Source organism: Hydrogenophaga palleronii, assembly GCF_031457455.1.
GTDB classification, from domain to species: Bacteria; Pseudomonadota; Gammaproteobacteria; order Burkholderiales; family Burkholderiaceae_C; genus Hydrogenophaga; species Hydrogenophaga palleronii_A.
The window spans coordinates 1-110,126 of the sequence record NZ_JAVDWU010000001.1; the positions used below are offsets into that span (position 1 = coordinate 1).

Sequence of the window (110,126 nt, forward strand, 5' to 3'; positions counted from 1 at the left end):
CCTTCGTACCACCCGGTCGCGGGGTGGCGGGGGGGCCGGCGGGGCGCGGGCGCGCCGGCCCGCCCCGGGCCGGGGGGCCGCCGCGCCCCCCGCCCCCCCCCCCCCGCGCCGCACCCTGGGCCAGCGCCTCCAGCTTGGCCATCGCCACTTCGCGGCTCATGGGCGCCAGGCCGCAGTTGGTGCAGGCGATCAGCTTGTCCCTGGGCACGTACTTCAGCGCCATGCCGATGGTGTCTGCAATTTCTTCCGGTGTTTCGATGGTGTCGCTGGCCACATCGATCACGCCCACCATCACCTCTTTGCCTTCGAGCAGTTTCATCAGCTCCGGCGGCACGTGCGAGTGGAAGCATTCCAGGCTCACTTGGTCGATGCTGCTCTTGGCCAGCGCGGGAAACACCTGCTCGTACTGTCGCCACTGCTCGCCCAGCGTCTGCTTCCAGTCCACGTTGGCCTTGATGCCGTAGCCGTAGCAGATGTGCACGGCTGTGGTGCAGGTCAGGCCTCGGGCGGCCACTTCAAGCGCGGCCACGCCCCAGTCGGCGGCGTCCTGCATGTAGACGTTGAAGGCCGGTTCGTCGAACTGGATGATGTCCACCCCGTCGGCCTGAAGCGCCAGCGCTTCCTGGTTCAGCAGCTCGGCGAAGGCCATCGCCATTTTCACCTTGTCGCCGTAGTACCGGTCGGCCACGGTGTCCACGATGGTCATGGGGCCGGGCAGGGTGAACTTGAGCTTCTTCTTCGTGTGCTTGCGTGCGAGCTGCGCTTCAAACGCATGCACGCGGCCTTTCAGGCGCAGCGGCGCCACCACCTGCGGTACCTGGGCGTCGTAGCGGTTGTTGCGGATGCCCATGGTGACCTTGTGCTCGAAGTCGATGCCTTCCACATGCTCGACAAAACCGTGCACAAAGTGCTGTCGCGCCTGCTCGCCATCGCCGATCACGTCCAGCCCGGCATCTTCCTGCGCCTTGATCCACAGCAGGGTGGCGTCGGCCTTGGCCTGTTGCAGTTCAGGGCCTTGGGCCTTCCACTGAGGCCAGAGTTTTTCGGTTTCGGCGAGCCAGGCCGGTTTGGGCAGGCTGCCTGCGATCGCGGTTTCGAACATGCTGTCTCCTGTTTGATTTGGGGAATGAACGGTTGGGACTGGACCGATCCCGGGGCAGGATACATCGCCAGCTCAACGCCGGATGGCGTTGGGGAAATACAGGGCGGTCAGGCTGCGGCTGTGCACCGGTGAAAAATCATCACCCACCACCGTGCTGCCACTGCCATAGCGCCGCCATTCGCGCACCCAGTGCAGCTGGTCGCAAACCTCGGCCAGCCCCACGGTCTCGCGATCGCCGATGAGGATGCCGTGCACCCGCAGCGCCAGGCGCCGTTTGGCGTCTCGCAACTGGGCCAGCGTGGCGTGGGTGACGCCGAATTCGCCGTCGCTCACGATGAGCAGGTCGGCTTCTTCCCAGCCGGTGGTCTGTACCAACTCGATGGCGCGTTCCATGGGTGTCTGTACATCGGTGCCGCCATCAAAGCTCTGGCCCATCACATCCAGCAGGTGGGTCAGGCCGTCGGCGTCCAGTGCCAGCTCACGCTCCAGCAGTTCGTTCTGGCCACCGAAGGCCAGCAGGCGGCAGGGGCGGCGGCCGGCATGGGCGCTGCGCAGGGCCTGCAGCACACAGGCCTTGGCCACGTTCTCAGGCGCGCCGCGCATGGAGCCAGAGGTGTCCAGGCAGACGATGAGCGGGCCGTGGCCAGCCTGCCTGGGGACGCTGCGCTGGGGCGCCTGGTCGGGTCGTGGCTGGGGGCGGTTGGAAGGACTGCGTGCGCGGTCGTCGTAGGTGAGCAATTGCGCTTCGGCGAACCGTGCGCGCCACAGGCGTCGCAGCACAGGGTGCGTGAGGTTCAGGTATTCGCTGCCTGCCATGCGGGCGAGCGTGCGGGAGCGGCGAACGCCATCCACCGCGGTGGGCTCGGGGCGCCGTTCCTGTTCGTCGGCCGGATGGCGCGCGGCCGGTGCCTCGGGCAGTGGATGTTGCCGGGCCTGTTGCGCAGGCGGCCGATGCGGGTCGGTTCGGCTGCGCCCCACACCGTCGATGAAGCGGGCGAGGGTGGGCAGGCGTTGCAGCAGTTCGCCAATGCGGCGCGCTTCCTGCCACTCGCGCCGGTTGAGCTGGCCCTTCAGATCGTCCCAGCGCAAATGCGCCAGATCACCGAGCGACTGCAGCAGCGCGAGCACCTCGTCCCAACCCTGTCGCTGCAGCGTCCAGCTGTCGCGGAATTCGCTGGCCATCTGTTCAATGGCGGCCTCGCGGGATACGTCGGTTGCTCGGTCGATCAGGGCGTCGAGGTGCCAGAGCAGGCTTTGCATCACCTGGCGCGTCAAGGCGTCGCTGCCTCGGGTGAGCTGGTTCAGCTCGAGTTCCTGCAGCACCGGGCGCAGCGCCCGGATGGCCTGCGGATCGTCCCAGTCGTCGTGCGGATCGGGCAGGGCACCTTCGAACAGCGCGCTTTGCCAGCGCGCCAGCTGCGGCAGGCGGGCATCGGGCTGGCCCGCACTGCACACCACGGCCCAGCGCCACAGTTCCCGGGGCAGCTGGTCCAGGTGGTGGTAGGGCGCGGCCGCGCCGATGTTCACGGGTGGGTCCACGTCACGGGTTCGGGCGGTGAGGCATGGGCTTCTTCGTTCATCGGCAATGCAGAGAAGTCCTGGCGCACCCGTTGCAGCCGCGACAGCCATTGCGCAGTGGCCTCGCAACGCTGCTCATGCACCCCCTCAATCTGTGCCAGCCAGGAAGGTGGCAGCCAGTCGTGTGCACGAGCCCCGCGGCTCACCTCTTCGGCGGTCATGCGCAAATCTTTGTGTACTTCGCCCATTTGTCCCAGCACCGTGTCGCACTGGTTCACACGGGCGGCCACGTGCACCGAGCTGTAGTGGCGTTGCGCGCGTTCGCTGGTGATGCGCACCATCTCGCTTTCTCCGCTGTGGGGTGCCGAGATGGCGCGCGCCAACGCCAGCTTGCCGGCGCTGTCGTCCTGCGTGTCGGCGGGTGCGCGGCGTTCGATGTCGAGCTGCTGCTCAAAAGCCACCACCGCCCGTTCCAGCCCGTCCAGCAACACCGGCGCGGTGTGGGCCACCCGGTGCAGAAAGAATGCGGTCCAGCCAGGCACATCGTCTGGCCCGGCCGCGAGCACGAAGGGCAGCAGCCAAAGATCCCATGGACTCACCTGGTCGGCACCGCGACTGGCGGCCTGCAGCTTGAGCAGTTCCACCAACTGACGCCAGCGGCGGTCCGACACGGTTTGTGCGCTGCCGCAGGCATGCTGGCGGGCGGCTTGAAGCAACGCCAGCACGTCGCCCCCCAGCACCGCTGTGTGGGCCTGTTCGCGCAAGGCCTGCACGCGTGTGAAATCCAGGTGGGAATGCGCTGGCAAGGCCCTGTCTTCGTTCACCGGGGTGGTGAGCAGCGCGGCGAAATGCGCGTCGTCCACCGGCTGTACCGGCACGCGCAGCAGGAACCGGTCGTAAAAGGCCAGCAGGCTGTCGTCTTGCGGCTGCTCGTTGCTGGCCCCCACCAGGGTCACCAGCGGCACCGGCAACCGCTGGCTGCCGTTGTCGAACTGGCGTTCGTGCAGGATGCCCAGCAGCGTGTTGAGGATGGCCGAATTGGCTTTGAACACCTCGTCGAGAAACGCCACCTCGGCAGCCGGCAGATAACCCTCTGTGAGACGCTCGTAGCGGTCGTCTTCCAGGGCACGAAGCGACAGCGGACCGAACAGCTCCTCCGGCACCGTGAAGCGCGTGAGCAGGCGTTCAAAATAATGCGCCCCCGGCAACAGCCGCTGCAACCGCCGCGCCAGTTCACTCTTGGCCGTACCGGGCGGCCCCAGCAGCAGCACATGCTCACCCGCCAGCGCCGCCAGCAACAAGGCCCGCGCCGCCACATCGCGCTGTAGCAAACCCCGCTCCAGCTCTGCCAGCATGGGCGCCCATTCAGATGCACTGACAGGTTCACTCGCCATATGAGTCGGATCTTTTACGGTTTGTCGAAGCACATCAGCGCAGTCGGAGAAGGTGTCCTATTCCAGAGATGCCGTGGAACTGGCTTTGCCAGGCCACAGGCATCGCCCCCCTTGGGGGGTGACGCCGAAGGCGGCGCGGGGGGTGGACGTTTACGTCCTTTCGAATATTGCTGCGATCCCCTGACCACCACCAATGCACATCGTCACCAGCGCATAGCGTCCCTGCACCCGCTGCAACTCGTACAAGGCCTTCACCGTGATCAGCGCACCCGTGGCACCAATCGGGTGACCCAGGGAAATGCCCGAGCCGTTGGGGTTGACCTTGGCCGGGTCCAGATCGAGGTCGCGCGTGACGGCGCAGGCCTGGGCGGCGAAGGCCTCGTTGGCTTCGATCACGTCCAGGTCGTTCACCGTGAGGCCCGCTCTCTGCAGTGCGATCTTTGAAGCAGGGACCGGGCCGATGCCCATGTACTTCGGGTCCACACCCGCATGGGCATACGCAACCAGGCGCGCCAAGGGTGTCAGGCCGCGCGCCTTGGCCGTGCCAGCTTCCATCAACACCACGGCGGCGGCGGCGTCGTTGATGCCGGATGCATTGCCGGCGGTCACGGTGCCGTTTTCCTTGAGGAACACCGGCTTGAGCTTGGCCAGATCTTCCAGCGTGCAGTCGGGGCGGAAGTGTTCGTCGGTGGCATACGCCACTTCACCCTTGCGGCTTTTGAGCATCACCGGCACGATCTGATCCTTGAAGCGGCCCTCGGCGGTGGCACGCTGTGCGCGGTTGTGGCTCTCCACCGCCAGCTTGTCCTGATCTTCGCGGGTGATGCCCCATTTGGCCGCGATGTTCTCGGCCGTCACACCCATGTGGATGGTGTGGAAGGGGTCGTGCAGGGCGCCGACCATCATGTCCACCATCTTGGTGTCGCCCATGCGGGCGCCCCAGCGCATGTTCAACGATGCGAAGGGCGCACGGCTCATGTTCTCGGCGCCGGCGCCGATAGCAATGTCTGTGTCCCCGAGAAGAATGCTTTGTGAAGCGGAGATGATGGCCTGCAAACCCGACCCACACAATCTGTTGACGTTGAAGGCCGGCGTGCCCTCGGCACATCCGCCATTGACGGAGGCCACGCGCGAGAGGTACATGTCCTTGGGCTCGGTGTTGACCACGTGGCCAAACACCACATGGCCCACGTCCTTGCCATCCACCTGCGCGCGAGTCAGCGCTTCGCGCACCACCTGTGCGCCCAGTTCGGTGGGTGGCACATCCTTGAGGCTGCCACCGAAGGTGCCAATGGCAGTTCGGGTGGCGCTGACGACGACGACTTCTCGGCTCATGAATGACTCCTGGTCTGAAGGGGAACAACGCGACCCCACAGCGGCTTTCATGCTCGCCATGAGGCCAACAGCACATCGTACCCCCGTGAAGCCGGCGTTGCGCTTGATGGGGATCAAACGCCCCCGGTGGGCGGCGGGTCGCGCGATGGATGGTGCGGAGGTGCGTGCATGAAGGCCGACTTGCCACAGCGCGTGCAGCTCAACACCCGGGTCTGGGACAAGCCGCTGCCGGTCGTCACGCCTGAGGCCCATTTCTCGCCTACCCAGGGCGGAGCGGGTGTGGCTGCCACCCAGCCAGGGACCGAAACGGCCAGGCCGCCTGACACGCTTTCCGACATCTACACGGAACTGGTGAAGCTGTTTCGCAACGTCTGATCGACGGGATGGCTAAACGCTGTGCCTGGCGAGCACGCGAAGGCGTTGAGGGCTCATAGGCTCGGGGCGGGTCAGCAACATCTCGCCCATTGACGTGAATCCGCCGGTGAGCGCCGTGATGTTGACCTGATGGGTCACCAGCGCGATGTTGCCCGGGCCCTTGAAGTCCTTCAGCGCGTCCATTACCTCCCGCGTCTGGGTGTCGCCCGCGCCGCTGCGACCAAAAAACGAGTTGATGGGGTTCCACACCGTGTGCTTGCCGAACGCCAGCTCGGCCGTATCGACACAGCGGCACCAGGCGCTGGAACGCACGTCGTCCATGCGGATGCCCTCGCGGGCAAAGGCGGTGGCCACGCGCCGCGACTGCTCGCGCCCGGCCTCGCTGAGGTTGCGCTGGGTACTGCAGTCACCAATGCGGAAGTGGGCCGGATCACCCACGCCGGGCTCTGTCTGCGCATGGCGCATCAGCAACACATGGCCACCTTCGCGCAGCATGCGCCAGAAGTCGCCTTCGGCAGCAGGCTGGGCACGCACCTTGACCAGGAAACTCCCGGTACCCGCCAGTGCCAGCGCCAGCGAAGCGCGAAGGAACGAACGGCGTGGCAGGGGCGGGTGTGTCATGGGTTTGCCCGGTTCGTCGATTGGGGCCCCTGGCCTCAGTCGCGCACGTCGGCCACCGGCTGTTCGCCGAAGTCCGAGCGTTCCAGCCAGGCCAGCACACGCTGCGCGGCCTCATCAGGCGATGTGAGCTGGCCCTGCTCCTTCAGGTTCAGAAAACGTTGCCGGTCCGGGAAGGCTGCCGGGTCGCCTGCGCGCAGTTGCACCTGCATGTCGGTGTCGATCACGCCGGGGGCGAGTGAGACCAGCTTCGCGCCGTGGGGGCGCTGGGCCTCGTCGAGCGCGCTGCAGCGCGTGAAGTGATCCATGCCGGCCTTGGCCGCGCAGTAGGGCGCCTGGGCGGCCATGGCGTGGCGGCCCAGACCGGACGAGATGTTCAGCACCTTGCGCGGCCCCCGCCACCCCGCAGCCACCCAGGCACCGGTGGCACGCAAAAACGCAGCCGTGAGCTGCATGGGGGCCTCCAGGCCCACGCGCAAGGCGTTGGCCAGTTCCTCAGGCGGGCATGCGTCGAGCGGGCCGATGCGCGGGATCACACCGGCGTTGTTGATCAGCGTGGCGCTGGCCAGTCGGGTGGCGTCCAGCGCCTTCAGCCAGGCTTGCAGCCGCTCTGCCGAAGCTTGCGTGTCCGCCAGATCCTGCGACCACAGGGTGAGTGCGGCGTCCTGTTGCACGGCCAGCACCTCCAGTTCGCTGTTGGACTGGCGTGAAATGCACAGCAGGTGGCGATGGGGCGAAAGCAGCTGGCGCGCCATGGCCAGGCCCATGCCGCGGGACGCGCCGGTGAGGATGGTGAGGTGATGCGGGTTCATTTCAGAAGGGGCAGGCACTGGTGAAGGTCATGGGAAGGCCGGTGACGGGGTGATCCAGCTTCAGTTCGGTGGCATGCAACAACAGGCGGGGCGCCATGGCTTGCTGCGCAGGCGTGGCGTACAGGGGATCGCCCACGATGGGGTGGCCGATCGCTTGCAGATGGACACGAAGCTGGTGCGTGCGACCGGTGACAGGTTCAAGTTCTAACCGTGTTGCCAAGCCCGTGCGCAGTGGGGGGGATTGTGTGGCGCTTCGCCGCCAGCGGGTCACGCTGGGTTTGCCCAGCAGGGTGCTCACGATGCTGCGCGGGCGATTGAGCCAGTCCACGGCCAGCGGCAGATCGATTGTTTGCCAACCATCCTCCGTGGACGCTTCGGTGGGTTCGCCTGCCACCACCGCCATGTAGCGTTTGTGCACGCGCCGCTTTTCGAAGGCGTTGCTCAGTGTGCGCTGGGCTGCCAGCCCTCTGGCCATGACCACGACGCCGGAGGTTGCCATGTCCAGCCGGTGCACGATCAGGGCGTCTGGCCATCGGGCCTGTGCGCGTGCGCTCAGGCAGTCCTGCTTGTCGGGGCCGCGTCCCGGCACGGCCAGCAAGCCGGCGGGTTTGTCGAGCACCAGCAGTGTGTCATCGGCATGGATCACCGTCAGGGCGGCTGGCGCCGGAAGGTCCGGCGTCAATTGCTCCGCCTGCGCGGGAGCGTCGGGCAGGTCGGCGCCTGCCATCAGCGCACCAGAATCTCGGCGCGGCGGTTGCGGGGCTCAGGTACCTCGTCTTCGGTGGGCACGAGGGGTTCGCGCTCGCCGCGGCCCACGGCTTCGATCCGCTCTGGCGGGAAGCCCCGCTCGATGAACAGGGCGCGCAGGGCCAGTGCCCGCTGCAACGACAACTGGTCGTTGGCTTCCACGGTGCCCTGGCGGTCGGTGTGCCCGGTCACGACGATTTCGCCACCCGGACGGGCACCGGCCCGCTCAATCACAGCTTCCAGCCGGGACTGCGCCTCCTGGGTCAGGTCGGAAGTGCCAGGCTCGAACTCCAGCATGAAACGTTCTGGCGCCAAGGGTTCGATCGCCAGCAGCCGGGGGTATCGGGAGCGCACTTCGTCTGCGGTGGTGGTGTCGGTGCCCACGCGGCCGCTGCGCGCCACGTTGGCCACGCCATAGGGCGAATCGATCACGGATTCTGCTTGCGGCGTGCGCACCACCACCGCACTGGGCTCGCCCCCGGCCTGTGGCAGCAGGATCACGCGCGATACCGGGGCGCAAGCAGTCAGCCACAGGGCGATAGAAAGCGCGACAGCAGCGGTGATTGATCGGGCGAGAGGGCGTTGCAAGGGCATGAAATGGAATGTTGATGAACGGGGGGGCAGTGTGAAGGAGGTCACGCGTGTGTCGCGCCAAGATCACGCGTTTCAGCCCCGGCGGGCAGGTGAGGGGCGGTCAAGCAACGCGGGAAGACGCGCTACAAGGGCTCCATGGCTTCGACGATGAAGTCGGTACCCCGCACGCCCACCACCGACGTGGGGGTCTGCACCTTGAAGAGATCGGGGTTCACACGGGCCAGCAAACCTGTGACCACGCGCACCGATCCTTTGAGCAGGTCGAGCACGAAGTGCCCCTTCTGGGTGGTCGAATCAAAACTGAACCGGCTCAGGTCCATGGTGGTGTTGGGGCCCATGGTGAGCAGGGTGCCGTCCTTGAGCAGAATGCTGGCCGCACCGTCCGGGCCGGTGCTCAGCCGCTCGTTCTCGCGCACGCCGTCACCCGGGCGGGGTGCCTGCTGGGCGGGTGTGCGTCCCATCAGAATGGCGCCCTCCGCGTGTTTGACGGTGCCGATGCGGCTGGTGTCGTTGGCCGGTATCTCGATGGGTGGCGACACCGTTGCCGTGGCTGCTGGCAAGGGCGTCTGCGTTGCAGCAGCAGGCGCCTCGGGCGCGACCGCCTGGGCCATTGACAAGCAAGCCGTGCCGAACAGCACAGCACCCAGCACCGACGAAAAAAACAAGCGCATCCACCACTCCTGAAGCTCACAAACGAATCGCCGATGCATGGTACTGGACCGCTCCATCAGGGGCAAGCGGCCTAAAATGCCGCTCCATCACCTTGCGGCAGGTCTTCGCGAGACCTTCCCTTCTTCCTCCCCATCCCCATGATTCTTCTGCTCGCGCCCATGGAGGGCCTGCTCGACGCCACCCTGCGTGATGTGCTCACGCGCACCGGGGGCATCGATCGCTGCGTGAGCGAATTCATCCGGGTGACCAACACCGTGCTGCCCGAGCGCGCCTTCCTGCGGGTGGTGCCCGAATTGCTCAATGGCAGCCGCACGCGCGCAGGGGTGCCGGTGCGACCACAGTTGCTCGGTTCCGACCCGGCGTGCCTGGCCGACAACGCCGCGCGTCTGGCGGGCTTGAGGCCACATGGCATCGATCTCAACTTCGGTTGCCCGGCCAAGACGGTGAACCAGAGCCGGGGCGGTGCCGTGCTGCTGGACGAGCCCGAGCTGGTGGGCCGCATCGTGGCGGCCGTGCGGCGCGCCGTGCCGGCGCACCTCCCGGTGTCGGCCAAGATGCGGCTGGGCTACAACGACGACCGCCGCGCCGAAGAGTGCGCCATCGCCATCGCCGAAGCGGGGGCGGATGAGCTTGTGGTGCATGCGCGCACCAAGGCCCATGGCTACCGGCCACCGGCCTACTGGGAGCGCATTGCGCAGGTGCGTGAAGCCTTGCCGGCGCACCTGCAGATTCCCATGGTCGCCAATGGCGACATCTGGACCGTGGCCGACGCCTTGCGTTGCCAGGCGGTCACCGGCTGCGATGCCCTCATGATGGGCCGGGGCATGGTCACCAACCCGGGCCTGGCGTTGGCCATCAAGGGACAAGGCCTTGTGCCATGGAACGTGATGCCCGACTTGCTGCTGGCGTTCTGGCAACAGGTGGGCCTGCGGGTGGATCGCCGTCATCGGGCCGGTCGTCTCAAACAATGGCTGAACTACCTGCGGCGGCACTATCCCCAGGCACAGCAGGCATTTGATGAGCTGCGCCTCACCAATGACGCCGATGCCATCCAGCACTGGTTTGATCGCGTCGGCCCGGCGCCGTTGATCGGAACGACGGCTCAGGCCGCCAACATCGAGCCCCGGGCAGAACCGCTGCCGGCCTGAGCACATCGGCCGGGGGCTTGCCACCGCCCTAACGGCAGTGCACCATGGCGGTGCGGTTGGTCAGGCTGGCGCCAGCAAGATCCCGCTACACGTGGTAACTTCCGCCCCCCGGACCTGAAAACTCACGCTGTATGACCTCAAACCAACAACGGCTGGAAGCCATCCCGGGCCATCGCCTGCGTGGCATGCGCCGCGGCATTGAAAAAGAAAGCCTGCGCGCACAGCCCGATGGTCGCCTGGCACTCACGCCGCACCCTGCGGCGCTGGGCAGCGCGTTGACCCACCCGCACATCACGACCGACTACAGCGAGTCGCAGCTTGAACTCATCACCGGCGTGCACGAAAGCGTGGATGCCTGCCTGGCGGAGTTGACCGAGATCCACCAGTTCACCGTGCGCAGCCTGCACCAGCCGCACAGCCCGGGCAGCGACGAAATGCTCTGGGCTTCCAGCATGCCGTGCGGCCTGCCCACCGACGAAACCATTCCGCTCGGGCGCTACGGGTCGTCCAATGTGGGCCGTGCCAAGAGCGTCTACCGCATGGGCCTGGGTCACCGCTACGGCCGCCGCATGCAGACGATCTCGGGCATTCACTACAACTGGTCGTTGCCGGGGCTCGCCAGTGAAGACTATTTCGCACTGATCCGCAATTTCCGCCGCCACGCGTTTCTGCTGCTCACGCTTTTTGGCGCCTCGCCAGCGGTGTGTTCGTCGTTTGTGGAAGGGCGCGAGCACGAACTGCAGCGACTGGGCGAGCGCACGCTGTACATGCCGCACGGCACGTCGCTGCGCATGGGGCGCCTGGGCTACCAGAGCGAAGCGCAGGCCTCGCTGGCGGTGAGCTACAACAGCCTGGAGGGCTACGCCGCCTCGCTGCACGACGCGCTGACCCGTCCCTGGCCCGCCTACGAGGCGCTGGGCATCCGAAACCCGGGTGGCGACTACAACCAGTTGGCCACCACACTGCTGCAGATCGAAAACGAGTTCTACGGCACCATCCGTCCCAAGCGCGTGATCTTCCCCGGTGAGCGCCCGTTGCATGCTTTGCGCGAACGCGGTGTGGAATACATCGAGGTGCGGCTGATGGACCTCGACCCCTTCGAGACCATCGGTATCGGCGCGTCCACCATGCGCTTCCTCGATGTGTTCCTGATGCACTGCCTGCTCAGCGACAGCCCACCTGACAACCCGGCCGAAATCCACGAGATGGCGCACAACCAGCACCTGACCGCTGCGCGCGGCCGCGAGCCCGGCCTGTGCCTGCTGCGCCAGGGCGAGAGCGTGCCCCTGATGCAATGGGGGCTGGAACTGATCGAAAGGCTCAAGCCCATTGCACAGGCGCTCGATGCGGCCCAGGGCGGCACCGAACATGCCGATGCCGTGCACCATGCAATGGCGGCACTGCGGGCGCCCGAGACGTTGCCATCTGCCCGGGTGCTTGCGGCCATGCGTCGGGACCATGACGATTCGTTTGTTGCGTTTGCGCGCGAGCAGTCGCTCAAAACCCACGCCACGTTGCTGGCATTGCCCTGGAGCTCGCGCCAGCAGGCACGTTTCGAGGCCATGGCCGCCAAGTCACTGGACGTGCAGCGGGAGATCGAAGCGGCCGACACCATGCCGTTTGAGATCTACCGGCAGGAGTACACCTCGCCTGATCGCCTGGGTCGACCTGCCGCCGAGCCGGTGGTGGCTGCAGTTCACGCATGACCCCCCGCGTCGCCTTCGGCGCCACCCCCCTGTAGGGGGGCGACACCAGAGGCCCGGCAGAGCCGGTTCCTCGGTGTCTCTGGATTGAGGCATCGCGTTCGGTGCATATCGCATTTGACGATGTGATCCCGGGGCCGTTGATGTAGGCCCGCTCCAGTTACAAATCCATACCCGCACAGGGCGTTTCCCCTGAGGTCTGGCAACGGTCTCTGTTCTATCCTGCATTTTTTGCAGGGGGCCCGCATGAACCGACTCACCGCCGCCGATTTTGACCAGGAACTGCTGATCCTGTTTGACGCCTACGTGCACGGCGACATCGACCGCCGTGGCTTCCTGGATCGTGCCGGCAAGTTCGCGGTGGGTGGACTCACCGCAGCCGGCCTGCTCGCGGCGCTCAGCCCCGACTTCGCCGCAGCCCAGGTGGTGCCCAAGGACGATCCCCGCCTGCTGATCGTGACCGAAGAGGTGCCTTCTCCGCTGGGGCACGGCACCATCAAGGTCTACGTGGCCAAGCCCGCAGCCGGAACGCCGAAGCTGCCGGGTGTGATGGTGGTGCATGAGAACCGCGGCCTCAATCCCCACATTGAAGACGTGGCTCGGCGATTGGCGCTGGAAGGTTATGTGGCTTTTGCACCCGATGCGCTCACGCCGCTCGGCGGCTACCCCGGCGACGAGGACCGAGCTCGCGCCTTGTTCGCCCAACTGGACCAGACCAAGACCCGGCAGGACTTTCTGGCCGTAGCCGATGTGCTTCACAAACGGCCTGACGGTTCAGGTCGCACAGGGGTGGTGGGCTTCTGTTATGGCGGTGGCATTGCCCACATGTTAGCCACCCAGCGCCCCGAGCTTGCAGCGGCCGTACCGTTTTATGGCAACCTCCCGCCGGTGGAAGACGCGGCCAAGGTCAAGGCGCCGCTGATGATCCACTTTGCCGATGTGGACGAACGCATCAACGCCGCCTGGCCCGCCTATTCAGCGGCATTGCAGGCGGCAGGCGTGGCGTACATCGCCCACCGGTACCCGGGCACCCAGCACGGCTTCCACAACGACACCACACCCCGTTACGACCCAGTGGCAGCCAAGCTGGCCTGGGAACGCACGCTGGCGTTTTTTAAGCAGCATCTTCCGCCGGCCTGACGCCGCTGGCCGCTGCTGGCTCGCGCAGCACCAGATCGGACTCGGGATAGGCCGCACAGGGCAGCACCCAGCCCTCAGCCTTTTCTTCTGGCAGCAAACCCGGCCATTCGATGGCATAGCGCACGCGGCCTTGAACCAACTGGCCCATGCAGGTGCGGCAACTGCCATTGCGACACGAGACTGGCCAGGCCACGCCGGCCAGCTGAAGCGCCTGCCACAGGGTCTGTCCCGGTTCGCAATGCACCGTCTGCCCGGAAGGCACCAGCTCGACCAGGCGGGATGCTTCGATGGTTGTGGTGGGGTGTGCTGACATGTCAATCCATGGTGGTCATTGGGATGACCATGCGCCTTTGGGGACTGCCTGTTCAACAGGCAGTCTGATCTTTCCCCAGACAGATCATGCACTTGCGTGCGCCGTACAGAACTTGCCCCGAGTTATGCACAAGCTTGTCCAGTGCGGGCGGGGATAACAAAGGGCACCCCCGCGCCGCTTCGCGGCACCCCCCTCTCTTGCGCCTGCGGCTTGGAGGGGGGCGGCACCTTGGGCCGGCGGAGCCGGACCCTCTGTGCCCCTTGAAGGGAGTCACTGCGGCTTCGGGGGGTGTGGTTCTCCACTGCTCCTGGCTTCGCCCCTTCTCCTTTTCCGTTTTCCATCGCGCTGGAGCGCGATCCTCAAGCCTCGCCGCCGAAGGCCTTGATCAGGTTGTCGATGTACTTTTCGACCAGTTTCTCGAATTCGCCTTCGACCACCGGTGCCACCACCATCTTCATCAGGCCGGGCAGGGGCACTTCGATTTCGCCCTGGATGGCCAGTGTGATGCCGGTGGATTTCTTGTTGTCCACGATCTTCCAGCTGCCGCCCACCTGGGCGTTGCCCACGCCCTTGACCGGTGTCCACTTGACCGTGCCCTTGGCCTTGTCACTGGTGTATTTGCTGGCGTACACCGTCTGGATGTTCACCTGCGAAGTGCCCACTTTTTCCATTTCCCATTGGTAGACGCCGCCGCCCATGTCGGTGAGTTTCTCGACTTTGGGAAAATGCGCCACCGAGGCGGGCACATCGGAGAGCAGGTCGAACACGTCAGACGCCTTGGCCTTGACGTCGAACTCGTAGCCCAGATCGATCTTGACGGTGATGCTCATGTGTCTCCTCTTGAATTTGGATGGGGTCGGGAGATTGTAGGGACGGCGCCGGCCGCATCACCCCGGGCTTACACCAAGCTTCAGGAGCCCGGGGAGCAGGGCAGGGCACAATGCCAGCGCGCCGACCGGCGCCTGCTTTTCTGAAAGACGTTTCCCCAGATGACGATCCAGTGGTTTCCCGGGCACATGCACCTCACGCGCAAGGCCATCACCGAGCGCGTGAAAGACATCGATGTGGTGATCGAAATGCTCGACGCCCGCCTGCCTGGCTCCAGCGCCAACCCCTTGCTGGCCGAACTCACCGGGCACAAGCCCACCCTGAAGGTGGTGAACAAGCAGGACATGGCCGACCCGGTGCGCACCGCACTCTGGCTGGCCCACTACAACGCCCAGGACAAGACCCGCGCCATTGCACTCGATGCCAGTGTCACTGCGCCTGCGCGCGCCATCATCGCCGCCTGCTTTGAACTGGCGCCCAACCGTGGCGGCATGGTCAAACCCATGCGTGTGCTGATCTGCGGCATCCCCAACGTGGGCAAATCCACCCTGATCAACACGCTCATGGGCAAGCGAGCGGCCAAGACCGGCGATGAAGCGGGTGTGACCCGCAACGAGCAACGTCTGGCGCTGGCCGACGACTTCTACCTGTTTGACACGCCCGGCATGCTCTGGCCGCGCATCGTGGTGCCCGAGAGTGGATTCAACCTGGCGGCCAGTGGCGCCGTGGGTCGCAATGCCTACGACGATCAGGAAGTGGCGCTGGAGTTGCTGGCCAAGCTCAAGCTGGATTACGCCGAACTGCTGGAGGCGCGCTACAAGCTGGGCCTGTCGCATCAGGCCATTGCCGAGCTGCCTGAAGAAGATCTGATAGCCGCCATTGCCCGCAAGCGCGGCGCGCTCGCCGGCGGTGGCGCGGTCAACTGGCAGAAGGTGGCCGAACTGGTGATCGCCGACTTCCGGGGCACGCACATCGGCCGCATCACGCTGGAAACACCCGAGATGTTCAGCCGCTGGCTGGCCGCCGGCCTCAAGGCCGACGCGGCGCGCAGCGAGCGCAAGCAGGCGCGTGGCGACAAACCGCCCAAGCGCCGCAAGCGTTGAGCCTTTTCACCCGCAGGAGTCTTCATGTCCACGGTTCCATCCCAACCAGATCCAGAAAACGATCCCCGCGTGAAGGCGGTGTTCGATGACATCCGCGCCACCCGCAAGAGCGACTTCGTGAACAACATGTGGCGCTACCTGGCGTTCGACGCGACGCTGCTGGAGCAGACCTGGGCCGAGGTCAAGCGCGTGATGGCCACGCCGTCCAGTCTGGATCCTCTGACCAAGGAGATGGTCTACATCACCGCATCCATCATCAATGGCTGCAGCTACTGCGTGCACTCGCACACTGCCGCCGCCAGGGCCAAGGGCATGACGCCGCAACAGCACGCGGAGCTGCTCTCCATCGTGGCGCTGGCAGGCAAGACCAATCAGCTGGCGACCGGCTTGCAGGTGCCGGTGGACCCTGTGTTTGATCAGGGCTGATCCGGATCCAGGGAGTGGACCGACGCCGCCATGGCGGGATCTATTTCACCGTGATGGTGATGCGTTCGCTCAGCACCGGTGGGTGATGTGGGATGTGGTTCTGGTCGCCCAGCACCAGTTGCAAGGTGTGCTGACCCGGCTTCAGCTCCACGCTGGTTTCGGTCTGTCCTGCGCCGAAGTGGCGGAACTGGTCATTGGCCGGCAAGGGCGCATTGGCGTCGACTTCGTTCACGTTCACCAGCAGATGGTGGTGCCCTGTGCCTTCCTTTTCGATGCCGGCCGGGGCCACGCCCATGCCGCTGAGACCAAAGATGACCTTCACTGGGCTGGTCACGGTCATGCCGTTTCGCAGGTTGACGAAATACAGCTTGGCCGCTGCGGGTGAAGCCACCTTCTTGTAGCCCGACGACAGGGTGGGCGTGCTGGTGGACAGCGTCACCGGCGCGGTCGGTGTGGCGTTGGCCGCCATGGCGCCATGGTGCCGGGCGTGCATGGCGGCGTGGTGTGCGCTGCGATGACCACAAGCAGCCAGGCTCAGAAGGATCAAGGTGCCAGCGGCGATGCGGGTGGCCGTGTGGATCATGGGCATGGGCGTCTCCTGAATCTGGGTTAGGCCGGCCAGCTTACCCTTGGTGCCCACGTGCCCGCACAGTCCCCCGGCGTTGTCAGGGGGCATTGAGATTCAAGAACCGGCCTCAGGCGTGAACCTTGACACCCTTCCAGAAAGCCACCCGGCCACGGATGTTTTCGGCTTCTGGTTTGGGGTCGGGGTAGTACCAGGCAGCGTCGGTGTTGAGTTCACCGTTGACCAGCAGCGAGTAGTAGCTGGCCTGGCCTTTCCACGGGCAACTGGTGCGGTGGTTGCTGAAGGTGACGTAATCGCGGTTGAGCGCACTCTCGGGAAAGTAGTGATTGCCCTCCACCAGCACGGTGTCGTCGCTTTCGGCGATCACCGCGCCGTTCCAGGTGGCCTTCATGCGAAGGGGCTCACTTGTTCTTTTCCTTGCCACGCGGCATCACGGCCGTCGTGGGCGGGGTCGGGCGGTCGGAGCTGACCGGTCCCTTGGGTGCCGAGGTGTCCTTTTTCGGTTTCTTCGACATCTTTTCGTTGCGCTGCTCTTTGCCCATAAGGCCTCCTGGAGGGGCACACGGTGTGTGCGGATCGGCGGATGATAAGGCAGCCAGCCCTTACTGTCCCAGCCCGATCAACTCCGCCAGTGCATCTGTTGGCAGCGCGCCGCTTTGTGTGACCACCTGCCCAGTGCGCAGGTTGTGCGCCACGATGAAGGGGACCGACTCGGCGCCCAGTCGATTGAGCAACTCGGTGTTGCGCTTGATCTGATTCATCACCTCGTCAGGCACCTGCGCAGAGGCCGAAATGCCGCCCTGGTTGGACAGCAGCGACTTCTCGTGTTCGGTCATCGCTTCGGCAGGGTTCGGGGCGCCCAGCAGCGCAGCACCCTGGGGGGCGCTGCTGGCATTGAGGATGGCCACCGGCACCCAGATGAACTTCGCCTTGCCCAGCAGGGGCTGGGACGCTTCCCACAAGCGGGCGCAGTGCGGGCACTGGGGATCGAACAGCACATAGACCGGGTTGGCGCTCATCAGGGCGCCCACGGTGAAGCCCTTGCCTTCAGCGGCGAGTGCGTCGTGGGCCTGCTCGAGCGCGATGGGGGCGCTGTCGCCTGAAGCTGTCGGCGAATCAACACCCGCCTCCTTGGAGCAGGCGGCCAGGGTGAGCGCAATCGACGTGATGAGGGGCAGGAGAAAAGAGCGGAGCTTCATGTGGGTGGTTGCCTCCAGGGGCAGTGGAACCGGTGGACCGAAATCATCGCAGATGGTGAACGTTGCCGTGGAGCAAAAACAAACAGGGCACGGCATGTCCGATCATCGGCATGCCGTGCCCCCTGTGGCGTGGCGGATAACGGAGGTCAGTTGTTGAGAATGATGTGGGCGATCAGGCCGGTGGCCACCGCGATCAGCACGTAGTCGCTGCCCACCTGCACCCAGTGGTGGCCGCGCGGTGGTGCGGTGAGGCGATGGTGATGGTGGTTGACCACCACGTACTGGCGGTTGCGGTACTCGCGCGGAATGTAGTGGCCGCGCCGGAACTCCGGGCCGCGCGCGTGGTAGTAATAGTGCTGGACGACGGGGGCTGGCTGGTAGTAGCCATGGCGGAAGTCGCGGCGGTCATCCCGGCGGTGATCACGGCGATCGGCACGGTGATCGCGTCGGTCTTCCCGGCGGTCAGCGCGATGGTCCTTGCGGTCATCCCGGCGGTCGGCGCGGTGGTCCCGACGATCATCCCGACGGTCCTTGCGGAAGTCGTCCCGGTCGCCCCTGCGGTCATCGACATGCTGAATGGCGGCCGCTTCTGCGCGAATCACGCGCTGCATCGGGCCTTGCGCGAGGGCTGCGCTGCTGATGCCGAGCGTGAGGGCTGCGACAGCAAGGGCAAAAAAGTTTCGGGATTTCATGAGGTCACTCCTTGGGTTGGTGAGCCTTCATCTTGCGCCCCTCATGTTTCGCAAACGTAAACCGCGCCGCCCGCAAGCGCAAAGAAATGTAGCGAGATATTCGGGTGACCGGCGGAGGATTCAGCCCTTTGCTTCCGTCATGCGCTTGTGTTGCATGGTCTCCTGTGCATGCAGTTTGGCCGCGATGTACTCGCCATGGGTGACGTGCAGCAGGCCCGCCACCTTGCTGATCACGTGTTGCTCGTGGGCATCCAGATGGTGGTCAGCGTAGGCCACTTCCCACATGGCTTCAACCACGTTGATTTTCTGCTCTTGCGTGAACCGGTCGTTCAGGCTGCGCGTGAACCGCTGGTAGTCGTAGGCTGTGCGTGCCGTTTCGTGCGCGAGCTCAAACAGGCGATCGATCTCGTCGTCCTCGAGCGTGAATTTGCGGCGCAGCGCCTGGATGATGGCGTCGCGTTCGGCATCCTTCATGGCGGGTTCGGCCCGCATCACCTCCACCAGCAGCACCGCGGTGGCGAGCTGCAGCGTGTGTGCCTCTTCGGCGGGCGACAAGGCTGCAGAGCCGCTGAGCGAGGTGTTCAGTTTGTCAAAGAGATCTTTCAGGGTCTTGAGCATGCAGGGTGTCCGATCAAGCGATTTCGTTGTTATTGCGCGTCGCACGGTGTCGATGGAGGTCTTTGCGCATTCATAGGTTCCCTCGCGCGCAGGCCCTAGTCTGTGTGAGACCAGACCAGCAGCAGGTTGTTGGCGGGCATGGCATGGCGCGCTTTCAGTTGAAGCCCCGCCAATGCGGCTTGCTCGGCGACGGCTTCCACGCAGCGAATGCCCCATTCCGGGTGGGTGGCGCGCAGGCTTTCGTTGAATCGCAGGTTGCCTTCCGACGTGGGCACATGGTCTTCCAGGTAGGGCCCGTAGGTGATCAGCACGCCCGCCGGTCCGAGATGCCGCGATGCCCCCTGCATCAGCGCGGCGCAGGTGGCCCAGGGCGATATGTGCAGCATGTTGGCACAAAAAATGGCATCGAATGGTGCCTCGAATTCTGGGCCCTCGCTGGGCCAGGTGGGCGAAAGCACATCCAGCCGCTGGGCTGCACACACGTTGCCAAGGCCCGCTTCCCTGACGCGGGCATCGATCACGGGCAGCATCGCGGGTTCCTGGTCTGTAGGTTGCCAAGTCCACGCGGGAAGACCCGCTGCGAAATGCACGGCATGCTGCCCGGTGCCTGCCGCGATTTCAAGTGCCCTGCCTTGTGCGGGCAGCACGAGGCGCAAGACCTCCAGAATCGGTTGCTGGTTGCGTTCGGCGGCAGGGCTGAAGGGAAGCTCGCTTGTCCGGGCACCTTCGCCTTGCGGGCTGCGGAAGGCGCTTGCTTGGGGATGGTCGCTCACTGGAGTACCTTCGCCCTTCGGGCTGCGGTGCGAGCTTGCTTGGGAGCGGCCCGGCGCGGCGCTCATGCATCAGCCCTCGCACGCACGCCTTGCAGCCATGCACCCAGGGCAATGCCGCACAGCGCCCAGAGCAGGCTCCAGTTGCCCGTGCCCAGGCCGGCGATGGCCGGCCCCGGGCAGACGCCGCACAGACCCCAGCCCACACCGAACAGGGCCGAGCCCTGCAGCGTGTCGCGGTTCCAGCGGCTGACGTGGTGGTGAAAATGACCGCCCAGCAAGGGGCGGGCGAGCAGGCGCGGCAGCAACTGGTAGGCCAGGACGGTCACCATCACGGCACCACCCATGACCAGCATCAGGCCAAAGTCTTCAAAGCGCAGAAAACTCAGCACTACCTCGGGCCGCACCATGGTCGAGAGCGCCAGCCCGAAGCCGAAGAGGGCGCCACCCGCCAGCACAGCAAGGAATTTTCCTGGACTCATGTCAGTTGCTCCACCGCGCAGCGCGCGACCCACAACGCATGAAGGGGTCCAACCCAGGGGCACCGCCGGGCCGGCTTTGCCGGACGGCCAGTGCCGCCCCCTTGAGGGGGTGACGCGAAGCGGCGCGGGGGTGTTTCATCCTAACCTCCATGCGACCAGATGGGCCGTGATGAAGGCGGTGGCCATGAAGGTCAGCACCGCCAGCAACGAAGGCCATTGCAACGAACCAAGACCACAGATGCCGTGACCCGAGGTGCAGCCATTGCCCAGGCGGGCGCCATAGCCCACGAACAGGCCGCCCACCAACAGCATCCACGCCGGCACCTCGGTGGACTGCGGTGTGCCCTCAGCAACAATCCACCACCAGGCCAGCGCGCCCAGGATGAGCCCGGCCGCATACACCAGCCGCCAAGCGCGAGAACCCTTGAAGCGCTCCTGCTGGAAAAACGGCCGGTTCGATACGAACGACCAGGTGCTGGAGAACACCGTGCTCATGCCGCCCACCAGACCTGTGAGCAGGTACAGCAGCGCCACGCCGGTGCCAATGAAGAGGCCGCCCAGCAGGTAGTGCTGCCAGCCCAGTGGAAAAAGGGTTTGTGTGAGGTCCATGGGAAGCATTATGCGGAGCACCCGTGTGGCCTTTTTACGGTGACCCTGCTCGCGGTCCGGTATGGCGCGCCACACCCAGAGGCCTGCATCAAAGCTGGCGGTCTGGGCGCCTCAGCGCTGGGGTGCTGCCCTGCGCAGCTGCTCCGGCGTACCGGACCACACCTCGAAGAACCCTTCGCTTTGACGCACCTGCAGCCAGGTGTCCCAGCGCGTGCGCGACAAGGCTGGGTCAGAGACCGCCAGCGAGTGCTGTTCCACCCCCACGCTCAGGCTGCCGCCGCGGTTTTTCTCAGGGGCGGCCTGGGCTTGTCGCACAAGGGTCTGCACCCGCCGCAATTCGGCCTGTGTGTCCGGGGGCATGCTGTAGAGCAGCCAGCGTCGCCCCGCTGGCGGTGCTTTCAGGCCCAGCGTGGCGCTCGACGCCACGGCCAGCTGCAGCGAGAGTCTTTTGTCGATGGGATCGAAAGCGACGGGGTCGCGTGGCGTGAGTTTCACGATCAGCCGGGGCACTGCGCCTGGGGGCGGCACCAGCCGCGCATCCACCTGCAGCGCCACCATGAATTCGGCCGGGTTGGCATCCAGCAGCGACTCGGACAATTGCGCCAGGCGGGGCAGCGAACGCAGGGGAACACCGCTGCAGCCGGCGAGTACCACACTCAGTATCAGGCAGGTGAAAAAACGTTTCATGGGTCTTGACAGAGACTGTTAAACAGATTTTAATTATTTTAAAACAATAATTTATTGTCAATCGACAATCACTTCATTCATCGCTCCCTCTGCTCACGCCAGGAAGGTCCACCATGCACCCCACCACCGACACCCCCACCACCGCCCGCCCATCCGATCCGCTGCACCACATCCGCCGCACCAGCCGCCTCATGGTCTGGGCGTGCTGGGCGTTCATCCTGTTGCTGCCGGTGACACTGGCGGTGTACTGGGCCGTGGCCGGTGATGGGCTGCTGGCTGGTCACGCCAATCTGCCTGCTTCAGCCATCGGTGTGCTCTTGCAGCCCTGGCAGCGGCTGGCGGGCGCGGTGGTCATGGGGCTGCCGCTGGCCTTTTTGCTCGCAGGACTGTGGCAGGCTAAGCGCTGCTTCGAGCAGTTCGCACAGGGTCGCGTGTTCACCCGGCAGGCCACCGATTTGCTGCGCCGCTTCGCTGGCTGGGTGGCCGCCGCCGCGCTGGCCGCCATCGTGGCGTCGGCCGCGACCTCGGTGCTGCTCACGCTGCACAATCCGCCGGCCATGCGCCACCTGGCGCTGGGCATCGGCTCCAACCATCTGTTCACCTTCTTCTTTGCCGGCGTGGTGTGGCTGATGGCGGCGGTCATCGGGCAGGGTCAGGCCCTGGCCGAAGAAAACGAGCGTTTTGTCTGATGCCCATCGTTGTTCAACTCGATCTCATGCTCGCTCGGCGCAAGGTCAAGTCCAAGGACCTGGCCGAATTCGTCGGCATCACCGAAGCCAACATGTCCTTGCTCAAACAAGGCAAGGTCAAGGGTGTGCGCTTCGAGACGCTCGAGAAAATCTGCGAATACCTGCAGTGCCAGCCTGGTGAGTTGCTGGTTTACCAGCCAGAAGACGATTCGCCCTGAGAATTCACTGGCTTCGATCGTCGGACGTCTGGACCCACCCCTGCATGCACACCCTTGACCAACTGCGCAGCGGCGCGCTCACTGGCACGCGCCGGCTCGATTTGAGCTGCGGCCTGACCGAACTGCCCTCCGAGGTGCTGGCCCTGGCCGACACGCTGGAGGTGCTCAACCTCACCGGCAACCGCTTGAGCACCCTGCCGCCCGAGCTGGGGCGCCTGCGAAAGCTCAGGATCATTTTTTGCTCCAGCAACGCCTTTACCGAACTGCCCGAGGTGCTGGGCGATTGCCCCGAGCTGGAGATGGTGGGGTTCAAGGCCAACCGCATCGAACACGTGCCCGCTGCGGCGCTGCCGCCGCAGCTGCGCTGGCTCATCCTGACAGACAACGCCATTGAGCAACTGCCTTCTGAACTGGGTCTACGCCCTGCCATGCAGAAACTGATGCTCGCGGGCAACCGGCTGAGCGCCGTGCCCCCTGGCCTGGCCGATGCGCATTCACTGGAGCTGCTCCGGCTGTCCGCCAACCGGTTCACCGAGTTGCCCCCCTGGCTCACGCGTTTGCCGCGTCTGGCCTGGCTGGCGGTGGCGGGCAATCCGCTGGGTTGGCAACACGCTCACGCTCAGCGCCTGCCGCGCCTGCCCTGGCACCGGTTGCGTTTGGGCGACCAACTGGGCGAGGGCGCGTCCGGGCATATCCATCGGGTGCATCTTCTGGCTGAAGATTCAGCGGATCAGTCCCTGGCGCTGAAGTTGTTCAAGGGGTCGGTCACCAGCGACGGTCTGCCGGAGCACGAGATCGCGGCCTGCACCGCCGCCGGTCACCACCCAGCGCTGTGCACGCCGGTGGCCGAACTCACGGAACACCCCGACGGCACGCCCGGGCTTTTGATGCCGATCATGCCGCCCGAGCTGCGCAACCTGGCGGGGCCGCCCAGCTTCCAGAGCTGCACGCGCGACGTGTATCTCGATGGCTTTGCGCTGGGCGCCGGCGACGCACTGCGTGTGGCCAGCCAAATGGCGCAGGCGCTGGCGCACCTGCACCGGCGGGGCGTGATGCATGGCGACTTCTATGCCCACAACATCCTGTGGAATCCCGCCAATGGCGAAGCCATGCTCAGCGACTTTGGTGGCGCCAGCCTGTTGCCCGACGATCAACCCGTGTTGCGGCGCGCATTGCTTGCCCTGGATGTGCGGGCCTTCGGGTACCTGCTGGAGGAACTCGCGATGCATGCGAGGCCCGCCCCAGCCGATGGCGCGCTGGATGCATTTGATGAAACGCCAATGACCGGGCTCGCCGAGGCCTGTCTGAATCTCGATCCGGTTGCCCGGCCGACCATGGAGGAGGTGGCCGATGTACTTGACTCAGCAGGCACACGCCCGAACTGATTCGGTAAGGCTGGGCGATGGGGTTCCCACCCTCACGCTCACAGTGGTTGATGGGTCGCGTGCGCCTTGCGCCAACTGGCCGGCGTCATCTGGTGTTCGCGCTTGAAGGCGCGATGGAACGCGGGTTCTGACTCGTAGCCCGCTTCACCGGCAATGCGCGCGATCGGGTCGGTTGACTCCAGCAGGCGGCGCGCGGCATGCTGCATGCGCCACCGGGCCAGGTAGCGCATGGGCGGTGCGCCCAGCAGGTGGGAAAAGCGATCGGCAAAGGCAGAGCGTGACAGGCCAACCTCGCGCGCCAGTGCTTCGGTGGTCCAGGCGCGGGCGCATTGACCGTGCATCAGCGCCAGTGCGCGGCTCACCATCGGGTCACGCAGCCCGGCGACCCAGCCAGTGGCGGGTGCTTGCGGGTCTTGCAGGTACTGGCGCACCGCTTCCACAAAGAGCAGCTCGGCCATCTTGCCCAGCATGGCCGGCGACATGCCCCCCCCGCAGTCGGGCGTAAAACCGCGTGAGGCGAAGCGCAGCGAACTCTCGATCCATTGGCTGGCGGCCGCATCGGCCACGGAAAGGCGCATCACCCGGGGCAGGGCGTGGAGCAGCGGGTCGTCCGGCTGGTTGTGGCCGAGAAAGCCGCAGAAGAAACGAGTGTCTCTGTCGCCCTCACCATGCACCAGGCGGGCAAGTCGGTGCCCATCACCCGGCTGCATCAGGTCCGCAGCATTGATCGGCGCGGTGTGCAGATCGCTGCCGATGCGATGCCCGTCGTTGCGCGGCAGGATCAGCAGATCGCCGCCCCGCGCAACGATCGGGGCTTCGCCTTCGACCTTCAGCACCAGCTCACCCTCGCACACGAAGTGATAGGCGATGAAATGCCGTGGCACGGGCTGGAAGCCCACGCAGTCACCGGGTTCGACCTGAGAGAGCACACACCAGGGAGAAGAAAAAGCGGCTTCCAGAAACACGCCGCCTGTCAGGCGCATGGCGCGCAGCAGTTCGCTCAACGGGTCGGCGAGGGGCGAGTCCGGCATGGGCGGCGTATCGGCGACAAAAGTCGGCGTTTCGGGGATGGCGTGGCGGGAAGGCCGTCCGTAGAGTACATCCACCGGCACCGCGGACGCAACGCTGCCCAGTCAGGCCGGGCCTTTTAACCAACACTTTCCAAACGATTTCAGGAGCATCGACATCATGATCACAGACAGTCAGGGGCACGCGCTCAGCGGTGCACAGGCCGGCGCCACTGAGGCATATGAACAGGCTGTGCGGGCCTTCCAGCTGTACCGGGGCGACCCCATGGGCAGCCTGGAGCAGGCGATCACCACCGCCCCGCAATTTGCCATGGCCCACATCCTCCAGGCCCATCTGCTGGCGCTGGCCACGGAGCCCGCTTGCGTGCTCATGGCGCAAGAGGCGCTGGGCAGACTGCGGCACATGCCGCTGAACGAACGCGAAACCTCTCACGTCGCGGTGATCGAGAAAGTGCTGCAAGGCGAATGGACCGAGGCCGCCCTGGCCATGGACCAGCACAACCTGCAGCACCCTTATGACATCGTGGCACTGCAGGCCGGACACCTGATGGATTTCTATCGGGCCAATGCGCGCAACCTGCGTGATCGCCTGGCGCGCGTGCTGCCGCATTGGTGCAGCGACATGCCAGGGCACTCCATCGTGCTGGGCATGTACGCCTTCGGCCTCGAGGAGTGCGGGGACCATGCGCGAGCCGAAGCCATCGGGCGCGAGGCGCTGGACAGGGAGCCGCTGGACTGCTGGGCACACCATGCGGTGGCGCATGTGATGGAAATGCAGGGACGCGCTGAGGACGGCGTGGGCTGGATGCTCACCCGCGAGCCGTTCTGGTCTGGCGATGACAACTTCTTCAAGGTCCACAACGCGTGGCACGGCGCGCTTTGCTACCTTGATCTGGGTCAGACCACCGCGGTGCTCGCGCTTTATGACAACGTGGTGCGCAAGACGCCCAGTGCCGTGGCGCTGGATCTGGTCGACGCCTCGGCACTGCTGTGGCGTCTGCACCTGGCCGGGGTGGATGTGGGCGAGCGCTGGGCCGAGGTGGCTCAGACCTGGGACGCACACGCCGATGGCAAGCTCTATCCGTTCAACGACTGGCATGCGGTCATGGCCTACCTGGGCGCAGGGCGTGAGCAGGATGTGCAGCGTCTGCGCGACGCCATGCGCAACGCCAGCGGGACCTGCGAAGTCTCGCGCTGGGCGCTGGAGATCGGCCACGATCTGGTGGAAGGCTTTGTCGCGCACTGGCGCGGCGAACACGACCGCGCGGTGCAGCACCTGTTTCGTGGCAGGCACATCGCCAATCGCTTTGGTGGCAGCCATGCGCAGCGCGACATCATCGACTGGACACTGACCGATGCCGCCTTGCGCGCCGGTCAGCGTGGCATGGCCGAAGCGCTCGCACACGAGCGACTCGCACTCAAGCCACACAGCCCGGTCAATCGCGACATGCTGCGGCGTGCACGCACCATGGGCAGCGTGGCGGCGCCCGTCAAGGCGGGCGCGAAGGCGAAGCTGTCGCTGGCTTGACCGCAGGCGCTCAGGGCCTGTTGGGGCGGGCATACGGCCATCGCCAGAGCGCGCCCAGGGTGAGCACGGTCGCCGCCAGCAGCACCCAGCCCTGAGCGGATCCCATGGTCCAGAGCGTGGCGGCGCTGATGGCGCACCACACCAGGACCATCGCTTGCAAGGTCCACAGCAGCACGCGCCCGCTGCGGGACCGCGCCTCGGCCAGAAGCAGCCAGCCCAGCGTGGCCAGCGTCGTGGGGTCGGGCGCTGTGCCGAACAACTCGGCCTGGGCCAGGGGGCGCCCGAATGCCAGGGCAAGCAGGGGGTGCGCCAAGGTGGCCCATGCCAGCAGGGTGAGTGCGAACACGCGCCGACCGGACTGATCGGTGATCTGAAGGTTCGAGCGCGCGGCCAGGCCCAGCAGGCCAAGTGACTGCGCCGCAAAGAGGAGCGCAAACGCCTGTGCTGCCCAGTTGATGGCGGCGTAGCGTTGCCAAAGGAAGGCCCACGCCACGAACCCCCAGCACACAGCCAGACCCGCCACGCCCCATCGCAGCGAGGTCTCATGGCGCTGGGCCGGCCCCCGCAACATTGCAACCACCCAGGCGAGCAAGATGGCAGGGGGCAGCAGTTGAAAAGGCCACAGTGCGGTGTTGTGCAGCTCGAGCTGGCGCCAGTAGGTCTCCGGCGCGAACATCAGGAAGTCCGATGGCCGGTAGGTCCACCATTCGCTCATGTGATGCCAAAGGGTGCGGGTTGCGACTGACGCCGGGTCACAGCGCCGCCACGTCGCGCGCCATGCGCGAGCGAAGGGCGGCATCGGGCATGCGGCCTGTTGCGGCGCCCATGTTCTGGCGCACATGGGCCACCTGCCGGGTGGCGGGGATCGCGCAGGTCACCGCCGGGTGCGTGACGATGAACTTCAAGGCCACCTGGGCCCAGCTGTCGCAATCGATGTCGGATGCCCAGCCGGGCAAGGGGTGCCTGGCCAACTGGCGCAGCAGCGCGCCTTCACGAAACGGCCGGTTCACGATCACGCCGATGCCGCGTTCCTGCGCCAGCGGCAGAATGCGCTGCTCCACCTCGCGGTCGAGCAGGTTGTAGCTGATCTGGACGAAGTCGATCGGCTCGGTGCGCATGATGTCTTCCAGTTCCCGGTGGCGCCGGCCTTCTGATGTGGAGATACCCACGTACCGCAGGTTGCCGGCCGCTTTCATGTTCAACAGGCGCGGCAGGTGCGCCTGCCAGCCCAGCAGGTTGTGCACCTGCATGAGATCGAAGCGTGGCACCCCCCAGAACACGCGCGAGGCTTCCATTTGCGCGCGGCCCCGGTCGGCGTCACCCACCCAGACCTTTTCGGCAGAGAACAGCGAGGCCGGTTGACCCAGGCGAGCCAGCGCGTGGCCGATGGTGGGCTGTGAGGACCCGTACATCGGCGAGCTGTCGATCATGCCGCCGCCCGCGTCGAAGAAGGCGCGCACCACCTCGGCTCGGGCGTCCCGCGCTGCGGGGTCGTTGCCCACGTTGAAGGTGATCCACGTGCCCAACCCCACCACCGGTAATGCCTCGCCGGTGGAGGGGATGGTGCGTGTCATTAGAGGGGCGTTGCGCCTGGCTCCGGCGCTGGTCTGCGCGGCCACACCCAAGGCCAGCCAGGGCAGTCCGGAAAGTGTGACAGCCTGCGCCAGCCAGGTCCTGCGGGTCGAAGCCATGCCTTTGTGCGCAGATGTGTGGTGGTGTTTCATTTGTGCCAGGGCTTGAACGGCGGCGAACTTTTCAGAGAACGGCCCATCGCATGAAGTTCCTGCAACTGCACAGGCAATGGGGAAAGCATGGGGCGCAGATTGCCCCTCTCCAGCGTGGGCTGGCGCACCGACGCGTCACAGACAATGCCGTATGGTGATCGCGTGGGGCCATGCGCCCCCGCTAATTCAGAGAGGCCACATGGCGATCATCGCCAGGTGCTTTCTGGCCAACAAAAAGGAGTTTCCATGTCTACTCACGTTCTTTCCACCCACTCACACCTTTCCTCCATCCGTCGCTTGCGCGTGATCGCGGTGGGCGCCGCCATGCTGGTGGCCTCGGTGGCGTGGGCGCAGTCAGGTGCTGCAGGCGCCCGATCGTCCATCGAGGCCACCTACCAGAGAGACCGCGCAGCCTGCATGGCCAGCGACTCTCAGCATGAACGCACCAGCTGCCTGCGCGAAGCCGGAGCGGTGCGCGCCGAAGCCTTGCGCGGCGTTGGGCGTGGGGGTGAATCCCAGGAGACCCTCATGCGCAACGCCCTCGAACGGTGCAAACGACAGCCCGCCGATCAACAGGCCATCTGCGAGCGCATGGTGCGGGGTGAAGGTTCCGCCACCGGTTCGGTGGAAAGTGGCGGCATGATTCGCGAGCTCACGATCATGGAACCGGCAAGACCCGGCACCCCTTCACCGGCGCAACCTCCCATGGCATCTCCACCTCCCGCACCAGGCGCTGCCCCTCTGGCACCACTGCCTACACGCTGAAGGTCTCCCCGCCAGGCCCTGGCTGACAGGGGCCTGGCCGTGCGGGTCGATCAGATAGCATCGCCTGCATGAGCACCCAATTCGAGAGCCTGTCTTCCGTCGACCTGTACACCGAAGCCTTCAACGTGGACATGCCAGCGTTGCCGGTGGGCAAGGACGTGTGGCCACGCAAACCCGGGGTGTTCATCCGCTTGAAACGGGTCGAGCCAGCAGAGCCGCCTGAAGACCCGTCGGGCGACAAGCCCGAAAAGGTGGCAGAGGTCGGGCAGTTCGGCCTGGTGCCCACCTGGGTCAAGTCGGCGTCTGACGCCAAGCTGCGTTCGACCAAGCTGGTCAATGCCCGTGCAGAGGCCGTGACCACCTCCAACAATTTTCGTGGCGCCTGGCTGGCGGCAAAGCGCTGCATCGTGCCGATGATGTCGTTTCTGGAGGACGATTTCCGCAGTGGCAAGGCCGTGCCCACGCGCATTGCCCGGGTGGACGGCCGGGCCATGGGTGTGGCCGGATTGTGGGAAAGCTGGAGCGGTGCAGATGGCACGACCATTGTCAGTTTCTGCCTGCTTACCGTGAACGCGAACAGCCATGCACTGATGCACCGCTACCAGCAACCCGGTGCTGAAAAGCGCATGCCCGCGGTGCTCAACGAGGGGGGCTACGACGCATGGCTGAGCGCCCACCCCGAGAAAGCCCGAGAGTTTCTGCGCGCTTACCCGGCCAACTGGCTCACCGCCAACCCGGTGCAGAAATAGGTGGTCCGGGGACTGTCCTGAAAACCGCCGAAAACGAGGCCTCAGCTCAGGGGTGAGGGCGCGGTCAGCACGTCGTTTTCGATGCTCGGGCGATTCGCGGACGCATCGGCCACGGCCCTGTGTTCGGCGTCATTGAGCACGTCCAGCGGCGCAGCGCGCGTGGGGTCCACCGTGACCACGCCCATGCCCAGACTGGGCCTGAACACCTGCCGTGTGTGCTTGCCGTCCGTGACGATCATGGGCTGACCCACCATGTTGCGAAGGCGTCCCACCGTTTCGTTCACGGGAGGCTGATGGCGGTCGGTGTAGATCACCACCACGAAGCAGCGGGGGTGGTAGAGCCCCACCACGCACCGGAATCCCGCTGCCCTGCGGATCCGGGCCGACACGGTGACCTGAATCTGCTGCTCGATGGTGGAGCCACCGGTCTCGGTGAGTTCGTAGAGGTTGTTCAGGTGCAGGCACACCACCGTGCACTCGCCCTGCAGGCGGGCGGTTCTCCAGAAGGCGTGTTCCATGTCGGCAATCAGCGCCGCACCGGTGTGCAGACCGGTGGCGGCGTCCGATCCCGGCTCCAGGCGCGACAGCCGGGCCAGCAGACGGGCCTGCCGGTTGCGGATCACGCCCAGCACCGAGGCGATCAGGAAGAAGGTCACCGTGATGACCGCCGTGAACAACTGGGACACCATGCCCAGCCCGGGAGCATCCAGACCATGAAGATAGTGGCCCAGGACCATGGCGGCGAGGCAGGCAATCGCCAGCAACATCCAGGGTGCCAGTGGATCGCCCAGTTGAGTGGCGCGCATGACGGCCGACAGCGCCAGCAACACGGGCACCATGTTCACGACCGCCGCACTGATGAGCAGGGGACGAACATGTGCGAGGTCGGCCTGCGTGGCCGTGAGGGCCAGCGCCATGCCGGCAAAGAGCAGCAGACTGGCGCCCCAGGTCGTGATTTTGTGGACCTGCGCATCTTCGCGCACACCGCCCAGCCAGGTCCCAATGAAATACAGACCCATGGCGCCGGCCATGGGCCCCAGACTGGCCTTGAGCACGACCATCAACCGACCCGGCAGAAACGGGAAAAAAGCTTCCAGCAAGCCCGTCATCACCACGCAACTGGCGCCGGTGAAGACCACGAACATCAGGTTGCGGGCAGCGGCGACCGTGCGGTGGTTGATCACGTCGCCCAGCGCCAGGCCTGCGAGGGTCAGCAACCCCCCCAGCATGGCCGACCAGATCGCAACTTCGGAAACAGGCATCGAAGGATTATGGTTCGACAGATGCCACACTTCTGCGACATATGTCACGTCCAGCCCGCTCTTGGGCCCCTCCTGAAACCCCCTGGATGGGCTATTGAACATGTCCCGAAGGCGACCGGAAGTCGCCTGCAAGGCTCAGGGTATACGCGAGGAGCCGCTGGCGTTATGAAGCATGAAGTTCTATAAAACTAGCCGGCGCCCCGCCTCAAAAAAGCACCGTCTGAAAGGCGGTCACAACCCAGGAGACATCACATGTTCTTATTGCGTGCCCGCCCGGTCGCGGCCATGTTGGCGTTTGTGTGGATTCCCGTGGCCGCCCTGGCCGACGGTGTTTCGGTGCGCTACGACAGCGCACACAGCCCCTTCCCGAGCAATCGCCTCACGGTGCTCGATTTTTCCAACGCCACCTTCCGCCGGGTCAACCTGCCCAAACCCGACTGTGCGGTGCGGGTCAATGACTGTGCCGACATTGACGTGATCAACACTCTCGACGGCTTCTCGACGCAGCCGCGCATCACCATCCCTTTCACCGGCGACATCGACGTGTCGACCGTGACCAGCGACACCGTGTATCTCTACAACCTGGGCGACACCTTGACCTTGCGTGGTTTTGGTCAGAAGGTCGGTATCAATCAGGTGCTCTGGGACCCCGCCAGCAAGACACTGGTTTTTGAGCCCGACGAACTCCTGGCCGAACGCTCACGCTATGTGGTGGTGGTGACCAACGGTGTGCGCGACGCCAGCGGGAAAAAGCTCAAGATCAGTGATTCCCTGCAAGGCTGGCCGGGCCAGGGTCATGGCAAAGGCAAGGACAAGGCAACGAGGGGCGCTCCTTTTCAGCAGGGCGACCTGGACTACCAGCGCGAACTGCGTGATGCCACAAACGCCGTGCGAAGCCGAAGCAGGGGTCTCAATGTGGTGGCTGCTTCACTGTTCACGACCCAGACCACCACCGGCGATCTGGTCAATGTCATGCGCCAGATCAAGGCGAAGAATCCCGCACCGGCCAGCTTCGAGATTGGCGCATCGGCTGCTGGCGGGGTGCGCACCGTGTTTCCGGTGTCAGACATCCAGGCGATCCAGTTCAACCGGCAGACCGGCGTGCAGGCGTTCACGCCTTCGTTCCTGCCCACACCGGCACTCGACGTGGTGAGCGGCGCCGTGGGACGGGTGGCCTATGGCAAGTTCTCGTCGCCCAACTACCAGACAGCGGCCCGCTACATACCGCCCACGCCTTCGCTGACCGGCAGGCCGTCACCTCAGGGCAGCCATGAGCTGGTGTTCCAGCTGTTCCTTCCCAGTGGCACCGCCCCCAACGGTGGCTGGCCGGTGGCGATCTTCGGGCACGGCTTCACAGACAGCATGTATGGCGCTCCCTGGACCGTCGCATCGGTATTTGCGTCCCGTGGCCTGGCCACACTGTCGATCAATGTGGTGGGCCACGCCGGAGGACCACTGGGCACCCTCAACGTGATTCGCAACAGTGGCTTGCCGGTGTCGTTGCCCGCCGGTGGCCGCGGTTTCGACCAGAACGGCGACGGCAACATCGAGTCCACCGAGGGTGTGAATGCCGCCGCGCCGTTCGACATCATCGGCAGCCGCGATGGTCTGCGTCAGACCGTGATCGACCTCGTGCAGACGGTGCGTCAGGTTGAAGTGGGCATGGACGTGGACGGCGACGGCCAGACCGACCTGAACCCCAGGCGCATCTACTACGCGGGCCAGTCGTTCGGCGGCATCTACGGCACCATGCTGCTGGGGGTCGAGCCCAACATCCAGGCCGGTGTGCCCAACGTGCCCGGCGGGTCGATCACCGAGGTGGCCCGCCTGGGCGGTTTCCGCCTGCTGACCGCGGGCGCACTGGCTTCTCGCCAGCCGCAGTTGCTCAACCTGCCGCCGCTGCCGGGCGTGCCGTTTCCGTTCAACCTGGTGTTCAACGAGAACATGCCGCTGCGCGACCTGCCACCGGTGACCAACGACGTGCCGGGCGCCCTGGCCATCGCCGAGGTGCTGGACCGCACGGAATGGGTCCAGCAATCAGGCAACCCGGTGTCGTATGCGCCTTTGATCCGCAAGCAGCCCGTCCATGGCCACCGCGCCAAGCCGGTGATCATTCAGTTCGCGAAGGGCGACACCACGGTGCCCAACCCCACCAGCACCGCGATCGTGCGCGCAGGTGAGCTGCAGGACCGCACCACCTATTTCCGCAACGATCTGGCCTATGCGGCCAACAACGCGGTGAGCAAGAACCCGCACACCTTCCTCACCAACATCGGCTCCGCCGCAGGGCAGGCTTACGCCGTCGGTGCGCAGATCCAGATGGCCGAGTTCTTTGCCAGCAACGGTGCGCTGGTCATCGATCCTGATGGTCCGGGGCCGTTCTTTGAGGTGCCGATTGTTCCGCCACTGCCCGAGGGTCTGAATTTCATTCCCTGAACCCGACAACGCGCTTCCCAGGCGTGCAGGGAATGAAAGGGGTACGGACGACCGTGCCCCTTTTTTCCTTCTTGGCTTCAGCGCAACAGGCGCGACAGCGGCGTGGTGCAGTTGGCGCTGGGCAGGCGCTCGTGCGCGCGGGCCTGCAGGGCGTCTGCGCGCTGCGGGTCGGCCGCCACCCCTTCGCCGTGTCGCAGCAAGGCCGCCAGGCGGCAGTCGCCCCAGGGCAGGCCTGCGTCAGCGGCCTGCTGGTACAGGGCGGCGGCCCGGGCCGCGTCGGCCGGCACCCCCAGTCCCAGGTAGTGCATGTCGCCCAGGTTCACCATGGCTTCGGTGTTCTTGAGATCGACTGCCCGTTGAAAGTAGTTCACGGCTTGCGCCGGGTCCACGGGCACGCCGCGCCCATTGCGGTACATCAGGCCCAGGTTGTTGGCGCTGCGCGACTGGCCACCTTCCGCAGCCCGCTGGTACAGCGGCGCGGCCATGGCCGGGTTGGCTTCGCTGCCCAGGCCCTCTTCCCACATGGAGGCCAGGTCGTGGGTGGCGTTGACATGACCCGCGTCGGCGGCCTTGGTCAGCCAATGCCGCGCCTTTTCGTGATCGGGTGGCGTGTAGGTGCCATGCAGATGGGCCGATCCCAGCTGGAACTGCGACTCCAGCTTGCCGGCTTCGGCCGCGCGCGTGAGCCAGTGCATGCCCGCGCCCACATCGCGTGCACCGGCGTAGCCGTTGAGCATGAACGCGCCGGTGTTGTGCATGCAGTCCACCTCACCCAGGGTGGCACCCTTGAGGTAAGCGGCAAATGCGCGCTGCCTGTGGAGGGGATCGTCCCGCTGCTTGAGCAGCAGATCACCTTGCTTGCAGTGCGCCCCAGCGTAGCCGCCCTCGATGGCACGCTCGAACCAGCGCAGGGCGGCGGGCACGTCCTGCGTCACGGCTCCACCCATTTGCAGCATCACCGCCACGTTGAACTGCGACTCTGCATGGCCGGCTTCCGCCAGGGGCAACCAGCTCTGAAACGCCGCAGCGTCCTGATGCACCTTGAACTGCTCCACGCCCTTGTCCCGCAGGGCCATGCCAGCAGGTGTGAGTTGGCCGTTGATGACCCAGTGCTCGGGCGCGTGGGTGGCGGGTGCCGTGAGCGGTTGAGGCACTGGCACGGGTACAGGCACCGGAGCCGGAGCAGGAGCAGGAGCAGGAGCAGGTGTTGCTGCCGCTGCAGGTGCTGGAACGGGTTCCGGCGAAGTGTGGGGTGAGGTCTGGCACCCTGCGATCAGCACCGCGCTGGCGACCCACAAGAGCCTGACGCGGAACGATGCCAATGGCACCAGCGGGTGCTTCGAATGGGTGTGCATGGACATGGTGGGACGCATGTGCGGGTGTTGATGCAGAAGGGTGTTCGGGTCAGGTGCTGTCTTTGCTTGCGGTGGGTGCGGCACTGTCCGGCTTGGCCAGCACGTCGCTCACCTGTGCGGGCTGCCCGCCGGTAGCAGAGGGCGTTTCGGCTGTTTCGCGTCCCGGCCCCAGCAGCACCGCGAACCAGCGGGTGCGTGCGTCGCTTTCCGCAGCGATCTTGACCGCCATGGTCAGCGGGCCGGACAACAGCATGCCGACCGGACCGAGCACCCAGCCCCAGAACACCAGCGAGAGGAACACCACCAACGTGGACAGGCCCAGGCCTTTGCCCATCATCTTCGGTTCGACCACATTGCCAAACACCATGTTGACGACCACGAAGCCCGTGAGCACCAGCACCACACCGGTCGGGTCCAGTGCCACCATGGCCAACAGCACGGCTGGAACGGCCGCAATGATGCTGCCGATGTTGGGCACGTAGTTCAGCAGGAACGCCAGCACGCCCCAGAGCAACGGAAAGTCCAAGCCCACCAGCCACAGCCAGATGGCAATAGTGCCACCCGTGAGCAGGCTCACCACTGTCTTGATGCGCATGTACTCCTGCAGCCGCTGAGAAAACTCCTGAAAAGAACCTTGCACATCGGTGCGGTCACCCAGGGCCCTGCGCACCTTTTCCGGGAACCCGGCGGCTTCAAGCATGATGAAGACCACGGTGAGAAAAATCAGGAAAAAATTGGCCAACGCAGTGCCGATGCCGCCACCGATCTGCCGCACAAAACCGAGCGCCGCCGCCGGGTTTAGCAGGTCCTGCACGGCAGTACGTCCCGCGTCGATGCCCTTGCCCTGCAGCCAGTTGGTGGTCGAGATCACCATCGCCTGAACGCGCTCCTGGTACCCGGGCAGGGCCGCATAGAAGTCGTCAAAAGAGCTGCCCAGGATGGCCGCCAGCGGCAACCAGATCAACACCAGACCGAACGACAGCAACACCATGGCCACCGGCAACGGCACGCGCCGGCGTGTGAGCCAGTTCAGGGGCGGCATGAGCACCGTAGCCAACATGGCCGCGAGCAGGAAAGGCACCACCACCGGGGCGGCCATCTTCAACCCCCCAATGACGATGACCAATGCCGCTGCGCTCAGCAGCAGGCTGATGGGGCCGGGGGATGTGCGGGGGGATTCAGGCATGTGTGCGTCAACAGGCGTGTGAAGAAGGGCGCGATGCGCGCAACTGGCCGATGTTAGTTCGGTTTGCCCTTCAGGCCGTGAGCCAGGTCCGTGTCATTTTCTTCACAGTCCAGACGAAAAAAGCCCCCCACCCGTGAAGGTGGAGGGCATTAAAACCTTGGAGAACGGGAACGGGGAACGGTTAGAAGTCGTGACGCACGCCGAGGGCGAACAGACGACGATCGGTGGTGACGGTGCCCACACCGTTTTCCACTTCGCCATCCAGGTAGCCACCATACAGCTTGGTGCGCTTGGACAGCGCGTACGTGGCACCCAGCGAGAAGGCCTTCCCTTCTTCCGTGGTGATACCGCTCAGTTCAGACTTGCCCATGGCATAGCCGGCAGACAGTTCGAAGGCACCCAGGGGCATGGTCACGCCAATGGCGTATTCCTTGTCTTCCAGTCCGTTGCCTTGTTCGGCGAACTGGTACTGGCCGGAAACGCGCACAACCTTGAAGTCGTAGGCAGCAGCGAGCACGCGGTAGTCGCGTTCGTCGGCCACCACGCTGTTCTTCTGCTTTTGCAGGCCCAGGCCCACGTCGAGGCCACCGGCGCGGTAGCGGAGGTTCATGGCGTTGGTGTCGTTGGACACGCCAGCGGTTTCATCAAGCGCAATGCCAACGCTGGCAGAGAAGCCACCGAAGCTGGGGGTGTCGTAGCGGAGGTGGTTGCTGGGACGGCTGGTGTAGTTGCCCACGCCAGCGTAGGCAATGTTGGTGGGGGTGAAGGCAGAGTCAAACACGTTGTTGCTGTTGCCCATGTCGTAGATGTCTTTGTAGGCGCTGTCCAGCAGACCGGCGCGCACCGCACCGAAGCCGCCACTCAGACCGACCCACGATGCCCGATTGAATTTCAGGCTGCCAGCGGTGCCATCGTCCACGGTGAGCGCTGCCTCAAGCTGGAAGTTGGCCTTGAGGCCACCGCCCAGATCTTCCGAACCACGGAAGCCCAGGCGGCTGGTGGTCAGGTTGCCGCTGTAGAGCTTGGTGGTGCTCACGTCGTCCACGCGCTCGGAACCAATCGAGGCGTCCATGCGTCCGTAAAGGGTCACGCTGGATTGCGCGGCGGCGGTGCCGGCGGCGGTCAAAGAGGCCAGGGCGGCCAGAGCGACGATGCTCTTTTTCATGCTGAGTACTCCAAAGGATTGAATGTGGGCCTGTGGGCCCTTCCCCTTGCACCGTGCGAGAGGACTGCTTGAGAGTAGTTACAGCGTGTGTCAGGGCCATTTCACGAAAATTACATTTCGGTCATTTTCGATCGACGTGGCTCATTACGGTGCTCTGTAAGTGAGAGCAGACGCGGGTTTTGACCGCCTCGTCTGATGCGCCCCGGGGCCGCCTACAGGTCGTAGGTTTCAGAGTGTTCGGGCAACACGCTCAGGTCGAGCGGTCTGACGGCCCCCATCCACAGGGCGCGGTCGCGGTGGTCGACCAGGTCGTTGCCGGTGATCGGATGAATGAACACCACCAGGCCTTTGCGGTTCAGTGTCAGCCAGGGAATCACATCGGCAAACAGCGCTGCCTTGAACGCCAGTTGGCAGCTCCAGTCAGGGTGTGGTCCGACCGGCTTTTCGTGGACCCGCCCCATCTTCAACGGAAACAGGGCCGCAGCGGCCTCACACAGCGCGCGTGCTTGCGCAAGGGTCTCGGCGTTGAAATACACGTGGGCGTGGTACCCGTGGATGATGGTGGTGGGGGTGGCGCTGTCGTTCATGGGCGAGATGATGGCATGCCTGCCGACAGAGATCTACCGTCTTTCAGCCCGCCTTTTGCAAAGTCTGCAGCACCTGCTCAAAAAGAGCCGACACCGCAGGATTGGCTCGGGAAGCCTTGCTGCGATAGACCGCCACATCCATGTGGCCCAGCGGTGGCAGGCCTTGGCGTTCGCCCAGAATCAACAGGTGGGGTGGGGCGCTGCAGCGTGTGAGCACGGCAATCGCCAGGCCGCTTTCCACCGCAGCCAATTGCCCTGGCAGGCTGGAGCTGTTGTAGACCACCCGGTAGGCACGCGCCTGTGCAGTGAGTGCGGCGATGGTGGACTGGCGCGCCAGGCTGGTGGGCTCGTAGACGGCAATCGGCAAAGGTGTCTGGCGCCAGACCTCGAACTGCGGTGAGCCCACCCAGACCAGCGGTTCCTGGAACAGAAGGGTGCCACGGCGGGCGTGGTCACGCGACACCAGCGCCAGGTCGAGCTCGCCACGCTGCACCTTGGGAATCAGAGAAGTGGACTGCTCGCAGTCGAGCACGATTTCCACCGCTGCGTGGCGTGCGGCGTAGCTGCGCAGCACCGGCGTGAGGTAGGTAGCGGCGTAGTCATCGGGCACACCCAGCCTCACCTGGCCTGAGAGCGTGGGCCCGGCGAGTGCAGCCACGGCCTCTGCGTGCAACGCAAGCAGGCGCCGTGCATGGCCCAGCAATTCCGTGCCCAGTGGCGTCAGACTCAGGTGGCGCGGCCCGCGGCGCAGCACCGCACCACCCACGGCCTCTTCCAGTTTGAGCAATTGCATGCTGACCGCGGACTGCGAACGGTGCACCTGCGGGGCCGCTGCAGAAAGTGATCCGCTGTCGACCACCGCCACAAAAGCTCGAAGCCAGTCCACCTGCAGATCGGTGCGTGCCATTGGATGCATCCTTTGAATTCGTTTTTCGAATGATCAGGATCCGAATTATCCGCTTTGGAATCGGCGTTCCACCTGTGACCATGTGGACATGACATTGCAAGACGAGTCGTCGGCTCTGCGCCGATCCATGCCAACTGGAGAGGTCCGTGCGCCCTTGTACCGCCAAGACCTGGCGCCCCATCGACCGGGCCAGTGGTTCATGGTGGGTGGTGGTCTGCTGCTGGGTACGCTCGGCGTCTTCATTGAAGAGGCTGGCCAGCCGGCCCTCACGGCGGTGTGGTTCCGCTGCTTCTTTGGCCTGCTGGCACTCACGCTCTGGTTCGCTGTTTCGAGCCGCTGGTCTGAGTTGCGCCTGAGCCGTCGCGACGCCGCGCTGGCCATCTCGGGCGGCTTGCTCATGGTGCTCAGCTGGGTCCTGTTTTTTGAAGCGGTGCCACGAACCTCCATGTCGGTGGCCACGCTGGTGGTGCATGTGCAGCCCTTTCTGATCATGGTGATCGGCTCGGTCTGGCTGGGCGAGCGCGTGAGCCGCCGGCAGTGGAGCGTGGCGCTGGTTGCACTGGCGGGACTCGGGCTGGCCACGGGCGTTCTGGATCAGGTGCTGGGCTCTCAGAATGCCGGATCCATGGATCTGCGCGGCTTGGCCCTGGCGCTGGGCGCCGCCCTCGCTTACGCCCTGGCGCCGCTGCTGTTGCGCCGGGCCCATGGCGCAAGCCCATTGGTCATGGCCTGGTGGCAGTGCGTGGCTGGCACGGTCGCACTCGCCTGGTGGCCTTTCATGCAGGGATGGCCCGCACCCGGCCCGGCCTGGGGCTGGCTGGTGGGCATGGGCGTGGTGCACACCGGATTGGCCTACGTGTTGTTGTACACCGGCGTATCGCGCCTTCCCGCCGGGCGGATGGCCTTGCTGCAGTTCGTGTACCCGGCCAGCGCCATTGTGTTCGACGCCCTGGTCTACGGCCGCACCCTCAGTGGCATCCAGCTCACGGGCGGTACCCTGCTGTTGGCGAGTCTGCTCGTGGCTGCGCGCGAAAAGCTGCGGCCCTGAACACCGTTCGTGGCTGGCCTCGCATACATTGCCTGCATGCAGCTTCTTTCTTCTTCGTCCGATTTGGTCGACCTGGGTCACGCCGTTTCCCGCTTGCGCAGTGCGCGCCTGGCCGCCAGCAGCAAGCCCTATGTGGCCCGAGGTTCTGGAGCCGGGCGCTGTGGCGGCTGCCGTTTGATCGCCAGCCATTGCATTTGCGATCTTCGTCCTGTTGCCGGGCCAACGCGCGCGGGCGTGTGTCTGATCATGGGCGACATCGAGGCGCTCAAGCCAAGCAACACCGGCTGGCTGGTGGCCGACCTGGTGGCCGATACGTATGCCTTTGGCTGGTCGCGCACGGCGGTGGACCCTGAGCTGACGGCATTGCTGACGGATCCGCAATGGCAGCCCTATGTGGTGTTCCCGGGCGAGTTCGTGGCCCCGGGACGGGTGGTGCTCGATCGATTGCCTTCACCTGGCGAGGCCTGCGCAGAGCCGGTCAGAAGGCCGCTGTTCGTTTTGCTCGACGGCACCTGGGCGGAGGCGAGAAAAATGTTTCGCAAGAGCCCCTACCTCGACGCCTTGCCGGTGCTCAGCCTGCACCCGGAACACATCTCGACCTACCGCCTGCGCCGCTCGGCGCACGATCACCACTTCTGCACCTCCGAAGTGGCTGCGTTGTGCCTGCTGCTGGCGGGTGAAGAGCACACAGCCCAGTTGCTGGCCGCCTGGCTGGGGGTGTTTGGCGCGCACTACCTCAGCGTCAAACGCAATCTGCCGCTGGACAGGGACAGCCCTGCGCACCAGTGTTTGCGGGAGCTGATGGCACAGCCTGTTGTAGTCTGATCTAAAGCGTTTGCCGGTAGCGTTCCAGCATCTGCGCCTGCGATTCGGCCACGGTCTCCTCGCCATGGAACGCGCGGATCTGGTCGCGCATCATTTCACCCATGCTGGGCAGGGCAGAGCGTTCGACCTGCCTGGAGGCGTCCCAAAGCTGCGAACGCATCAGCGCCTTGGCGCAGTGCAGGTAGCAGCTCTGTACCGACACCCGCACCACCAGCTTGGGCAGGCGGTGCGCTTCGGCAGCTTGTCGAAGGTCGGCTTCGTCGGTGCTGAGCCAGGCGCGGCCGTTGATGCGCAAGGTCTCGTCCACCCCCGGCACCAGGAACAGCAGGCCCACCGGCGCGCCACTTGCGCCGTGGCTGACGATGTTCTCTAGGGTGTCGAGGCGGTTGTTGCCAGGCGCGTCTGGCAGCAGCAGGGTGTGCGCGTCGAGTACTTTCACAAAGCCCGGCGCGCCACCCCGTGGCGACGCATCATGTGCACCACTGTTGGCATCGCTGCTGCTGATCACCACCAACGGAGACAGGCGCACAAAGCGCGTGATGTGTTCATCCAGTCGGGGCAATTCCTTCTTGCGCGAGCGCTCACCGATCGGGTTGTACAGCGCTCGCAGCGATTCCGGTGTGGTGATGGGCATGGGGTTGGGTGAGGTATGAGCCGAGGGCAAGGGCGATTGTCCCTGAAGCGCCCGACTCAGGCCAGGCGCCGCTGCGCGGGTGGGTTGACGAATTCGTTGATGTTCGTCTGTTCACCGTGGTGCGTTTGGCGGATGGGCGCGTCCTGCACCGCAAGCGCGTCCCGGATCTGCATTTCTGACAGAACGTGCCCGTGCAAAGCCGCAATCGACTCGCCGTCGTGGCTGAAGAGCACTTGGTCAGATGCGCCCAAGTGGGCGTGCCGCGCGAGATGTTGTTCCCACGCGCTGGCGATGCGCTGCTGTTCATGCAGTGAATAGCCCGCTGCGCTCAGTGGCTGGGCCATTTGCGCCAACCAGGGCGATGGCGGTTGCGCCGGGGCGGCCTGTGCATCCTCCCTCCCGCGCGGCTCCATCAGGAGCGGAAGGTGCAAGCCCAGACCGCCGGTGTAGTTTTCCACGCGCACCGACTGGCCGCGCTCGTCGGTGACAGAAAGCTCACCGTCTTGCATGCGGAAGGCCAGGCCTGCGTCTGTGCTGCCGGTGAGGGCGCGCCCGTTCCAGAACAGCATGCCCTGGCCATCGGTATCGCGCAGCACGGCGCCATCTTGGAGCAGGAACACATCCATGCCCTGACCGCCCTGCAAGACGGTGTTGACGATGCGCCGATCTGGTCCTGGATCCACATGGATCGACGCGATGTCGATGCGATCATCCGCCAAGGCCTCGGCCAGGTGTGGGTGGTCCCCGCGCAGTTGTGCCAGCAGCGCCAGCCTGGCGGGCTCCAGCGATTCGCGCAACGTGGGCACCTGACCAAACGTGCCGGTCACGCCCGGGTAGTCACGGTTGGCCAAGGCCCGCAGGTCGCGCAGGCCAGGCTGACCACCCAGCGTTTCACCAAACCGCCTTTCCACTGTCTCAATGACATCGCGGTGCTGCGTCACCATGCGGAACACCGAACGTGCTTCTTCCGGCGCCACATTGGCCGGGTCATCGTAGAGTCCCAACACCTGTGCCTCGACGAGACGACGCTTGCGCAGGCCCGCTTCGTACTGCGTGTTCGAGCCCCAGCAGTTGTAGCGAAGCTGGTACCAGGCTTCGGCGCGATCGCCATTGCCAATCGCATCCAGCAACGCGTGCCCGCGCATGGCGCCCACGCCTCGGTTGTAGGTGACCGAGATCAATGCCAGCCGCTCGCGCGAATCGGGCATGCCCAGCGCATCGGCATGGGTGGCGTAGGTGTCCGCAGACGCGACCAGCAACTGGTTGGCTTCAGCCACGTCGAGCTCGCGGCCAAATGCCAGGCCCAGCCGGGTCTTGTCCTGCGCCGCAGCGGCATCCATCGCACGGATATCCCGCCACTGCGCCGCGGTCAGGCTGATGCCCGACGCCTGCCAGATGGCGTGGTTGTCGTTGCGGTTGAAGGTGTAGCCCCAGCCGATGGTGGCTTTGCCGTCGCCCACGTCCTGGGCGCGGGCGTGCAGTGATTCGGTTTCTGCAATCGTCAATTGCAGGCGCGCCGCGTAGGTGTCGCGGTCCATGTTCACGAAGTTCATTGATCCATCCCTGATCTTGTTTGATTGCGCGCCGGCTCTTGGCCAGCGCTGCGTGCGCTCTTTGGCGCCGCACAGGCTCAGCGGCCTGTTTGCCAGTGGGCCAGACAGGCCTTCTGCATGCCATCAAAGCCCTGTGCAGGCGTCACCGTTGCCGCCTTGGTGAGCTTTTCCCTGGTTGGGATGACCTCGGTGTCCGTGTCGGACCTGAGCACGGTGTCGATCAGTTGCCAGTCCAGTGTCCCGCCGTGCTGGCGAGCGGTGACCAGGTGGACGCTGTCGTTGCGACCACTGCGGATCGTGAGCACGGCGGTGTCAGCCACCACGGTGCCCACGATGGACAGGTCGCCGCCCTCGTCCAGTCGAGAGAGATTGGGTGTGGCGCCGCTGTGTGCACCGCAGAGCCTGGAACCCTGCTGCAGCAAGTGAGCCGTAAAGCCACCGCATGCCTGATCGGGCCGTGCCTTGTCGCACCAGGCGACGCTCCAGGTGCCCGTGAAATGGGCGGGTTCGCCTGCCTGAGTGAATGCGCTGCCCAGCATCAGCAGCGCTCCTGCTGCCGCGTGCCGTAAGCGCATGCCTTGTGTGTGTTGACAAATCGTGCTCACGCCATCCCTTCCCTGTGTTTGTTGTGGGGCGATTTTAGGCATGCATGAGGCAGGCTTCCGGGCGCTGGTTGCAACAGGGCGCAACCAGCGTCCCCAAGTGTGGGGTTGCGTCAGTCGTCGCTGTCCACCACCTCGGCTTCGACCTCAATGACGCCCTCGAACAGGTCCATGGCGGTGGACGCGACCTGGGCGGTGTCGTAGTAGACGTACGCCCCCACGCCCACCGCGCCCACGATCGGCACCCAGCGTGCCGCGCCTCTGCCCAGGGTGCGCTGCGCGAGTTTGCTGCCGATGCGGCGCGAGAGGGTGCGGATCAGCAGCGGCGACGCACGCCGCACCACCGTGCGCTGGCCCATGCGCACCACCAGATCGCGCACGCCCCGCGCAGCGGTGTGCTGGAACAGGCAGTACACCACCTGCTCGGGTGTGAGCGTGTCCTGTTTGCCATACAGCGCGGCGATGTCGGCCACCATCTGCCTCTGCATCTTCCAGACCCCCATCATCTCGGGCAGGATGGTCAACCAGCCCAACACGCCAGGTGGGAGCGCCAGCGCCCCGGCCGCTAGTGCGGCCTTTGCGGCGGTGGCATTGGCGCGTTTGCGTGCGTCGTCCAGTGGGGTCTGGCTGCGTTGCTCCTTCGATCTGGGCACTTTGCCCATCACCGACAGCACCGCCTTGGCGATGAGGCCGGGTTCGGAATCCCCATCAGGGGCAGTGGAAGTGACTGGTTTGCGTTTGGCGGGCATGGCGACTCCTGGCAAGGATGGGTCCGCAGTTCGATCCATCTGGTGTGGCGTATGGATGCGGCGCTGACGGAGAAGTGTGCCCTTGATTGTCTGACGCAGCACCAACCCGGGTTCAGATGCCTTGCTCATAATGCGATGGACGCCTGCTCCATCGCGTGGCAGGTGGTCGCGCAACCCCCCACGATGCACATCATGAACCTCACGCCCGATTCTTACCCCATCGGAACCCCAGGCCAGCCCTGGGGTGCCACCGAGCTCGCCGAGTGGCGCGCCCGGCAGATGAAACAGCGCAGCTACGCAGCCGACGTGCTCAACGCGATCGATGCGCTGCGTTCGCGTTTTGATGTGTCGACCTATGGGGAGGTGCGCTACGGCGACGAACACTACCCGTTGATGGCGATCCGTTCGCGCCACTGGCAAGCCGCCAGGCCCTGTGTGCTGGTCACAGGGGGCGTGCATGGGTATGAGACCAGTGGCGTGCACGGCGCATTGCAGTTTGTCGATCAACATGCCCAGCCGCTTTCCGAAGCGGTCAACCTGCTGGTGGTGCCTTGCGTGAGCCCATGGTCTTACGAACGCGTCCACCGCTGGAACTTTGATGCCATCGATCCCAACCGCTCGTTTCGCGAGAGCAGCCCCGCGCAGGAGTCCGTTGCGCTCATGCAGTTGATCGCCTCCCTTGCGGAGCGCTTCACCGCCCACATCGACCTGCACGAGACCACCGACACCGACGAGTCCGAATACCGTCCGGCGCTGGCTGCACGCGATGGCCTGCCGTTTGAACCCGGCACCATTCCAGACGGTTTCTATCTGGTGGACGACGCCGGGAACCCGCAGCCGGCGTTCCAGCAGGCCATCATCGCGGCGGTCCAGAAGGTCACCCACATTGCCCCGGCCGATGCCGACGGCCAGATCATTGGTTCCCCCATGGTCGCGCCCGGCGTGATCCGTTACCCATTCAAATCGCTCGGCCTTTGCGCCGGCGTGACCGGCGCGCGCTACACGACCACCACGGAGGTCTACCCGGACAGCGCCATCGCCACGCCTGAACAGTGCATCGCGGCCCAGGTGGAAGCGGTGCGTGCAGCGATCGCATTTGTGGTCGCGGCGCAGCGAGCGTCGGCAGACATGTTGTGACATTGCGTTAACCCCGCCTGTGCGGGGCCGAAGGGCTCCGGTGTAGGATGGAAAGCCTCTTTGACTCGAACAAGGTCACGAGGCAATGAACCGCCCCACACCCTGGCTACCCATCTCCTTTGTTGCGCTCACGGTGCTGGTCTTCGCGGGCTTTTTTGGCTGGCGGTATTACCAGTCAACCCAAGTACCTGCTGTGGCCGAGGCACCTGCGCCAGCCGATCCAGCGTCGCAGCCTGCTGCAGAAGCGCCGTCACCAGCCCCTCCTGCGGCAGATGCGCCCGCCGGCATCGAGCACCCGGTGGAAGAGATGGCGGTAGAGACCGAGAGCGAAGCCGTTGCCCTGCCCGGGCTCGACGAGTCTGACGATCATGTCAGCGGACGGCTCTCTGGCCTGATCGGCCAGCAGAACGTGCTCACCTTCCTGCAGCTCGACGGATTCGTCAGGCGCGTGGTGGCCACCGTGGACAACCTGCCTCGACAAACGGCACCGTCGGCGGTCTGGCCCGTCAATCCCTCGCCTCGGCGTTTCATGACGCTGAAGGAGGAGGGGGGTGTTGCAGAAACCATTCACCCCGACAACAGCCAGCGTTACGTGCCCATCGTGCGCATGGTGGAATCCGTGGACACGGCCCAGGCCGTGGCGGTGTACCGCAGCCTCTACCCCCTGTTTCAGCAGGCCTATGAAGAGCTGGGCTTTCCGGGTCGTTACTTCAACGACCGCGTGGTGCAGGTGCTCGACCATCTGATTGCCACGCCGGTGCAATCCGGGCCACTGGCCGTCACGCTGCTGGAGGTGAAGGGCGAGGTGCCATCCACACGCCCGTGGACGCGCTACGAGTTTGCCGACCCGGCGCTGCAGTCCCTGTCGGCGGGGCGAAAGATGCTGCTGCGCACCGGGCCGGACAACCACCGCCGGCTACAAGCGAAACTCGTGGACCTTCGTCAGCGCATCGCCCGCCGATGAAAACCTTTCAATGCTCCCATTGCCGCAGCCTGGTCTTTTTCAACGATCTTGTCTGCCTGAATTGTCAGCACGCCCTCGGGTTCGAACCCCGGTCGCTCACCTTGCTTGCCGTCGCGCCCGTACCAGAGCAGGCAGAAGACGACGATGCGCAAGCGGCCGATGGGCCGAGCCGCTGGCAGGTGGCGGGTGACCCTGAGTCTGAGCAATCACTGCCGTCTGGCACATTCCGTTTCTGCCGCAACCACACCGACCACCAGGCCTGCAACTTTCTTGTTGCAGACGACGACCCGGATGCCTACTGCGTGTCGTGCCGCCAGACCCGCATCATTCCCAACCTCGACATGCCCGGCAACCTGCAGCGTTGGGCCACCATCGAACACGCCAAGCGACGCCTGTTCTACACACTCGCCAAGCTCGGGCTGGAGGAGGGCGTGTCAGGCGGTCCCGGCGTGCGAACGCCGGTGTACGAATTTCTGGAAGACATACCGGGTGAACCTCCCGTCATGACAGGCCACGACGACGGGCTCATCACCATCAACATCGCCGAGGCAGACGACGCCGAACGCATCCGTCGCCGCATCGATCTGCACGAGCCCTACCGCACGCTGCTCGGCCATCTTCGACACGAGGTCGGGCATTACTTCTGGGATCAGTTTTTCCAGGATGACCCACAGGCGCTGAACGACTTCCGGGAAGTCTTTGGCGACGAGACACTCGACTATGCGCAGGCGCTTCAGCAGCACTACCAGCAGCCCAGGGCCGACTGGCAAAGCGCCTTTGTGAGCAGCTACGCCACCTCGCACCCCTGGGAAGACTGGGCCGAGACCTGGGCCCACTATTTGCACCTCATGGACCTGCTGGAAACCGCAGCCAACTACCAGATGGCGTTCACGCTGAAGAGCCCGGAGGGCCCCTTTGCTGTGCAATGCCTTGACCCCTACGAGGCCATGGCCGGGCTCGCTGCCACGCAAGATGCCGCGTCGCCTCCCGCGGCAGGCCTTGTCGAATTGCTCAATCAGGGCATGGGCGTTTCACTGGTGCTCAACAGCCTCAACCGCAGCCTGGGCCAGGAAGATGCCTACCCGTTTGCGCTGACCACGCCGGTGCTGAACAAGCTGGAGTTTGTCCACGAGATCGTGCAGCGCAAGCGGTCACAGGCTGGCGCGGGCGAGGCCTGAGCGCCCAGGCCATTGCCGCATTCAGCCTGGCTTCAGGTTTTCGGGGCCTGCGTTACATTGGCGCCATGTCCACACGCCAGCCCGCTCCCCCTCTGGTCCAACAACGCAAACCAACCATTCTGCTCACCGGGTTCGACGCGTTTGGGGGCGCAGACCTCAACCCCAGCTGGCTGGCCGTGAAGGCGCTGGGCGGGCGTCAGATCCTGGGGCACAAGGTGGTTGCTGCGCGCCTGCCCACCGTGTATGGCGAGTCGCTGAAAAGCCTGTACGCGCTGCTTCGACAGCACCGGCCCGCGTTGGTGGTCTGCGTGGGGCAGGCCGGTGGGCGCAGGGCCATCTCACTGGAGCGCGTGGCCATCAACGTGGACGATGCACCCATCGCAGACAACGCTGGCGCCCAGCCTGTGGACACACCGGTGGTGCATGGAGCACCAGTGGCTTACTTCAGCACCCTGCCCATCAAGGACATGCTGGTGGCGCTGCAGTCCGAAGGCCTCGCCGCCGAGGTGTCGCAGACGGCAGGCACCTTCGTCTGCAACCACGTGTTCTACGGGCTGATGCACATGCTCGCCAACAACCGCCTGCTGCGGCGCACGAGAGGCGGCTTCGTGCACGTGCCCTGGTTGCCAGAGCAAGGCACACCGCACATGGTACTGGAAGACGTTGTCAAAGGCTTGCGTCTGGCGCTGCGTTGCGCGGTTGCGGTTCAGGGCAAGCCTGGGGCTGCAGTGGGCGTGCGGGCGGGTACCACGCACTGAAGCGGCTTGGTATGTCAGCATCGCCCGCACCGTACGAACCGGCTGGCGCCACTCAGGCGTTCAGTGCGCGGTGTTCGTGAACCGCCACCGCTCGCGTGATCTCTGCGCCGAACAGGAAGATCTGGGCCGAGACGTACACCCACACCAGCACGGCCACCAGTGAGCTGGCGGCGCCGTAGCCCCCGTCCACGGCCGTGGTGCCGATGTACCAGCCAATGGCCCACCGGCTCAACGCAAACAAGGCCGCCGTGATGGCGGCGCCAATCCAGACGTGTCGCCAGGCCACACTCACGCTCGGAAGAAATCGCAAGAGCACAGCGAAAAGGGCGGCCGACAGGAGCGTGGAAATCACCAGCGCCAGCACACGCATCACGGTGGGCCAGCCGATCAGGTGCGCTTGCCAGATCGGCTCCAAGGCCGTGAGCGCCGCGTCCAGCGCCAGCGACACCAGCAGCAGGAACCCGATGGCCAGGATGGTGCCGAACGCGGTCAGGCGGGCCTGCAGCAAGCTCCACCACGGCACCTTTGCGTCGGATTCGCGGTACCAGTCCGTGTCGTGCCACAGCGTGTCGAGCGATGCCCTGAGTTGGGCAAACACGGTGGTGGCACCAAACAGCAGTAGGCCCACGCCCACCATCGCGCCCCATCCCCCCTGGTCCTTCTGCTCCACATTGGCCAGCAGCCCCTGCACCGCCGTGGCACCCTGCGTGCCAATGAGCCCTTCGATCTGGCTGAACAACTCACCGCGTGCCGCTTCTGCACCAAAGACCAGGCCCGCCACGGCGATGGCAACCATCAACATGGGAGCCAGAGAAAACAGGGTGTAGAAGGCGAGGGCGGCACCGGCCGCGGGTGAGTCATGTCGAAAGAAGCTGCCCACCGCATCCACCACCACGCGCCAAATGGTGCGCATGAGTGCCTGTGGCCCGGCCTGGGTGGAGCGAACTTCCGCCTGACTCATGAGTTGATGGCCATGCGCAGATGCGCATCACGACGGGTTGGCGTTGGGCATGTCATCCACGTCCGGATGGTCATGCAACATCACATTGAGTTCGTCGAATGGGAGTGCCCAGTCCCCATCGTCGGCCCGCCATGCTTCGGTTAAAAAAGCCAGTTGGGCGTCGGACCAGATCGGCGCTTCCGTGAGGGCTTGTTCAGCGGGCAAAGGCCCATGGCGCGCAACGAACTGGCGGATGTCGGCGTCTGACGAAGGCAGCCCCAGTTGTTCGAACAGATCGTTCAAGGTTCGATGGGTCGTGGTGTCCATGGGGAATCCTCCGGGGTGGTGCCAACTGGCTGGTGCAAGCGGTAATGTCTGGGACCATGCTCGCAGACGGCGCGCCACTGTGTCATCGGCCGCGAGGTCGAAAGGGTGTAGGACAGTTCCTACGACGCCTCTTGCCGATGCTAAGCTGACCACCATGGCAACGAACCCTGGCGCACCGCGCGCCACCCGCTTGATCTGTTTCAACAAACCTTATGGCGTGCTGAGTCAGTTCACCCCCGAAGGCCGTTGGCGCGGGCTCAAGGACTTCATTGACGTCCCTGGCGTGTACGTGGCCGGCAGGCTGGATGCCGACAGTGAAGGACTGCTGCTGTTGACCAACGACGGTCAGCTGCAAGCCCGCATCAGCCACCCACGCCACAAAATGGAAAAAACCTACTGGGTGCAGGTGGAGGGCACGCCAGACGACGACGCGCTGATGGCGTTGCGCCAGGGCGTTCAACTGAGCGATGGACTCACCCGGCCGGCCCGTGCACGCGCGATACCGGAACCAGCCTCGCTCTGGGAGCGCGATCCACCGGTGCGCTTTCGCCAGGCCATACCCACCAGCTGGATCGAGCTCGTGATCACGGAAGGCCGCAACCGGCAGGTACGCCGCATGACCGCCGCCACAGGCCATCCCACGCTGCGCCTGATTCGCGCGGCCATTGGGCCTCACGCGCTGGAAAGCCTGGTACCTGGGGCCTACCGGGGCTGAGTGGCTGGGCGTTTCGGGATGATGCTGGGGGCTGGGTTTTCAGGCCTGCCACACACCAAAACCGGCCGAGCGCAGGTCGATGCCGATCTCGATCTCCTTGTCCACGGCGTCTTCGTAGCGCATGGGGTTGAAGCCCTCGTACAGGTCCGGTAGCAGGCGAAGGCCGTATTTCTGCACGTAGGCATTGGCCTGAATGCCGGCCTTGTGCTTGTCAAAACGAACGTCCGGGTCCAGTCCGGTCATGCCCACATACACGCAGGGCTTTCCACTCACGTAGTCCGGGTTGTTTTTCCTGAACTTGTGCTCCAGCAGCACGTCCCGGGACAGCTCGACGACGTAGACGTTGTGATGGCGACTCATGCTGGTGTGTGTTGATTCGGCATGGGTGCGTGAATGGCCATCAGTTCAATCACCCAGTCAATGAACACGCGCAGCTTGGCGCTCACGTGCCGGTTCGGTGGGTAGGCCACGTGCATCGGCATGGTGTCGCATTGCCAGCCCTCGAACAAGGGCACGAGTTCGCCACGGGCCACGTGTTCTGCGGTCATGTATTGCGGCATCGCGAGAATGCCCATGCCCACCAGACCGGCGGCGAGGTAGGCATTGCCATCGTCCACCGCCACCACATACCGGCCTTGTACCTCAATCTGTTCAGCGGCGCCGTGTCGCATGCGGATGGGGAGCGTCTTGCCGCTGCGCGTGCTCAGAAAACCCACGACACGGTGGTGGGTGTCGACCAGATCACGGGGGTGCAGCGGCTGGCCGGCCCGCGCCAGATACCCGGGCGCCGCATACACGCCGATGGGCAAGTCGCCCACGCGGCGGGCCACCAGCGAGGGGTCTGTGATCTCGCCGCCGCGCAGCACGCAGTCCACGTTGTCGCCGATCAGGTTCACCATGCGGTCGCTCACCCCCATGTCGAGCTGGATGTCCGGGTAGCGCAGGTGAAACGCGGGCAAGGCCGGCAACATGACCATGCGGGCAAACGGGCTGGGCACATCCACCCGCAGCCTGCCCTTGGGCGTGGTGGACGCGCTGGAGAGGCCGGTGTCGGCGTCTTCCAGGTCGGCCAGCACGCGCACCACGCGCTCGTAGTAGGCGGCGCCATCTGCGGTGACCTTCACCTGCCGCGTGGTGCGGTTCAGCAGCTTCACGCGCAGCCGCGCCTCCAGCTGCTGCACCAGTTGCGTCACCGTGGTCTTGCTCATGTGCAGCGTCTGCGCCGCCTTGGTGAAGCTGCCGGCTTCCACCACGCGGGCGAAGGCCTGCAACGCATCGAACCGGTCCATCTCTGCTCCTGCTGCGCCCCCCGGCACGCCCGGGAGATTGTTTGGAATATCCAAACAGTGATTGTGCGTCCTGCCCGTTTATCTGGCGAACCGGGACGCCTAGAGTCCATATATCCGCAGTCCTCCCATCCCTTCACTCCAGAGAGTCTTCATGTCTACACGCGACGTTGTCTTTCCCGCCGGCCGCCAGGCCTTGTACGAAAAAAACCGCTATTCGCCCGCGATCCGCTCTAACGGCTTCCTCTTTGTTTCCGGGCAGGTCGGCAGTCGGCCAGACGGATCGCCCGAGCCCGAGCCGACAGCCCAGGTCAGGCGCGCATTCGAGAACCTGAACGCCGTCCTTGAGGCGGCCGGCTGCACCTTCAAGGATGTGGTCGATGTGACCGTGTTCATGGTGGATCCCGAAACCCACTTCGAGCAGCTCTGGAGCGAAGGCTTGAAGCACTGGGGCGAAGCGCCTTATCCCACGCTCACCGGCATCGGCGTGACCTGGCTCTACGGCTTCCAGTTCGAGATCAAGGTGATCGCCAAACTGCCTGAGACGAGCGCAGCCTGAAGCGTAGGCATCGACCCCGCCCGCGCTGCACCATTCACCCCGGGATTTCCGCCTCGATCAGGAACCCCAGCAACTGCAGCGATTGTTGCCAACCCACATGGCAGGCTTCAGCGGGAATCACGGCGGGAATGCCTTCCTGCACCACAGTCATTTCCGTGCCCACGGACACGGCCTTGAACGTGATCGTGGTGCGCATCTCACCCGGTAGGTTCGGGTCGTCGAAGCTGTCGGTGTGCACGATGCGCTCACCCGGCACCAGTTCCAGGTACTTGCCACCGAAGGCGTGCGATTGGCCATTGCCCATGTTGGTGAACCGCATGCGGTAGCTGCCGCCCACGCGTGCATTCATCTCCAGCACCCGGCCAGTAAAGCCATGCGGCGGCAGCCACTTGGCCATGGCGTCCGGGTCCAGGAAGGCGCGGTACACCCGGTCCGGAGGCGCGCAGAAGACGCGGTGCAGGGTGACGGTGCCGGTGGCGGGGGAAGTGGTGTTCGCAGACATGAGGGCGCCTTTCAAAGGGCAAAGGGGACGTTCAGAATGGAGCGTGGGCGTCAATTGCCGCCTACCTTCACACGACGAACAGGGTGGTGAAGTTTCGACACGCCGGCCTGCGACTGAGGTGCGATTTTTGGCACGAAGACCGCTTCCACTGATCACCAGCTGTGAAAAAACTCATCAAAAACGGGTGCGAATCAGGGTTGCCCGCATTGTGGCCTGCCCGGCCGGCGGCATAGCATGAATCAGGGGCAGCGTTCCGTCTGCCAGGACACACAAGATGAGCGAAGTTGACCAGCTACCCGCCGTCAAGCAAGGCCATTGGTTCTCTGGGGGCGTCACAGCCTGTTCGGTCCGCATCGTGCGCCACCACATCCTGCTCGGCACGCACGACCCCGACGATCCGCCTGAACTCGCAGAGGACAAGCCCACCGAGTGTTACTACATCCGCTACCACTCGCCGGGGGTGAATGGCGCCTGGCATGACGGAGGGATGGCATTGAGCGTCCGGGAAGCCATGTTCATGGCCGAACGCAAGCTCGGGCCCGTGGTCCAGTGGCAGGAATAGGGCCTGTCAACACCGTTTTTTGACTCCTGGCGGTTGGCCAGTTTGAGAAACCCGCTGGGGCAAAGACAGCGCACTCGCCAGCCTCAGATGCTGGTGTGACCCCAGCCAGTGGCCTGCACCAGGCGTTCCAGCGCAAATGCGCCAGCCACCGAATTGCCCTTGGTGTCGAGCTCCGGCGACCACACTGCCACCGCGGCCACGCCTGGCACGATGGCCACGATGCCGCCGCCCACGCCGGTCTTGACAGGAAGACCAATGCGGTAGGCAAAGTCGCCCGCCGCGTCGTAGGCCCCGCAGGTCAACAGCAAGGCATTCACCCGGCGTGCCTGATCGGCGCTGAGGAACGGCTCATCGGCCGGGTCGGTGTGGCTGAGGGCGCGCCCCTCGGCCGCCAGAAAAAGGGTGGCCCGGGCCAATTGGGCGCAGGTCATTTCGGTGGCGCACTGGCGGCAGTAGTTGTCCAGCACCGCTTCGGGCTGGTTGTGGAAGTTGCCGTGGCTCTTCATGAAATAGGCCATGGCCATGTTGCGGTGCGCCGTTTCGCGTTCGCTGCGGGCCACATGGTCGTTCCAGTACAGGTTGGGCTCATCTGCCAGGCGTCGCAGTGCCCCCAGCAACGCGTAGTCCAGCTGCGCGTAGCGGGTGGTGAGGATGTCGGTGATGACCAGAGCGCCCGCGTTGATGAACGGATTGCGCGGCCTGCCGCTTTCGGTCTCCAGCTGCACGATGGAATTGAACGCCGCGCCCGAGGGTTCGCGCCCCACGCGCTGCCAGAGCGCGTCTCCCTCTACCTTGAGCGCCAGCACAAAGGTGAACAGCTTGGTGATGCTTTGCAGCGAAAACGGTACATGTGCGTCGCCCACGCTGTGGCTCTGGCCGTCGACCGTGGTGATCGTCATGCCGAACTGGCACGGGTTCACGCTGGCCAGGGCCGGAATGTAGTCGGCCACTCTGCCCCGACCAAACATGGCCTGGGTGTCGCGGTGAATATCGGCCAGCAGGGCCGGCAAATCGAGGCTTGGGTTCATGGTGGGCCGCGATTCTAGGGTGTTGATTCAACCCCTCGGTGGCCTTATGCCAGGTGTGCATGCTTGTGATGCAAGCTTGGCATGGTGATGCTGAATGGGTCGAGGATGGCCCCTCCTCACGCGTTGCCACCAACACTCAGAGGGCTGACTGCGCCCGGCGGTTCTGGCCATGGCGGCTCAGGTAGGCGTCAAGCTCTTCGCGACTGAGGTTGCCGTCGCCGTTCGTGTCGATGTCCTTGAAATCTCCTGCCTCGCTCAAACCGCGCATGGCGCGGCCTTCGGTGGCGCGCTCGGTGATGCGCTGGCTGCGGGCGTCGACGAACTCCTGTTCGGTGATGCGTCCGTCGCCGTCGCCATCGAAGTCGGCAAACGTGGGCATGCTGCCGGGGCCCATGGGACGCGCGAATGGCTGGGCCGCTACGGGCAAGGCAATGAACAACACGGCTAAGGTAGCCACAAGGGTCAGTTTCATGATGTGCTCCTGAAAGATGGAAATTTGCAGGATGGCCCTCAGGTGATCGATGCCCATTGCGAAATATCAAGCGCGAGCCAGCAACCATGCCTCTTGGTGGCGTCCCTCCTGGCGGCGGACACTGGGGTTCCTTCTCTACAATCGCGCTCTTTTCTTACCAGGGCACGGTCATGGACATGGAGATTGCGCAGTCGACACCCACAGCGGCGGCCATTGCCAACGTGGTCCAGGCGAACTACGCGCTGGGCGAGGTGGTGACCAGTGAATTCCTGCGGCGCAGCTTCAATCACGTGTACCGCCTCAACCTGGCCAACGGTCGCAGCGTGGTGGCCAGGCTGAGTGCCGAGCGCCCGCGCGGCGAGCCCATGCTGCAGTTTGAGGCCGATGTGCTGCAGCACCTGAGCACTCACGGTTGCGCTGTCGCGAACAGCCTGCCCACCAGCTCGGGCGAGGTGGCACTGCGCGTGAAGATGCCCGAAGGCGAGCGCGCGCTCATGCTGTTCGAGCACCTGAAAGGCGAGCCCACCAGCGATGTGCCCGACAACATCCAGGCCTTTGGTCGTGGGCTGGCACGATTGCACGCAGCAGCCGAAAGCCTGCAGAGCAACGCCCGCCACTACACGCTGGATCTGGATCATTTGCTGCTGCGCCCGCTGCAGCAACTGCTTCGCGCAGCCACCATGACCACTGAACTGCGCCCGCAGTTTGAAGCCTTGGGCCAGCGTCTGCACGACCGCATCCTGTCGTTCGGTGATTTGACGCAGGTGCTCTGCCATGGCGACGCGCATGGCGACAACAACTTCATTGCCCTGCGCGAAACCGGTGAACGCGAGGCCGTGTTTTTTGACTTCGACGACACCGGCCCCGGCTACCTGGCCTTTGAACTTGCCGTCTACCCGTGGGTGTTGCACCCGCGCACGGTGGATGGCGTGTGGAGCGAGAAGGCCATTGCACGCTTGGGCCACTTCTTCTCTGCCTACAGCGAGGCGCGCGCAGTTGCACAGGCTGATCTGGCGGCCATCGCGCCCTTTGTGGCGGTGCGCCAGATCTGGCTGCTGGGCGAATATGCCGGGCGTGTGTCCACGTTGGGATCGCAGGCCATGCCCACGGACTACCTGCAGCGGCAGGCGAAGTTGCTGCAGCAGTGGGAGCGTCTGGAGTTGCCGGTGCCTGGAGGCACGTTGCCCAAAATTTCAATCCTTTGAGGTGCTTCAGGATCGTCCAGCTTGCGGGGTGGCTGCCGTGGTCCACACAATATCCAGGTCCACCGTGAAGTAACCGTGTGCCAACGCGTTGCGCATCTCGTAGGCAAAGCCCCAAGGTACCTGCGGGTGGCTTTGGGCAAATGCCGGGCCGTTCTTGACCACGCTGTTGCAGACCTCGCCAATGATCTCCAGATTGCGAATCACCGCCTCCTGCGTCTTGCGGTCTGCCTTGAAGATGGCGGCATCCTGGCTGGCCGTGTAGTTCTGAATGTTGTCGATGGCCTCGACGATGTGCAAGAGATAGTCCGCCGTTCGCAGCGGCTTGCTGCGTGTCATAGCCGAGCGGCTTCGCGAAGGACCTGTTCGCGATAGCTCTGAGGCAAGCCATTGGGCGTCAAGACATCCACCTCCATGCCCAGCAGGGCCTTCAGTTCGTACCTGATCGCGCCTATGCTGAAGACTGCGGCCGCCAGGGCAGCGTCGGATTGGCCAGCCGGGTAAGTGCTTCTCAGCTGGCCTAACACGCGAAGTGAGCAGCATTTTCGGGGCTCATGTGCGGATTGACGCGGGGCTTCGGCCCCTATGCTGTGTGATCCCCATCCTGGAGCTTTCACACATGACCACCGCGTTGCATGACATCGAAGAGCGCGCCAACCTCACGGGCAACAACAAGTTCGAACTGATGCTGTTCCGCCTGGGTGAGGCACCGGGCACAGAACGCCGTGAACTGTTTGGCATCAACGTCTTCAAGGTGCGCGAAATACTGGTGATGCCCACCATCACCGCCATGGCGAACGCCCCGGCCCATGTCCTGGGCGTGGCCAACATCCGCGGTCAGATCATTCCTGTCATCGACCTGCCCGCCGTGGTGGGCTGCAAACCCAAACGCGGCCTCACCATCCTGATGGTGACCGAATTCGCCCGCACCACCCAGGCCTTTGCGGTGGAAGAGGTGGACGAAATCGTGCGGCTGGAATGGAGCAACGTGCTGGCCGCCGATGGCAATGGCGGTGGCCTCGTGACCAGCATCGCCAAGCTGGACGGCGACGGCGAAAAAGGTCGCCTGGTGCAGGTGCTGGACGTGGAGCAGATTCTGCGCAATGTGATGCCCACGGCACAGGAAGAAATCACCCCGCAGGCGGTGGGCACGGCGGTGACGCTGCCACAAGGCTCCATCATCCTCGCGGCAGACGACTCCCCGGTGGCACGCATGATGATCGAACAAGGGCTGAAGGCCATGGGCACGCCCTATGTGATGACCAAGACCGGCCAGGAAGCCTGGGACCGTCTGCAAGTCATGGAGGCGGAGGCCCATGCAGAAGGCAAGACGGCACACGACAAAGTGGCCCTGGTGCTGACCGATCTGGAAATGCCGGTGATGGATGGGTTCACGCTGACGCGAAACATCAAGAGCGACCAGCGATTCAAGTCCATTCCCGTGGTGATCCATTCGTCCCTCACGGGCACAGCCAACGAAGCGCATGTGAGCTCTGTGGGTGCCGACGCCTACGTGGCCAAATTCGTGGCCTCTGAACTGGCCGCCACCATCCGGCAGGTGCTGTCGAAGCGCTGAGCAAACGGCGGGTGCCCCAACCAGGGTGGCATCTGCGCCGAAGTCGGCCACACCCACCGGGTTGGGCCAGCGAAAAGTGGAGCCGTCAAAGATGGTGCTTGTGGTGCACCCGTCTCTTTAACGGGTCAGCACCACTGGCTCCAGCGCGTCGGATGCGCCGCTGATGCGCCCGATGGCGACCGTCCGCGCGTAGCCTGCCGCCTTCAGTGCGCGGATGCAATTGGTGGCCTGGGCAGCTGGCACGCTGGCCAGCAGACCGCCCGCCGTCTGCGGGTCGAACAGCAGCGGGTAGCGCGGATCTTTCACGAAGTCTTCGGCGTTGCGCAGGGCGCGGCGCAGTCGCACATTGGCCGGTTGCAGTGAGCTGACGATGCCGGCCTCCACACAGGCCACCGCGCCGTCGAGCAAGGGCAGGGCGCTCAGCTGCAGTTCGGCGTCCACGCCTGAGGGGCGGGTCATTTCCACCAGATGGCCCAGCAGGCCAAAGCCGGTGAGGTCGGTGCAGGCGGTGGCACCGTGTTCGCGCAGGATCTGCGCACCGGCCTGGTTGGACACCACCATGGATTTGAGCGCCGCGTCGATCCAGCGCCCCTTGGCCGCGTGTTGCGCGTGGGCCGCAAACAAGGTGCCGGTGCCCATGGGTTTGGTGAGCAGCAGCACGTCGCCGGGCAGCATGCCGCCCTTGCGCATGACGCCCTCCATGCGTTCGTCGATCAGGCCATTGACGGCAAAGCCCAGTGCCAGCTCGCGGCCTTCGCCGGTGTGCCCGCCGACCAGGCTGCAGCCCGCGGCATTGAGCACCTCGACCGCGCCGGTCATCATCTGCAGCAGCAGGTCTTCCACCTTGGCCTCCAGGCCGGGCGGTACGGTGGCAATGGCGGTGGCGGACTGGGGTTCGGCCCCCATGGCGAAGATGTCGCCCAACGCGTGGTTGGCCGCCACCTTGCCGAACAGGTAAGGGTCGTCGATGAAACTGCGGAAGAAGTCCACCGTGTGCACCATGGCCTTGCCGGGTGGCACGCGTACCACGGCAGCGTCGTCGGGTGCATGCAGGCCGATCAGCACATCGTCGCGTTCCACCGGTTGCAGGTTGCCCAGTGCGCGCGTCAAGATGCTGGCGCCCACCTTGGCGCCGCAGCCGCCGCAGCGCATGGCAATGGCCGAAATGGCCTGGCGCGATTCCTCGGCGCTCAACACCAGGCTGCTGGCGGGCGCCGCCGCTGGCGCGGCACCGGGTGCCATCGCAGGCAGTTCGGTGAATTTGCGCATGAAGCGGCGGTCGATCCAGTCTTTCCAGGTCCAGACCCAGGCGCCGGCAAAACCCAGCCGCCCACGCGATGCCACCGCGTAGCGGTCGCCGGTGGAGATCAGCGCCAGCCAGCTGCGCTGGGGCTGGTAGGCCACCAGCGGCTGACCGCGCAGATGCAGGCGCAGGTTCTTCGCCAGCGGCGCGCCCATGCGCACTGCGAACACCCCGGCTTTCTCCAGCGGACGCGCGGTGAACGCGGCCACGTCGCCCGCCGCAAACACCTTCGGATCGTTCACAGCCTGCAGCTGTTCGTTCACCTGGATGAAGCCCTGCTTGTCCAGTGCCAGACCCGTGGATTGCAGCCACAAGGGCGCACCGGCCTGTGTGACCCAGAGGGTCTCGTCGGCGTCGAAGGTGCGATCGTCCTGCGTGTGCAGGCAGCCGGGCGAGACCTCGGTCACCTTGGCGCGCGCGTGCACCGACACATGGCGCGCCTGCAGCACCCGCAGGAAGCGCGCGCGCACCGATGGGTTGTGCGTCGGCAGGAGGCTGTCGTCTGCGGTGAGCAGAACGAAGTGCAGCAGGTCCGGGCTGCGGCCCAGCTTCTGCAGCTCCTGGCGCAGCCGGTACTGCATCGACAGCACCAGCTCCACCCCACCGGCGCCACCCCCGACCACCGCGATCGTGAAGCGGCCGTGCAGTTCGCGCACGCGCTCCAGCAGGCGCAGCCAGCGCTGGTTGAACTGCGCAATCGGTTTGACCGGCACGGCATGGGCCTGCGCGCCTTTGACCTGGCGCACATTGGGTGTGGAGCCGGTGTTGATGGACAGCAGGTCGTAAGGCACCGAAGGTCGGTCGCGCACCAGCACGCGCTGGTTGGCACGGTCCAGGCCGGTGACTTCGCCCTGGATGAATCGCGCGCCGGCAAACGACGCCAGGCGTCCCAGGTCGATGTGCACATCGTCAAAGCTGTAGTGGCCCGAGATGTAGCCGGGCAGCATGCCGGAGTAGGGCGTGTCGATGTCGGTGCAGATGAGGGTGATGCGCAGGCCGGGTTCGGGCTGCATGGCGAGCATGCGCAACGCGACCACGTGACTGTGGCCGCCGCCAACAAGGACCAGGTCGCGCAGGATGGGTTGTTCGGGAGCTTGCATGGAAGGGGATGTGAAGCGATCGCCGCCCATCATAGGAGCGGTTCGACAAAGCTCGACCCGCCGGCCTATTGACCTTGCAGCCACCGGGCGGGTGCACTACCACAATCAGCGCCCGGATGACACGCAGGACCGCCCCATCGGCTGTGGCAAACTGGCGCGCTTCTTGTTTCCACATCGACGGTGCATGCAGCAGATCATTCGGCAGATCGCCACAGAAATCAGGGTTGAGGAACGGCAGGTGCAGGCCGCCGTGGAGTTGCTTGACGGCGGGGCCACGGTGCCCTTCATCGCGCGCTACCGCAAGGAAGTGACCGGCGGGTTGGACGACATCCAGCTGCGCGAACTGGAACACCGCCTGGGCTATTTGCGTGAGCTGGAAGACCGCCGTGGGGTGGTGCTCAAGAGCATCGACGAACAGGGCAAGCTCACCGATGCCTTGCGTGCTGCCATTGCCAATGCGCCCACCAAGCAGGAACTGGAAGACCTGTACCTGCCCTTCAAGCAGAAGCGCCGCACCAAGGGTCAGATCGCACGGGAATTCGGCATCGAGCCGCTGGCCGACAAACTCTGGGCCGACCCCACGCTGGACCCTGCCGTGGAGGCAGCGGCCTTCACCCGCGAGCCCGAGGTGTTGGACGACGGCAAGCCCGGTGCCGATTTTTCCACCGTGCCCGCCGTGCTGGACGGCGTGCGCGACATCCTCTCCGAACGCTGGGCCGAAGACGCCGCCTTGCTGCAGAACCTGCGCGAATGGCTCTGGAGCGAAGGCCTGCTCAAGAGCACGCTGGTGGCCGGCAAGGACGAGAACGCACCCGAGGTGGCCAAGTTCCGCGACTATTTTGATTACGACGAACCCATTGGCCGCGTGCCCTCGCACCGCGCGCTGGCCGTGTTCCGCGGCCGGGCGCTGGAAATCCTGGACGCCAAGCTGGTGCTGCCCGAGCCGGAAACGCCTGCGGGAGCCAAGCCCGGGCCGGTGGTGTCGCTGGCCGAAGGCCGCGTCGCCCTGCACCTGGGCTGGAGCCACAAGGGCCGCGCGGCCGATGACCTGCTGCGCAAGTGCGTGGCCTGGACGTGGCGCGTGAAGCTCTCGCTCTCCAGCGAACGCGATCTGTTCGCCCGCCTGCGCGAAAGCGCCGAGGCGGTGGCGATCAAGGTGTTTGCCGACAACCTGCGCGACCTGCTGCTGGCCGCACCCGCTGGCCCCCGTGTGGTCATGGGGCTGGACCCGGGCATTCGCACCGGCGTGAAAGTGGCGGTGGTGGACGCCACCGGCAAGCTGGTGGACACCGCCACCGTGTACCCGCACGAACCCCGGCGCGACTGGGAAGGTTCGTTGCACACCCTGGCCAAGCTGAGCGAGAAGCACGGCGTGAACCTGATCGCCATTGGCAATGGCACCGCCAGCCGGGAAACCGACAAGCTGGCGGCCGACCTGATCAAGCTGGTGCAAAAGGGCACCGACGCCAGCCACCCCTGCCACGGCCTGCAGAAGGTGGTGGTGAGCGAGGCGGGCGCCTCGGTGTATTCCGCCAGTGAATTCGCTTCGCAGGAAATGCCCGACGTGGACGTGAGCCTGCGGGGCGCTGCCAGCATTGCGCGGCGCCTGCAGGACCCGCTCGCCGAGCTGGTGAAGATCGACCCCAAGAGCATTGGCGTGGGCCAGTACCAGCACGACGTGAACCAGAGCGAGCTCGCGCGCACGCTGGACACCGTGGTGGAAGACTGCGTGAACGGCGTGGGCGTGGACCTGAACACGGCCAGCGTGCCGCTGCTGTCCAGGGTGTCGGGCCTCTCGGGCAGCGTGGCCAAGGCCGTGGTGCGTTGGCGTGAAACGCATGGCGCATTCAAGAACCGCAAGCAGCTGATGGAAGTGGCCGGCCTGGGTGCCAAGACCTTTGAGCAGAGCGCAGGCTTTCTGCGCATTCGCGGTGGCGACAACCCGCTGGACATGACCGGTGTGCATCCGGAAACCTACCCAGTGGTCGAGCAGATCATGGAAAAGACCGGCAAGCCGGTGGCCGACCTGATGGGCCGCGCCGACATGCTCAAGACGCTGCGACCCGAACTGTTCGCCAACGAGCGGTTTGGCGTGATCACTGTGAAAGACATTCTGGGCGAGCTGGAAAAGCCCGGCCGCGACCCGCGCCCGGACTTCCAGGTGGCGCGCTTCAACGACGGTGTGGAAGACATCGCCGACCTGCGCGAAGGCATGATCCTCGAAGGCACGGTGAGCAACGTGGCCCAGTTCGGCGCCTTCATCGACCTGGGCGTGCACCAGGACGGTCTGGTGCACGTGAGCCAGCTGGCCAACCGCTTTGTGAACGACGCGCGCGAGGTGGTGAAGACCGGCGACATCGTCAAGGTCAAGGTCATGGAAGTGGACGTGGCGCGCAAACGCATTGGCCTGTCCATGAAGCTCGATGCCGAGCCTGGGCGGCGCGATCGCGATGCCGGCGCGGCGCGCGACAACCGCTTCGAGCCGGCGCGCCCGGGGCAGCGGGGAGGTCGCGCCGCGCCCCAGGGTGGCGGGCAAGCGGCGACGCCTTCGGCCATGGCATCAGCGTTTGCCAAGTTGCAGGGCCGCGACAAGCGCTGAAAAACACAGCCGCGTGTCGTTTACATGGCACAGCGCCAACGCGGGGAAAAGTGTCTGAAAAGCACCGCAGGAGGTTGCAACTGAATGTTGCAAAGCGGTGTAAAGTGGACCGGTAGATCGCGCTGATGGCGCGAAATTGTGTCTTCAAGTTTCCGGCGCAAGTGCCGATAAGCAAGGAAGACATCCCTCCACCGTCCTCTGGACTTCAGCTCATGCAACTCGAAGCCCTGTTGAATTTCCCCGGCGCGCTGCCCAGTATGCCGCGCAGCATCGCGGACCTGTTGGTCGAGATGAACAAGGAAGACCCCAATCCCAAAAAGATTGCGGAACTGATCGGCCAGGATCCCGCTCTCACCACGCGCGTGCTGCGCCTGTCCAACTCCGCGTTCTTTCGCGTGAGCCGCAAGATCGGCAACGTGCAGGAAGCCGTGGCCATGCTGGGGCTGACCCATGTGCGTTCGCTGGTGATGGCCGCTGCGCTGGGTGCCAGCTTCAAGAATATTCCCGGCATCGACCTCAAGCAGTTCTGGCGCTACAGCCTGCGCGTGGCCGACATTTCTCGCTCGCTCGCCGGGGTGTTGCGGCAGAACGAGGGCAACGCTTTCACGGCCGGGCTGATTCATGCCATCGGCATTCTGGTGATGCACATCGCCATGCCCGACGAGATGGTGCCGGTGGACATGGGGACCTCGCCGCTCGATCTGCAGCGCGCTGCCGCCGAGCGCAATTACTTTGGTTACACCTACGCCGAAGTGGGGGCCGGCATGGCCGAGAAGTGGCAGTTCCCACAGGAGATGGTCTCCGCTCTGGCCAATCAGATCACACCGTTCGAGGGCGAGGCCTACGACCGGCTGGGTGGCTTGCTGCACCTGGCCTCCTGGCGCGCCCGCGCCGAGGAAATCCAGCTCGATGCCAGCGGCCTGGTGGCCACTTTCCCCGACATGATCGGTCTCACGCTGGGGCTGGATCTGGACAGCGTGCTGGAGAAGGACCCGACCGAGTGGTCGTTCAGTCAGGCGCTCGGTGCGTTTATAGATTGACTCCCCCCTGCGCCGCTGACGCGGCTTCCCCCCTCTCTGGCGCGCCGTTGGCGCTTGGAGGGGGGACGGCATCTTGGGCCGGCGGAGCCGTCCCTTGCTGCCCCTGGATTGATGCACTTTGCTCCGGAAGGTGGTTCGGCGCTCCCCCCTGTGCCGCTGACGCGGCTTCCCCCCTCTCTGGCGCGCCGTTGGCGCTTGGAGGGGGGACGGCATCTTGGGCCGGCGGAGCCGGACCCTCGGTGCCCTTGGACTGGGCGCATCCTCGCGCGTTGCGGGTCGCGCGCCGGTGTGGGTTGCCGCGTGCAGGCGTTAACCCGGGGTGGCCTCAAAACAGCTCAAGTCCGCCCCCCATCTGACGAAATAGATTCAAACAGCGTATGTCCGTCTGTTTGAACAGAACCTTCGCAGGTGTGCAGCATGCAGATCGAAAAGCTCCTCAAGCAGCCCAGTGCGCTTCCTTCGGCACCCAAGGTGGTGCGCAAGCTGATCGAGACGTTCGAGCAGGAGGACGTCGACATCATGCAGGCGGCGATGTTCATCGAGTCGGACCCGGTGCTCACGGCCAAGCTGCTCAAGCTGGCGAACTCGGCTTTTTTTGGACTGCACCGCTCGGTCACCAATGCCCGTGATGCCATCAGCGTGATGGGTTTGATCAAGGTGCGTGCGCTGGTGATTGGTGCTGCGCTTGGCGATAGCTTTCACACGGTGGGCAGCGTCAACCTCGGCCAGTTCTGGCGCTACAGCCTGAACTCGGCGAACCTGTCGCGCTATCTGGCGCTGCCCATCAGGATCGACGAGAACACCGCCTTCACTGCCGGTCTGATCCACGGCATTGGCGAGCTGGTGATGCACGTCGGCATGCCCGAGGCCATGATCGACCTGGACCGCAGCGTGCCCATGCTCGACCTCAAGCGCGCCAAGGCCGAACGCGGGCTGTTTGGCTACAGCTACGCGACCGTGGGCGCGGCGCTGGCCCGGGAATGGAATTTCCCCAAGAAGATGATCGATGCTATCGAACACCAGAACGCGCCGTTTGACAATGACGTGTACGAGCCCATCGCAGGCGTGATCCACATTGCCTCTTGGCGGGCACGGGCTGAAGAACTCGATTTCCGCAGCGACAACCTGATCAACACCTACCCCGACCCCATCGGCCTGGTGCTGGGCATCGACCCCGACACCGTGGTGGCCGAGCAGATTCCATCCCTGACCAGGCAGACCGAGGAGAAAGAAGAAGTCTGAGCTTTGGCCAGCGCAAGCGACGGGGCGTAAGCGCTCCGGCTCAGGCCTTGAGTTTGAGCATCATGGTCACCGCACTGGCAATCGCCTGCTCAATCTGCAGGCTTTGCTCAAAGTCCTTGCCGTGAACCAGGGAGCTGAACCACTTTCTTTCCTTCAGCGACTGGGCCCATGACGGGCTCTGGGTGGCGGCGACCACGATGCGTCGCAGGTTTTCTTTTTGCTGGGTGGAGATGCCGGCAGGTCCGAACACCGCGCGCCAGTTGCCCAGGTCGGTGCGAATGCCTTGTTCTTCAAGCGAAGGCACACCGAACATGGCCTTGCGCGAGGACATCGCCAGGGGCGTGACGACCTTGCTTTCAATCGCCGCCTGGAATTCGCTGTAGCTCGATATGGCCACCTGCGCCGTGCCCTTCTCAAGAAGCGTCAGCGCTTCTTCCCCACTGCTGGTTGGCAAGTACTTCAGCTGGCTCGCGTCCAGCCGCAGCTGTCTGGCGATCATGCCGGCCAGCATGTGATCCACCCCACCTGCCGAACCACCGGTGAAAGCCACCGTGCCGAGGTCGCTGCGCATCAGGTCGGCCAACTCCGGCAGCGTGTCGGCTGGCGCGCCTGCTTTGGTGACCAGCACCATGAAATCGTTGGTCAGCCGCGCGATCGGGTTGACCTGGCTCAGCGTGACGGCAGGCTTTCCCATGGCGATGGCGCCCAGCATCACCATGCCGCCGATCAGGAGCGCCTGAGGGTCGTTGTTGTAGCGCGCCACAAAATCGGCCAGACCCAGGGTACCGCCCTTGCCGCCCTTGTTTTCGTACGACACCTGCGTGGCCAGCCCGGCAGACTGTATGGCCGCACCGAGGGCGCGACCGGTCTGGTCCCAGCCTCCGCCTTCACCACCCGGGATGTAGATGCGCATCGCAGACAATGGCGTGGGCGCTGCCTGGCCCCATGCCAGTGGCGCACCGAACAGCGCGGGCGTTGCGACGCAGGCCAGAAGGGCATTTCTTCGGTTCATGGTGCGTGTCTCCAGTCAATTGTTTTGGTTTGTCATTCCAATCCGCCTGGCTGTCGTTCGACTGTCATCGGCGTCAGGGTGAACCCGAGGTTTCGTGCAACTGACGGCTATGCTGCTGGCTCTGGATCACCTTGAAGCTGAACCTCTTTTACGCATCCACACCCATGCCCGCTCTGCGACTTTTTGCCGGCCCGGCGGCGGCTCGCCACATTCAGCTCAATGGCTTGCGACCCCAGGACATTGGAGCCATTCCAGGCGCGGCCGGCGGGCCCAAAGGCCTGATCCTCGGGCCGCTGGACCGTTTCCTCTTTGGCCAATGGCTGCCGCGCAGCCAGCAACCAGTGGCGCTCATTGGTGCGTCTATCGGCGCCTGGCGCATGGCCACCGCCTGCCTCAACGACCCACAGGCAGCGCTGGAGCGACTGGAACGCGACTACATCGCACAGCATTTCAAGCTGCCTCATGGCCAGAAGCGACCCACCCCCCACCAGGTCAGCGGACAGTTTGCTGAAAGCCTGCAGGTGTTCTATGGCGGGCGCATCGAGGAGGTGTTGCAGCATCCACGCTACCGGCTGCACATCGTGACCTCGCGCGGGCGCTTGCTGCTTTCGCGCGATGGCGCCTGGCGCACGCCGCTGGGCTACCTGGGAGCCTACGTGTCCAATGCCATGACACGCAAGGCGCTCGGCAGCTGGCTGGAGCGTGTGGTGTTCTCTGCCACGGAGAACAACGAACCCGCCGCGCTGCCATTTGGCACCCACGATTTCCGCACCCGGCAAGTGGCACTGCGGGCCAACAACTTCATGGACGCCCTGCAGGCCAGCTGTTCCATTCCTTTCGTGCTGCGCCCGGTGCCCACGATTGTGGGTGCGCCGCCCGGGCCTTACTGGGATGGCGGCATCACCGACTACCACCTGCATCTGCAGTACCAGCCATCGGCGGCCTCGCCCATCGTGCTGTACCCCCATTTCCAGAAGGCCGTGGTGCCCGGCTGGCTCGACAAGGCCTGGAAGCGCCGGCACCGCGCCAGCGCCGCCCTGGACAACATGCTGGTGCTCGCGCCCGACCCGTCCTGGGTGCAAGGCCTGCCCGGCGCCCGGCTGCCTGATCGCGGCGATTTCACTCGCTATGCACACGATCTACCGGGTCGCATGAAGGTCTGGTCGGCCGCTACCTCGGCCGCCCGGCAACTGGCCGACGAATTCGCCGAGTGGCTCGAACGGCCCGACCTCAGCCGGCTGGAGCCGCTCTGACCCGGTAACAGGATCCGTTGCAGGAGGATAATTTCGCCCATGCACACCTCCGCCCCAGAGGCCGCCGCCACCGAAGCGCCGCGACCCCGCTACCTCACCGCCGCCCTCTACAAATTCGTCGACCTGCCGGACTTCCCGGACCTGCGCGACCCCCTGCAGGCCTGCTGCGATGCGAACGGCGTGAAGGGCACGCTGCTGCTGGCACGCGAAGGCATCAACGGCACCATCGCCGGCCCGGAAGCCGGTGTGCGAGCCGTGCTCGCCCACCTGCACGCCGACGCGCGCCTGGCCACGCTCGCACACAAGGAATCCTGGAGCGACAAACCGCCGTTCCTGCGCATGAAGGTGCGGCTGAAAAAAGAGATCGTCACGCTGCGCGTGCCCGAACTGGACCCGAACAAGACCGTGGGGCAGTACGTGAAGCCGCAAGACTGGAACCAGTTGCTGGCCGACCCGGACGTGGTGGTGATCGACACCCGCAACGACTACGAGGTGGCCATCGGCACCTTCGAGGGTGCGATCAACCCCAACATCAAGACCTTCACCGAACTGCCGGCCTGGCTGGACGCCCAGCCCGCATTGCAGGGCGGCAAGAAGCCCAAGGTGGCCATGTTCTGCACCGGCGGCATCCGCTGTGAAAAATCCACCGCACTGATGAAGATGCGCGGCTTCGACGAGGTGTACCACCTCGAAGGCGGCATCCTGAAATACTTGGAGGAAGTGCCGCCCGAACAAAGCACCTGGCAGGGCGAGTGCTTCGTGTTCGACGAACGCGTGAGCGTGGGCCACGGCCTGCAACCCGGCCCGCACGAGCTGTGCCGCTCGTGCCGCTGGCCATTGAGCGAGGCCGACAAGGCCTCACTGCATTACGTCAAGGGCGTGAGCTGCGACCATTGTTTTGACCAGCGCACACCGGAAGAGAAAGCCCGTCTGGCAGAGAGGCAGCGGCAGGTGGAGCTTGCTGAGGTGCGTGGTGAGATTCACGTAGGCAAAAAGATGGAAATACCCCCCGCGCCGCAGAGCGAGGATGCACCCCCCGCGCCGCCTTCGGCGTCACCCCCCTGAAGGGGGGCACACCCTGTGGCCTGGCAAAGCCAGTTCCACGGGTGCTCTGGATCAAGAACCCAGCGCTCCGGCGCTACCACTGATCATTCATGACCATGCTTGCTGCTCCTTCGATCCTCGCCTTCGACATCTTCGGCACAGTGGTCGACTGGCATGGCAGCATCGTGGGCGAGATGCAGACGCTGCACCCGCAGGTCGATGCCGATGCGTTTGCGCTGGCCTGGCGCGCCGGCTACCAGCCGGCCATGCAGCGCGTGCGTTCGGGTGAGCTGGGCTGGACGCGCATCGACATCTTGCACCGCATGATCCTGGACGAACTGCTGCCGAAGTTCGGTCTCGATCACCTGGGCGAGCTTGAGCGCGCCGAGCTCAATCGCGTGTGGCATCGGCTCGATCCCTGGCCCGACACGGTGGCGGGTCTGACGCGCCTGCGCACACGATTCACCATCTGCTCGCTGTCCAACGGCAACATCGGTCTGCTCACGAACATGGCCAAGCGCGCCGGCCTGCCATGGGACTGCATCCTGTCTGCCGAGGTGTTCCGCGCCTACAAGCCCGACCCCGCCACCTACCTGGGTGTGGCAGACACCTTTGATGTGCCACCGGAGGGCGTGATGCTGGTGGCCGCGCACCAGGACGACCTGGCCGCCGCGCGCAATTGCGGCCTGGCCACGGCCTACATCGAGCGCCCGCTGGAGTTTGGTGCGGCAAATGTGAAAGACGTGTCGCCCGATGCAGCCAACACCTGGCACGCGCGCGACCTGGTCAACCTGGCCGAACTGCTCGGCTGCTGAGCCGGCCCGCGGGGGTTCACTCCACACGCACGGACGCGGTTACTGCATCGGCCATGCGTTTGGTGGGATCCAGGTTGTCGATCATTTCCAGACGCAAGTTGTAGCTGCCGGCGGGTGGCGCCAGCCAGACCTCGGTTTGACCCTCGGCGAAATCGAGCACGACGGCCGCACCCGAGCCGCTGGCAGGCACGGCCGTCAGGCGGAAGTGCCCGGTGTCGGGGATTTGTTGCGCCTGGTGGGCCACATTGATTGCCGAGGCATGAAACTGCACCCGAAACGGCCTTTTCACCGTTGGGCCTTCCAGCATCATGCTCAGGCCCTTGGTGGCGAGCGTGGCCGGATCCACGGGGTTCTTTTTCGTGACCGTGATGGTGGTTCTCTTGCTGTAGACGAAATGTGGCAGGTGCTTCTGGTCTGCCAGCAGCATGCGCAGGGTGTAGGTGCCTGGCTCCAGCGTGAGCACGGTCTCCATCTGCCCTTTGCCGAAGTGGATGTATTGATCGTTGAACGGCAGGGCTTCCTGGAAGTTCAGGGGCAAGTCGCGGTTGACGAGCAGGTGGTGGTGGCCGCTGCGGGCCCGACTGGACTGCGCAATGGGTGCCAGCCCCCAATTGCCGGACAGGCCAAATTTCAGGAGGTACGGGGTTTCGATCTGGTCACCGTCGTTGAGGTTGGTGAAGTAGGCCTCTGACGTGAGGCGCGGCGGCGGTGTCTGCCAAGGGTGGAGTGTTGCCCCGCCTGCATCGGGGGCGGTCTGCCCAAACGCGGGCGAGACCCATGCAATGGCCAGAAGCAGCGCGGTGGTTCTCAGGGTTTTGTGCATGGGTGCCTTCGGTTCAAGGTGGCGCTGGCAGCAGGTCAGCAGCACTGTTCAGTGATTACGCAGTGCGGAAAATTTGCTCGGGTATGCCTTGGGCGAGTGTATTCAATCCGGTCATGCGCTCGGTTTTTTGACGTCAATGGCCCCTGTTGGGGGGATGGCCCCGAGGGGTCACTTGGTGCGACAGAATCAACCGGGCACAGGCAGCATCCACCCCGCCAGCGCACAGCCCACCACCACCGCCCACGGCGGCAGCTTCCAGCGCATGAGTGCAATCAGGGCCAGCAGGGCCAGGCCCAGATCGGCCACGCTGTGGATGGCGCTGGTCCACACCGGGTCGTACAGGGCCGCCAGCAGAATGCCCACCACGGCCGCGTTCACCCCCATGAGCGCTGCCTGGGCCCGGGGCAGGGTCCGCAGCCTTTCCCAGAACGGCAGGGCGCCGGCAATCAGCAGGAACGACGGCGCAAACACCGACAGCAGCGCGATCAGGCCACCGGCCCAGCCGCTGGGTGGCGTGCTCATGGACGCGCCCAGGAAAGCCGCGAAGGTGAACAGCGGGCCGGGCACGGCCTGGGTGGCGCCGTAGCCGGCCAGGAAGGTGTCGTTGTCCACCCAGCCGTTGGGCACCACTTCGGCCTGCAGCAACGGCAGCACCACGTGGCCGCCGCCGAACACCAGAGAGCCTGCACGGTAGAAGGCGTCGATGCGCGCCAGGGTCGCATCGGGCACGGCCTGGGCCAGCAGGGGCAAGGCCACCAGCAGAGTGGCGAAGAGGGCCAGCCAGAACAGGCCGGTGCGTCGGCGAACGGTCAGCGGCAGCTCGTCGGTGATGCCAGTTGATGCGGGTCTGAACAGAAACAGGCCTGCTGCGCCGGCCACCACGATCACGCCCATCTGCGCCCATACCGATGGCAGCAGCAGCACCCCGGCGGCGGCCAGCACCGCCATCGCACGCCGCGTGGCGTCCGGACACAGGTTGCGAGCCATTCCCCACACCGCTTGCGCCACCACGGCCACCGCCACCACCTTCAGACCGTGCAATGCACCAGCAGACATGAGCTCGCTATGTCGCGCCATGCCCAGCGCAAACAGGATCAGTACGATGGCCGAGGGCATGGTGAATCCCAGCCAGGCCGCCAACGCACCTGCATAGCCACCGCGCGCCAGCCCCAGCGCCATGCCGACCTGGCTGCTTGCCGGACCGGGCAGGAACTGCGCCAGCGCCACGATGTCGGCGTAGGCGCGTTCGCCCAGCCAGCGCCGGCGCTCCACGAATTCGGTGCGGAAGTAACCCAGGTGAGCCACCGGACCACCGAACGAGGTCAGGCCCAGATGCAGAAACACCAGAAACACGGCCCAAGGGCTGCGGTCGTTGTCGGGTGAGGATGTCATGCGGGCAAGGCGTAGCGTTTGATGAAGTCGCGGTCGACGCGGTCCTTCCAGTGCCAGGCCCATCCGCCTTCTAGGTGCCAGGGACCATAGCTGACGATGGCGTGGCGTGTGCCGCAGGCGAGCAGGTTCAGCGTGTGTGCGGGTGCCGGGTGGGGCTTGAGCGGCTGGCCTTCGTGAGCGGCCAGAAGATTGTCTGCCAGTGCCGACGCAACGCGCGCGGTATACACGCCGTTGCCGGGACGGGGTGCATCGGACCGCATGGCCACATCGCCAGCGGCGAACACTTCCGGGTGGCTGGTGCTTTGCTGGAAGGGATTGACCAGCACCTGCCCCTGATCGGCAAGTGCCAGGCCGCTTTCCTGCAACCACAGGGGCGCATGGGCGCCAGTGGCCAGAATGGGCACGTCGCAGGCCAGGGAGGCGCCGTTGGCCAGATGTACCTTGCCCTCGTCAAATCCCGTGCAGGCTTCTCGCAGCACCGTGATGCCGCGCCGTTTCAACTGTCGCAGCACGCGGCGGCGTACGCCTTCAGGGTGGCCGTCGGCCACCTCGGGTCCCCCGGTGATGAGCGTGAAGCGCGCGCCGGGCCGGCCTTGTTCCCGGATCGACTGCTCGGCCGCGAACAGCAGTTCAATGCCCGCAACGCCTGCGCCGATCATGGCCAGCGATACCGCGCGATCACGCGCGAGTTCCATCACCTGGGGCCACAGGTGGACAAAGCCTTCGATGGGCCGCACGTTGAGTGAGTGGGTGCTGGCGCCGGGCATCTCTGCCTCCAGCCGCGCGCGATCGATGGCGGCGCCGGTGTTGATGGAGAGCAGGTCGTAGCTCAGCAGGGGAGGCGTGTCGATGCCGGCCCCCGCCACGCTCACCGTGCGGTGTTCTGCGTCCAGGCCCACGCATCGGCCCTGTATCCAACGCGCTCCGGCCGCCTTGATCAGGGGCGCCAGTGCGATGCGCGACTCTTCGGCGGTGTAGTGGCCGGCGACGAAGCCGGGGGTCATGCCGCTGCAGGTGTGGTGGTCGTAGGGGCAGAGCACCGTCACATCCAGATCGGCGGGGCGGTGTCGGGCCAGGCTGGCCAGCACATGCACATGGGCATGGCCAGCGCCGAGCAGCAGGAGTTTTTTGATGCCGTGGTGCATGGGCACCGATGTTACGGGTTGTTGCTGACGGGGTTTGCTGCGCCCGGTCACGCACCCGTCAACCAGTGGCGGAGCCGACGAGGCGGGTCAGGGTTGGGCCGGAGCCCATCGCAGGTCGGCGATCCAGGCGGTGCTTTTGCTGGCGGTGTTGTCGCTGTCAGCGCCAACGACCACCGACGTGACCCCTGGCACATCGGCCACGGTGGTTTCCCTGCCCATGGGCAATTCGTCGGCGAACAGGGTGATGAAGTCCTGAGCTACATCGCGTGATTGCGACACCCATTGATCCAGCGGCGCGCCCTTGCCTTGCAGGCTGAAGAAGCGCACCCGGTTCGTGTAGGGGTTGGTGGCCTGCAGCGTGGCCGGGCGGCCGCTGTCCCACACGTAGCACACGGTGGCGGCGGGCAAGTCCTCTGAACTCACGCTGCGCGCCAGGCGCAACAGGGTACGTTCCAGGAAGGGCACGCGGTCCAGCGGGTGGTCAAACATCACGCACACCTTGAGCGCAGCGTCGTCACCGGACTTGGTCATGAGGTCTGGCGGAGCCGTGCCGCCAGTCAGCGGCTGGTCCAGGCGCCAGCGCCAGCGCAGCTGCTGCGCAGTGCCGCGCCAGTCGTTCACCAGCGTGCCGTAGGAAGCGTCGGTGTCAACGCGCAGTGCGGACCGGCCTTCAATGGTTTCGGCCTGAAAGACAGTGAGCGGGATGTCGGCATGCCGCTTGGGAAAGCCCACCACTCGCCAGGCCGGATGAATCGATCCGCTTTCAGTGACCACCAGCGGTGGCAACTGGCGGTCAATGGCTTGGGCCTGCGCGGCGCAGCCGAGCAGAAAGAACAACGGCGCCCATCGGCGCAGGGGAGGGAGGCTCATACGACGAGTTTCGATCATGCACCTGTCGATCGGTCAACCCCGTTTCCAATCGTGGTATCTCTTTACCCATTCCAACAGTTGTTTCGGGGCGTGCGCGCGTTTCCATTCCCCGGCAGCGTACTTGTTCGCCTCGGCCAGCGTGGGGTAGGTGTGGATGGTCCCCAGCACCTTGTTCAAGCCCAGGCCGTGCTTCATGGCCATCACATACTCGGCCAGCAGGTCGCCCGCGTGCGTGCCCACGATGGTCACGCCCAGGATGGTGTCTTTGCCCTGCACGGTGAGCACCTTCACGAAGCCATGGGCCTCGCTGTCGGCGATGGCGCGGTCGAGGTCGTCGATGCCGTACTTCGTCACTTCAAAGGCAATGCCCTTTTCTTTCGCCTCCTGCTCGTTCAGGCCCACGCGCGCCACCTCGGGATCGATGAAGGTGGCCCAGGGGATCACCGAATAGTCGGCCTTGAACATCTTCCACTCGCCGAACAGGGCATTCACGGCCGCGTACCAGGCCTGGTGCGCCGCCACATGGGTGAACTGGTAGGGGCCGGCCACATCGCCGGCGGCGTAGATGTTGGGGTAGAGCGTCTGCAGGTATTCGTTGGTATCCACCGTGCGGTTCGTGGTGATGCCCAGTTCTTCCAAACCATAGCCGGTGAGCCGCGCGTTGCGGCCCACCGCGCAGATCAGTTGATCAAAAGCGATGCGATGCTCGGTACCCGCGTGTTCGACCACCAGGATTTTTTCACCGTCCACGCGTTCGCAGCGCAGCGCCTTGTGGTGTGTGAGCACGCGCACGCCATCTGCTTCCAGTGAAGCCTTCGCCAATTCGCTCACTTCTTCGTCTTCACGGATCATGATGCGCGGCGCCATCTCCACCTGGGTCACGTGTGCACCCAGTCGCGCAAAGCTCTGTGCCAGTTCGCAGCCGATAGGGCCACCCCCCAGCACCACCAGCCGTTGTGGAATCTCCTCGAGCTCACCGAAGGTTTCCCACAGCGTGTCGCTGGTCACGTAGCCCATGTCTTCAAGGCCCGGCAGGGGCGGGACGAAGGGCCGGGCGCCGGCCGCGATCACGATGCTGCGTGCGGTCAGCGTCTGCGTGCCGCCGTCGTTGAGCGCGATCTGCACCGTCCAGGGATTGACCAGTTTCGCGTAGCCTTGTAGCACTTCCACGCCCAGGCCGGTGTAGCGCTCGATGCTGTCGTGGGGTTCGATGGCCCGGATCACGTCCTGGATGCGCTGCATCACGGCCTTGAAACTGAAGCTGGGCGGGGTGTCGGACAGGCCGTAGTTCGAAGCGTGGCGCATCTGGTGCGCGAGCTTGGCGCTTTTGATCAGTGCCTTGCTCGGCACGCAGCCGTAGTTCAAGCAGTCGCCGCCCATCTTGAGCACTTCCACCAGCGTGACCTTGGCCTTAACCGTGGCCGCGATGTAGGCGCTCACCAGACCGCCCGCACCCGCGCCGATCACGATCAGGTTGCGGTCGAATACCCTGGGCCGCACGCTGGCCCAGCGCGCATACACCTTGCGCTTCTGCACCGCGCCCACGATCTTGCGGGCGATCAGCGGGAACAGCCCCAGCAGCACGAAAGACCCCAGCAGCGCGGGGCTCAGAATGCCTTGCAGCGAATCGATCTGCGCCAGTTGCGTGCCCGCGTTCACATACACCAGCGTGCCAGCCAGCATGCCGACCTGGCTCACCACATAGAAGACCACGGTCTTCATCTGGGTCAGGCCCATCAGCAGGTTGATCACGAAGAACGGCACCACCGGGATCAGGCGCAGCGTGAACAGATAGAACGCGCCTTCCTTTTCGACACCCTTGTTGATCTCTGCCAGCCGGTTGCCGAACTTCGCCTCCACGCTGCTGCGCAACGCATAGCGCGACACCAGAAACGCCAGTGTGGCGCCGATGCTGGAGGCGAACGACACGATCAGCGTGCCCCACCACAGGCCGAACAAGGCGCCGCCGGCGAGTGTGAGAATGGCGGCGCCCGGCAGCGAGAGCGCGGTAGCGGCCACGTAGATGAAGAAGTACGCACCCACCACCTGCAGGGGCTTCTGTGCATACAGCTCGGCAAAACTGGTCTGGCTTTCCTTGAGGTAGCTCAGGCTGAGGTAGCGATCCAGGTCAAAGGCGAAGAAGGTGATCACGCCCAGCAGCACCACAGCCAGCAGTAAAACCTTGCGCAGATTCACGACAACTCCAATAGATCGGTGCCAATCAGTCGCAACGATGCGGCGATTCTTACATTGCACGGCTTCCTGCACCGATCCAGCAGATCGTCTGCGCTTGCCACACGCTCCGCCAACCTCCATCAACATCGCCTCCCCCGCTGCATGTCACCAGTGCCCGTTCCCCAGCCGCTTTGCGAGCGCCTGCACCTGGCGCGATCTGCGCTGGGCGACCGCATGGCCTGATTCGACGCGCTTCCACCCGGACGCATTTTTGCGGCAGGTCAAAGCTTCTTCCAGAATCGCTGCGAACAGCTGGTTGTCCGGTGTCGGGTCCGTTAAGGTTCGTGCATGGCGACATCACATCCTGTACCCCGGACTGCGGCCCCCGGCCCCCATGCTTCCGGGCAGACAACACCTGCCTGGCATGCGCTGACGGCCGAACAAGCGCTGCAGGCACAGGCAGCGTCCACTGAAGGGCTCACGACGGAAGAAGCCCGGCGGCGCCAGCAGCAGCACGGCGCCAACCGGATCGAAGCCGTCGCGCCACCGAGCCTGTGGCACCGAGTGGTTGCACAGTTCCACAACCTGCTGATTTACGTGCTGCTGGCAGCGGCGGTCACCACCGCGTGGATCGGTCACGGCATTGACGCTGCCGTGATCATGGCCGTTGTCTTGCTCAATGTGGGCATTGGCGTGCTGCAGGAGGGCAAGGCCGAGAAGGCCCTGCAGGCCATCCGCCACCTGCTTGCACCCCATGCGATGGTGTTGCGCGATGGCCGCACCACAGAGATCGATGCCGCCGACCTGGTGCCGGGCGATGTGGTGCAACTGGCATCGGGTGACAGCGTGCCGGCCGACGTCCGCCTGCTCAAGGTGAACAACCTGCGGGTGGACGAGTCCGCGCTCACTGGCGAATCGATGCCGGTGGACAAGGCGCTGGCCGAGGTGGCGGCAGACGCTGTGCTGGGGGACCGCCTGTGCATGGCCTACGCCGGCACGCTGGCCACCCAGGGGCAGGCAAGCGCGCTGGTGGTGGCCACGGGCGCTGCCACGGAAATGGGTCGCATCGGACAACTGCTCACCACCGTGGAGCAGACCACCACGCCGCTGGTGCGCCAGATGGCCCAGCTCTCGCGCTGGATCACGTTGGCTGTGATGGGCGCCGCCGCTGCCCTGTTTGTCTTTGGCACCGCCGTGCGCGGTCTGCCCATGGCCGAGATGTTCATGACCGCCGTGGGTCTGGCCGTGGCCGCCATTCCCGAAGGGCTGCCCGCCATCATGTCCATCACGCTCGCCATCGGCGTGCAGCGCATGGCATCACGCCAAGCCGTGGTGCGCCGCCTGCCGGCGGTGGAAACGCTGGGCTCGGTCACGGTGATCTGCTCGGACAAGACCGGCACGCTCACCCGCAATGAAATGACGGTACAGCAGGTGGTGCTGGCGGGCCAGATCATTGACGTCGAAGGCGCTGGCTATGCGCCGGAAGGCGCGCTGCAACGGGACGGCCACCATCTGCAACCTGCCGAGCTGTTCCGTGAGGCTCCGGCGCTGCTCGCGTTGGCCGAAGCGGCAGCCCTATGCAACGACGCCAGCCTGCACTGCGAATCGCCAGGCGGTGACTGGCAACTGGCTGGCGATCCGACCGAAGGCGCGCTGCTCACGCTGGCCATGAAGGCCGGTATCGACCCGGTGGAGCTGACGCGCGAGCGACCCCGCGGGAGCGTGATTCCCTTCGAATCCGAACACCGCTACATGGCCACGGTGCACGCCGACGCCGAGGGCAGCGTGGCGCTGCTCAAGGGCGCACCCGAACGCGTGCTGGCCATGTGCGACACGCAGCTCTGCGCCGACGGCACAGTGGAACGCATGGACACCGCTGCCTGGGAGCAGGCCATCGATACCCAGGCCCGTGCGGGGCGTCGCGTACTGGCATTGGCGCGCAGATCGGGTGTGAATGCGGCCAGCTTTGGTCCCGACGACGTGGCTCGGGGCCTCACCTTGATCGGACTGGTCGGCATCATCGACCCGCCGCGCGACGAGGCGGTGCGCGCCGTGGCGCAGTGCCGCGCTGCAGGCATTCGCGTGAAGATGATCACCGGCGACCACGGCGTGACCGCCAGCGCCATCGCTGGACAGCTGGGCATGGGCGAGGGCCTGCGTGCTGTGACGGGCCCGGAAATCGGCGCCGCCACCGATGCCGTCCTGCAGCAGCTGGTGTTGTCGGTGGACGTGTTCGCCCGCGCCAGCCCGGAACACAAGCTGCGCCTGGTGCGTGCCTTGCAGGCGCAGGGCGAGGTGGTGGCCATGACCGGCGACGGCGTGAACGACGCGCCTGCGCTCAAGCAGGCCGACGTGGGCGTGGCCATGGGCCGCAAGGGCACCGAGGCCGCCAAGCAGGCGGGCGCCATGGTGTTGGCCGACGACAACTTCGCCTCCATCGCGCATGCGGTGGAAGAGGGCCGCACCGTCTACGACAACCTGCGCAAGACCGTGACCTTCCTGCTGCCGATCAATGGAGGCGAATCGATGTCCTTGCTGGCGGCGGTGCTGTTTGGCCTGGCGTTGCCCATTCTGCCGGCGCAGATCCTGTGGGTGAACATGGTGAGCTCGGTTGCCCTGGCCATGGTGCTGGCGTTTGAACCCACCGAGCCCGACGTGATGCGCCGACCCCCGCGCTCATCCACCGAGCCCATGCTGTCACCCTTTGTCATCTGGCGCGTGGGGCTGGTGTCGCTGCTGTTCTTGTTCGGCATCTTTGGCGCGTACCGGTGGGCGCTGGCCTCAGGCGCCGAGGTTGAAGCGGCGCGCACCGTGGCGGTCAACGCCCTGGTGGCCATGGAGGTGTTCTACCTGTTCAGCGTGCGTTACCTGAAGTCGCCATCATTCACCTGGGTGGGCGTGCAGGGCACGCCACGCGTGCTGGCGGCGGTGGCGGGTGTAGTGGTGCTGCAGGCGCTGTTCACCTACGCGCCGTTCATGCAGGCCTTGTTTGACACACGTGGGCTCAGTCTGCAACAGTTGCTGGTGTGCGCAGGCATCGGGGTGGCGGTGTTGGTGGCGCTGGAGCTGGAAAAGGCCGTGCTGCGGCGAGCACATTGACCAGCGCCTGGCGAAACGCTGCTGGGACTTCCCAAACGCTTCCGGAGCGAAGTGACCCATTCCAGAGATACCGTGGAACCGGCTTTGCCGGGCCGCTGGTATCGCCCCCTCGAGGGGGTGGCGCGAAGCGCCGCGGGGGTGTTCACCTCTTCCATGCCAATCCACTCAAAGCCACCACCCCCACCGTCAGCCCCACCGCCAGCGGCAAGGTCCGACTGAGCAACGCAGCAGTGAGCGCATCGGCCGTGCCCACTCCCTGAGCGTGGAGCAGCAGCACCATGGCGGTCTCGGTGGCGCCCACACCGCCAGGAATGAAAGAGGCCACGCCCGCCAGCAGACCCAGTGCAAAGATGGCCACCGCATCCGCGGCCGCAATATCGTGCCCGAGCATCGACAGCACGGCGTACATCGCCATGCCTTGCGCGGCCCACGCCAGGGCGCTCAGCGGCAGGGCCAGCCCCAGGCGCTGGCCTGACAGCAGGTGCGAAATGGCGGCCAGGCCATCGGAGGTGTGGCGACCCAGTGCGCCAGCGCCCAGCCTGCGGGCCAGCCATTCCAGGCCGTGCGTGCGGAACACCCACACCACCGCCACACAACCCGCTACCGCCAGCCACGCCCCGGTGCGGTGATCGGGCAGCCAGCCAATGGCCAGTGTGGCCAGCAGGCCCACGGTGAGCAGGTCCAGCAATCGTTCCGACAAGAATGCGGCGACGCTGTGCACATAGCCCACGCCCAGTGGCTTCAGGTAGAGCGAGCGCACCGTTTCACCGGCCTTGCCCGGGGTCACCGCCATGGCAAAGCCCGCCAGGTAGATGTGCAACTGGCGACCCCACGGCACGCGATGCCCAAGCGCGTGCAAAAAGCTGTGCCAGCGCAAGAAGCGGGCGGCATAGCTCACCAGTGTGAGCCCGAGCAACTGGGCCCACAGCACCATTGGCAGCGCCTGAATCTGCTGCACAAGGTCGCCGAGTGCGACGGGCTTCGCCAGCACCAGATAGGTGACCAGCGCCAGCACCAGCAGCACCGACAAGCCGCGCAGCCAGCCGGAGGCGGCGCTTGGCGCTGAGGCTTTTTGAGTGTTCATGCGCGGGCGTTTCACCGGAAGCGTTGCCAGCCCCAGCCGATGCGCAGCGCGGTGGTGATGCCGCACAGCACCGCAAAGCCGTAGGCAATGACCGCGAAATGCTGCGGCCACAGGCACATGGCGGTGAAGGCCAGCAGGGTTTCGGTGGCTTCGGTCAGGCCACCCAGAAAGTAGAAGCTTTTGTCCGGGAAGGCCATCGAGGTCAGGCGGCGCTTTTCTGCCACCGCGGCAAACGCCAGAAAGCTGCTGCCGGTACCGATGAAAGCCGCCAGCAGCACCGCTGCGGCGAGCGCGTTGGTGGCAGGGTCGGCCACCGCAAAGGCCAGCGGTATGGCGGCGTAGAACAGAAAGTCCAGCGTGATGTCCAGAAAGCCCCCCCGGTCCGTGGGCGTGGTGGTGCGCGCCACCGCGCCGTCCAGGCCATCCAGCAGGCGTGACAGCAGCAACAGGACCAAGCCGATCATGTACTGGTGCAAGGCAATGGACAGCGCCGCCCCCATGCCGACGGCGAATCCGGCAAAGGTCAGCGCATCTGCCCCGACGCCCCAGCTCACCAATACGCGCGCCGCGCGGGTGAGCACGGGCTTGATGGCCTGTTGAATGGCGCGGTCAAGCATGACCGGTGCACGCTGTCGACAGATCAACCACCAGTGCGGGGTCGGCGATGTCGGCCGCATCGTGCGTGACCAGCACCACCGGGATGCCCCGCGAGCGCACGTGCTCGAACACGAACTGGCGGAACTGGTCGCGCAACGTGGCGTCAAGCCGGCCAAAGGGTTCGTCGAGCAACAGTGCGCGGGGGCGGGCGAGCAGGGCGCGCATCAGCGCCACGCGCGCGCGCTGCCCGCCGGAGAGGGTGGCCGGGTCGCGGTCGCCATAGCCGGGCAGGCCGGCTTCTTCCAGCGCCTGTACCACCTGAGCACGGCGCAAGTCGCGCTCCCCTGGCGGCACGGCAAACAGCAGGTTCTCTGCCACGCTCATGTGCGCAAACAGCAGATCGTCCTGGAACAACAGACCGATGCCGCGTCGCGCCGTAGGCAGGTGGTGCAGATCCACGCCGTCGAGCTGTACCGAGCCTCGAAAGGACAGCGCATGCGCGCCCTCAGCCACCGCCGACAGGGTACCGGCGATGGCGCCCAGCACCGAGCTTTTGCCGCAGCCACTGGGCCCCATGAGGGTGAGGATGCGGCCCGGCGGGACGTTGAAGTGCAGATCGCGCAACAGGGTGCGTTGCGGGCTGCCAAGGTGATCGATGCGAACGGACAGGGTCATTGAATCTGAGGTTGATCCTGCACTGTAAATCGCCGTGGTCGGCCCACCCATGCGGCCAGCGCAAACCCCAGCACGGGCAGCACGAACTGCAGCCAGGCGTAGGCACTGGTGAGCGAGCGCTGCGCGCCGGCGGCCAGTGTCACGGCCTCGGTGGTCACGGTGGCAAACCGCCCTGCGCCGATGTAGAGCGTGGGCAGGTACTGGGCCACGCTCACGGCGAATCCCACAGCGGCGCCGGCGGCCAGCGCGCGCCGCAGCAAAGGCCACTTGACGCGCCACAGCAGCGTCCAGCGACCGTGCCCCAGGCTGGCGTTGAGCTGTGCGTAGCGCGGGTCAAAACCCAGGTAGGCGGGCGACAAGGCCAGCAGCACATAGGGCAGGGCCATCAAGGTGTGCGCCACCAGCAGCCCGCTCCACTGACCTTCCAGCCGCCATTGCAGCGCCAGCGCATACAGACCCACCACCCACAGAACGGCCGGCAGCACCAGGGGTAGGTAGAGCACGGGGCGCAACGCACGGTTCCAATGCCGCGGTGCGAGCTCCAGCCAGGCCACGCTCCAGATCAATGCCAGCGCGGACGATGCGGTAGCCAGGCCCAGGGTGTTGAGCACGGTGCCACGGCTGGCCCACACACTCGTCCAGGCCTGCGCAGTGAAGCGCTCGGGCCAGAGATGGGGGAAGGGCCACACGCCGGCAACGCTGCCCACTGCCAGCGACAGCAAAACGGCGCCGTACAAACTGGCCAGTGCGATGAACGACCAGGGCAGGGAAGCCCCTTGATTTGGCGTGGAATCCGTTGGTGGAGCCCGGCCGCGGCGCCCTGAGGTGTGCCGGCTCAATGTGGACCAGGCTTGCTGAGCACTGCGCCAACCCAGGCCGACCAGCAGAACGGCGAGCGCCAGCACGCCACCGGCCACCGCGCCCTGGGCGTTGATCGCCAGATCGGCGTCCTGCAACCATTGCCACGCCAGCACCGCGAGCGTGGGAGGCGCCGCAGGCCCGATCACCAGGGCCAGGTCCACCACCGTGAGCCCGTAGGCCAGCACCGCCATCAGCGGCCAGAACAACCGGGGTGCGAGCTGGGGCCAGACCACGCGCCAGAATGCCCGCTGGGGCGCGTAGCCCAGTGTCTGCGCGATGGCGTGTTCGGCCTGCCAACGCCGTCGCACGTCGTCGCGCTGCAACTGGGTGGCGGCGGTCCACAGCAGAAAAGGAATCTCCTTGGCGACCAGGGCCACGATCAGGCCCAAACCCCAGGGGTCCTGTGTGGTGGGCCACGGAGGCGGGAAGTCGAACCCAGTGAACCAGGGCGACAACAGGCGCAGAAGCCAGCCGCTGGGCGATACCAGAAACACCAGGCCGATGGCGAAGGCGGCGTGCGGCGTGGCCAGCATCACCGGCAGGCCGCGCAACAGCCGGCCCAGCGAACGCCGCACAAACCCCTGGGCCAGCAGCGCGGCGCTGCACCACCAGGCCAGCATGGTGGAGGCCAGGCCGGTCCACAGGCTCAAGCCCAGTGCGCGACGCCATTGGGTGTTGTGCCACAGCGCGCGCCAGGCTTCGGCGTCGAGCAGGGCGCCCATGGCCATGGCGGCGGTGGCCAGCACCGGCAGGGCGACCAACGCCAGAAGCGCCAAAACCGCCGCCCTGTGAACGAGCGTCATGTCAGTTCGTCATGGTGCCGTCTGCACCCTGGAAGTCGCGCGCAGCGCGGCGGGTGAGCGTTTCCTTTTCCGGTGCGAAATGACTCCATCCAGAGATGCCGTCGGGCCGGCTCTGCCGGACGACTGGAATCGCCCCCTTGAGGGGGTCGCGCGGAGCGCGGCGGGGGTGTTTCACATTTAGCTACCGTAGCGCCGTGTCCACTCCCGCTCAAGGGGATCCACCCAGCCCGCATGAGGCTCGGGCAACGTGGAAGCGCTGACACGCACCTGACCTGGCAGTGGCTGGCTCGGGAACCGGGCGCGTTCGGCGGCGGGCAGGCGCGCCACGTCGAGCACGGTCGGGTCGCCCCAGACCGCGATGTCGGCCTTGCGCGCCTGTGCCTGGGCCGAGAGCAGGAAGTTGGCCACCACCTGTCCGCCGGCAGCAGCGCGTGCGTTGTACGGGATGGCCACGAAATGTGTGTTGCCGATGGTGCCCTTGGCGAACTGCCAGCTCACCACGCTTTCCGGCAGGCGCTTGGCGGCAATTTCGTTGGCAGCCTCGTTCGGATTGAAGGTCAGCCCCAGCAGCAGTTCGCCGTCGGCCATCATCTGGCGGATGGCGGCCGGGTTTTGCGGGAACTGTTTGCCGGCGCGCCACAGCTGCGGATGCAGACTGTCCAGGAACGCCCACAGCGGCGCCGTCACGCGGGCGAAGTCGGCATCCACCGGCGGCCGGGCCAGCACCGACGCATCACCCACGGTTTCGATCAGTGCCTGTTTGACGAAGGTGGTGCCGGTGAAATCGGGCAGGCGGGGGTAGCTGATGCGGCCAGGCTGGCTGCGCGCCAGGGTCAGCAGCTCGGCCATGCTCTGAGGTGGATTGGGCAGGCGGCGGCTGTCCGCATACAGGGTGAACTGGGCCATGCCCCAGGGCGACTCCATGCCCTCCGTGGGCACCGAAAAATCGTTGAGTGTGGTGGGCTTGCCGGCAGTGTCCACGTAGCGGAAGTTCGGCAGGCTTTCCGCAAAAGGCCCGAACAACAGGCCGTCGCGCTTCATGGTGGCAAAGTTCTCACCGTTGATCCAGACCAGGTCCACCGTGCCCTCGCCCGCACCACGCCCGGCGGCCTTCTCGGCGCGCACGCGTTTGACCACGTCGGCGGTGTCGGTGATCTTCACGTGTTCCAACTTCACGCCATGGGCCGCCAGCACCTGTGCGCCCACCCATTGCAGGTAGGCGTTGGTGCGTTCGCTGCCGGCCCAGGCGTTGAAGTACACGGTCTGTCCGCGGGCCGCTTTTTCTATTTCGCTCCATGCAGTGCCGGTTTGGGCCAGGGCAGGGTGCAGGCTGCTGCTGGCGGCGGCACCGGCCAGTACAAGCCATTCGCGGCGGGTGAGGGTGTTTTTTCCGGGATGCAAGGTAGGGTCTCCAGCGTTTGGGTGAGCTTACCGGATGGAATGGGCAGGCATTTCCTGCTGGGGCGCTTGTCGCACAGACCAGGGCTTGAGCCAGAGACAGTCCACCGACCAGCGGCCCACGCCATAGATGACCAAGGCGGCCAGCAACACGCCCCAGGTGATGTGCTGCTGCAGAGCAGCGGGTGCGATCTCGCTCAGACTGAGTACCGCCACCACATTGACCACGCTGAGGCCCAGCGCGGCAAAGCGTCCGGCCAGACCCAGCAGCAGCAACACGGGCAACACCAGTTCGCCCGCGGTGCCCATGACGGCAGCCACCTGCGGGGACAACAAAGGCACCTGGTACTCCTCCGTGAACAGCAGCAACGTGATCTCCCAGTCGCGGATTTTGGTCAGACCAGAGAGGAAGAACACCTGGGCCAGATAGGCCCGCGCGAGGAGCGCTGCGAGCGGCCGCAGGCTGTCCAGCATGCTGCTGAACCGGCTCCAGAGGTCCAGGGCGAAATGAATGGGGGTGTGGCGGATCATGAGGGTGACTCCATGGCGTTTGAAGAAAGTGGTGCAGCGGTGCGAACACCGATCACCAGCCCATCGGTGACGGCACCGATGAGCCACTCGGAAAAGTCGAAATCGAGCTTGGAGGTATTGGCTGGCTCAGTTGCGCTCGCCTCACTGAGCGCCGACAGCAGGTCGCTGCCCACCATCAGGGAACGCAACAAGACCTGCTCCGCAGGGGGGCAGGGTGCCAGCCGGGGTCGAACCCCGTGGCGCCAGATCAGCGCGCTCTGTTTCACACCCGCACGCAGCATCCCGCCCACTTCAGAGAGTTCGGGTTCGCCAGTCTTATGGGAGGTGATCAACGCCACCACCGGGAAGCCGCTGTCGATCAACGTGGTGCGAGGTGCCAATGCGAGAGACAAGCCTGCAGGGTCTTCGGTGGACAGGCGGGCGAAGCTGGCGGTGTCCACGGTCGCGTCCGGCCAAGTGGCTGCGCGATGCATGGCCCATTCCACCCGCGCCACGTCGGCCAGGTAAGGCACGTCTGCCAAGGATTCGCTGCCAGCCAACCACGTGGGCAGTTCACCACCCCAGCAGGCCAGGTCACCCTGCGTGGGTGGGTGGCGGTGCCACAGGTCGCGCGCCAGCAGCGCGAAATTGTCTGCCCCCAGCAAGGCCGCAACCACCGGGTAGGCCGCGTTCAGCGTGCGCTCGGCCAGGGCGTGGCCGTTGGCGCGGTAGGCCATCCATCCCCGATGGGCCTGGGGGGATTCGGTATCCAGCGTGAATGAGAGCGCCGCAAGCGACGCTCCTGCCGAGCCTTCGCCAGGATGGGCGAACAGGGCTGTCAGCAGGGCTTGCTGGTCTCTCTCCAGTGCAGAAGACGCGCTCGCGGTCATGCGGGAAGTCCTTCTGTCTCAGGCAACATGACCATGACCTCTCGCGCGTGGCCGAGTGCCGTCGTGGCCTGCTGCAGCAACACGTCCAGTTCGGGAATATCGGTGTCCCACTCGACCAGTGTGGGGATGGCGCCGAATCGCGTCAAGGCGTGGCGATAGAGCGACCAGACCGATTCCATCACCCGGCTGCCGTGATCGTCAATCACGATGTCGCCGCAGTCGACATGACCGGCCACATGGATTTCTGCCACAGCCCGGGGGTTGATGGCGTCCAGCCAGCGCTGGCAGGCGGCCAGGGGCATGTCGGTGGCGCCCCGCAACCGAGCGTTGAGTGCGTTCACATAGATGTTGTTCACGTCAACCAGCAGCTGACAGCCTGTGCGTTCGGCCAGGGCGTTGAGGAAGGTGGGTTCGTCCATGTCGCTGTCGCGCCATTGGATGTAGGCCGACAGGTTCTCCACGGCAATGGGGCGGCGCAACCGGTCCTGCACGCGCTGCACGTTGGCGCACATGGCATCGAGTGCTATGTAGGTCATGGGAGTGGGCAAGAGGTCGGCGGCGTGCAGGTGGATGCCCGTCGCACCGGGCAGCGGGGTCCGTGCGAAGCTGGCATGGTCACTCACCCGGACCGGTTCAATCCGCTCGACCAGCCGGGCCAGTTGCTCCAGGTGTGCGTTGTCCAGGCCGGCGGCCGAACCCAGCGAGAGCCCCACGCCGTGCAGGCTGACAGGGTAGTGCGATCGGCCTTCATGCAGCACGGCGACAGCCGCACCACCATCGCCGAAAAAGTTCTCTGAATGGACCTCGATGAAATTCAGGGCCGGTCGCCGATCGATCAGTTCGGCGTAATGCGGATGGCGCCAACCGATGCCCACAGGCGGACGCAATGGGGCGATTTGCGAGGCACTGAGGGGATCGGCGGACGACATGGCATCAGCCCTTTTTCATCATGTCGTCTTTCTTCATGTCGTCTTTTTTCATCATGCCGCCCTTGGCCTCTTCCATCGTCATGCCGCTCATCTGCTTGCAGGTGCCAGCGGCCACGTACTTCCATTCGCCCTTGTCGTTGTCGACCTTGGACTGGCCGGCGCAGGAATGGGTACCCGCGAGGTTGGCGCAGTCGTTTTGCCCAGCCTTGGCAATGCCGAAGCACTTTTCTTTGGCGGCGTTCTGGGCCAGGGCGGGGCTCGACAACATGGCGAGTGACATCAGCGATGCGGCGGCGGCGGTGATCACGGTGCGTTGGTTCATTTCAATGGCTCCTGAGATTGTGAAAAGTGAGGAAGTGGAAACAACCGCGGCCTCTGCAGCGCATGGGCACATCGGTTGTGGGTGAGTCGGCCTGTGTGAAGGGTTCTTACAAGGAATCCGAAAAAATCTTCAGACCGGCTCAGAGCAGGTCCGCAATCCGGTCCCACGTGGCGGGCGCAATGCGCCCGGCGTAGCGCTCCACCAGTCGGCCCTGCTTGTCAATCAGGCAGCCACCTGGCAATTGTTCGGGTCGGCCCATGGTGTCGCGAAAGCCCGGGCCAAGCGCCGAAACCGAGACGAAATGCGGGCTTCCTGGCACTGTCTGGGCCACCAGCTTTTCGTAGGTCAGAAAGTCCTGAATATTGGCGTCCATGTTGACGCCCAGCAAGGTGAAGGGTTGGTCCTTCCAGCCAGCGAGGTTGGCGCGCAGTTCACGCATCGTGTCACGGCAGACGGCACACCCGGTGGACCAGTAAAACACCAGCACCACCTGCCCTCGCAGTGCGTCGAGGCGGATGCGCTGGCCATTCGACGCAGTGCCTTCCAGTTCAGGCGGCTCGCTGGTGCCAGGGGTGGCTGCCCGCAGCAGGCCGGGCAGGGCCAGCGCGCAGGCGGGCAGGAAAGCCAGCAACCGCCGGCGTGAGGGCAGAGCAAGGCGACGTTCAGTGGTCAATGGGGCCAGTGGCATGGGTGATTCCTCGGTGGAGATGACCCGAATTCGTCAGCCGATGTCGCCTTTCCTTACACTTGCACGCCAACGAGCCTCTCCATGCCACCACAAACCCCTTCCGAGTACGAGCAGCAACTGGTCGCCTTGCGTGACTACCTGATGCGTTTTGCGCGCCTCCAGCTGCGCAACGACGCGTGGGCGGAAGACGCCGTGTCAGAGACCCTGGTGGCCGCGCTGGCCAAGCCGCAAGCCTTCGAAGCCCGCTCGCAGCTCAAGACCTGGCTGGTGGGGATCCTCAAACACAAGATCATCGACACGCTGCGCCAACGGCAGCGCGAAGTGGTGCTCGACGGGGGCACCGACGACGACACCGCCGATCCGCTGGACCATATGGCATTCAAGACGGATGGCCATTTCGCCGAAAAGCCGGCAGAGTGGGGCAATCCGGAGCGCGACATGCAGAGCCGCCAGTTTTTTGCTGTACTCGAGGCGTGCACTGAAAAGCTGCCGCCAGCGCAGGGGCGGCTGTTTCTGATGCGCGAATGGCTGGAACTCTCCAGCGAAGACATCTGTAAGGAACTCTCGCTGACACCGACCAACCTCTACGTCCAGTTGCATCGGGCCCGACTCCGTTTGCGCGAGTGTCTTGAACTGAACTGGTTTGCACAGCCAACATGAAGCCCGTCTACCCTTTTCGCCGCACCTGCAAGGAAGTCTCCGCGCTGTTGATCGCACGCGAAGACCGCGAGTTGCCGCTGGCCGACCGCCTGGCATTGCGTTTGCACATGGCCATGTGCCAGGCGTGCCCGCGCTTCGAGCGGCAACTGCTCACCATGCGCAACGCCATGAAGCAATGGCGCAATTACGCGGACGCGGACGAAGCAGGTGAACGGGAAAAAGCGTGAGCCTTCAGGCCAGCAGGGCCTGCGCAAATTCCCGCGCGTTGAAGGTTTCCAGGTCTTCGAGCTTTTCACCCACTCCGATGAAGTACACCGGAATGGGCTTTTCCCGTGCGATGGCACAGATCACGCCGCCCTTGGCGGTGCCATCGAGTTTGGTGATGATCAGGCCAGTGAGCCCCAGCGCTTCGTCAAACGCCCTGACCTGCATCAGTGCGTTCTGGCCGGTGTTGCCGTCGATGACCAGCAGCACCTCGTGCGGCGCTGTGGCGTCGGCCTTCTGAACCACGCGCTTGATCTTGCGCAGCTCTTCCATCAGGTGCAGCTGGGTGGGCAGACGCCCGGCGGTGTCGACCAGCACCACATCGCGCCCGCGTGATCTGCCAGCCGTCACCGCATCGAAGCTCACCGCAGCCGGATCGCCGCCTTGCTGGGTGATGATCTCCACTGTGTTGCGGTCGGCCCAGACGGCCAGTTGTTCGCGCGCGGCCGCGCGGAAGGTGTCGGCCGCCGCGAGCAGCACGGTGGCGCCTTCGCTGGCCAGGTGACGCGTGAGTTTGCCGATGGATGTGGTCTTGCCCGCGCCATTGACGCCGGCCACCATCACCACCGTGGGCTTGTATTCGCCGATCACCAGGGCCTTCTGTAGCGGCTTGAGCAGGTCTGCAATGGCGTCGGCCAGCAGGCCCTTCACAGCAGCCGGGTCGGTGGTCCTGGTTTCCTTGACGCGGCGTTTGAGGTCGGCGAGCAGAAATTCGGTGGCTTTGACGCCGCTGTCGGCCATCAGCAGGGCGGTTTCGAGGTCTTCGTACAGCGCATCGTCGATCTGCGTGCCGGTAAAGACGGTGGCCAGGCTGGAGCCTGTCTTGCGCAGACCCACCTTGAGCTTGTCCATCCAGCTCCGTCTGGGGGCCTCCAGCGGCGCGGCTGCCACCTGCGCCGGTGGCGCAGGCTCGGCTTCGGCTGGCGCGGCTGGGGGCTCCGGCAGCGCCGGTGTGGGGGCGACGGGTTCGGGTGTGGGCGGTTTTTTGCGAAAGAACGAGAACATTTTTCCATCTCTAGAATCCATTGCATTCTATGAAACGCTCTTTGCTCGCGCACAACGCACTGATGGCGGCCACGTTCGCCCTGGTTCTCTCCCCTGCCGCGCTGGCGGCAACGCCTTCCCAGACACCCCTGACAGCACCTCCTCCGGCCGTTGTGGCTGCCGCGTCTCCCGGGGAGGAGGCGCCCGTCGCACAACAATTCACCCTCGCCAACGGCATGACCCTTATCGTGCGCCCGGACCGCCGGGCGCCTACGGTGGCCCACATGCTGTGGGTGCGGGTGGGCTCCATGGACGAGGTCGATGGCACCTCCGGCGTGGCCCATGCGCTCGAGCACATGATGTTCAAGGGTACGCCAGACCTGAAGCCTGGTGAGTTCTCGCGACGCGTGGCCGCGCTGGGCGGGCGCGACAACGCCTTCACCAGCCGCGACGCCACCGCCTACCACCAGCAGGTGCCTTCCCATCAGTTGGAGGCCATGATGCGGCTGGAGGCCGATCGGTTTGCCCGCACCCAATGGGCCGACGAAGAATTCGTGCGCGAGATCGAGGTCATCAAGGAAGAGCGGCGGCAACGCACCGAAGAATCGCCCCGTGCGCGAATGTTCGAAGCGCTCAACGCGATGGTCTTTCAGGCCAACCCCTATCGCCGCCCCATTGTGGGCTGGATGAGCGACCTCGACGCCATGACACCCGACGACGTGCGCGAGTTCTACCGGCGCTGGTACAGCCCGACGAATGCGGCCGTGGTGATCGCTGGCGACGTGGATGTGGCGCAGGTGCGGGCCCTGGCCGAAGACATCTATGGCCGAATCCCTGCAAGGGCCCTGCCAGCGCGCAAGCCGCGTGAAGAGCCTTTGCAGGTCGGCCCGCGCAAGCTTGAGTTCCGCGCCGTGGCCGACCAGGCTCTGGTCGCACTTGCCTGGAAGGCGCCGCGCTGGACCGGCGAGGGCGATGCCGGCGACGGCTCGCAGCAGGATGCGCTCGCACTCACCGTGCTGTCGGCCGTGCTCGACGGATACAGCGGTGCCCGGCTGGAACGCGCGCTGGTGCAGGGCTCCGGGGCGGGCGGCAAACGCGTGGCCGATACCGCGGGCGCGTCTTACGGCCTCATGGGGCGAGGACCGCAGCTGTTCCTGCTCAGCGCCGTGCCGGCGCGTGGCGTGACGCCCGAGATGACCACCGCCGCCCTGAAGTCCGAAATCGAACGCATTGCCAGGGAGGGCGTCAGCGAGGCAGAGCTGCGCCGCGTGAAAACCCAGTGGACTGCCAGCGAAATCTACAAGCTCGACTCCGTGTTCAACCAGGCGCGCGAACTGGGCAGCTACTGGATCAACGGCATGCCTGTCGATACGGGTGATCGCCTCATGAAGCTGCTGCAAGGTGTGACGGCTGCGCAGGTGCAGTCTGTGGCCCAGCGCTATTTCAGCGACGAACAGCTCACCACTGGCGTGCTGGTGCCCGAACCCGGGCGGCGCGAAACCGCCACGCCTGCCGCTGCCGGCAACCGTCCTGCCCTTCGTCATTGACACGCAACCGCGCTGCCTGGAATTTCCATGTCATCTATTTCGTTGTTCCGTACCCCTTTCAAACGACTACTGTGTGTCCTTGGCGTCTGCTTCTTGGGGGCCCATGCCCAGGCGGCCATTCCGATCGAGCACTGGACCCATGCCAGTGGTGCGCGTGTGTATCTGGTGGCCACGCCCGCGCTGCCGATGCTGGACGTGCAGGTGAATTTCGATGGCGGCAGCCGGCGTGAACCCAGGGCCAAAGCCGGTCTGGCGAGCGCCACTGCCGGCCTGTTTTCCGGCGGCGTGATGCCCCATGGCAACAAACCGGCGCTCGATGAGAATCAGCTGAGCGAAGCCTGGGTGGACCTGGGCGCCCAGTTCGGCGCACAGGCATCGGCCGATCGTTTTACCGTTTCCCTGCGCACCCTCACGGAGCCAGCGTTGCTGGAGCAGGCCGTGGCTTTGGCCGCACGACAACTGGCCGCACCTGCGTGGCCCGAAAACGTCTGGCAGCGCGACCGTGAGCGCACGCTGGCCGCATTGAAAGAGGCAGAAAACCGCCCGGCCACCCATGCGGGACGTGCCTTTTCGCGCGCGGTTTTTGGTGACCACCCCTATGGATTCGAAGCCGTGGCCGACACGCTCAACGCCATCTCGGTGGCCGACATGCGAGGCTTCTACCGCCGCCACGTGGCCGCTTGTCGTGCCCAGATCAGCCTGGTGGGCGCCATCGATCGTGCCGGCAGCGACCGCATCGTCAGCCAGCTCATGGCTGCGGTCCAGCCGCATGGCTGCGAACCGTTGACGGACGTTCCCCAAGTGAAGCCACTGGACCGTGCGATCGAAGAGCGGATGCCGTTCAAGGCCGCGCAGGCACAGGTGCTCGTAGGGCAGCCCGGCGTGGCACGCGACGACCCCGACTTCTTTCCGCTGTTCGTGGGCAACTACATTCTGGGAGGCGGCGGGTTCGTGTCGCGCCTGACTACCGAAGTGCGGGAAAAGCGGGGGCTGAGCTACAGCGTGTACAGCTATTTTTCTCCTGGCCTGCATGCCGGTGCGTTTCAGATCGGCCTGACGACCCGACCCGACCAGGCTTACCAGGCGGTGGGCGTGGTGCGGGACGTGGTGCGCGACTTCGTGGCCGAGGGACCTACCGACGAAGAGCTCAAGGCCGCCAAGGAATACCTCGTCAACAGCTTTGCCCTGCGCATTGACAGCAACCGCAAGCTGCTCGACAACGTCTCCAACATCGCCTGGAACGGTTTGCCGCTGGACTACCTGGACACCTGGACCGAACAGGTGGAGCGCGTGACGGTGGCCGACATCCGGCGTGCCTTCACCCGGGTGCTGCAACCCGACCGCATGGCCACCGTGGTCGTGGGTGCCCAACCCTGATGGTGCTGCGCGCAGGCTTACGGCGCGAGCGGCAGTTGCCGTAAGCTAGCCGCATGAAAGCATCAGGCAACAAAGCAGCTGGCCGCCTGGCCAAGGCTCCCCACGAGGTTCGCATCATCGGCGGCCAGTGGAAACGAACCAGGCTCACCGTGGTCGACGCACCCGGGCTGCGTCCCACACCGGCACGGGTGCGCGAAACGCTCTTCAACTGGTTGGGCCAGGACCTCAGCGGCTGGCGCTGTCTGGATGCCTTTGCCGGCACCGGTGCGCTGGGGCTGGAGGCTGCTTCTCGCGGTGCGGCCGAGGTGGTGCTGGTGGAACATGACAATGTCCTGCTGACGCTTCTGCGCCGCATGAAGGACCAGCTCAAGGCGGACGCTGTGAAGGTGGAACGTGGCGATGCCGTGGCCGCCCTGAGACAACGTGCCGGTCAGAACCTGGATGTGGTGTTTCTGGACCCACCTTTTGCGGATGGAGGCAACGAAGCGCTCTTTGCCTCTGCCCTGGCCGCCGCTCGCCAGTCCATTGGTCCCCAGGGGTTCATCTACCTCGAAGCACCCCGACCCTGGACCACCGACGAGCTTTCGCGCATGGGTCTGGAGATGCATCGCCAGGGACGCGCGGGTGCCGTGGCCTTTCACCTGTTGCGGACATTGCCCGGGCAGTGAGTGGCTGAACGGGGCCCCTCGCGCATAATTCCCGGATGAATGCTGAGTTGTCCACCACCACGACCGGTGGCCGCATCGCTGTGTACAGCGGTACCTTTGATCCCCTGACCCTGGGCCATGAGGATGTGGTGCGCCGTGCCGCGCAACTGTTTGACGAGGTGGTGCTGGCCGTGGCCATTGCCCACCACAAGAAGACCCGCTTCAGCCTGAAGGAACGCCTGGAGATGGCCGCTGAAGCCACGCGGGACGTGCCCGGGCGCGTACGGGTGCTGCCGTTTGACGGCCTGATCATGGATTTCTGCCGGCAAACCGGTGCGGTGGCGGTGGTCCGAGGCATCCGCAACATCACCGACTTTGACTATGAAGCCCAGATGGCCGCGATGAACCGCAAACTGCACCCCGCTGTGGAGACCGTGTTCCTTCTGCCGCAGGCCGAACTGCAGTGCATCTCCAGCACGCTGGTGCGCGAGATTGCGACGCTGGGTGGTGATGTCTCAAGCATGGTGAGCCCGCCCGTGGCCCGGCGTCTGGCTCCCGCGCCGTTGCAAGCCTGAGCGGCGGTACAGGAAAGGCTGCACACTATGGCACTCATGATCACCGACGAATGCATCAACTGCGATGTGTGCGAGCCGGAATGCCCCAATCAGGCCATCTACATGGGTCAGGAGATCTACGAGATCGATCCGTCCAAGTGCACCGAGTGTGTCGGGCACTTTGACGAACCCCAGTGTGTGCAGGTGTGCCCGGTGAGCTGCATTCCCATCCACCCCGAACACATCGAGAGCCGGGAAACGCTCTGGCAGAAATACCAGCGATTGCAGCAGCAGGGTCAGGCGTCTTCAGATGCGGGTGGCGCGCCTGTGGCGGATCCGGCATTGACCAAGACCTGAGCGCCAGGTTCTTCCTTTTTCTCGAGCCTGGGTGGTTTGGGTCGGGGCGGTTTGCTGGTGTGAATCTGCGCAGTGGCCTTGTCCATGTCACCGGCAATCAGTTGGGGCAGCGCCTTCAGACTGCGATCCAGCGCCTGTGCAATGGCGATGCGGTCGTCTGGCGATGGTTTCTTCAACACCCAGTTCGCCACTTCGTTTCTGTTGCCCGGGTGGCCGATGCCGATCCTCAGGCGCCAGTAGTCGGGACTGCCCAGCTGCGCGTGGATGTCACGCAAGCCATTGTGACCCGCATGGCCGCCACCCTTTTTGAGTTTGACCTCGCCGGGAGGCAGGTCCAGCTCGTCGTGGATGACCAGTACCTCTTCAGGCGCGATCTTGTAGAAGCGGGCGAGCGAGGCGACTGCGCGCCCAGACAGGTTCATGAAGGTCTGGGGCTCGATCAGCCACACAGACTGTCCATCCACATTGGCGCGGGCCACCAACCCCTGGTGCCCTCGCTCCATCTGCATCGACACCTTGAGCTGGCGCGCAGCCTCGTCCACCCACCAGAAGCCCGCGTTGTGGCGCGTGTGTTCGTATTCGGGTCCTGGATTGCCCAGGCCAGCGATGAGTCGGATCATGCGAGGGATTATCGGTGAGGCTAGAAGGGAACACCCCCGCTCCCCCTGGATTGGGCAGTTTCATGCGACGTGGGTCGGGCGCTGCTCGGTGGAGCAACTGAAATGGAAACGGCCCGCAGAGCGGGCCGTTGGTGGCAGAAGGCAATGTCCGGAAGGACTTACTTCTTCTTTTTGCCCTTCTTGTCGTCGGTCGCGGCCACCACGGGTGCGGCCACCACTTCTTCGACCGGCTCAACCACGGTCGCCACGGTCAGGTTGGAGCGGCCGTGCATGACCAGCTTGATGCCCTTGGCCAGCTTGATGTCACCCGTGTGGATGGTGCTGCCCTTGGTCACTTCGCTCAGGTCGACCACGATGTTTTCGGGCAACTGGGTGGCCAGGCACTCGATTTCGATCTCGTTCATCACGTGGTTGATCACGCACTTGTCGACCTTCACGGCTGGCGAGTTATCTGCACCTTCAAAATGCAGAGGCACTTTCTTGCGCAGACGGGTCTTTTCGTTGACGCGCTGAAAGTCCACGTGAAGCACTTGTGGCTTGTAGGGGTGGTACTGCACATCGCGCAGCAGCACTTTTTGCACGCTGCCGCCGATGTCCATGTCCAGAATGGCCGAGTGGAAGGCTTCCTTCTTCAGGGCATGCCACAGGGCGTTGTGATCGAGTTCGATCGTGATGGCTGGCGTATCACCGCCAAACACGATACCGGGCGCGCGACCGGTGTTGCGCAGACGGCGGCTCGCACCCGTACCCTGCTTGGCGCGCTCAAAAGCGACAAATTGCATGACATTCTCCAATTGAGGGATTCCGCGACCAGAACGCCTCTGTTAAAAAAAGCAGCCCCTCACACGAGGGGCGCTTGCTTTTTGCTGCCTGCAGGACCTCTTAGAAAAGATTGTCCTGATCGGCAAACAAACTCATGACCGACTCACCGGAAGCAATGCGCGCAATGGTCTCGGCCATCAGCGGTGCCACGGAAAGCTGGCGAATCTTGGAACAGGCCTGTGCAGCCTGAGACAGTGGAATGGTGTTGGTCACCACCACTTCATCCAGTGCGGTTCCCTTGGCAATGCGCTCAATGGCCGGGCCGGAAAAAATGGGGTGTGTGCAATACGAATACACGTGCTTGGCGCCGCGCTCCTTGAGCACCTCGGCCGCCTTGACCAGCGTCCCTGCCGTGTCGATCATGTCGTCCATGATCACGCAGTTGCGGCCTTCAATGTCACCGATCACGTGCATCACTTCGGACACGTTGGCCTTGGGACGCCGCTTGTCGATGATGGCCATGTCGCAGTTGAGCTGCTTGGCCAGCGCACGGGCGCGCACCACGCCACCGACGTCTGGTGACACCACCAGCAGATCGGGGTAGTTCTTCTGCCGCAGATCGCCCAGCAGCACGGGAGAGGCGTAGATGTTGTCGACCGGGATGTCGAAGAATCCCTGAATCTGGTCGGCGTGCAGGTCCATGGTCAGCACGCGGTTCACGCCAACGGCCTGGAGCATGTTGGCCACGACCTTGGCCGAGATCGGCACGCGGCTGGAACGGGGGCGCCGGTCCTGGCGGGCGTAGCCGAAGTAGGGGATGACCGCAGAAATGCTCACGGCCGACGCACGCTTGAGCGCGTCGACCATGATGATCAGCTCCATCAGGTTTTCATTGGTCGGGGCGCAGGTGGACTGGATCACGAACACATGCCGTGCCCGGACGTTCTGGGTGATCTCGACGGTCACTTCACCATCCGAGAAACGCCCAACATTGGCCGCGCCGAGCTGCGTGCCCAGGTGCTGGGCAATCTCCGCAGCCAGCACCGGGTTGGCATTCCCGGTGAAGATCATGAAATCCGGGGGCTGAACTTGCATGGTGTTTCCAGCGGTTTGAACGAAGCGTCTGAAGCTGTCGTCAAAAAAAGCCATTCTGAAATGGCTGATCGCGTGCTCGTCGTGCTTAAAAAGGGTGGCAGGGGAGAAAGGATTCGAACCTTTGCATGCTGGAATCAAAATCCAGTGCCTTAACCAACTTGGCGACTCCCCTACGCAAGCTGCTCGCTGGGCTTGTCACCCGGCAGGCAGCCAAAAAAATGTCGCTGAATCCGTATTCAGTGCTCGGCCGCTGAGCCCGATATTCTAATCGCGACACCAGCCAAACAATGGATGCGAATCCATGTTGCTGCAAACTTGTACCGTCCATGTGCCTGGCGCGTCGGTCAAAGCCGGCGGGGGCCCCACATGTGCAAATACCGCGGTACCTGATCCCGTCATGCGACCTGACAAATCGTGGCGCTGAAGCCAGTCAATGCACAGTCCCACATCAGGGCACAAGTCCTGCGCGACGGGTTGCAGATCGTTGTGGCCGAAGTCCAGAATTTTCTGGAGATCGAGTTTCAACGTGTCCGCTGACTCGTTTGCAGCAAAGCCTTGGAGTATAGCAGTTTCCGTGTCCCTTTTGAGTCGGGGTGATCGGAAAATCTGCTGTGTGGCTGCGCCTCCTGGTGGTTTGACCACAACAAAACGGGCCTTCTCCAAGGAAACGGGTGTGAGTTTTTCGCCGATACCTTCTACCCAGGCGGTCTGCCCGCCAATGAAAAAGGGCACATCAGCGCCCAGGGGCAGGGCGATGGCTGCAAGCTGCCCGCGGGTGAGGCCGAGCCCCCACAGCCGGTTCAGTGCCAGCAGGCAAGTCGCGGCATCGGAAGAGCCGCCACCCAGTCCGGCCTCCGAGGGCAGGTGTTTTTCCAGTCCGATGTGCACGCCCAGCGGACACCCTGTGGCGGCCTTCAGCGCTTGGGCGGCCCGGATGCAAAGGTCTTCTGCGGGGAGGGAGGGGCCAGAGATGTCTTCCCGCGTGACAAGGCCGTCGGCTCGGATCTCAAAATGGAGCAGATCGCACCAGTCGATCAACATGAAGACCGACTGCAACAAGTGATAACCGTCAGGCCGTTGGCCGGTGACGTGAAGAAACAGGTTGAGTTTGGCGGGTGCGGGCACATCCAGCAGTCGCCGCAGCGCCGGCGTGGCGAGGGTGCTCATTGCTGCAAAACCAGGCGCAATTCGGCACTGGGCAAAGGATGGGTGCGCCTTGCCGTGATGCGGCCCTCTGTGTGGCGTGACAGGTCGGCTTGCCAGCCATCAATTTCCAAGGCGGTTCCGTTCAGCCAGGCGAACAGGGCGGCCACCGGCAGCGCCGTTCCACCCAGTTCGGTGGTGAGTTCTTCAAGATTGCGCTTTTTGATCACCTGATCGCCTTGGCGCCATTCGGCGTCCGTTTCAGACCACACGACCCTGGCCACGGCATTGCCCAAAGGCGATGTGAGCAAAAGGGAACCCGCATCGGGCGAGCCCCTGAGATCAAAGCCGGCGGCCACCGATTGAACGGGCTCGGTATGAACAGTGAGTGCCAGGCGACCCATCCATACCGACTCACCGGGCAGAACCGGTGTCTGCGGGGTGGCGCAGGCGGTCATCAACAGGGCGGCGCATGCCACCACGCTCCAGAGCCGCCACCCTCCGGTGCGCGGCCGAATCGGACGACTCACGGCTGCACCTGCAGTCTCTTCAGGGTATTGAGCAGGGTTTCGTTGTCGCTGGCCAGAAGCAGACCTTCGCGCCAGATTTTCAATGCCTGTTCCCGCTGACCCATCGCCCAGTACACCTCACCCAGGTGGGCGGCGATTTCGGCGTCCGGGCGCTTGCCATAGGCAGCTTGAAGAATGCTCAACGCTCGCGACGTATTGCCCATACGGAATTCAACCCAACCCAGGCTGTCCTGGATGTAGGCGTCGCCTGGTGCGAGTTCCACGGCTTTTTCGATCAGTGCCTTGGCCTCGAGAAGCCGGACATTGCGGTCGGCCAGAGAGTAGCCCAACGCGTTGTAGGCGTGGTGGAAATCGGGCTTGATTGCCATCAATTGCCTGAGCAAGGCTTCCATCTCTGGCAGATTGTTGGCCTTCTCAGCCATCATCGCCTGATCGTAGAGCAGGTCGGTCTGGTCCGGGAACCGGCTCACGGCCTCCTTGTAGACCAGATAGGCCTCTTGCCATTCCTTGAAATCCCTGAGCAACTGGGCTTCAGCCACGAGCTTGAGCCGAGCGTCATCGGGGCGGCGCTCCGGCTGGTTGCGCAGCAAGGCCCTGGCCTGAGTCATTTGCCCCTGTCTGGCGAGCAGCGATGCGCGCCGCATCTGGGCAGCCATGATGTCGTCTGCATTCTCGATGCGGTCAAGCCAGGCGTTTGCGGCCTGAAAATCCTTTTGCTTTTCTGCGATCTGCGCCATGAGCAAATAGGCCTGGGTCAGGCTTCGAGTCGATCGTTCGTCGCCTGCCTCTCGCGCAAGCCGCATGTGGTTCTGCAGAGAGTGGCTGGCCGCGTCCAGCTTGTTTTCCTGGACCTGGATCGTGGCCTGGAGCAACCAGGCATCGGCCAAATCAGGCTGGTGGGTGGTCAGGCGCTCCAGTTCGCGGGCAGCCTCCGCTGTGCGCTGAAGGTCAAGCAGGATACGGGCGTAGGCCAGCGGGACCTGTGATCCGAAAGGACCGGTAGGCGAGGCCACGCGCAAATGGTCGCGCACGATGTCTTCCGCGCCTTGCTGGCCGCGTTCCACCAATTCAAGGGCCAGCATGGCCGGAAAGGGCGATGGTGGATTCGCTGTATGGCCCTTGCGCGCTGATGTCAACGCAGCTTCGGGTTGTTCCAGTCCCAATTCCATGCGCCCGATGGTGGTCCATGCGGCAGGCGCATGAGGGCCCTGAAGGTAGGGTGCGAGCGCGTCCCGAACCACTTGCAGTGCGAGCGCCTTGTCGGAGACGCGCGCGTAGGTTTGCGGAATGGCATTGATGGTTTCGTCGCGCAGCTCGCCTGCACCTGAAGCCAGCAGCGAGGAGAGCGCAGGCCCGGTTTCTGCCACGCGATTGAGTGCAAGCAGGATTTGCAGGACGAACCGGTCGGCGTCGGGGGACCCCGGCAGCTCCGTTGACCACGCCTGGGCAGCACTGAGTGCAGATTCGCCGGACCGTGCCTGCAACGCGATGTCGACCGCTCGCCGATACAGGAGCGGATCCTGTCGCTTGCGGGCCGCATCCAGGATCAGCGAGTAGGCAGCGCCGGCATCACCCGCACGCGCATTGAGTTCGCCGATCAGCAACTGGTAGAACAACGGGGCATCGAGCCCGGAATTCACAACAGCTTCAGATGTGTTGCTGACGGGTTCAGGCGTGGGCTGGGCGGGGGCGGCGGTCTGCGCACAAGCTGTCAGCGAGGAGCATGTCAGCCACGTGGCCAACAGGGCGAGACTGACACGGCGATGAAGCCGGGCAGGTACGGGATGGCTACCCTGACGATCCGGATGGGGTGTGGGGGTGCTGCTCAGGGTATTCATCGGATGATGATAATTGAAGCTTTGTGGCCGAAAGGGGATGAGAGTCCAAGACCCTGATTGCGTTCCACACCATTTGCGAATGCCCAAGCCCCATGCCTGAATTGCCCGAAGTCGAGGTCACCCGCCGGAGTTTCTCTGACCGCATCGCTGGGGCGAGCGTGTTGGGCGTGCATGTGGGAAAACCGCTTCGCTGGCCGCTCGGATGCGAGCCTTCTGCGCTCGAAGGGCGCACCGTGCACACCGTGACCAGGCGAGGCAAATACCTGATCCTTCAGATGGATGTCGGTATCTTGCTGTTGCATCTGGGCATGTCGGGCAGCCTGCAGTTTGCGCCCACATTGTCTGAGCGAGGTCCACACGACCACTTTGAGCTGCACACCAGCAAGGGTGTTCTGCGCCTTCACGACCCTCGACGATTTGGCGCTGTGGTCTTTGCCACAGCGTTGGACGCACCGCCCGCCACCAAGCTTCTGGGACGGCTGGGCGTCGAACCGCTTGAGGCCGGTTTTGAACCATTGCGGTTCCATCAGGCCTTGCGCCAGCGCCGCACCAGCATCAAACAGGCGCTCCTGGCGGGTGACATGGTGGTGGGTGTCGGCAACATCTATGCGTCCGAGGCGTTGTTTGCCGCCCGCATTCGGCCCTCCGTGCGTGCCGACCGCCTGAGCAAGCCGAGGGCATTGCGTCTGCATGGGGCCATCGTCACGGTCCTGCAGCGCGCGCTGGCGCTGGGAGGCAGCACGCTGCGCGATTTCTCCAGTGCCGAAGGTCAAACTGGCTACTTTCAACTGGACGCGATGGTTTACGGGCGGGCTGGTTTGCCCTGCCGGGTCTGTGGTAGTTTCGTGAAGGTCATGCGCCAGGGTCAGCGGTCGACCTTTTTCTGTCCCACTTGCCAGAAACCTTGAGGAGCAGCGGCGCCCTTGGGCGCCCCCACTGAGCCGTACCTCCGGCGAGACGGCTTTGGACATAGGGCCGGTGCTATATTGCCGGCATCAATGAGACACGGTATATGAGCTTCAATCAGGAATTCGATCAGCATGGGGTGTGGCGCAGGCAGTTTGCCTTGCGGCTGCGGCTGTTGTCTGAATGGTTGACCGACCACGACCTGATGGAGCCCGGTATCCGCGAGCGGCTGGACCAGCTTCATGAGCAGGTTCGCAACGACAAGATCATGGTGGCCTTTGTTGCGGAGTTCTCTCGCGGCAAGTCCGAGCTGATCAATGCCGTGTTTTTTGCCGGGTATGGTCGCCGCATCATGCCCGCCAGCGCCGGGCGTACCACCATGTGCCCGACGGAGCTCGGCTATGACGCCGACATTCCCCCTTGCCTGCGGCTGCTTCCCATTGAAACCCGCCTGCAGGCCAAATCGCTGCTTGACTGGCGCAATGCGCCGGAGAAATGGGAGCGCATCGACCTGGATGTGAACGATCCCGAGCAACTGGCACAGGCGATTCAGAAAGTGGCCGAGGTGCGCAAGGTCACGAAGGCCGAGGCGACAGCACTGGGTTTCTGGAACGACGAGCTGCCGGAAGACAACCCCATGCCCGGCCCAGACGGGATGATCGAGGTGCCGAAATGGCGGCACGCTTTGATCAACATGGCGCACCCGCTGCTCAAGCAAGGTCTGGTGATCCTGGACACGCCTGGGCTGAACGCCATTGGCGCCGAACCCGAACTGACCGTCAGCCTGTTGCCCCAGGCCCATGCGGTGGTGTTCATCCTGGCCGCCGACACCGGTGTGACCAAATCCGATCTGGGCATCTGGCGCCAGCATCTCTCCGTGCTGGGTGAGGGCAACGAGTCAAGACTGGTGGTGTTGAACAAGATCGACACCATGTGGGATGCATTGAGCTCGCCCGAACAGGTGCAGCTTCAGATTGCATCGCAGCGCACCGACGCGGCCGACATTCTGGGATTGTCGCCGCGCCAGGTGCTCGCGGTGTCGGCGCAAAAAGGCCTTCTCGCCAAGGTCAACCGCGACAAGAAGCTGCTCAAGGCGAGCAAGCTGATGGAGCTGGAGACAGCGCTCGGCGTGGACCTTCTGGGTCAGCGTCGCGCCATCCTGCGATCGGCCGTGGCCACCGGTATCCAGGCGCTGCGCCTGGAGACCAGCCGCCTGGTACACACCCGTGCGCGGGATCTGGTGGAGCAGGTTCAGGAACTGGAGGGCCTGAGGGGCAAAAACGACGGCGTCATCAAGCAGATGCGGTTGCGCATCGAACAAGAACAGGCGGAGTTCGATGCGAGCGGCGCCAAGATCCAGGCCGTGCGTTCGGTGCATCTGCGCCTGTTGAAAGATCTCTTTGCCCTGCTGGGGCACACCCATCTCAAGATCGAGGTAGCCGAGCTGACCAAGGCCCTCAAGCAACCGGGTGTCAAGCTCGGCGTTCGCCGCGCCTATGGGAAAACCTTTGAACGTCTGCGTGAGGGGCTTGTCCAGACGGAGCGCCTGGCGGGCGAGATCCAGTCGATGCTCGAAGGCAGCTTCAAGGGGCTGAACGCCGAATACGGATTTTCACTGCAGGCGCCTCCCCAGCCCAAGCTGGCGCGCTTCTACAGGGATCTGGAACTGATCGAAAAAAGCCATGTTCAGTACCTCAGCCTGGGCAATGCACTCAGGCTGGCGCAGCCTGAATTCGCCGAACGCCTGGCCAGAGCACTCATGAGCCGCCTGCGCGTGGTGTTTGAGACGGCGGTCAATGAAGTCGAGTTGTGGAACAAGTCGGCCGCTGCGCAACTCGACGCCCAGCTGCGCGAGCGGCGGCGCAACTTTGGTCGTCGCATTGAGGCGGTCTCGCGGATCCAGCAGGCAGCGGGCGGCCTCAATGAGCGCATCCGCGAGTTGCAGGCGCTTCAGGCCGAACTCAACCTGGCCGATGCCAAGTTGGCCGAGCTCACGGAGCACCTGCTCTCAGCCAAAGAAGAAGAGACCGCTGAAGCCACGGCTGCATGAGCAGCCAGCTTGTGGGGGCCGGCGCCGACCTGCCTGACGGTTTTGCGGCGGAATTGATTGCCTGGCAGCGGGTGCATGGCCGCAGCGGCCTGCCTTGGCAACACACCCGGGATCCCTACGTGGTCTGGCTGTCGGAAGTCATGCTGCAGCAGACACAGGTGAGCACCGTGCTCACCTACTTTCTGCGATTTCTTTTGCGTTTTCCCGATGTGCAGTCTTTGGCCAGCGCCCCCAGCGATGAAGTGATGGCGCTCTGGAGCGGGCTGGGTTACTACAGCCGGGCGCGCAATCTGCACCGCTGTGCGCAGGTGGTTGTTGCCGAGCATGGGGGGGCGTTCCCTCGGTCTGCGCGAGAGCTGGCGCTGCTTCCGGGCATTGGCGAGTCCACCGCCGCCGCCATTGCAGCGTTCTGCCATGGAGAAAGAATCTCGATTCTCGACGGCAATGTGCGGCGTGTACTCAGCCGTTTGCTGGCGTTTTCCGGCGACATGTCACAGGCGTCCGCTCAGAAGGCGCTGGGGTCGTTGGCACAGGCGCTGGTACCGAAGACAGCGGCTGGTGACGACATGACGGCCTATACACAAGGGCTCATGGATCTGGGCGCCACGATCTGCACGCGAAGCCGGCCACTGTGCGAGCGTTGCCCCGTGTCCGCCCTTTGTCGGGCCCGAGCCGCCGGCACCGTTGACCAGTTTCCCGTCAAGACACGCAAGACCCAGCGGCGGCATGAAACCTGGTGGCTGTTGCTGGCTAGGACGGTACTGGCTTCTGGCCAGACTCACTGGTGGTTGCAGCGCCGTCCTTCACAGGGCATCTGGGCAGGGCTCTTCTGTGTGCCCGTGTTTGACAGCGATTTGAGCCTGATGGAGACCGTGGACGCCACGCAACGCGACAAGCTGCGACTGCTGGAGCCCATCTCGCACAGTCTGACGCACCGGGAGTTGCGGTTGCAGCCCATGTTGCTGGATTGTGCCGAGCAGGATGCCGGCTGGGTTTCAAACGGGCAGTGGGTGCCGGAATATGCGCTGCATGCGCATGGCATGCCCGCGCCCCTGCGCACCTTGCTGCTGGCTCAGCGCCTTGGCGGCGGGCTTCAGGATGCCGAACCGGCTCGCTGAGCCTGTTGTGCCGCGGGCCAGCCGTCGATTTCCCTGTGCCGCATACGCGTGGACCATTCCGCGCCAAAGGCCTTGGCCAGGCGCTCGACCAGATACACCGACCGGTGCTGCCCCCCAGTGCAGCCGATGGCCACCGTGACGTAACTGCGGTGGTCTTTCAGCATATGCGGCAGCCACTGTTCAAGGAAAGCCTGGATCTGCGCTTCCATGGCCCGCACCTCGTCCTGGCTTTCGAGGTAGGTCGCCACCGCCGCATCGCGGCCGGTGAGGGGCTTGAGGGCGGGCTCGTAGTGGGGGTTGGGCAGCATGCGCACGTCGAAAACAAAGTCCGCATCCATGGGGATGCCGCGCTTGAACGCGAAGGACTCGAACACCAGTGTCAACGGCGCTGGCGAGGTGCTCAGCAAGGCCTTGATGTGGCTTCTGAGCTGTGCCGGCCGGATCAGGCTGGTGTCGAGCACCAGCGCCTCGTCACGAAGCTCGGCCAGGAGTTCTCTTTCGTATTCAATGGCATCGGTCAGCGCGCGCTGCTGGTCGTTGGCGGTCTTGAGCGAGAGCGGATGCAGGCGCCTGGTCTCTGAGAAGCGACGCACCAGCGTGTCTGTGGTGGCGTCCAGAAACAGCGTGGTGAGCAGAATTTTTCGGTCCGTTCGCTGTGTGAGGCGCTTTAGCCGGTCGGGAAGGCCAGGCAGTGAAGCGGCGCTGCGCACGTCCATCGCAATGGCCACCTTGTTTGCACGGTGGGTTTGATCCAGTGCCACGAATGCATCGAGCAGGTCGGGAGGCAGGTTGTCCACGCAGAAGAAGCCGATGTCCTCCAACGCGGTCAACGCGACCGATTTGCCTGACCCGGACATGCCCGTGATCAGGACCAGTTCGATGGTGGTTTCTGGCGTATTTGTCATGTGGCAGGGAGGAATCAGGCCGCGAGCAGTTCGCGCGCATGCGCCAACGACACTTCCGACTGGGCGCTCCCACCCAGCATGCGCGCCAACTCCTGCACGCGTGCTTCGGCTGCAATGGGTGCGACCGTGCTCAAGGTCTGTTTCCCGGCGCGCTGTTTGCTCACCAGCAAGTGGTGGTCGGCGCATGCGGCCACCTGTGCCAGGTGAGTGACCGCCAGCACCTGACGGTCCTGGCCGAGTTGCTTCAGCAATTGTCCGACCGTGTGCGCCACGGCGCCGCCAATGCCTGAATCCACCTCGTCAAAAATGAGCGTGGGCGCGGTACCCAGCCGGCTGGTCACCACAGAGATGGCGAGCGCAATGCGCGAGAGTTCACCACCAGAGGCCACCTTGCCGACGGGCTTGGGTGTGGTGCCGGCATGGCCCGCCACCAGAAACTCCACCTGTTCCCAGCCATGGGCCTGCGGTTCCTCGAGCTTTCTGAGCGCCACTTCAAAGACACCACCCTCCATGCCCAGCGTCTGCATGGTGGTGGTCACGGCGGCGGAAAGTTGCGGTGCCGCTTGCTGGCGCTTTTTCGTCAATGTCCTTGCGGTCTTCTCGAAAGCCTGCCACGCCTGTTGTTCAGCCTGCTGCAAATGGGCCAGATCCAGGGCCTGCCCGACTTGTCCCAGCTCGGTCTTCCATTGCACGAGCAGGTCCGCCAGGTCCTCCGGAGGTCGCCGGTAACGTCTGGCCAACGACATCCATGAGGAAATCCGCTGATCCAGGGCTTCGAGCTGTTCCGGGTCAAGGTCGGCGTGGCGGGTGTACTGGTGCAGGTTGTGCAGCGTATCCTGCACTTGCGCCAGCACGCCTTCCAGCGACTCGATGTGTTCGGCGAACAAGGGTTCAATGTGGGACTGGGCCTTCAAGGCGGAGACCGCCCGATGAATCAGAGCGGTCGCGCTGGTGTCTTCTTCATCTAGCGCCGTCAGCGCGGTCTGGGCCGCGTCCAGCAGCGCTTGAGCGTTGGCCAGGCGGGCATGCCGGGTGTTCAGGTCCTCCCATTCGCCAGGCAGTGGTGCGAGCTTTTCGAGTTCACCCAGCTGCCAGCTCAATCGGTCGCTTTCCTGCTGCAGCGAGGCCTGCCGCTCTGTGGCATCCGAGAGGGCCCTGCGACGCTCACGCCAAGCCAGCCATCCTTGTTCGGCTTCGCGCGTGTCAATCCCTGCGTAGGCGTCGAGCAGTTCGCGCACCGCCTGAGGGCGGGTGAGGCTTTGCCAAGCGTGCTGTCCATGAATGTCCACCAAGGGCTCAGCCAGTGCCTTGAGCTGGGCTGCAGTGGCTGCACTGCCATTGATCCAGGCGCGACTGCGGCCTTCCGAATCAACCGTTCGTCTCAGAAGCAAGGTCTCATCCACGGCAAACCCATGCTCTTCCAGCCAGGGCGCCAGTGAGGGAAGGGTTTCAAATTCGACGGCAATTTCGCACCTTGATGCGCCGTCCCGGACCACGCCACTCTCAGCTCTGCCGCCGAGCGCGAGTTGCAGCGCGTCGATCAGGATGGATTTGCCCGCACCGGTTTCACCCGTGAGCACGCCAAACCCCTCGTCAAGCTCAAGGTCAAGAGATTGCACGATCACGAAGTCGCGCAAGACAATGCGTCGCAGGCTCATGAGATGGAAAAGCTAAGGTCAAACAGGGGCCACGGAGTCCGTATTCTGACCGCTATTTCAGACCCCTTCATTCCAGTGCAGCTTCTTTCTCAAGGTGTCGAAGTAGTTCCATCCGGCAGGGTGCAAAAGACGCAACGCGTGTTCTGATCGCCGAACCACGATGCGGTCTCCGTGCAGCAGACTGGTGAGCGACTGCATGTCGAAGTTGGCGCTCGCGTCCTTGCCCGAGACAATCTCCACCGCAATCTCGCTGCGCGCCGGGAGCACAACCGGCCGGTTCGACAGGGTGTGTGGCGCGATCGGTACCATGACCCAGCCGTCGATGGCGGGGTGGAGCAAGGGCCCACCGGCGGACAGGGCATAGGCGGTGGACCCGGTCGGTGACGCGATGATCAGGCCATCAGCGCGCTGGTTGGCCACGAAATGACCGTCCACCTCCACGCGAAGCTCGATCATGCTGGCGGCTCCACCGCGGTTGACGACCACGTCGTTCAGCGCCGTGGCTTCAAAGACACACCGGCCATCCCGCCAGACGGAAGCCGCCATCAGCGCCCGGGCATCCTCTTCGAATTCGCCACGCAAAATGGGCTGCAGCGTTTCTCGGTAGCTTTCGAACGGAACGTCGGTGATGAAGCCCAGCCGGCCTTGATTGATGCCCACCATGGGAACGCCGTAGCGTGCCAACTGGCGTCCGATACCCAGCATGGTCCCGTCTCCGCCCACCACCAGCGCGAGATCGCAGTTTTGCCCCATGTCAGGAACGGAGAGCGCGGGATACTGGAGCAGCCCGGTGTTGAGCGCGGTGTCGCGTTCCAGCGACACGTCGCATCCCTCGTCGTGCAGGAAATGGGCAATCTCTTCGACCGCATTTCGAGAACCCGGCGCGTGGTACTTGCCCACGATGACCACATGGGGAAATCGAAGGTGGCGGGCCGCCTGCGAGGGGGCAGACCGTTGGTCGGGGGAGTGGCTCATGGGCAAATTACAGCACAGCTGGCCCAGCGTTCCAGTCTCCCAAACCCTTGCTGGCGCTCGGCACAACACCAGCACACTCCTTAAAATGCAGGCATGCTGGATGACCGCGCAAAGCTCTTGCTCAAGGCCCTGGTCGAGCGATACATCGCCGACGGTCAACCCATTGGCTCCAGAACGCTGGCCAAGGCCGCGGGGATGGATCTGTCGCCAGCAACGATCCGCAACGTCATGAGCGACCTGGAGGAGCTCGGCCTGATCGCCAGCCCACACACTTCAGCAGGCCGAATTCCCACGGCACGTGGCTACCGCCTGTTTGTCGACACCATGCTGACTGTGCGCCGTGAGAGCCTCTCTCCTGTGGGCGACATGTCCCCGCCCAGCATCCAGGGGGGGCAACCTCAGCGCGTGATCAGCCACGCAGCGAACATGTTGTCGACCCTGTCCCAGTTCGTTGGGGTGGTGATGGCGCCCCGGCGCGCATCGGTGTTTCGCCACATCGAGTTCCTGAGTCTGTCCGAGCGCAGGGTGCTGGTCATCATCGTGTCACCTGATGGCGATGTGCAGAACCGCATCATTCACACCCAGGTGGATTTTTCCCAGACGCAGTTGCTGGAGGCAGCCAATTTTCTCAACGCCCACTATGCAGGCCTGACCATGGAAGCCGTGCGCGAGCGTCTGCGAACTGAAGTGGATGCGTTGCGGGGGGAAATTGCCGATCTCATGAAAGCAGCGGTCGACATCGGTGCCGAGGCCGACAGCGAACACGATGATGTGGTTGTCGCGGGTGAGCGAAACCTGTTGTCCGTCAGCGAGTTCTCCAGTGACATGGGGCAGTTGCGCCGCATGTTTGATCTGTTCGAACAGAAGACCCAGCTCATCCGGTTGCTTGACGTGTCCACCCAGGCCGACGGGGTGCGCATCTACATTGGTGGAGAGAGCCAGGTGGTGCCCTTCGAGGACCTGTCGGTGGTCACCGCGCCGTACGAGGTCGATGGAAAGGTCGTGGGCACACTCGGTGTGATCGGCCCTCAGCGCATGCCGTACGACAGGATGATCCAGATCGTTGATGTCACTGCCAAACTGGTGAGCAATGCGCTCAGCCACAGCAAATGAACTGTCTGCGGCTGCGCCTACAATGCGCACTCCGTAGGGCCGTTAGCTCAGTTGGTTAGAGCAGAGGACTCATAATCCTTTGGTCGAAGGTTCAAGTCCTTCACGGCCTACCAAAAAGCCATGCTATACTGCGAAGCTTACGCGGCTGTAGCTCAGCTGGATAGAGTACTTGGCTACGAACCAAGGGGTCGTGGGTTCGATTCCTGCCAGCCGCACCAAAATGAAAGCCTGCAGCCAAAAGCTGCAGGCTTTTTCATTTTCTGTCTGAACACCCGCGCGGATGGTATGTTGCCTACCCACCTGATCGACTCCGGCGTCACATGAGCAAGGCCTTTACCCGAGAAACCGACCACGACGAGGATGACGACAATCCTCCCGCCGCGCCGATCGCGCCCGACGGCAAGAACTACATCACCCGGGCGGGTTACGAGCGACTGAGGAGTGAGCTCTTTGCGCTCATGGACGAGGAACGTCCCAAGATTGTGGAGATCGTGCACTGGGCAGCCAGCAATGGCGACCGGTCAGAAAATGGCGACTACCTCTATGGCAAGAAGCGCCTGCGCGAAATTGATCGGCGCATCCGTTTTCTGACGCGTCGGCTGGAAATCGCTGAAGTCGTGGATGCTTCGGTGCATCACGGCGGCGAACACGTGTATTTCGGCGCGACGGTGACCTACGCTGGTGCTGCAGGCGAGGAAACCACGGTCACGATCCTCGGTATCGACGAGGCCGATAGCGCCAAAGGCCAGATCAGCTGGGTGTCGCCCGTGGCTCGTGCCCTGCTCAAGTCCCGGGTGGGTGATGAGGTCCGGCTCGCGCTGCCAGAAGGTCAACAGACGCTGGAAGTGCTCGCGGTCAGCTACCCTGCACCAGGGCAGAGCTGAACACTCGTCAGTGTGATCCTATGGTTTTGATGGCTTGAATCTCTGCGCCTTGAGCACCGAAGGTGTGCGCTTGAGACTCCGGAGCACGTCCGCCAGGTGCACCCGGTCTCGTACCGACACCAGAAAACGGATGTCGGTGGCGGCCTGAGCGGGCTCGCTGCCCATGTCAACGTGGGTGATGTCGGCTTCAGCGGCCCCGATCGCCGCCGCTACGCGGGCCAGCACGCCTTTTCCGTTGGTGACCGTGACCAGCAAGGTGGTGTCGAATGAGCGCACAGGCTCGTCTGCCCACTCCACCTCCAGAAAACGCTCACTGTCCCGTGCCAGAAGGCGGCGTCCGGTGGGGCAATCTTCCGCGTGTACGATCAGGCCCTCGCCGCGTCCCAGGTAGCCCACGATGCGATCACCCGGGATGGGTTTGCAACAGGGAGCGTACTGCACCGACAGCCCCTCACTGCCATCCAGCGTGACCATGCCTTGTGAGACCGACTCATCGGCGCCGGCGGCGTAGCGTTCGGTACTGATGAGCAAAGCGTCGGGCTTGAGGCCTGTTTCCGAGAGCAGCACGGCGAGCTTCTTGCCCACCATGCCGGCAATCCGCTTGCCCATGCCGATATCGGACAGCAGTTCGATCCTGCTCTTGTTGCCTGTGAAGCGCAGCAGCTTGTCCCAGATGGCCTGATGTTCATCAGCTTCGGCAGGCAGGGCGGCGATGCCCTCTGAGCGCAGCGCCTGATTCAGCATGCGCTCCCCTAGCACGTGGGCCTTTTCCTGTGCCATGGTTTTGAGGTAGTGGCGAATCTTTGAACGCGCACGACCGGTCTTCACGAACGACAGCCAAGCCGGATTGGGCTCTGCGCCAGGTGCGGTGACAATTTCGACCACATCGCCGTTGTTGAGTTCGGTGCGCAAAGGCAGCTGTTCGCCATTGATCCGTGCGGCCACAGTGCGGTTGCCTACGTCGCTGTGGATGGCGTAGGCGAAGTCCATGACGGTCGCGCCTCGCGGCAGCGCCATGATCTTGCTCTTCGGGGTGAACACATACACTGCGTCCGGAAACAGATCGATCTTGATGTGGTCCCAAAACTCGCTGGCATCGTGGGTTTCCTGCTGAATGTCCAGCAGCGACTGCAACCACTGGGTGCCCAGCCGCTGAGACGTGTCACTGTTGGGCTCACTGGCCTTGTAAAGCCAGTGCGCAGCGACGCCGGATTCGGCCACCACGTCCATGGCATGGGTGCGCAACTGGAATTCGATGTTGGTGCCAAACGGGCCAATCAGCGTGGTGTGCAGTGACTGGTAACCGTTGACCTTGGGGATGGCCACGTAGTCCCTGAACTTGCCAGGCAGAGGCTTGTAGAGCTGGTGCAGGATGCCCATGCCTGTGTAGCAGTCGGT

At 64.7% G+C, this 110,126-nt stretch carries 113 protein-coding genes and 3 tRNA genes (1 of these 116 running past the window's edge); 45 read left to right on the forward strand and 71 right to left on the reverse strand.

Features of this window, described 5'->3' with window-relative positions; genetic code table 11:
* From J2W49_RS00005 to bktB, 4 genes are all read right to left on the reverse strand, one after another.
* Positions 1-1,102: methionine synthase (locus J2W49_RS00005; RefSeq protein ID WP_310310239.1), on the reverse strand; the 1,102-nt coding region annotated here is incomplete at its 3' end.
* 72 nt (positions 1,103-1,174) lie between these two features.
* Positions 1,175-2,641, reverse strand: a complete 1,467-nt coding sequence (locus J2W49_RS00010; protein WP_310310241.1) for a VWA domain-containing protein — start codon at positions 2,639-2,641, stop codon at positions 1,175-1,177.
* Entirely contained in the window at positions 2,626-4,014 is a 1,389-nt protein-coding gene (locus J2W49_RS00015; RefSeq protein ID WP_310310243.1) for an AAA family ATPase, read from the reverse strand. Before J2W49_RS00015 ends, J2W49_RS00010 begins: the two co-directional genes overlap by 16 nt.
* Positions 4,015-4,164: 150 nt before the next feature.
* Positions 4,165-5,349: a beta-ketothiolase BktB gene (gene bktB / locus J2W49_RS00020; protein WP_310310244.1), complete on the reverse strand. Its 1,185-nt coding sequence runs from the start codon at positions 5,347-5,349 to the stop codon at positions 4,165-4,167.
* Positions 5,350-5,517: 168 nt separating this feature from the next.
* Here bktB and J2W49_RS00025 point away from each other — a divergent pair, with 168 nt between their 5' ends.
* Entirely contained in the window at positions 5,518-5,724 is a 207-nt protein-coding gene (locus J2W49_RS00025) for a hypothetical protein (RefSeq protein WP_310310246.1), read from the forward strand.
* 12 nt (positions 5,725-5,736) lie between these two features.
* Here J2W49_RS00025 and J2W49_RS00030 read toward each other — a convergent pair whose 3' ends face one another.
* The 5 genes from J2W49_RS00030 to J2W49_RS00050 form a co-directional block, all read right to left on the reverse strand.
* The gene (locus J2W49_RS00030) at positions 5,737-6,345 is read right to left on the reverse strand and encodes a histidine phosphatase family protein (protein WP_310310248.1); all 609 of its coding nucleotides are present in this window, start codon (positions 6,343-6,345) and stop codon (positions 5,737-5,739) included.
* A 35-nt stretch (positions 6,346-6,380) separates the two neighbouring features.
* Entirely contained in the window at positions 6,381-7,154 is a 774-nt protein-coding gene (locus tag J2W49_RS00035) for an SDR family NAD(P)-dependent oxidoreductase (protein ID WP_310310250.1), read from the reverse strand.
* A gap of 1 nt (position 7,155) precedes the next feature.
* Complete coding sequence (locus J2W49_RS00040; RefSeq protein ID WP_310310252.1) at positions 7,156-7,881, reverse strand: RluA family pseudouridine synthase; 726 nt, start codon at positions 7,879-7,881, stop codon at positions 7,156-7,158.
* Positions 7,881-8,495 (reverse strand): OmpA family protein, encoded by a 615-nt coding sequence (locus J2W49_RS00045; protein ID WP_310310254.1) that lies wholly within the window; start codon positions 8,493-8,495, stop codon positions 7,881-7,883. Before J2W49_RS00045 ends, J2W49_RS00040 begins: the two co-directional genes overlap by 1 nt.
* A gap of 122 nt (positions 8,496-8,617) precedes the next feature.
* Complete coding sequence (locus J2W49_RS00050) at positions 8,618-9,166, reverse strand: FecR family protein (RefSeq protein ID WP_310310256.1); 549 nt, start codon at positions 9,164-9,166, stop codon at positions 8,618-8,620.
* Positions 9,167-9,304: 138 nt separating this feature from the next.
* On the opposite strand from J2W49_RS00050, the gene J2W49_RS00055 reads away from it, so the two are divergent.
* The 3 genes from J2W49_RS00055 to J2W49_RS00065 all read left to right on the forward strand — a co-directional run bounded on the left by J2W49_RS00055 (position 9,305) and on the right by J2W49_RS00065 (position 13,158).
* A complete protein-coding gene (locus tag J2W49_RS00055; protein WP_310310259.1) occupies positions 9,305-10,315 on the forward strand; it encodes a tRNA dihydrouridine synthase in 1,011 nt (336 codons plus the stop codon).
* A gap of 131 nt (positions 10,316-10,446) precedes the next feature.
* Positions 10,447-12,021: a glutamate--cysteine ligase gene (gene gshA, locus J2W49_RS00060; RefSeq protein WP_310310261.1), complete on the forward strand. Its 1,575-nt coding sequence runs from the start codon at positions 10,447-10,449 to the stop codon at positions 12,019-12,021.
* 243 nt (positions 12,022-12,264) lie between these two features.
* Positions 12,265-13,158, forward strand: a complete 894-nt coding sequence (locus tag J2W49_RS00065) for a dienelactone hydrolase family protein (protein WP_310310263.1) — start codon at positions 12,265-12,267, stop codon at positions 13,156-13,158.
* On the opposite strand, the gene J2W49_RS00070 is transcribed toward J2W49_RS00065, so the two are convergent.
* Together J2W49_RS00070 and J2W49_RS00075 are read right to left on the reverse strand one after the other, a co-directional pair.
* Entirely contained in the window at positions 13,133-13,471 is a 339-nt protein-coding gene (locus J2W49_RS00070) for a 2Fe-2S iron-sulfur cluster-binding protein (protein ID WP_310310265.1), read from the reverse strand. The two genes, J2W49_RS00065 and J2W49_RS00070, sit on opposite strands and share 26 nt — an antisense overlap.
* Positions 13,472-13,830: 359 nt before the next feature.
* Entirely contained in the window at positions 13,831-14,301 is a 471-nt protein-coding gene (locus tag J2W49_RS00075; RefSeq protein ID WP_310310267.1) for an SRPBCC family protein, read from the reverse strand.
* Positions 14,302-14,460: 159 nt separating this feature from the next.
* Between J2W49_RS00075 and ylqF the strand changes: the two genes are divergently transcribed.
* Together ylqF and J2W49_RS00085 are read left to right on the forward strand one after the other, a co-directional pair.
* Positions 14,461-15,402 (forward strand): ribosome biogenesis GTPase YlqF, encoded by a 942-nt coding sequence (gene ylqF / locus J2W49_RS00080; RefSeq protein ID WP_310310269.1) that lies wholly within the window; start codon positions 14,461-14,463, stop codon positions 15,400-15,402.
* 24 nt (positions 15,403-15,426) lie between these two features.
* Positions 15,427-15,828 carry a carboxymuconolactone decarboxylase family protein gene (locus J2W49_RS00085; RefSeq protein WP_310310271.1) on the forward strand — a complete coding sequence of 134 codons (402 nt, stop codon included), beginning with the start codon at positions 15,427-15,429 and terminating at the stop codon, positions 15,826-15,828.
* Between the two features lie 40 nt (positions 15,829-15,868).
* Here the strand turns inward: J2W49_RS00085 and J2W49_RS00090 are convergent, their stop codons facing one another.
* The 10 genes from J2W49_RS00090 to J2W49_RS00135 form a co-directional block, all read right to left on the reverse strand.
* A complete protein-coding gene (locus tag J2W49_RS00090; RefSeq protein WP_310310273.1) occupies positions 15,869-16,417 on the reverse strand; it encodes a DUF4399 domain-containing protein in 549 nt (182 codons plus the stop codon).
* A gap of 106 nt (positions 16,418-16,523) precedes the next feature.
* Positions 16,524-16,805 carry a DUF427 domain-containing protein gene (locus J2W49_RS00095; protein ID WP_310310275.1) on the reverse strand — a complete coding sequence of 94 codons (282 nt, stop codon included), beginning with the start codon at positions 16,803-16,805 and terminating at the stop codon, positions 16,524-16,526.
* A gap of 10 nt (positions 16,806-16,815) precedes the next feature.
* A complete protein-coding gene (locus J2W49_RS00100) occupies positions 16,816-16,956 on the reverse strand; it encodes a hypothetical protein (protein ID WP_310310277.1) in 141 nt (46 codons plus the stop codon).
* A gap of 60 nt (positions 16,957-17,016) precedes the next feature.
* Positions 17,017-17,613, reverse strand: a complete 597-nt coding sequence (locus J2W49_RS00105; protein ID WP_310310280.1) for a thioredoxin fold domain-containing protein — start codon at positions 17,611-17,613, stop codon at positions 17,017-17,019.
* A 146-nt stretch (positions 17,614-17,759) separates the two neighbouring features.
* Entirely contained in the window at positions 17,760-18,305 is a 546-nt protein-coding gene (locus J2W49_RS00110; RefSeq protein WP_310310282.1) for an RcnB family protein, read from the reverse strand.
* A 120-nt stretch (positions 18,306-18,425) separates the two neighbouring features.
* A complete protein-coding gene (locus tag J2W49_RS00115; RefSeq protein WP_310310283.1) occupies positions 18,426-18,923 on the reverse strand; it encodes a tellurite resistance TerB family protein in 498 nt (165 codons plus the stop codon).
* 95 nt (positions 18,924-19,018) lie between these two features.
* A complete protein-coding gene (locus tag J2W49_RS00120) occupies positions 19,019-19,696 on the reverse strand; it encodes a DUF938 domain-containing protein (protein ID WP_310310285.1) in 678 nt (225 codons plus the stop codon).
* 62 nt (positions 19,697-19,758) lie between these two features.
* Positions 19,759-20,175 carry a DUF6691 family protein gene (locus J2W49_RS00125; protein ID WP_310310287.1) on the reverse strand — a complete coding sequence of 139 codons (417 nt, stop codon included), beginning with the start codon at positions 20,173-20,175 and terminating at the stop codon, positions 19,759-19,761.
* A 135-nt stretch (positions 20,176-20,310) separates the two neighbouring features.
* Positions 20,311-20,784, reverse strand: coding sequence for a YeeE/YedE family protein (locus tag J2W49_RS00130; RefSeq protein ID WP_310310289.1), 474 nt, complete (start codon positions 20,782-20,784; stop codon positions 20,311-20,313).
* Positions 20,785-20,895: 111 nt separating this feature from the next.
* Positions 20,896-21,471, reverse strand: coding sequence for a hypothetical protein (locus J2W49_RS00135; protein WP_310310292.1), 576 nt, complete (start codon positions 21,469-21,471; stop codon positions 20,896-20,898).
* A 113-nt stretch (positions 21,472-21,584) separates the two neighbouring features.
* Between J2W49_RS00135 and J2W49_RS00140 the strand changes: the two genes are divergently transcribed.
* Genes J2W49_RS00140 through J2W49_RS00150 form a run of 3 tightly spaced genes read left to right on the forward strand, consistent with a single transcriptional unit; the run spans position 21,585 to position 23,763 of the window.
* Positions 21,585-22,160: a DUF2975 domain-containing protein gene (locus tag J2W49_RS00140; RefSeq protein WP_310310294.1), complete on the forward strand. Its 576-nt coding sequence runs from the start codon at positions 21,585-21,587 to the stop codon at positions 22,158-22,160.
* Positions 22,160-22,378: a helix-turn-helix domain-containing protein gene (locus tag J2W49_RS00145; protein ID WP_310310296.1), complete on the forward strand. Its 219-nt coding sequence runs from the start codon at positions 22,160-22,162 to the stop codon at positions 22,376-22,378. The genes J2W49_RS00140 and J2W49_RS00145 overlap by 1 nt, the downstream gene beginning before the upstream one ends.
* A 44-nt stretch (positions 22,379-22,422) precedes the next feature.
* Positions 22,423-23,763: a leucine-rich repeat-containing protein kinase family protein gene (locus tag J2W49_RS00150; RefSeq protein ID WP_310310298.1), complete on the forward strand. Its 1,341-nt coding sequence runs from the start codon at positions 22,423-22,425 to the stop codon at positions 23,761-23,763.
* Positions 23,764-23,801: 38 nt separating this feature from the next.
* Here the strand turns inward: J2W49_RS00150 and J2W49_RS00155 are convergent, their stop codons facing one another.
* Positions 23,802-24,794: an AraC family transcriptional regulator gene (locus J2W49_RS00155; RefSeq protein ID WP_310310300.1), complete on the reverse strand. Its 993-nt coding sequence runs from the start codon at positions 24,792-24,794 to the stop codon at positions 23,802-23,804.
* Positions 24,795-24,951: 157 nt separating this feature from the next.
* Between J2W49_RS00155 and J2W49_RS00160 the strand changes: the two genes are divergently transcribed.
* Positions 24,952-26,319, forward strand: coding sequence for a tetratricopeptide repeat protein (locus J2W49_RS00160; protein ID WP_310310302.1), 1,368 nt, complete (start codon positions 24,952-24,954; stop codon positions 26,317-26,319).
* A 10-nt stretch (positions 26,320-26,329) separates the two neighbouring features.
* On the opposite strand, the gene J2W49_RS00165 is transcribed toward J2W49_RS00160, so the two are convergent.
* Entirely contained in the window at positions 26,330-27,034 is a 705-nt protein-coding gene (locus J2W49_RS00165; protein ID WP_310310304.1) for a DUF6064 family protein, read from the reverse strand.
* Positions 27,035-27,071: 37 nt separating this feature from the next.
* Positions 27,072-28,010 (reverse strand): aldo/keto reductase, encoded by a 939-nt coding sequence (locus J2W49_RS00170; RefSeq protein ID WP_310310306.1) that lies wholly within the window; start codon positions 28,008-28,010, stop codon positions 27,072-27,074.
* A 279-nt stretch (positions 28,011-28,289) separates the two neighbouring features.
* On the opposite strand from J2W49_RS00170, the gene J2W49_RS00175 reads away from it, so the two are divergent.
* Both J2W49_RS00175 and J2W49_RS00180 read left to right on the forward strand, forming a co-directional pair.
* Positions 28,290-28,808 carry a hypothetical protein gene (locus tag J2W49_RS00175; RefSeq protein WP_310310308.1) on the forward strand — a complete coding sequence of 173 codons (519 nt, stop codon included), beginning with the start codon at positions 28,290-28,292 and terminating at the stop codon, positions 28,806-28,808.
* A gap of 68 nt (positions 28,809-28,876) precedes the next feature.
* Complete coding sequence (locus J2W49_RS00180) at positions 28,877-29,557, forward strand: SOS response-associated peptidase (protein ID WP_310310310.1); 681 nt, start codon at positions 28,877-28,879, stop codon at positions 29,555-29,557.
* A gap of 41 nt (positions 29,558-29,598) precedes the next feature.
* Here J2W49_RS00180 and J2W49_RS00185 read toward each other — a convergent pair whose 3' ends face one another.
* Positions 29,599-30,819: a hypothetical protein gene (locus J2W49_RS00185; protein ID WP_310310311.1), complete on the reverse strand. Its 1,221-nt coding sequence runs from the start codon at positions 30,817-30,819 to the stop codon at positions 29,599-29,601.
* A 252-nt stretch (positions 30,820-31,071) separates the two neighbouring features.
* Here J2W49_RS00185 and J2W49_RS00190 point away from each other — a divergent pair, with 252 nt between their 5' ends.
* Complete coding sequence (locus J2W49_RS00190) at positions 31,072-33,255, forward strand: Ig-like domain-containing protein (protein WP_310310313.1); 2,184 nt, start codon at positions 31,072-31,074, stop codon at positions 33,253-33,255.
* Positions 33,256-33,332: 77 nt separating this feature from the next.
* Here J2W49_RS00190 and J2W49_RS00195 read toward each other — a convergent pair whose 3' ends face one another.
* The 5 genes from J2W49_RS00195 to J2W49_RS00215 all read right to left on the reverse strand — a co-directional run bounded on the left by J2W49_RS00195 (position 33,333) and on the right by J2W49_RS00215 (position 38,455).
* Entirely contained in the window at positions 33,333-34,415 is a 1,083-nt protein-coding gene (locus tag J2W49_RS00195) for an SEL1-like repeat protein (protein ID WP_310310315.1), read from the reverse strand.
* A gap of 244 nt (positions 34,416-34,659) precedes the next feature.
* Positions 34,660-35,796, reverse strand: a complete 1,137-nt coding sequence (locus J2W49_RS00200) for an AI-2E family transporter (protein ID WP_310310318.1) — start codon at positions 35,794-35,796, stop codon at positions 34,660-34,662.
* Positions 35,797-35,977: 181 nt separating this feature from the next.
* The gene (locus J2W49_RS00205; protein WP_310310320.1) at positions 35,978-36,961 is read right to left on the reverse strand and encodes a porin; all 984 of its coding nucleotides are present in this window, start codon (positions 36,959-36,961) and stop codon (positions 35,978-35,980) included.
* A 212-nt stretch (positions 36,962-37,173) separates the two neighbouring features.
* Positions 37,174-37,548, reverse strand: a complete 375-nt coding sequence (locus J2W49_RS00210; protein WP_310310323.1) for a DOPA 4,5-dioxygenase family protein — start codon at positions 37,546-37,548, stop codon at positions 37,174-37,176.
* A gap of 43 nt (positions 37,549-37,591) precedes the next feature.
* Positions 37,592-38,455: a LysR family transcriptional regulator gene (locus J2W49_RS00215; RefSeq protein WP_310310325.1), complete on the reverse strand. Its 864-nt coding sequence runs from the start codon at positions 38,453-38,455 to the stop codon at positions 37,592-37,594.
* A 154-nt stretch (positions 38,456-38,609) separates the two neighbouring features.
* Between J2W49_RS00215 and J2W49_RS00220 the strand changes: the two genes are divergently transcribed.
* Positions 38,610-39,503, forward strand: a complete 894-nt coding sequence (locus tag J2W49_RS00220; RefSeq protein ID WP_310310327.1) for a DMT family transporter — start codon at positions 38,610-38,612, stop codon at positions 39,501-39,503.
* A gap of 36 nt (positions 39,504-39,539) precedes the next feature.
* Entirely contained in the window at positions 39,540-40,328 is a 789-nt protein-coding gene (locus J2W49_RS00225) for a tRNA-uridine aminocarboxypropyltransferase (RefSeq protein ID WP_310310329.1), read from the forward strand.
* A gap of 1 nt (position 40,329) precedes the next feature.
* Here the strand turns inward: J2W49_RS00225 and J2W49_RS00230 are convergent, their stop codons facing one another.
* The 4 genes from J2W49_RS00230 to J2W49_RS00245 all read right to left on the reverse strand — a co-directional run bounded on the left by J2W49_RS00230 (position 40,330) and on the right by J2W49_RS00245 (position 43,866).
* Entirely contained in the window at positions 40,330-40,962 is a 633-nt protein-coding gene (locus J2W49_RS00230; protein ID WP_310310331.1) for an MSMEG_1061 family FMN-dependent PPOX-type flavoprotein, read from the reverse strand.
* 56 nt (positions 40,963-41,018) lie between these two features.
* Positions 41,019-42,515, reverse strand: a complete 1,497-nt coding sequence (locus tag J2W49_RS00235) for a glycoside hydrolase family protein (protein ID WP_310310333.1) — start codon at positions 42,513-42,515, stop codon at positions 41,019-41,021.
* A 77-nt stretch (positions 42,516-42,592) separates the two neighbouring features.
* Complete coding sequence (locus tag J2W49_RS00240) at positions 42,593-43,090, reverse strand: hypothetical protein (RefSeq protein WP_310310335.1); 498 nt, start codon at positions 43,088-43,090, stop codon at positions 42,593-42,595.
* A gap of 140 nt (positions 43,091-43,230) precedes the next feature.
* Positions 43,231-43,866, reverse strand: a complete 636-nt coding sequence (locus tag J2W49_RS00245; RefSeq protein WP_310310337.1) for an EcsC family protein — start codon at positions 43,864-43,866, stop codon at positions 43,231-43,233.
* Positions 43,867-44,058: 192 nt separating this feature from the next.
* Here J2W49_RS00245 and J2W49_RS00250 point away from each other — a divergent pair, with 192 nt between their 5' ends.
* The 4 genes from J2W49_RS00250 (at position 44,059) to pcp (ending at position 47,903) form a co-directional block, all read left to right on the forward strand.
* Positions 44,059-45,003: a M14 family metallopeptidase gene (locus J2W49_RS00250; RefSeq protein WP_310310339.1), complete on the forward strand. Its 945-nt coding sequence runs from the start codon at positions 44,059-44,061 to the stop codon at positions 45,001-45,003.
* A gap of 85 nt (positions 45,004-45,088) precedes the next feature.
* Complete coding sequence (locus J2W49_RS00255; RefSeq protein ID WP_310310341.1) at positions 45,089-45,967, forward strand: DUF3014 domain-containing protein; 879 nt, start codon at positions 45,089-45,091, stop codon at positions 45,965-45,967.
* Positions 45,964-47,145 carry a zinc-binding metallopeptidase family protein gene (locus J2W49_RS00260; RefSeq protein WP_310310343.1) on the forward strand — a complete coding sequence of 394 codons (1,182 nt, stop codon included), beginning with the start codon at positions 45,964-45,966 and terminating at the stop codon, positions 47,143-47,145. The genes J2W49_RS00255 and J2W49_RS00260 overlap by 4 nt, the downstream gene beginning before the upstream one ends.
* A 65-nt stretch (positions 47,146-47,210) precedes the next feature.
* Entirely contained in the window at positions 47,211-47,903 is a 693-nt protein-coding gene (gene pcp / locus J2W49_RS00265; protein ID WP_310310345.1) for a pyroglutamyl-peptidase I, read from the forward strand.
* A gap of 52 nt (positions 47,904-47,955) precedes the next feature.
* Here pcp and J2W49_RS00270 read toward each other — a convergent pair whose 3' ends face one another.
* The gene (locus tag J2W49_RS00270) at positions 47,956-48,864 is read right to left on the reverse strand and encodes a YihY/virulence factor BrkB family protein (protein WP_310310347.1); all 909 of its coding nucleotides are present in this window, start codon (positions 48,862-48,864) and stop codon (positions 47,956-47,958) included.
* Positions 48,865-48,891: 27 nt separating this feature from the next.
* Complete coding sequence (locus J2W49_RS00275; RefSeq protein WP_310310349.1) at positions 48,892-49,170, reverse strand: DUF2789 family protein; 279 nt, start codon at positions 49,168-49,170, stop codon at positions 48,892-48,894.
* 154 nt (positions 49,171-49,324) lie between these two features.
* On the opposite strand from J2W49_RS00275, the gene J2W49_RS00280 reads away from it, so the two are divergent.
* Complete coding sequence (locus J2W49_RS00280; RefSeq protein WP_310310351.1) at positions 49,325-49,885, forward strand: pseudouridine synthase; 561 nt, start codon at positions 49,325-49,327, stop codon at positions 49,883-49,885.
* A 39-nt stretch (positions 49,886-49,924) separates the two neighbouring features.
* On the opposite strand, the gene J2W49_RS00285 is transcribed toward J2W49_RS00280, so the two are convergent.
* Entirely contained in the window at positions 49,925-50,245 is a 321-nt protein-coding gene (locus tag J2W49_RS00285) for a hypothetical protein (protein ID WP_310310353.1), read from the reverse strand.
* Complete coding sequence (locus tag J2W49_RS00290) at positions 50,242-51,174, reverse strand: LysR family transcriptional regulator (protein WP_310310355.1); 933 nt, start codon at positions 51,172-51,174, stop codon at positions 50,242-50,244. The genes J2W49_RS00285 and J2W49_RS00290 overlap by 4 nt, the downstream gene beginning before the upstream one ends.
* 151 nt (positions 51,175-51,325) lie before the next feature.
* Between J2W49_RS00290 and J2W49_RS00295 the strand changes: the two genes are divergently transcribed.
* Complete coding sequence (locus J2W49_RS00295) at positions 51,326-51,730, forward strand: RidA family protein (RefSeq protein WP_310310357.1); 405 nt, start codon at positions 51,326-51,328, stop codon at positions 51,728-51,730.
* 34 nt (positions 51,731-51,764) lie between these two features.
* On the opposite strand, the gene J2W49_RS00300 is transcribed toward J2W49_RS00295, so the two are convergent.
* Positions 51,765-52,232, reverse strand: coding sequence for an SRPBCC family protein (locus J2W49_RS00300; RefSeq protein WP_310310359.1), 468 nt, complete (start codon positions 52,230-52,232; stop codon positions 51,765-51,767).
* Between the two features lie 274 nt (positions 52,233-52,506).
* Between J2W49_RS00300 and J2W49_RS00305 the strand changes: the two genes are divergently transcribed.
* Positions 52,507-52,794, forward strand: coding sequence for a hypothetical protein (locus J2W49_RS00305; protein WP_310310361.1), 288 nt, complete (start codon positions 52,507-52,509; stop codon positions 52,792-52,794).
* A gap of 83 nt (positions 52,795-52,877) precedes the next feature.
* Here J2W49_RS00305 and J2W49_RS00310 read toward each other — a convergent pair whose 3' ends face one another.
* Both J2W49_RS00310 and J2W49_RS00315 read right to left on the reverse strand, forming a co-directional pair.
* A complete protein-coding gene (locus J2W49_RS00310; protein WP_310310363.1) occupies positions 52,878-53,822 on the reverse strand; it encodes a glutaminase in 945 nt (314 codons plus the stop codon).
* Between the two features lie 136 nt (positions 53,823-53,958).
* Positions 53,959-54,294: an EF-hand domain-containing protein gene (locus J2W49_RS00315; protein WP_310310365.1), complete on the reverse strand. Its 336-nt coding sequence runs from the start codon at positions 54,292-54,294 to the stop codon at positions 53,959-53,961.
* A gap of 170 nt (positions 54,295-54,464) precedes the next feature.
* Here J2W49_RS00315 and J2W49_RS00320 point away from each other — a divergent pair, with 170 nt between their 5' ends.
* Positions 54,465-55,499: a phosphotransferase enzyme family protein gene (locus J2W49_RS00320; RefSeq protein ID WP_310310367.1), complete on the forward strand. Its 1,035-nt coding sequence runs from the start codon at positions 54,465-54,467 to the stop codon at positions 55,497-55,499.
* 6 nt (positions 55,500-55,505) lie between these two features.
* On the opposite strand, the gene J2W49_RS00325 is transcribed toward J2W49_RS00320, so the two are convergent.
* Positions 55,506-55,835 carry a HepT-like ribonuclease domain-containing protein gene (locus J2W49_RS00325; RefSeq protein WP_310310369.1) on the reverse strand — a complete coding sequence of 110 codons (330 nt, stop codon included), beginning with the start codon at positions 55,833-55,835 and terminating at the stop codon, positions 55,506-55,508.
* Positions 55,836-56,115: 280 nt separating this feature from the next.
* On the opposite strand from J2W49_RS00325, the gene J2W49_RS00330 reads away from it, so the two are divergent.
* Positions 56,116-57,072, forward strand: coding sequence for a chemotaxis protein (locus tag J2W49_RS00330; protein ID WP_310310371.1), 957 nt, complete (start codon positions 56,116-56,118; stop codon positions 57,070-57,072).
* Between the two features lie 117 nt (positions 57,073-57,189).
* Here the strand turns inward: J2W49_RS00330 and selD are convergent, their stop codons facing one another.
* The gene (gene selD / locus J2W49_RS00335) at positions 57,190-59,475 is read right to left on the reverse strand and encodes a selenide, water dikinase SelD (protein ID WP_310310373.1); all 2,286 of its coding nucleotides are present in this window, start codon (positions 59,473-59,475) and stop codon (positions 57,190-57,192) included.
* A gap of 184 nt (positions 59,476-59,659) precedes the next feature.
* Between selD and J2W49_RS00340 the strand changes: the two genes are divergently transcribed.
* The 3 genes from J2W49_RS00340 to J2W49_RS00350 all read left to right on the forward strand — a co-directional run bounded on the left by J2W49_RS00340 (position 59,660) and on the right by J2W49_RS00350 (position 64,356).
* Positions 59,660-62,074 (forward strand): Tex family protein, encoded by a 2,415-nt coding sequence (locus tag J2W49_RS00340; protein ID WP_310310375.1) that lies wholly within the window; start codon positions 59,660-59,662, stop codon positions 62,072-62,074.
* 212 nt (positions 62,075-62,286) lie between these two features.
* A complete protein-coding gene (locus J2W49_RS00345; protein ID WP_310310377.1) occupies positions 62,287-63,114 on the forward strand; it encodes an HDOD domain-containing protein in 828 nt (275 codons plus the stop codon).
* A 417-nt stretch (positions 63,115-63,531) separates the two neighbouring features.
* The gene (locus J2W49_RS00350) at positions 63,532-64,356 is read left to right on the forward strand and encodes an HDOD domain-containing protein (protein ID WP_310310379.1); all 825 of its coding nucleotides are present in this window, start codon (positions 63,532-63,534) and stop codon (positions 64,354-64,356) included.
* A gap of 40 nt (positions 64,357-64,396) precedes the next feature.
* On the opposite strand, the gene J2W49_RS00355 is transcribed toward J2W49_RS00350, so the two are convergent.
* A complete protein-coding gene (locus J2W49_RS00355; protein ID WP_310310381.1) occupies positions 64,397-65,368 on the reverse strand; it encodes a Bug family tripartite tricarboxylate transporter substrate binding protein in 972 nt (323 codons plus the stop codon).
* A 164-nt stretch (positions 65,369-65,532) separates the two neighbouring features.
* On the opposite strand from J2W49_RS00355, the gene J2W49_RS00360 reads away from it, so the two are divergent.
* The 3 genes from J2W49_RS00360 (at position 65,533) to J2W49_RS00370 (ending at position 68,480) form a co-directional block, all read left to right on the forward strand.
* On the forward strand, positions 65,533-66,621 hold the full coding sequence (locus J2W49_RS00360) for a patatin-like phospholipase family protein (protein ID WP_310312070.1): 1,089 nt from the start codon (positions 65,533-65,535) through the stop codon (positions 66,619-66,621).
* Between the two features lie 39 nt (positions 66,622-66,660).
* Positions 66,661-67,686 (forward strand): oxygen-dependent tRNA uridine(34) hydroxylase TrhO, encoded by a 1,026-nt coding sequence (gene trhO, locus J2W49_RS00365; protein WP_310310383.1) that lies wholly within the window; start codon positions 66,661-66,663, stop codon positions 67,684-67,686.
* Positions 67,687-67,781: 95 nt separating this feature from the next.
* A complete protein-coding gene (locus J2W49_RS00370; protein ID WP_310310385.1) occupies positions 67,782-68,480 on the forward strand; it encodes a haloacid dehalogenase type II in 699 nt (232 codons plus the stop codon).
* Positions 68,481-68,496: 16 nt separating this feature from the next.
* Here J2W49_RS00370 and J2W49_RS00375 read toward each other — a convergent pair whose 3' ends face one another.
* From J2W49_RS00375 to J2W49_RS00395, 5 genes are all read right to left on the reverse strand, one after another.
* Positions 68,497-69,303 carry a DUF4399 domain-containing protein gene (locus tag J2W49_RS00375; RefSeq protein WP_310310387.1) on the reverse strand — a complete coding sequence of 269 codons (807 nt, stop codon included), beginning with the start codon at positions 69,301-69,303 and terminating at the stop codon, positions 68,497-68,499.
* Between the two features lie 186 nt (positions 69,304-69,489).
* Positions 69,490-70,695, reverse strand: coding sequence for a chromate efflux transporter (gene chrA / locus J2W49_RS00380; RefSeq protein ID WP_310310388.1), 1,206 nt, complete (start codon positions 70,693-70,695; stop codon positions 69,490-69,492).
* Positions 70,692-71,840, reverse strand: a complete 1,149-nt coding sequence (locus tag J2W49_RS00385) for an FAD-dependent oxidoreductase (RefSeq protein ID WP_310310390.1) — start codon at positions 71,838-71,840, stop codon at positions 70,692-70,694. Before J2W49_RS00385 ends, chrA begins: the two co-directional genes overlap by 4 nt.
* Positions 71,841-71,927: 87 nt before the next feature.
* On the reverse strand, positions 71,928-72,710 hold the full coding sequence (locus J2W49_RS00390) for a DUF3047 domain-containing protein (protein ID WP_310310392.1): 783 nt from the start codon (positions 72,708-72,710) through the stop codon (positions 71,928-71,930).
* Between the two features lie 33 nt (positions 72,711-72,743).
* Positions 72,744-74,906, reverse strand: coding sequence for an FAD-dependent oxidoreductase (locus J2W49_RS00395; protein WP_310310394.1), 2,163 nt, complete (start codon positions 74,904-74,906; stop codon positions 72,744-72,746).
* Positions 74,907-75,233: 327 nt separating this feature from the next.
* On the opposite strand from J2W49_RS00395, the gene J2W49_RS00400 reads away from it, so the two are divergent.
* Positions 75,234-77,984 (forward strand): cation-transporting P-type ATPase, encoded by a 2,751-nt coding sequence (locus tag J2W49_RS00400; protein ID WP_310310396.1) that lies wholly within the window; start codon positions 75,234-75,236, stop codon positions 77,982-77,984.
* Positions 77,985-78,126: 142 nt separating this feature from the next.
* Here J2W49_RS00400 and J2W49_RS00405 read toward each other — a convergent pair whose 3' ends face one another.
* The 10 genes from J2W49_RS00405 to J2W49_RS00450 form a co-directional block, all read right to left on the reverse strand.
* The gene (locus J2W49_RS00405; protein ID WP_310310398.1) at positions 78,127-79,068 is read right to left on the reverse strand and encodes a lysylphosphatidylglycerol synthase transmembrane domain-containing protein; all 942 of its coding nucleotides are present in this window, start codon (positions 79,066-79,068) and stop codon (positions 78,127-78,129) included.
* Between the two features lie 11 nt (positions 79,069-79,079).
* Entirely contained in the window at positions 79,080-79,685 is a 606-nt protein-coding gene (locus J2W49_RS00410) for a CDP-alcohol phosphatidyltransferase family protein (protein WP_310310400.1), read from the reverse strand.
* Positions 79,678-80,340 (reverse strand): ATP-binding cassette domain-containing protein, encoded by a 663-nt coding sequence (locus J2W49_RS00415; RefSeq protein ID WP_310310403.1) that lies wholly within the window; start codon positions 80,338-80,340, stop codon positions 79,678-79,680. Before J2W49_RS00415 ends, J2W49_RS00410 begins: the two co-directional genes overlap by 8 nt.
* Positions 80,337-82,004: an ABC transporter permease gene (locus J2W49_RS00420; RefSeq protein ID WP_310310405.1), complete on the reverse strand. Its 1,668-nt coding sequence runs from the start codon at positions 82,002-82,004 to the stop codon at positions 80,337-80,339. The genes J2W49_RS00415 and J2W49_RS00420 overlap by 4 nt, the downstream gene beginning before the upstream one ends.
* 177 nt (positions 82,005-82,181) lie before the next feature.
* Complete coding sequence (locus J2W49_RS00425) at positions 82,182-83,405, reverse strand: ABC transporter substrate-binding protein (protein ID WP_310310407.1); 1,224 nt, start codon at positions 83,403-83,405, stop codon at positions 82,182-82,184.
* A 27-nt stretch (positions 83,406-83,432) separates the two neighbouring features.
* Positions 83,433-83,933: a DoxX family protein gene (locus J2W49_RS00430; protein ID WP_310310409.1), complete on the reverse strand. Its 501-nt coding sequence runs from the start codon at positions 83,931-83,933 to the stop codon at positions 83,433-83,435.
* Positions 83,930-84,802, reverse strand: coding sequence for an HvfC/BufC family peptide modification chaperone (locus J2W49_RS00435; protein WP_310310411.1), 873 nt, complete (start codon positions 84,800-84,802; stop codon positions 83,930-83,932). The genes J2W49_RS00430 and J2W49_RS00435 overlap by 4 nt, the downstream gene beginning before the upstream one ends.
* Positions 84,799-85,731, reverse strand: a complete 933-nt coding sequence (gene bufB, locus J2W49_RS00440; protein WP_310310413.1) for an MNIO family bufferin maturase — start codon at positions 85,729-85,731, stop codon at positions 84,799-84,801. The genes J2W49_RS00435 and bufB overlap by 4 nt, the downstream gene beginning before the upstream one ends.
* A 4-nt stretch (positions 85,732-85,735) precedes the next feature.
* A complete protein-coding gene (locus J2W49_RS00445; protein ID WP_310310415.1) occupies positions 85,736-86,053 on the reverse strand; it encodes a BufA1 family periplasmic bufferin-type metallophore in 318 nt (105 codons plus the stop codon).
* A 139-nt stretch (positions 86,054-86,192) separates the two neighbouring features.
* A complete protein-coding gene (locus tag J2W49_RS00450; protein ID WP_310310417.1) occupies positions 86,193-86,741 on the reverse strand; it encodes a peroxiredoxin family protein in 549 nt (182 codons plus the stop codon).
* Between the two features lie 81 nt (positions 86,742-86,822).
* Here J2W49_RS00450 and J2W49_RS00455 point away from each other — a divergent pair, with 81 nt between their 5' ends.
* Together J2W49_RS00455 and J2W49_RS00460 are read left to right on the forward strand one after the other, a co-directional pair.
* The gene (locus J2W49_RS00455; RefSeq protein ID WP_310310419.1) at positions 86,823-87,401 is read left to right on the forward strand and encodes a sigma-70 family RNA polymerase sigma factor; all 579 of its coding nucleotides are present in this window, start codon (positions 86,823-86,825) and stop codon (positions 87,399-87,401) included.
* Entirely contained in the window at positions 87,398-87,628 is a 231-nt protein-coding gene (locus tag J2W49_RS00460; protein WP_310310421.1) for a zf-HC2 domain-containing protein, read from the forward strand. The genes J2W49_RS00455 and J2W49_RS00460 overlap by 4 nt, the downstream gene beginning before the upstream one ends.
* A gap of 4 nt (positions 87,629-87,632) precedes the next feature.
* On the opposite strand, the gene ftsY is transcribed toward J2W49_RS00460, so the two are convergent.
* A complete protein-coding gene (gene ftsY / locus J2W49_RS00465; RefSeq protein ID WP_310310423.1) occupies positions 87,633-88,670 on the reverse strand; it encodes a signal recognition particle-docking protein FtsY in 1,038 nt (345 codons plus the stop codon).
* 29 nt (positions 88,671-88,699) lie between these two features.
* On the opposite strand from ftsY, the gene J2W49_RS00470 reads away from it, so the two are divergent.
* The 5 genes from J2W49_RS00470 to J2W49_RS00490 are packed head-to-tail and all read left to right on the forward strand — an operon-like array spanning position 88,700 to position 93,131.
* Positions 88,700-90,196, forward strand: coding sequence for a M16 family metallopeptidase (locus J2W49_RS00470; RefSeq protein WP_310310425.1), 1,497 nt, complete (start codon positions 88,700-88,702; stop codon positions 90,194-90,196).
* Between the two features lie 27 nt (positions 90,197-90,223).
* A complete protein-coding gene (locus tag J2W49_RS00475; protein WP_405000960.1) occupies positions 90,224-91,573 on the forward strand; it encodes a M16 family metallopeptidase in 1,350 nt (449 codons plus the stop codon).
* A 53-nt stretch (positions 91,574-91,626) separates the two neighbouring features.
* The gene (gene rsmD, locus J2W49_RS00480) at positions 91,627-92,241 is read left to right on the forward strand and encodes a 16S rRNA (guanine(966)-N(2))-methyltransferase RsmD (protein ID WP_310310429.1); all 615 of its coding nucleotides are present in this window, start codon (positions 91,627-91,629) and stop codon (positions 92,239-92,241) included.
* Positions 92,242-92,276: 35 nt separating this feature from the next.
* Positions 92,277-92,795: a pantetheine-phosphate adenylyltransferase gene (gene coaD / locus J2W49_RS00485; protein ID WP_310310430.1), complete on the forward strand. Its 519-nt coding sequence runs from the start codon at positions 92,277-92,279 to the stop codon at positions 92,793-92,795.
* 27 nt (positions 92,796-92,822) lie between these two features.
* Positions 92,823-93,131, forward strand: a complete 309-nt coding sequence (locus J2W49_RS00490) for a YfhL family 4Fe-4S dicluster ferredoxin (RefSeq protein ID WP_310310432.1) — start codon at positions 92,823-92,825, stop codon at positions 93,129-93,131.
* Here J2W49_RS00490 and pth read toward each other — a convergent pair.
* The 7 genes from pth to J2W49_RS00525 form a co-directional block, all read right to left on the reverse strand.
* On the reverse strand, positions 93,071-93,751 hold the full coding sequence (gene pth, locus J2W49_RS00495; RefSeq protein WP_310310434.1) for an aminoacyl-tRNA hydrolase: 681 nt from the start codon (positions 93,749-93,751) through the stop codon (positions 93,071-93,073). The genes J2W49_RS00490 and pth overlap by 61 nt on opposite strands.
* A gap of 158 nt (positions 93,752-93,909) precedes the next feature.
* A complete protein-coding gene (locus J2W49_RS00500) occupies positions 93,910-94,533 on the reverse strand; it encodes a 50S ribosomal protein L25/general stress protein Ctc (protein ID WP_310310436.1) in 624 nt (207 codons plus the stop codon).
* Between the two features lie 100 nt (positions 94,534-94,633).
* Entirely contained in the window at positions 94,634-95,608 is a 975-nt protein-coding gene (locus J2W49_RS00505) for a ribose-phosphate pyrophosphokinase (protein WP_310310438.1), read from the reverse strand.
* A 95-nt stretch (positions 95,609-95,703) separates the two neighbouring features.
* Positions 95,704-95,780 (reverse strand) — tRNA-Gln (locus J2W49_RS00510).
* A gap of 92 nt (positions 95,781-95,872) precedes the next feature.
* On the reverse strand, positions 95,873-96,751 hold the full coding sequence (gene ispE, locus J2W49_RS00515; RefSeq protein WP_310312073.1) for a 4-(cytidine 5'-diphospho)-2-C-methyl-D-erythritol kinase: 879 nt from the start codon (positions 96,749-96,751) through the stop codon (positions 95,873-95,875).
* 20 nt (positions 96,752-96,771) lie between these two features.
* Positions 96,772-97,281 carry a lipoprotein insertase outer membrane protein LolB gene (locus tag J2W49_RS00520; RefSeq protein WP_310310439.1) on the reverse strand — a complete coding sequence of 170 codons (510 nt, stop codon included), beginning with the start codon at positions 97,279-97,281 and terminating at the stop codon, positions 96,772-96,774.
* A complete protein-coding gene (locus J2W49_RS00525; protein ID WP_310310440.1) occupies positions 97,278-98,921 on the reverse strand; it encodes a tetratricopeptide repeat protein in 1,644 nt (547 codons plus the stop codon). Before J2W49_RS00525 ends, J2W49_RS00520 begins: the two co-directional genes overlap by 4 nt.
* A 290-nt stretch (positions 98,922-99,211) precedes the next feature.
* Between J2W49_RS00525 and mutM the strand changes: the two genes are divergently transcribed.
* From mutM to mutY, 3 genes are all read left to right on the forward strand, one after another.
* On the forward strand, positions 99,212-100,027 hold the full coding sequence (gene mutM, locus J2W49_RS00530) for a bifunctional DNA-formamidopyrimidine glycosylase/DNA-(apurinic or apyrimidinic site) lyase (protein ID WP_310310442.1): 816 nt from the start codon (positions 99,212-99,214) through the stop codon (positions 100,025-100,027).
* Between the two features lie 104 nt (positions 100,028-100,131).
* Positions 100,132-102,075 carry a dynamin family protein gene (locus J2W49_RS00535; protein ID WP_310310444.1) on the forward strand — a complete coding sequence of 648 codons (1,944 nt, stop codon included), beginning with the start codon at positions 100,132-100,134 and terminating at the stop codon, positions 102,073-102,075.
* Positions 102,072-103,193, forward strand: coding sequence for an A/G-specific adenine glycosylase (gene mutY, locus J2W49_RS00540; protein ID WP_310310445.1), 1,122 nt, complete (start codon positions 102,072-102,074; stop codon positions 103,191-103,193). The genes J2W49_RS00535 and mutY overlap by 4 nt, the downstream gene beginning before the upstream one ends.
* Here the strand turns inward: mutY and rapZ are convergent.
* Genes rapZ through J2W49_RS00555 form a run of 3 tightly spaced genes read right to left on the reverse strand, consistent with a single transcriptional unit; the run spans position 103,169 to position 106,731 of the window.
* Positions 103,169-104,098 carry an RNase adapter RapZ gene (gene rapZ, locus J2W49_RS00545; protein WP_310310447.1) on the reverse strand — a complete coding sequence of 310 codons (930 nt, stop codon included), beginning with the start codon at positions 104,096-104,098 and terminating at the stop codon, positions 103,169-103,171. The genes mutY and rapZ overlap by 25 nt on opposite strands.
* Before the next feature lie 14 nt (positions 104,099-104,112).
* A complete protein-coding gene (recN, locus tag J2W49_RS00550; protein ID WP_310310449.1) occupies positions 104,113-105,756 on the reverse strand; it encodes a DNA repair protein RecN in 1,644 nt (547 codons plus the stop codon).
* 57 nt (positions 105,757-105,813) lie between these two features.
* Positions 105,814-106,731, reverse strand: coding sequence for an NAD kinase (locus tag J2W49_RS00555; protein WP_310310451.1), 918 nt, complete (start codon positions 106,729-106,731; stop codon positions 105,814-105,816).
* 93 nt (positions 106,732-106,824) lie between these two features.
* Here J2W49_RS00555 and hrcA point away from each other — a divergent pair, with 93 nt between their 5' ends.
* The 4 genes from hrcA (at position 106,825) to greB (ending at position 108,728) form a co-directional block, all read left to right on the forward strand.
* The gene (gene hrcA / locus J2W49_RS00560; protein WP_310310453.1) at positions 106,825-107,844 is read left to right on the forward strand and encodes a heat-inducible transcriptional repressor HrcA; all 1,020 of its coding nucleotides are present in this window, start codon (positions 106,825-106,827) and stop codon (positions 107,842-107,844) included.
* A 36-nt stretch (positions 107,845-107,880) separates the two neighbouring features.
* Positions 107,881-107,957, forward strand: a tRNA-Ile gene (locus J2W49_RS00565).
* Positions 107,958-107,985: 28 nt separating this feature from the next.
* Positions 107,986-108,062, forward strand: a tRNA-Arg gene (locus tag J2W49_RS00570).
* Between the two features lie 102 nt (positions 108,063-108,164).
* A complete protein-coding gene (greB, locus tag J2W49_RS00575; RefSeq protein ID WP_310310455.1) occupies positions 108,165-108,728 on the forward strand; it encodes a transcription elongation factor GreB in 564 nt (187 codons plus the stop codon).
* Positions 108,729-108,746: 18 nt separating this feature from the next.
* Here the strand turns inward: greB and J2W49_RS00580 are convergent, their stop codons facing one another.
* Positions 108,747-110,126: the 3' portion of a RelA/SpoT family protein gene (locus tag J2W49_RS00580; protein WP_310310457.1), read on the reverse strand. 879 nt of this gene lie beyond the right edge of the window; the window shows 1,380 of its 2,259 coding nt (coding positions 880-2,259); its start codon lies off the right edge, out of view; its stop codon occupies positions 108,747-108,749.

Excerpts from the sequence above, each read along its gene's own strand:
- J2W49_RS00015 (WP_310310243.1), bottom strand. The coding sequence starts at position 4,014 with ATGGCGAGTGAACCTGTCAGTGCATCTGAATGGGCGCCCATGCTGGCA.
- bktB (WP_310310244.1), bottom strand. The coding sequence starts at position 5,349 with ATGAGCCGAGAAGTCGTCGTCGTCAGCGCCACCCGAACTGCCATTGGC.
- J2W49_RS00025 (WP_310310246.1), top strand. The coding sequence starts at position 5,518 with ATGAAGGCCGACTTGCCACAGCGCGTGCAGCTCAACACCCGGGTCTGG.
- J2W49_RS00030 (WP_310310248.1), bottom strand. The coding sequence starts at position 6,345 with ATGACACACCCGCCCCTGCCACGCCGTTCGTTCCTTCGCGCTTCGCTG.
- J2W49_RS00035 (WP_310310250.1), bottom strand. The coding sequence starts at position 7,154 with ATGAACCCGCATCACCTCACCATCCTCACCGGCGCGTCCCGCGGCATG.
- J2W49_RS00040 (WP_310310252.1), bottom strand. The coding sequence starts at position 7,881 with ATGGCAGGCGCCGACCTGCCCGACGCTCCCGCGCAGGCGGAGCAATTG.
- J2W49_RS00045 (WP_310310254.1), bottom strand. The coding sequence starts at position 8,495 with ATGCCCTTGCAACGCCCTCTCGCCCGATCAATCACCGCTGCTGTCGCG.
- J2W49_RS00050 (WP_310310256.1), bottom strand. The coding sequence starts at position 9,166 with ATGCGCTTGTTTTTTTCGTCGGTGCTGGGTGCTGTGCTGTTCGGCACG.
- J2W49_RS00055 (WP_310310259.1), top strand. The coding sequence starts at position 9,305 with ATGATTCTTCTGCTCGCGCCCATGGAGGGCCTGCTCGACGCCACCCTG.
- gshA (WP_310310261.1), top strand. The coding sequence starts at position 10,447 with ATGACCTCAAACCAACAACGGCTGGAAGCCATCCCGGGCCATCGCCTG.
- J2W49_RS00065 (WP_310310263.1), top strand. The coding sequence starts at position 12,265 with ATGAACCGACTCACCGCCGCCGATTTTGACCAGGAACTGCTGATCCTG.
- J2W49_RS00070 (WP_310310265.1), bottom strand. The coding sequence starts at position 13,471 with ATGTCAGCACACCCCACCACAACCATCGAAGCATCCCGCCTGGTCGAG.
- J2W49_RS00075 (WP_310310267.1), bottom strand. The coding sequence starts at position 14,301 with ATGAGCATCACCGTCAAGATCGATCTGGGCTACGAGTTCGACGTCAAG.
- ylqF (WP_310310269.1), top strand. The coding sequence starts at position 14,461 with ATGACGATCCAGTGGTTTCCCGGGCACATGCACCTCACGCGCAAGGCC.
- J2W49_RS00085 (WP_310310271.1), top strand. The coding sequence starts at position 15,427 with ATGTCCACGGTTCCATCCCAACCAGATCCAGAAAACGATCCCCGCGTG.
- J2W49_RS00090 (WP_310310273.1), bottom strand. The coding sequence starts at position 16,417 with ATGCCCATGATCCACACGGCCACCCGCATCGCCGCTGGCACCTTGATC.
- J2W49_RS00095 (WP_310310275.1), bottom strand. The coding sequence starts at position 16,805 with ATGAAGGCCACCTGGAACGGCGCGGTGATCGCCGAAAGCGACGACACC.
- J2W49_RS00100 (WP_310310277.1), bottom strand. The coding sequence starts at position 16,956 with ATGGGCAAAGAGCAGCGCAACGAAAAGATGTCGAAGAAACCGAAAAAG.
- J2W49_RS00105 (WP_310310280.1), bottom strand. The coding sequence starts at position 17,613 with ATGAAGCTCCGCTCTTTTCTCCTGCCCCTCATCACGTCGATTGCGCTC.
- J2W49_RS00110 (WP_310310282.1), bottom strand. The coding sequence starts at position 18,305 with ATGAAATCCCGAAACTTTTTTGCCCTTGCTGTCGCAGCCCTCACGCTC.
- J2W49_RS00115 (WP_310310283.1), bottom strand. The coding sequence starts at position 18,923 with ATGCTCAAGACCCTGAAAGATCTCTTTGACAAACTGAACACCTCGCTC.
- J2W49_RS00125 (WP_310310287.1), bottom strand. The coding sequence starts at position 20,175 with ATGAGTCCAGGAAAATTCCTTGCTGTGCTGGCGGGTGGCGCCCTCTTC.
- J2W49_RS00130 (WP_310310289.1), bottom strand. The coding sequence starts at position 20,784 with ATGGACCTCACACAAACCCTTTTTCCACTGGGCTGGCAGCACTACCTG.
- J2W49_RS00135 (WP_310310292.1), bottom strand. The coding sequence starts at position 21,471 with ATGAAACGTTTTTTCACCTGCCTGATACTGAGTGTGGTACTCGCCGGC.
- J2W49_RS00140 (WP_310310294.1), top strand. The coding sequence starts at position 21,585 with ATGCACCCCACCACCGACACCCCCACCACCGCCCGCCCATCCGATCCG.
- J2W49_RS00145 (WP_310310296.1), top strand. The coding sequence starts at position 22,160 with ATGCCCATCGTTGTTCAACTCGATCTCATGCTCGCTCGGCGCAAGGTC.
- J2W49_RS00150 (WP_310310298.1), top strand. The coding sequence starts at position 22,423 with ATGCACACCCTTGACCAACTGCGCAGCGGCGCGCTCACTGGCACGCGC.
- J2W49_RS00155 (WP_310310300.1), bottom strand. The coding sequence starts at position 24,794 with ATGCCGGACTCGCCCCTCGCCGACCCGTTGAGCGAACTGCTGCGCGCC.
- J2W49_RS00160 (WP_310310302.1), top strand. The coding sequence starts at position 24,952 with ATGATCACAGACAGTCAGGGGCACGCGCTCAGCGGTGCACAGGCCGGC.
- J2W49_RS00165 (WP_310310304.1), bottom strand. The coding sequence starts at position 27,034 with ATGAGCGAATGGTGGACCTACCGGCCATCGGACTTCCTGATGTTCGCG.
- J2W49_RS00170 (WP_310310306.1), bottom strand. The coding sequence starts at position 28,010 with ATGGCTTCGACCCGCAGGACCTGGCTGGCGCAGGCTGTCACACTTTCC.
- J2W49_RS00175 (WP_310310308.1), top strand. The coding sequence starts at position 28,290 with ATGTCTACTCACGTTCTTTCCACCCACTCACACCTTTCCTCCATCCGT.
- J2W49_RS00180 (WP_310310310.1), top strand. The coding sequence starts at position 28,877 with ATGAGCACCCAATTCGAGAGCCTGTCTTCCGTCGACCTGTACACCGAA.
- J2W49_RS00185 (WP_310310311.1), bottom strand. The coding sequence starts at position 30,819 with ATGCCTGTTTCCGAAGTTGCGATCTGGTCGGCCATGCTGGGGGGGTTG.
- J2W49_RS00190 (WP_310310313.1), top strand. The coding sequence starts at position 31,072 with ATGTTCTTATTGCGTGCCCGCCCGGTCGCGGCCATGTTGGCGTTTGTG.
- J2W49_RS00200 (WP_310310318.1), bottom strand. The coding sequence starts at position 35,796 with ATGCCTGAATCCCCCCGCACATCCCCCGGCCCCATCAGCCTGCTGCTG.
- J2W49_RS00205 (WP_310310320.1), bottom strand. The coding sequence starts at position 36,961 with ATGAAAAAGAGCATCGTCGCTCTGGCCGCCCTGGCCTCTTTGACCGCC.
- J2W49_RS00210 (WP_310310323.1), bottom strand. The coding sequence starts at position 37,548 with ATGAACGACAGCGCCACCCCCACCACCATCATCCACGGGTACCACGCC.
- J2W49_RS00215 (WP_310310325.1), bottom strand. The coding sequence starts at position 38,455 with ATGGCACGCACCGATCTGCAGGTGGACTGGCTTCGAGCTTTTGTGGCG.
- J2W49_RS00225 (WP_310310329.1), top strand. The coding sequence starts at position 39,540 with ATGCAGCTTCTTTCTTCTTCGTCCGATTTGGTCGACCTGGGTCACGCC.
- J2W49_RS00230 (WP_310310331.1), bottom strand. The coding sequence starts at position 40,962 with ATGCCCATCACCACACCGGAATCGCTGCGAGCGCTGTACAACCCGATC.
- J2W49_RS00235 (WP_310310333.1), bottom strand. The coding sequence starts at position 42,515 with ATGAACTTCGTGAACATGGACCGCGACACCTACGCGGCGCGCCTGCAA.
- J2W49_RS00240 (WP_310310335.1), bottom strand. The coding sequence starts at position 43,090 with ATGCGCTTACGGCACGCGGCAGCAGGAGCGCTGCTGATGCTGGGCAGC.
- J2W49_RS00245 (WP_310310337.1), bottom strand. The coding sequence starts at position 43,866 with ATGCCCGCCAAACGCAAACCAGTCACTTCCACTGCCCCTGATGGGGAT.
- J2W49_RS00250 (WP_310310339.1), top strand. The coding sequence starts at position 44,059 with ATGAACCTCACGCCCGATTCTTACCCCATCGGAACCCCAGGCCAGCCC.
- J2W49_RS00255 (WP_310310341.1), top strand. The coding sequence starts at position 45,089 with ATGAACCGCCCCACACCCTGGCTACCCATCTCCTTTGTTGCGCTCACG.
- J2W49_RS00260 (WP_310310343.1), top strand. The coding sequence starts at position 45,964 with ATGAAAACCTTTCAATGCTCCCATTGCCGCAGCCTGGTCTTTTTCAAC.
- pcp (WP_310310345.1), top strand. The coding sequence starts at position 47,211 with ATGTCCACACGCCAGCCCGCTCCCCCTCTGGTCCAACAACGCAAACCA.
- J2W49_RS00270 (WP_310310347.1), bottom strand. The coding sequence starts at position 48,864 with ATGAGTCAGGCGGAAGTTCGCTCCACCCAGGCCGGGCCACAGGCACTC.
- J2W49_RS00275 (WP_310310349.1), bottom strand. The coding sequence starts at position 49,170 with ATGGACACCACGACCCATCGAACCTTGAACGATCTGTTCGAACAACTG.
- J2W49_RS00280 (WP_310310351.1), top strand. The coding sequence starts at position 49,325 with ATGGCAACGAACCCTGGCGCACCGCGCGCCACCCGCTTGATCTGTTTC.
- J2W49_RS00285 (WP_310310353.1), bottom strand. The coding sequence starts at position 50,245 with ATGAGTCGCCATCACAACGTCTACGTCGTCGAGCTGTCCCGGGACGTG.
- J2W49_RS00290 (WP_310310355.1), bottom strand. The coding sequence starts at position 51,174 with ATGGACCGGTTCGATGCGTTGCAGGCCTTCGCCCGCGTGGTGGAAGCC.
- J2W49_RS00295 (WP_310310357.1), top strand. The coding sequence starts at position 51,326 with ATGTCTACACGCGACGTTGTCTTTCCCGCCGGCCGCCAGGCCTTGTAC.
- J2W49_RS00300 (WP_310310359.1), bottom strand. The coding sequence starts at position 52,232 with ATGTCTGCGAACACCACTTCCCCCGCCACCGGCACCGTCACCCTGCAC.
- J2W49_RS00305 (WP_310310361.1), top strand. The coding sequence starts at position 52,507 with ATGAGCGAAGTTGACCAGCTACCCGCCGTCAAGCAAGGCCATTGGTTC.
- J2W49_RS00310 (WP_310310363.1), bottom strand. The coding sequence starts at position 53,822 with ATGAACCCAAGCCTCGATTTGCCGGCCCTGCTGGCCGATATTCACCGC.
- J2W49_RS00315 (WP_310310365.1), bottom strand. The coding sequence starts at position 54,294 with ATGAAACTGACCCTTGTGGCTACCTTAGCCGTGTTGTTCATTGCCTTG.
- J2W49_RS00320 (WP_310310367.1), top strand. The coding sequence starts at position 54,465 with ATGGACATGGAGATTGCGCAGTCGACACCCACAGCGGCGGCCATTGCC.
- J2W49_RS00325 (WP_310310369.1), bottom strand. The coding sequence starts at position 55,835 with ATGACACGCAGCAAGCCGCTGCGAACGGCGGACTATCTCTTGCACATC.
- J2W49_RS00330 (WP_310310371.1), top strand. The coding sequence starts at position 56,116 with ATGACCACCGCGTTGCATGACATCGAAGAGCGCGCCAACCTCACGGGC.
- selD (WP_310310373.1), bottom strand. The coding sequence starts at position 59,475 with ATGCAAGCTCCCGAACAACCCATCCTGCGCGACCTGGTCCTTGTTGGC.
- J2W49_RS00340 (WP_310310375.1), top strand. The coding sequence starts at position 59,660 with ATGCAGCAGATCATTCGGCAGATCGCCACAGAAATCAGGGTTGAGGAA.
- J2W49_RS00345 (WP_310310377.1), top strand. The coding sequence starts at position 62,287 with ATGCAACTCGAAGCCCTGTTGAATTTCCCCGGCGCGCTGCCCAGTATG.
- J2W49_RS00350 (WP_310310379.1), top strand. The coding sequence starts at position 63,532 with ATGCAGATCGAAAAGCTCCTCAAGCAGCCCAGTGCGCTTCCTTCGGCA.
- J2W49_RS00355 (WP_310310381.1), bottom strand. The coding sequence starts at position 65,368 with ATGAACCGAAGAAATGCCCTTCTGGCCTGCGTCGCAACGCCCGCGCTG.
- J2W49_RS00360 (WP_310312070.1), top strand. The coding sequence starts at position 65,533 with ATGCCCGCTCTGCGACTTTTTGCCGGCCCGGCGGCGGCTCGCCACATT.
- trhO (WP_310310383.1), top strand. The coding sequence starts at position 66,661 with ATGCACACCTCCGCCCCAGAGGCCGCCGCCACCGAAGCGCCGCGACCC.
- J2W49_RS00370 (WP_310310385.1), top strand. The coding sequence starts at position 67,782 with ATGCTTGCTGCTCCTTCGATCCTCGCCTTCGACATCTTCGGCACAGTG.
- J2W49_RS00375 (WP_310310387.1), bottom strand. The coding sequence starts at position 69,303 with ATGCACAAAACCCTGAGAACCACCGCGCTGCTTCTGGCCATTGCATGG.
- chrA (WP_310310388.1), bottom strand. The coding sequence starts at position 70,695 with ATGACATCCTCACCCGACAACGACCGCAGCCCTTGGGCCGTGTTTCTG.
- J2W49_RS00385 (WP_310310390.1), bottom strand. The coding sequence starts at position 71,840 with ATGCACCACGGCATCAAAAAACTCCTGCTGCTCGGCGCTGGCCATGCC.
- J2W49_RS00390 (WP_310310392.1), bottom strand. The coding sequence starts at position 72,710 with ATGAGCCTCCCTCCCCTGCGCCGATGGGCGCCGTTGTTCTTTCTGCTC.
- J2W49_RS00400 (WP_310310396.1), top strand. The coding sequence starts at position 75,234 with ATGGCGACATCACATCCTGTACCCCGGACTGCGGCCCCCGGCCCCCAT.
- J2W49_RS00405 (WP_310310398.1), bottom strand. The coding sequence starts at position 79,068 with ATGAACACTCAAAAAGCCTCAGCGCCAAGCGCCGCCTCCGGCTGGCTG.
- J2W49_RS00410 (WP_310310400.1), bottom strand. The coding sequence starts at position 79,685 with ATGCTTGACCGCGCCATTCAACAGGCCATCAAGCCCGTGCTCACCCGC.
- J2W49_RS00415 (WP_310310403.1), bottom strand. The coding sequence starts at position 80,340 with ATGACCCTGTCCGTTCGCATCGATCACCTTGGCAGCCCGCAACGCACC.
- J2W49_RS00420 (WP_310310405.1), bottom strand. The coding sequence starts at position 82,004 with ATGACGCTCGTTCACAGGGCGGCGGTTTTGGCGCTTCTGGCGTTGGTC.
- J2W49_RS00430 (WP_310310409.1), bottom strand. The coding sequence starts at position 83,933 with ATGATCCGCCACACCCCCATTCATTTCGCCCTGGACCTCTGGAGCCGG.
- J2W49_RS00435 (WP_310310411.1), bottom strand. The coding sequence starts at position 84,802 with ATGACCGCGAGCGCGTCTTCTGCACTGGAGAGAGACCAGCAAGCCCTG.
- bufB (WP_310310413.1), bottom strand. The coding sequence starts at position 85,731 with ATGTCGTCCGCCGATCCCCTCAGTGCCTCGCAAATCGCCCCATTGCGT.
- J2W49_RS00445 (WP_310310415.1), bottom strand. The coding sequence starts at position 86,053 with ATGAACCAACGCACCGTGATCACCGCCGCCGCCGCATCGCTGATGTCA.
- J2W49_RS00450 (WP_310310417.1), bottom strand. The coding sequence starts at position 86,741 with ATGCCACTGGCCCCATTGACCACTGAACGTCGCCTTGCTCTGCCCTCA.
- J2W49_RS00455 (WP_310310419.1), top strand. The coding sequence starts at position 86,823 with ATGCCACCACAAACCCCTTCCGAGTACGAGCAGCAACTGGTCGCCTTG.
- J2W49_RS00460 (WP_310310421.1), top strand. The coding sequence starts at position 87,398 with ATGAAGCCCGTCTACCCTTTTCGCCGCACCTGCAAGGAAGTCTCCGCG.
- ftsY (WP_310310423.1), bottom strand. The coding sequence starts at position 88,670 with ATGTTCTCGTTCTTTCGCAAAAAACCGCCCACACCCGAACCCGTCGCC.
- J2W49_RS00470 (WP_310310425.1), top strand. The coding sequence starts at position 88,700 with ATGAAACGCTCTTTGCTCGCGCACAACGCACTGATGGCGGCCACGTTC.
- J2W49_RS00475 (WP_405000960.1), top strand. The coding sequence starts at position 90,224 with ATGTCATCTATTTCGTTGTTCCGTACCCCTTTCAAACGACTACTGTGT.
- rsmD (WP_310310429.1), top strand. The coding sequence starts at position 91,627 with ATGAAAGCATCAGGCAACAAAGCAGCTGGCCGCCTGGCCAAGGCTCCC.
- coaD (WP_310310430.1), top strand. The coding sequence starts at position 92,277 with ATGAATGCTGAGTTGTCCACCACCACGACCGGTGGCCGCATCGCTGTG.
- J2W49_RS00490 (WP_310310432.1), top strand. The coding sequence starts at position 92,823 with ATGGCACTCATGATCACCGACGAATGCATCAACTGCGATGTGTGCGAG.
- pth (WP_310310434.1), bottom strand. The coding sequence starts at position 93,751 with ATGATCCGACTCATCGCTGGCCTGGGCAATCCAGGACCCGAATACGAA.
- J2W49_RS00500 (WP_310310436.1), bottom strand. The coding sequence starts at position 94,533 with ATGCAATTTGTCGCTTTTGAGCGCGCCAAGCAGGGTACGGGTGCGAGC.
- J2W49_RS00505 (WP_310310438.1), bottom strand. The coding sequence starts at position 95,608 with ATGCAAGTTCAGCCCCCGGATTTCATGATCTTCACCGGGAATGCCAAC.
- mutM (WP_310310442.1), top strand. The coding sequence starts at position 99,212 with ATGCCTGAATTGCCCGAAGTCGAGGTCACCCGCCGGAGTTTCTCTGAC.
- J2W49_RS00535 (WP_310310444.1), top strand. The coding sequence starts at position 100,132 with ATGAGCTTCAATCAGGAATTCGATCAGCATGGGGTGTGGCGCAGGCAG.
- mutY (WP_310310445.1), top strand. The coding sequence starts at position 102,072 with ATGAGCAGCCAGCTTGTGGGGGCCGGCGCCGACCTGCCTGACGGTTTT.
- rapZ (WP_310310447.1), bottom strand. The coding sequence starts at position 104,098 with ATGACAAATACGCCAGAAACCACCATCGAACTGGTCCTGATCACGGGC.
- recN (WP_310310449.1), bottom strand. The coding sequence starts at position 105,756 with ATGAGCCTGCGACGCATTGTCTTGCGCGACTTCGTGATCGTGCAATCT.
- J2W49_RS00555 (WP_310310451.1), bottom strand. The coding sequence starts at position 106,731 with ATGAGCCACTCCCCCGACCAACGGTCTGCCCCCTCGCAGGCGGCCCGC.
- hrcA (WP_310310453.1), top strand. The coding sequence starts at position 106,825 with ATGCTGGATGACCGCGCAAAGCTCTTGCTCAAGGCCCTGGTCGAGCGA.
- greB (WP_310310455.1), top strand. The coding sequence starts at position 108,165 with ATGAGCAAGGCCTTTACCCGAGAAACCGACCACGACGAGGATGACGAC.